Source organism: Nonomuraea sp. NPDC049504 (assembly GCF_040676845.1).
GTDB lineage: Bacteria > Actinomycetota > Actinomycetes > Streptosporangiales > Streptosporangiaceae > Nonomuraea > Nonomuraea salmonea.
The window spans coordinates 1-111971 of sequence record NZ_JBFAPT010000027.1; the positions used below are offsets into that span (position 1 = coordinate 1).

99 protein-coding genes and 3 pseudogenes (1 of these 102 running past the window's edge) are annotated in these 111971 nt (G+C 72.0%); 47 read left to right on the forward strand and 55 right to left on the reverse strand.

What is annotated here, in order from left to right; all coding sequences use genetic code 11:
* Positions 1 to 343: 343 nt before the first annotated feature.
* A complete protein-coding gene (locus AB0K28_RS39300) occupies positions 344 to 577 on the reverse strand; it encodes a hypothetical protein (protein WP_364380288.1) in 234 nt (77 codons plus the stop codon).
* Positions 578 to 674: 97 nt separating this feature from the next.
* On the opposite strand from AB0K28_RS39300, the gene fxsT reads away from it, so the two are divergent.
* Complete coding sequence (fxsT, locus tag AB0K28_RS39305; RefSeq protein ID WP_364380291.1) at positions 675 to 3677, forward strand: FxSxx-COOH system tetratricopeptide repeat protein; 3003 nt, start codon at positions 675 to 677, stop codon at positions 3675 to 3677.
* Between the two features lie 179 nt (positions 3678 to 3856).
* On the opposite strand, the gene AB0K28_RS39310 is transcribed toward fxsT, so the two are convergent.
* From AB0K28_RS39310 to AB0K28_RS39320, 3 genes are read right to left on the reverse strand one after another with little or no spacing between them, the layout of a single operon-like run.
* The gene (locus tag AB0K28_RS39310; RefSeq protein ID WP_364380294.1) at positions 3857 to 4924 is read right to left on the reverse strand and encodes an oxidoreductase; all 1068 of its coding nucleotides are present in this window, start codon (positions 4922 to 4924) and stop codon (positions 3857 to 3859) included.
* A gap of 10 nt (positions 4925 to 4934) precedes the next feature.
* Positions 4935 to 5831 (reverse strand): alpha/beta hydrolase, encoded by an 897-nt coding sequence (locus tag AB0K28_RS39315; protein WP_364380297.1) that lies wholly within the window; start codon positions 5829 to 5831, stop codon positions 4935 to 4937.
* Positions 5828 to 6313 carry a MarR family transcriptional regulator gene (locus AB0K28_RS39320; RefSeq protein WP_364380300.1) on the reverse strand — a complete coding sequence of 162 codons (486 nt, stop codon included), beginning with the start codon at positions 6311 to 6313 and terminating at the stop codon, positions 5828 to 5830. Before AB0K28_RS39320 ends, AB0K28_RS39315 begins: the two co-directional genes overlap by 4 nt.
* Positions 6314 to 6424: 111 nt before the next feature.
* Here AB0K28_RS39320 and AB0K28_RS39325 point away from each other — a divergent pair, with 111 nt between their 5' ends.
* Entirely contained in the window at positions 6425 to 6625 is a 201-nt protein-coding gene (locus tag AB0K28_RS39325) for a hypothetical protein (protein ID WP_364380303.1), read from the forward strand.
* Between the two features lie 133 nt (positions 6626 to 6758).
* Here the strand turns inward: AB0K28_RS39325 and AB0K28_RS39330 are convergent, their stop codons facing one another.
* Positions 6759 to 8228, reverse strand: coding sequence for a phosphodiester glycosidase family protein (locus AB0K28_RS39330; RefSeq protein ID WP_364380306.1), 1470 nt, complete (start codon positions 8226 to 8228; stop codon positions 6759 to 6761).
* A 260-nt stretch (positions 8229 to 8488) separates the two neighbouring features.
* On the opposite strand from AB0K28_RS39330, the gene trpS reads away from it, so the two are divergent.
* Positions 8489 to 9466: a tryptophan--tRNA ligase gene (gene trpS, locus AB0K28_RS39335; RefSeq protein ID WP_364380309.1), complete on the forward strand. Its 978-nt coding sequence runs from the start codon at positions 8489 to 8491 to the stop codon at positions 9464 to 9466.
* Between the two features lie 53 nt (positions 9467 to 9519).
* On the opposite strand, the gene AB0K28_RS39340 is transcribed toward trpS, so the two are convergent.
* A complete protein-coding gene (locus AB0K28_RS39340; RefSeq protein ID WP_364380312.1) occupies positions 9520 to 10275 on the reverse strand; it encodes a transposase in 756 nt (251 codons plus the stop codon).
* Positions 10276 to 10407: 132 nt separating this feature from the next.
* On the opposite strand from AB0K28_RS39340, the pseudogene AB0K28_RS39345 reads away from it, so the two are divergent.
* A pseudogene (locus AB0K28_RS39345) lies at positions 10408 to 10553 on the forward strand (transposase); the annotation flags it as partial.
* Between the two features lie 157 nt (positions 10554 to 10710).
* On the opposite strand, the gene AB0K28_RS39350 reads toward AB0K28_RS39345, so the two are convergent.
* The 3 genes from AB0K28_RS39350 to AB0K28_RS39360 all read right to left on the reverse strand — a co-directional run bounded on the left by AB0K28_RS39350 (position 10711) and on the right by AB0K28_RS39360 (position 14731).
* Positions 10711 to 12321 carry a PucR family transcriptional regulator ligand-binding domain-containing protein gene (locus AB0K28_RS39350; protein ID WP_345398214.1) on the reverse strand — a complete coding sequence of 537 codons (1611 nt, stop codon included), beginning with the start codon at positions 12319 to 12321 and terminating at the stop codon, positions 10711 to 10713.
* A 66-nt stretch (positions 12322 to 12387) separates the two neighbouring features.
* Positions 12388 to 14016, reverse strand: a complete 1629-nt coding sequence (locus AB0K28_RS39355; RefSeq protein WP_364380316.1) for an AMP-binding protein — start codon at positions 14014 to 14016, stop codon at positions 12388 to 12390.
* Positions 14017 to 14029: 13 nt separating this feature from the next.
* Complete coding sequence (locus tag AB0K28_RS39360) at positions 14030 to 14731, reverse strand: TetR/AcrR family transcriptional regulator (protein WP_364380319.1); 702 nt, start codon at positions 14729 to 14731, stop codon at positions 14030 to 14032.
* 54 nt (positions 14732 to 14785) lie between these two features.
* On the opposite strand from AB0K28_RS39360, the gene AB0K28_RS39365 reads away from it, so the two are divergent.
* The 4 genes from AB0K28_RS39365 to AB0K28_RS39380 all read left to right on the forward strand — a co-directional run bounded on the left by AB0K28_RS39365 (position 14786) and on the right by AB0K28_RS39380 (position 20361).
* Complete coding sequence (locus AB0K28_RS39365) at positions 14786 to 16246, forward strand: MFS transporter (RefSeq protein WP_364380322.1); 1461 nt, start codon at positions 14786 to 14788, stop codon at positions 16244 to 16246.
* Between the two features lie 87 nt (positions 16247 to 16333).
* Entirely contained in the window at positions 16334 to 17614 is a 1281-nt protein-coding gene (locus AB0K28_RS39370) for an aspartate aminotransferase family protein (protein ID WP_364380325.1), read from the forward strand.
* Positions 17611 to 19119 (forward strand): CoA-acylating methylmalonate-semialdehyde dehydrogenase, encoded by a 1509-nt coding sequence (locus AB0K28_RS39375; protein WP_364380328.1) that lies wholly within the window; start codon positions 17611 to 17613, stop codon positions 19117 to 19119. Before AB0K28_RS39370 ends, AB0K28_RS39375 begins: the two co-directional genes overlap by 4 nt.
* A gap of 84 nt (positions 19120 to 19203) precedes the next feature.
* Entirely contained in the window at positions 19204 to 20361 is a 1158-nt protein-coding gene (locus AB0K28_RS39380) for an extracellular solute-binding protein (RefSeq protein WP_364380331.1), read from the forward strand.
* 123 nt (positions 20362 to 20484) lie between these two features.
* On the opposite strand, the gene AB0K28_RS39385 is transcribed toward AB0K28_RS39380, so the two are convergent.
* Positions 20485 to 20736 (reverse strand): hypothetical protein, encoded by a 252-nt coding sequence (locus AB0K28_RS39385; RefSeq protein WP_364380334.1) that lies wholly within the window; start codon positions 20734 to 20736, stop codon positions 20485 to 20487.
* Positions 20737 to 20895: 159 nt separating this feature from the next.
* A complete protein-coding gene (gene gabT, locus AB0K28_RS39390; RefSeq protein WP_364380337.1) occupies positions 20896 to 22224 on the reverse strand; it encodes a 4-aminobutyrate--2-oxoglutarate transaminase in 1329 nt (442 codons plus the stop codon).
* A gap of 91 nt (positions 22225 to 22315) precedes the next feature.
* Between gabT and AB0K28_RS39395 the strand changes: the two genes are divergently transcribed.
* Positions 22316 to 23848 (forward strand): PucR family transcriptional regulator, encoded by a 1533-nt coding sequence (locus AB0K28_RS39395; RefSeq protein ID WP_364380340.1) that lies wholly within the window; start codon positions 22316 to 22318, stop codon positions 23846 to 23848.
* Here the strand turns inward: AB0K28_RS39395 and AB0K28_RS39400 are convergent.
* Positions 23814 to 24440 (reverse strand): TetR/AcrR family transcriptional regulator, encoded by a 627-nt coding sequence (locus AB0K28_RS39400; RefSeq protein WP_345398244.1) that lies wholly within the window; start codon positions 24438 to 24440, stop codon positions 23814 to 23816. The two genes, AB0K28_RS39395 and AB0K28_RS39400, sit on opposite strands and share 35 nt — an antisense overlap.
* Positions 24441 to 24729: 289 nt before the next feature.
* Between AB0K28_RS39400 and AB0K28_RS39405 the strand changes: the two genes are divergently transcribed.
* A complete protein-coding gene (locus tag AB0K28_RS39405; protein ID WP_364380343.1) occupies positions 24730 to 26157 on the forward strand; it encodes an aldehyde dehydrogenase family protein in 1428 nt (475 codons plus the stop codon).
* A gap of 58 nt (positions 26158 to 26215) precedes the next feature.
* Here AB0K28_RS39405 and AB0K28_RS39410 read toward each other — a convergent pair whose 3' ends face one another.
* Both AB0K28_RS39410 and AB0K28_RS39415 read right to left on the reverse strand, forming a co-directional pair.
* On the reverse strand, positions 26216 to 27520 hold the full coding sequence (locus AB0K28_RS39410) for a trypsin-like serine protease (protein WP_364380346.1): 1305 nt from the start codon (positions 27518 to 27520) through the stop codon (positions 26216 to 26218).
* A 55-nt stretch (positions 27521 to 27575) separates the two neighbouring features.
* A complete protein-coding gene (locus AB0K28_RS39415) occupies positions 27576 to 28601 on the reverse strand; it encodes a peptidase (protein ID WP_364380349.1) in 1026 nt (341 codons plus the stop codon).
* Between the two features lie 196 nt (positions 28602 to 28797).
* Here AB0K28_RS39415 and dxr point away from each other — a divergent pair, with 196 nt between their 5' ends.
* The 4 genes from dxr to AB0K28_RS39435 all read left to right on the forward strand — a co-directional run bounded on the left by dxr (position 28798) and on the right by AB0K28_RS39435 (position 33935).
* Positions 28798 to 29988, forward strand: coding sequence for a 1-deoxy-D-xylulose-5-phosphate reductoisomerase (gene dxr, locus AB0K28_RS39420; RefSeq protein WP_364380352.1), 1191 nt, complete (start codon positions 28798 to 28800; stop codon positions 29986 to 29988).
* 39 nt (positions 29989 to 30027) lie between these two features.
* Positions 30028 to 31194 carry a flavodoxin-dependent (E)-4-hydroxy-3-methylbut-2-enyl-diphosphate synthase gene (gene ispG, locus AB0K28_RS39425; protein WP_364380355.1) on the forward strand — a complete coding sequence of 389 codons (1167 nt, stop codon included), beginning with the start codon at positions 30028 to 30030 and terminating at the stop codon, positions 31192 to 31194.
* A 176-nt stretch (positions 31195 to 31370) separates the two neighbouring features.
* Complete coding sequence (locus tag AB0K28_RS39430; RefSeq protein WP_364380358.1) at positions 31371 to 32990, forward strand: alpha/beta hydrolase; 1620 nt, start codon at positions 31371 to 31373, stop codon at positions 32988 to 32990.
* Between the two features lie 102 nt (positions 32991 to 33092).
* The gene (locus AB0K28_RS39435) at positions 33093 to 33935 is read left to right on the forward strand and encodes a GNAT family N-acetyltransferase (protein WP_364380592.1); all 843 of its coding nucleotides are present in this window, start codon (positions 33093 to 33095) and stop codon (positions 33933 to 33935) included.
* On the opposite strand, the gene AB0K28_RS39440 is transcribed toward AB0K28_RS39435, so the two are convergent.
* The 5 genes from AB0K28_RS39440 to AB0K28_RS39460 form a co-directional block, all read right to left on the reverse strand.
* Positions 33932 to 35632, reverse strand: a complete 1701-nt coding sequence (locus AB0K28_RS39440) for a SpoIIE family protein phosphatase (RefSeq protein WP_364380361.1) — start codon at positions 35630 to 35632, stop codon at positions 33932 to 33934. The two genes, AB0K28_RS39435 and AB0K28_RS39440, sit on opposite strands and share 4 nt — an antisense overlap.
* 62 nt (positions 35633 to 35694) lie before the next feature.
* A complete protein-coding gene (locus AB0K28_RS39445; protein WP_355425906.1) occupies positions 35695 to 36072 on the reverse strand; it encodes a DUF3037 domain-containing protein in 378 nt (125 codons plus the stop codon).
* Positions 36069 to 36884: a HipA family kinase gene (locus AB0K28_RS39450; protein ID WP_364380364.1), complete on the reverse strand. Its 816-nt coding sequence runs from the start codon at positions 36882 to 36884 to the stop codon at positions 36069 to 36071. The genes AB0K28_RS39445 and AB0K28_RS39450 overlap by 4 nt, the downstream gene beginning before the upstream one ends.
* 38 nt (positions 36885 to 36922) lie before the next feature.
* Positions 36923 to 37801 carry a TIGR03619 family F420-dependent LLM class oxidoreductase gene (locus AB0K28_RS39455; protein ID WP_364380367.1) on the reverse strand — a complete coding sequence of 293 codons (879 nt, stop codon included), beginning with the start codon at positions 37799 to 37801 and terminating at the stop codon, positions 36923 to 36925.
* On the reverse strand, positions 37798 to 39045 hold the full coding sequence (locus AB0K28_RS39460; protein WP_364380370.1) for an LLM class flavin-dependent oxidoreductase: 1248 nt from the start codon (positions 39043 to 39045) through the stop codon (positions 37798 to 37800). Before AB0K28_RS39460 ends, AB0K28_RS39455 begins: the two co-directional genes overlap by 4 nt.
* Positions 39046 to 39134: 89 nt before the next feature.
* On the opposite strand from AB0K28_RS39460, the gene AB0K28_RS39465 reads away from it, so the two are divergent.
* The 4 genes from AB0K28_RS39465 to AB0K28_RS39480 all read left to right on the forward strand — a co-directional run bounded on the left by AB0K28_RS39465 (position 39135) and on the right by AB0K28_RS39480 (position 43883).
* On the forward strand, positions 39135 to 39950 hold the full coding sequence (locus tag AB0K28_RS39465) for a TIGR03619 family F420-dependent LLM class oxidoreductase (RefSeq protein WP_364380373.1): 816 nt from the start codon (positions 39135 to 39137) through the stop codon (positions 39948 to 39950).
* Between the two features lie 46 nt (positions 39951 to 39996).
* Positions 39997 to 41415, forward strand: coding sequence for a serine/threonine-protein kinase (locus AB0K28_RS39470; protein ID WP_364380376.1), 1419 nt, complete (start codon positions 39997 to 39999; stop codon positions 41413 to 41415).
* A 115-nt stretch (positions 41416 to 41530) separates the two neighbouring features.
* Complete coding sequence (locus AB0K28_RS39475) at positions 41531 to 43591, forward strand: PASTA domain-containing protein (RefSeq protein WP_364380595.1); 2061 nt, start codon at positions 41531 to 41533, stop codon at positions 43589 to 43591.
* 103 nt (positions 43592 to 43694) lie between these two features.
* A complete protein-coding gene (locus AB0K28_RS39480; RefSeq protein WP_355425886.1) occupies positions 43695 to 43883 on the forward strand; it encodes a DUF6203 family protein in 189 nt (62 codons plus the stop codon).
* Between the two features lie 14 nt (positions 43884 to 43897).
* On the opposite strand, the gene AB0K28_RS39485 is transcribed toward AB0K28_RS39480, so the two are convergent.
* The 3 genes from AB0K28_RS39485 to AB0K28_RS39495 all read right to left on the reverse strand — a co-directional run bounded on the left by AB0K28_RS39485 (position 43898) and on the right by AB0K28_RS39495 (position 47925).
* Entirely contained in the window at positions 43898 to 45337 is a 1440-nt protein-coding gene (locus AB0K28_RS39485; protein ID WP_364380379.1) for an AAA family ATPase, read from the reverse strand.
* A gap of 24 nt (positions 45338 to 45361) precedes the next feature.
* Positions 45362 to 47287 (reverse strand): hypothetical protein, encoded by a 1926-nt coding sequence (locus AB0K28_RS39490; RefSeq protein ID WP_364380382.1) that lies wholly within the window; start codon positions 47285 to 47287, stop codon positions 45362 to 45364.
* An 89-nt stretch (positions 47288 to 47376) separates the two neighbouring features.
* Positions 47377 to 47925, reverse strand: coding sequence for a helix-turn-helix domain-containing protein (locus AB0K28_RS39495; RefSeq protein WP_345398301.1), 549 nt, complete (start codon positions 47923 to 47925; stop codon positions 47377 to 47379).
* Between the two features lie 100 nt (positions 47926 to 48025).
* On the opposite strand from AB0K28_RS39495, the gene AB0K28_RS39500 reads away from it, so the two are divergent.
* Entirely contained in the window at positions 48026 to 50260 is a 2235-nt protein-coding gene (locus tag AB0K28_RS39500) for an MMPL family transporter (RefSeq protein WP_364380385.1), read from the forward strand.
* Positions 50261 to 50263: 3 nt separating this feature from the next.
* Here the strand turns inward: AB0K28_RS39500 and AB0K28_RS39505 are convergent, their stop codons facing one another.
* From AB0K28_RS39505 to AB0K28_RS39530, 6 genes are read right to left on the reverse strand one after another with little or no spacing between them, the layout of a single operon-like run.
* Positions 50264 to 50554: a hypothetical protein gene (locus tag AB0K28_RS39505; protein ID WP_364380388.1), complete on the reverse strand. Its 291-nt coding sequence runs from the start codon at positions 50552 to 50554 to the stop codon at positions 50264 to 50266.
* Positions 50555 to 50580: 26 nt separating this feature from the next.
* Complete coding sequence (locus AB0K28_RS39510; RefSeq protein ID WP_345398307.1) at positions 50581 to 51222, reverse strand: metalloregulator ArsR/SmtB family transcription factor; 642 nt, start codon at positions 51220 to 51222, stop codon at positions 50581 to 50583.
* Positions 51222 to 51719: a cupin domain-containing protein gene (locus AB0K28_RS39515; protein WP_355425866.1), complete on the reverse strand. Its 498-nt coding sequence runs from the start codon at positions 51717 to 51719 to the stop codon at positions 51222 to 51224. The genes AB0K28_RS39510 and AB0K28_RS39515 overlap by 1 nt, the downstream gene beginning before the upstream one ends.
* Positions 51720 to 51748: 29 nt before the next feature.
* On the reverse strand, positions 51749 to 52648 hold the full coding sequence (locus AB0K28_RS39520) for a TIGR03619 family F420-dependent LLM class oxidoreductase (RefSeq protein WP_345398316.1): 900 nt from the start codon (positions 52646 to 52648) through the stop codon (positions 51749 to 51751).
* A 49-nt stretch (positions 52649 to 52697) separates the two neighbouring features.
* A complete protein-coding gene (locus AB0K28_RS39525; protein WP_364380393.1) occupies positions 52698 to 53786 on the reverse strand; it encodes an alcohol dehydrogenase catalytic domain-containing protein in 1089 nt (362 codons plus the stop codon).
* Positions 53787 to 53842: 56 nt separating this feature from the next.
* A complete protein-coding gene (locus AB0K28_RS39530; protein ID WP_364380396.1) occupies positions 53843 to 55024 on the reverse strand; it encodes an MFS transporter in 1182 nt (393 codons plus the stop codon).
* 73 nt (positions 55025 to 55097) lie between these two features.
* On the opposite strand from AB0K28_RS39530, the gene AB0K28_RS39535 reads away from it, so the two are divergent.
* From AB0K28_RS39535 to AB0K28_RS39550, 4 genes are all read left to right on the forward strand, one after another.
* Complete coding sequence (locus AB0K28_RS39535; RefSeq protein WP_364380399.1) at positions 55098 to 56132, forward strand: ROK family transcriptional regulator; 1035 nt, start codon at positions 55098 to 55100, stop codon at positions 56130 to 56132.
* A 124-nt stretch (positions 56133 to 56256) separates the two neighbouring features.
* A complete protein-coding gene (locus AB0K28_RS39540; RefSeq protein ID WP_364380402.1) occupies positions 56257 to 57495 on the forward strand; it encodes an ABC transporter substrate-binding protein in 1239 nt (412 codons plus the stop codon).
* A complete protein-coding gene (locus AB0K28_RS39545; RefSeq protein WP_364380405.1) occupies positions 57492 to 60086 on the forward strand; it encodes an ATP-binding cassette domain-containing protein in 2595 nt (864 codons plus the stop codon). The genes AB0K28_RS39540 and AB0K28_RS39545 overlap by 4 nt, the downstream gene beginning before the upstream one ends.
* A 2-nt stretch (positions 60087 to 60088) precedes the next feature.
* Positions 60089 to 60829 (forward strand): ABC transporter ATP-binding protein, encoded by a 741-nt coding sequence (locus AB0K28_RS39550; RefSeq protein ID WP_364380408.1) that lies wholly within the window; start codon positions 60089 to 60091, stop codon positions 60827 to 60829.
* A gap of 1 nt (position 60830) precedes the next feature.
* Here AB0K28_RS39550 and AB0K28_RS39555 read toward each other — a convergent pair whose 3' ends face one another.
* Positions 60831 to 61550, reverse strand: coding sequence for a dienelactone hydrolase family protein (locus tag AB0K28_RS39555; protein WP_364380411.1), 720 nt, complete (start codon positions 61548 to 61550; stop codon positions 60831 to 60833).
* A gap of 169 nt (positions 61551 to 61719) precedes the next feature.
* On the opposite strand from AB0K28_RS39555, the gene AB0K28_RS39560 reads away from it, so the two are divergent.
* The 6 genes from AB0K28_RS39560 (at position 61720) to AB0K28_RS39585 (ending at position 67437) form a co-directional block, all read left to right on the forward strand.
* Positions 61720 to 62688 carry an alpha/beta hydrolase gene (locus tag AB0K28_RS39560; RefSeq protein WP_364380414.1) on the forward strand — a complete coding sequence of 323 codons (969 nt, stop codon included), beginning with the start codon at positions 61720 to 61722 and terminating at the stop codon, positions 62686 to 62688.
* 136 nt (positions 62689 to 62824) lie between these two features.
* Positions 62825 to 63385, forward strand: a complete 561-nt coding sequence (locus tag AB0K28_RS39565; protein WP_364380417.1) for an RNA polymerase sigma factor — start codon at positions 62825 to 62827, stop codon at positions 63383 to 63385.
* On the forward strand, positions 63382 to 64317 hold the full coding sequence (locus AB0K28_RS39570) for a hypothetical protein (RefSeq protein WP_364380420.1): 936 nt from the start codon (positions 63382 to 63384) through the stop codon (positions 64315 to 64317). The genes AB0K28_RS39565 and AB0K28_RS39570 overlap by 4 nt, the downstream gene beginning before the upstream one ends.
* 221 nt (positions 64318 to 64538) lie before the next feature.
* Positions 64539 to 65639, forward strand: a complete 1101-nt coding sequence (locus AB0K28_RS39575) for an acyl-CoA dehydrogenase family protein (protein WP_364380423.1) — start codon at positions 64539 to 64541, stop codon at positions 65637 to 65639.
* On the forward strand, positions 65636 to 66592 hold the full coding sequence (locus AB0K28_RS39580; RefSeq protein ID WP_364380425.1) for an acyl-CoA dehydrogenase: 957 nt from the start codon (positions 65636 to 65638) through the stop codon (positions 66590 to 66592). Before AB0K28_RS39575 ends, AB0K28_RS39580 begins: the two co-directional genes overlap by 4 nt.
* On the forward strand, positions 66589 to 67437 hold the full coding sequence (locus AB0K28_RS39585) for a TIGR03619 family F420-dependent LLM class oxidoreductase (RefSeq protein ID WP_364380428.1): 849 nt from the start codon (positions 66589 to 66591) through the stop codon (positions 67435 to 67437). Before AB0K28_RS39580 ends, AB0K28_RS39585 begins: the two co-directional genes overlap by 4 nt.
* Positions 67438 to 67499: 62 nt before the next feature.
* Here AB0K28_RS39585 and AB0K28_RS39590 read toward each other — a convergent pair whose 3' ends face one another.
* The 7 genes from AB0K28_RS39590 to AB0K28_RS39620 all read right to left on the reverse strand — a co-directional run bounded on the left by AB0K28_RS39590 (position 67500) and on the right by AB0K28_RS39620 (position 77417).
* The gene (locus tag AB0K28_RS39590; RefSeq protein WP_364380431.1) at positions 67500 to 70268 is read right to left on the reverse strand and encodes a CHAP domain-containing protein; all 2769 of its coding nucleotides are present in this window, start codon (positions 70266 to 70268) and stop codon (positions 67500 to 67502) included.
* Positions 70269 to 70531: 263 nt separating this feature from the next.
* The gene (locus tag AB0K28_RS39595) at positions 70532 to 71281 is read right to left on the reverse strand and encodes a glucose 1-dehydrogenase (RefSeq protein WP_364380434.1); all 750 of its coding nucleotides are present in this window, start codon (positions 71279 to 71281) and stop codon (positions 70532 to 70534) included.
* On the reverse strand, positions 71268 to 73274 hold the full coding sequence (locus tag AB0K28_RS39600) for an acetate--CoA ligase family protein (protein WP_364380437.1): 2007 nt from the start codon (positions 73272 to 73274) through the stop codon (positions 71268 to 71270). The genes AB0K28_RS39595 and AB0K28_RS39600 overlap by 14 nt, the downstream gene beginning before the upstream one ends.
* 3 nt (positions 73275 to 73277) lie before the next feature.
* Positions 73278 to 74804, reverse strand: a complete 1527-nt coding sequence (locus AB0K28_RS39605) for a class I adenylate-forming enzyme family protein (RefSeq protein WP_364380440.1) — start codon at positions 74802 to 74804, stop codon at positions 73278 to 73280.
* Between the two features lie 15 nt (positions 74805 to 74819).
* On the reverse strand, positions 74820 to 75143 hold the full coding sequence (locus tag AB0K28_RS39610) for a VOC family protein (protein WP_345398370.1): 324 nt from the start codon (positions 75141 to 75143) through the stop codon (positions 74820 to 74822).
* A complete protein-coding gene (locus AB0K28_RS39615; RefSeq protein WP_345398373.1) occupies positions 75140 to 75502 on the reverse strand; it encodes an OB-fold domain-containing protein in 363 nt (120 codons plus the stop codon). The genes AB0K28_RS39610 and AB0K28_RS39615 overlap by 4 nt, the downstream gene beginning before the upstream one ends.
* 46 nt (positions 75503 to 75548) lie before the next feature.
* Positions 75549 to 77417: a protein kinase gene (locus tag AB0K28_RS39620; protein WP_364380445.1), complete on the reverse strand. Its 1869-nt coding sequence runs from the start codon at positions 77415 to 77417 to the stop codon at positions 75549 to 75551.
* 172 nt (positions 77418 to 77589) lie between these two features.
* Between AB0K28_RS39620 and AB0K28_RS39625 the strand changes: the two genes are divergently transcribed.
* A complete protein-coding gene (locus AB0K28_RS39625; RefSeq protein WP_364380448.1) occupies positions 77590 to 78180 on the forward strand; it encodes an isochorismatase family cysteine hydrolase in 591 nt (196 codons plus the stop codon).
* Complete coding sequence (locus AB0K28_RS39630) at positions 78180 to 78917, forward strand: SDR family NAD(P)-dependent oxidoreductase (RefSeq protein ID WP_364380598.1); 738 nt, start codon at positions 78180 to 78182, stop codon at positions 78915 to 78917. The genes AB0K28_RS39625 and AB0K28_RS39630 overlap by 1 nt, the downstream gene beginning before the upstream one ends.
* Positions 78918 to 78931: 14 nt before the next feature.
* Here AB0K28_RS39630 and AB0K28_RS39635 read toward each other — a convergent pair whose 3' ends face one another.
* A complete protein-coding gene (locus AB0K28_RS39635) occupies positions 78932 to 80170 on the reverse strand; it encodes a serine hydrolase domain-containing protein (protein ID WP_364380451.1) in 1239 nt (412 codons plus the stop codon).
* Positions 80171 to 80201: 31 nt separating this feature from the next.
* Here AB0K28_RS39635 and AB0K28_RS39640 point away from each other — a divergent pair, with 31 nt between their 5' ends.
* Positions 80202 to 81110, forward strand: a complete 909-nt coding sequence (locus AB0K28_RS39640; protein ID WP_345398391.1) for a cyclase family protein — start codon at positions 80202 to 80204, stop codon at positions 81108 to 81110.
* Here the strand turns inward: AB0K28_RS39640 and AB0K28_RS39645 are convergent.
* Positions 81088 to 82251: a cytochrome P450 gene (locus AB0K28_RS39645; RefSeq protein ID WP_364380455.1), complete on the reverse strand. Its 1164-nt coding sequence runs from the start codon at positions 82249 to 82251 to the stop codon at positions 81088 to 81090. The two genes, AB0K28_RS39640 and AB0K28_RS39645, sit on opposite strands and share 23 nt — an antisense overlap.
* 77 nt (positions 82252 to 82328) lie before the next feature.
* Here AB0K28_RS39645 and AB0K28_RS39650 point away from each other — a divergent pair, with 77 nt between their 5' ends.
* Complete coding sequence (locus tag AB0K28_RS39650) at positions 82329 to 82928, forward strand: TetR family transcriptional regulator (RefSeq protein ID WP_364380458.1); 600 nt, start codon at positions 82329 to 82331, stop codon at positions 82926 to 82928.
* A gap of 3 nt (positions 82929 to 82931) precedes the next feature.
* On the opposite strand, the gene AB0K28_RS39655 is transcribed toward AB0K28_RS39650, so the two are convergent.
* From AB0K28_RS39655 to AB0K28_RS39680, 6 genes are all read right to left on the reverse strand, one after another.
* Entirely contained in the window at positions 82932 to 84425 is a 1494-nt protein-coding gene (locus AB0K28_RS39655) for an AMP-binding protein (protein WP_364380461.1), read from the reverse strand.
* On the reverse strand, positions 84422 to 85489 hold the full coding sequence (locus tag AB0K28_RS39660) for an LLM class flavin-dependent oxidoreductase (RefSeq protein WP_364380464.1): 1068 nt from the start codon (positions 85487 to 85489) through the stop codon (positions 84422 to 84424). The genes AB0K28_RS39655 and AB0K28_RS39660 overlap by 4 nt, the downstream gene beginning before the upstream one ends.
* Positions 85490 to 85576: 87 nt before the next feature.
* Positions 85577 to 86710, reverse strand: coding sequence for a M20 family metallopeptidase (locus AB0K28_RS39665; protein ID WP_364380467.1), 1134 nt, complete (start codon positions 86708 to 86710; stop codon positions 85577 to 85579).
* A 23-nt stretch (positions 86711 to 86733) separates the two neighbouring features.
* Positions 86734 to 88260 (reverse strand): AbgT family transporter, encoded by a 1527-nt coding sequence (locus AB0K28_RS39670; protein WP_345409609.1) that lies wholly within the window; start codon positions 88258 to 88260, stop codon positions 86734 to 86736.
* 94 nt (positions 88261 to 88354) lie between these two features.
* Positions 88355 to 89776 carry an ATP-binding protein gene (locus tag AB0K28_RS39675; protein ID WP_345398406.1) on the reverse strand — a complete coding sequence of 474 codons (1422 nt, stop codon included), beginning with the start codon at positions 89774 to 89776 and terminating at the stop codon, positions 88355 to 88357.
* Positions 89773 to 91422, reverse strand: a complete 1650-nt coding sequence (locus AB0K28_RS39680) for an FAD-dependent oxidoreductase (protein ID WP_345398409.1) — start codon at positions 91420 to 91422, stop codon at positions 89773 to 89775. The genes AB0K28_RS39675 and AB0K28_RS39680 overlap by 4 nt, the downstream gene beginning before the upstream one ends.
* A gap of 83 nt (positions 91423 to 91505) precedes the next feature.
* Between AB0K28_RS39680 and AB0K28_RS39685 the strand changes: the two genes are divergently transcribed.
* A complete protein-coding gene (locus AB0K28_RS39685) occupies positions 91506 to 92081 on the forward strand; it encodes a helix-turn-helix domain-containing protein (RefSeq protein ID WP_364380472.1) in 576 nt (191 codons plus the stop codon).
* On the opposite strand, the gene AB0K28_RS39690 is transcribed toward AB0K28_RS39685, so the two are convergent.
* Positions 92071 to 92832 carry an SDR family oxidoreductase gene (locus tag AB0K28_RS39690; protein ID WP_364380475.1) on the reverse strand — a complete coding sequence of 254 codons (762 nt, stop codon included), beginning with the start codon at positions 92830 to 92832 and terminating at the stop codon, positions 92071 to 92073. The genes AB0K28_RS39685 and AB0K28_RS39690 overlap by 11 nt on opposite strands.
* 91 nt (positions 92833 to 92923) lie before the next feature.
* Here AB0K28_RS39690 and AB0K28_RS39695 point away from each other — a divergent pair, with 91 nt between their 5' ends.
* A complete protein-coding gene (locus AB0K28_RS39695; RefSeq protein ID WP_364380478.1) occupies positions 92924 to 93601 on the forward strand; it encodes a ThuA domain-containing protein in 678 nt (225 codons plus the stop codon).
* On the opposite strand, the gene AB0K28_RS39700 is transcribed toward AB0K28_RS39695, so the two are convergent.
* Positions 93591 to 94004 carry a TIGR03668 family PPOX class F420-dependent oxidoreductase gene (locus AB0K28_RS39700; protein WP_345398422.1) on the reverse strand — a complete coding sequence of 138 codons (414 nt, stop codon included), beginning with the start codon at positions 94002 to 94004 and terminating at the stop codon, positions 93591 to 93593. The two genes, AB0K28_RS39695 and AB0K28_RS39700, sit on opposite strands and share 11 nt — an antisense overlap.
* A gap of 75 nt (positions 94005 to 94079) precedes the next feature.
* On the opposite strand from AB0K28_RS39700, the gene AB0K28_RS39705 reads away from it, so the two are divergent.
* Positions 94080 to 94967, forward strand: coding sequence for a hypothetical protein (locus AB0K28_RS39705; RefSeq protein WP_364380481.1), 888 nt, complete (start codon positions 94080 to 94082; stop codon positions 94965 to 94967).
* A gap of 170 nt (positions 94968 to 95137) precedes the next feature.
* Here AB0K28_RS39705 and AB0K28_RS39710 read toward each other — a convergent pair whose 3' ends face one another.
* The 3 genes from AB0K28_RS39710 to AB0K28_RS39720 form a co-directional block, all read right to left on the reverse strand.
* Positions 95138 to 95437, reverse strand: a complete 300-nt coding sequence (locus tag AB0K28_RS39710; RefSeq protein WP_364380484.1) for a hypothetical protein — start codon at positions 95435 to 95437, stop codon at positions 95138 to 95140.
* A gap of 283 nt (positions 95438 to 95720) precedes the next feature.
* Positions 95721 to 96341 (reverse strand): MerR family transcriptional regulator, encoded by a 621-nt coding sequence (locus AB0K28_RS39715; protein WP_364380487.1) that lies wholly within the window; start codon positions 96339 to 96341, stop codon positions 95721 to 95723.
* Between the two features lie 15 nt (positions 96342 to 96356).
* Positions 96357 to 97205 (reverse strand): LysR family transcriptional regulator, encoded by an 849-nt coding sequence (locus AB0K28_RS39720; protein WP_345398434.1) that lies wholly within the window; start codon positions 97203 to 97205, stop codon positions 96357 to 96359.
* A 149-nt stretch (positions 97206 to 97354) separates the two neighbouring features.
* On the opposite strand from AB0K28_RS39720, the gene AB0K28_RS39725 reads away from it, so the two are divergent.
* From AB0K28_RS39725 to AB0K28_RS39740, 4 genes are all read left to right on the forward strand, one after another.
* Positions 97355 to 98425, forward strand: coding sequence for an acetyl-CoA acetyltransferase (locus tag AB0K28_RS39725; protein ID WP_364380490.1), 1071 nt, complete (start codon positions 97355 to 97357; stop codon positions 98423 to 98425).
* A 58-nt stretch (positions 98426 to 98483) separates the two neighbouring features.
* Positions 98484 to 99353 carry a MurR/RpiR family transcriptional regulator gene (locus AB0K28_RS39730; RefSeq protein WP_345398446.1) on the forward strand — a complete coding sequence of 290 codons (870 nt, stop codon included), beginning with the start codon at positions 98484 to 98486 and terminating at the stop codon, positions 99351 to 99353.
* On the forward strand, positions 99350 to 100096 hold the full coding sequence (locus tag AB0K28_RS39735; RefSeq protein ID WP_364380493.1) for an SIS domain-containing protein: 747 nt from the start codon (positions 99350 to 99352) through the stop codon (positions 100094 to 100096). Before AB0K28_RS39730 ends, AB0K28_RS39735 begins: the two co-directional genes overlap by 4 nt.
* Positions 100097 to 100276: 180 nt before the next feature.
* A complete protein-coding gene (locus AB0K28_RS39740; protein WP_364380496.1) occupies positions 100277 to 101632 on the forward strand; it encodes a cellulose binding domain-containing protein in 1356 nt (451 codons plus the stop codon).
* A 189-nt stretch (positions 101633 to 101821) separates the two neighbouring features.
* Here the strand turns inward: AB0K28_RS39740 and AB0K28_RS39745 are convergent.
* Positions 101822 to 102427: pseudogene (locus AB0K28_RS39745) on the reverse strand (transposase); the annotation flags it as partial.
* A 146-nt stretch (positions 102428 to 102573) separates the two neighbouring features.
* Between AB0K28_RS39745 and AB0K28_RS39750 the strand changes: the two are divergent.
* The 4 genes and pseudogenes from AB0K28_RS39750 to AB0K28_RS39765 all read left to right on the forward strand — a co-directional run.
* Positions 102574 to 103827: an extracellular solute-binding protein gene (locus AB0K28_RS39750; RefSeq protein WP_364380499.1), complete on the forward strand. Its 1254-nt coding sequence runs from the start codon at positions 102574 to 102576 to the stop codon at positions 103825 to 103827.
* Positions 103828 to 104712: a sugar ABC transporter permease gene (locus AB0K28_RS39755; protein ID WP_364380502.1), complete on the forward strand. Its 885-nt coding sequence runs from the start codon at positions 103828 to 103830 to the stop codon at positions 104710 to 104712.
* A complete protein-coding gene (locus tag AB0K28_RS39760; protein ID WP_345398465.1) occupies positions 104709 to 105527 on the forward strand; it encodes a carbohydrate ABC transporter permease in 819 nt (272 codons plus the stop codon). Before AB0K28_RS39755 ends, AB0K28_RS39760 begins: the two co-directional genes overlap by 4 nt.
* Positions 105528 to 105634: 107 nt before the next feature.
* A pseudogene (locus tag AB0K28_RS39765) lies at positions 105635 to 105802 on the forward strand (IS982 family transposase); the annotation flags it as partial.
* A gap of 159 nt (positions 105803 to 105961) precedes the next feature.
* Here the strand turns inward: AB0K28_RS39765 and AB0K28_RS39770 are convergent.
* Entirely contained in the window at positions 105962 to 106264 is a 303-nt protein-coding gene (locus AB0K28_RS39770; protein ID WP_364380505.1) for a hypothetical protein, read from the reverse strand.
* 110 nt (positions 106265 to 106374) lie between these two features.
* Between AB0K28_RS39770 and AB0K28_RS39775 the strand changes: the two genes are divergently transcribed.
* Both AB0K28_RS39775 and AB0K28_RS39780 read left to right on the forward strand, forming a co-directional pair.
* Positions 106375 to 106851 (forward strand): winged helix-turn-helix domain-containing protein, encoded by a 477-nt coding sequence (locus AB0K28_RS39775; RefSeq protein WP_364380508.1) that lies wholly within the window; start codon positions 106375 to 106377, stop codon positions 106849 to 106851.
* 41 nt (positions 106852 to 106892) lie between these two features.
* Positions 106893 to 107417 carry a GntR family transcriptional regulator gene (locus AB0K28_RS39780; RefSeq protein ID WP_364380511.1) on the forward strand — a complete coding sequence of 175 codons (525 nt, stop codon included), beginning with the start codon at positions 106893 to 106895 and terminating at the stop codon, positions 107415 to 107417.
* Here AB0K28_RS39780 and AB0K28_RS39785 read toward each other — a convergent pair.
* The 4 genes from AB0K28_RS39785 to AB0K28_RS39800 all read right to left on the reverse strand — a co-directional run bounded on the left by AB0K28_RS39785 (position 107395) and on the right by AB0K28_RS39800 (position 111630).
* Positions 107395 to 108303 carry a carbohydrate ABC transporter permease gene (locus AB0K28_RS39785; protein ID WP_345398480.1) on the reverse strand — a complete coding sequence of 303 codons (909 nt, stop codon included), beginning with the start codon at positions 108301 to 108303 and terminating at the stop codon, positions 107395 to 107397. The genes AB0K28_RS39780 and AB0K28_RS39785 overlap by 23 nt on opposite strands.
* Positions 108304 to 108312: 9 nt before the next feature.
* Positions 108313 to 109224, reverse strand: coding sequence for a sugar ABC transporter permease (locus AB0K28_RS39790; RefSeq protein WP_345398483.1), 912 nt, complete (start codon positions 109222 to 109224; stop codon positions 108313 to 108315).
* Complete coding sequence (gene ngcE / locus AB0K28_RS39795) at positions 109224 to 110636, reverse strand: N-acetylglucosamine/diacetylchitobiose ABC transporter substrate-binding protein (protein ID WP_364380515.1); 1413 nt, start codon at positions 110634 to 110636, stop codon at positions 109224 to 109226. Before ngcE ends, AB0K28_RS39790 begins: the two co-directional genes overlap by 1 nt.
* A gap of 124 nt (positions 110637 to 110760) precedes the next feature.
* Complete coding sequence (locus AB0K28_RS39800) at positions 110761 to 111630, reverse strand: MurR/RpiR family transcriptional regulator (RefSeq protein ID WP_364380518.1); 870 nt, start codon at positions 111628 to 111630, stop codon at positions 110761 to 110763.
* 79 nt (positions 111631 to 111709) lie between these two features.
* On the opposite strand from AB0K28_RS39800, the gene AB0K28_RS39805 reads away from it, so the two are divergent.
* A protein-coding gene (locus AB0K28_RS39805) for a BadF/BadG/BcrA/BcrD ATPase family protein (RefSeq protein WP_364380521.1) crosses the window boundary here: on the forward strand, positions 111710 to 111971 show its 5' portion. The gene runs 692 nt beyond the window's last position; 262 of the gene's 954 nt are visible here — the first part of the coding sequence; it begins with the start codon at positions 111710 to 111712; the stop codon falls past the right edge of the window.

The following is a 111971-nucleotide window of genomic DNA, read 5'->3' on the forward strand; positions in this document are numbered from 1 at the left end:
CGAACCCGGAAGTTAAGCTTCCCAGCGCCGATGGTACTGCACTCGGGAGGGTGTGGGAGAGTAGGTCACCGCCGCACAAACTTTCAAGGAAAGGGTCTCAACGCCTTACGGGGTGTTGGGGCCCTTTCCGCATGTCCGGACCCCTTTTTTTCCGCATGCCCGGGGTCGGGCTGGGGTGCTGCTTCCCATAGGCCGGCGGTTCTGAGCTGACTCGTGCTCGTCGTTGGAGCCACGGGATCTTGCCGGGTGGGGTTACGGTGTGGGTGGTGGGGCTTTTCGGGCATGGTGGAGTTCTGGTGGCGGCGGGGTGGTGGGCGGGTCACTCTGGGAGTGTGACGGGTTCTCATACTTCGGGGCAGGCATCGGTGCAGGTGAGACGGCGGCGCCGGCGATTGCGGGTCCTTGTGTGGACGGTTGCTCCGGTTGCGTGCACGTTGGTGCTGGCGGGGGTTGTGGACATCGTCGCTGAGATGTTCGGGGTGCCGGGATCGGTGCTCAGGGTGCTGGATGAGATGGACAGCTTGCTCAGCATCGCGGTCGGGGGTGTGGGGTTGGTGGTGGTGACGGTGATGGTCATTCGGACGCCGGGGGTGCCGCCGCGTGCAGGAGCGGGTGGCAAATCAGGACAAGTGGAGCGTTCCATTTCCGTTGGGGAGGCGAATCCGGGAGTGGCTATGACGGGTGATGGGGCGACGGCCGTCAATGTGGGGCGGGTGGATGTGGCGGGGGACGTGCGGCTGGAGTCGCGGCCGCAGGTGCCGACGCGGCCGGTGCAGCTTGCGCCGCGGCCGCCGCTGCTGCTGGGCAGGGAGGAGGTGATCGGCGAGGTCAGGGAGCGGTTGCGGCGGGGGCCTGGTCGGCCGAGTGTGGTGGCGTTGCACGGGCTGGGTGGTGTGGGGAAGACGAGTGTGGCCGTTGAGTACGCCCATCGGCATCAGGGTGACTATCAGCTCGTCTGGCAACTGCCGGCGCACGATTCCGCGGTGTTGTCGGCGGCTTTTGCGCGGCTGGCGGCGTTGCTGGGGTTGCGGGAGACGGCCGACGCGGCCGATCCGGTGGATCAGGTGCATGCGGCGCTGGCCGCGCGTACGGAATGCTGGTTGCTGATTTTCGACAACGCGCCGGATGCCGGGACGGTGCGGCGGTATCTGCCGCCGGCGGGGCCCGGGCATGTGGTGGTCACCAGCAGGTCGGGGAGCTGGCCGCCGGAGCAGGGGCTGGAGGTGCCGGTTCTGGAGCCGGGCCCGGGGGCGGAGCTGGTGCTGGCGAGGTCAGGCCAGGAGGACGCGGTGACCGCCGCGGCGGTGGTGGCGGAGCTGGGCGCGTTGCCGCTGGCGCTGGAGCAGGCGGCGGCGTTCATGGCGGAGACGGGGCTGCGGCCGGCCGAGTACCTGGAGCTGCTGCACGACCAGCGGGCCGAGGTGCTGGCCCAGGGGCAGCCGTGGGGGCATCGGGAGCGGGTCACGACGACGTGGCAGCTGTCGTTCAGCAATTTGGAGCGCACCAGCCCGGAGGCGATCGCGCTGCTGCGGGTGCTGGCATGCTGCTCGCACGAGCCGATCCCGTACCAGCTGCTGCTGTCGCCGCTCGAAGGGCGGGCGCCGCGTGAGGTGCTGGCGGCCGACCTGCGCAGGCAGCGGGCGTACGGACGGCTGCCGAGCACGCCGCTGCGGCGGGTGCGTGAGGTGCGGCCATGGCTGAGTGCGGTGATGGTGCTCCAGGAGCTGCCGTGCGACCCGCTGGCGGTGAACGCGGCGGTGAGCGCGCTGCGCGGGCACAGCCTGATCAGCCATCCCGCGGACGGCCTGGTCTCGGTGCACCGGCTGGTGCAGGCCGTCACTCTCGACCAGCTGCCGCCGCCCGAGCAGCAGCGGTGGCGGGACGTCGCGGCCGTGCTCCTGGAGTCGGTGCTGCCGGCGGATCCGCTCGACGCCGCCGCCTGGCCCCGGTACGCCGAGCTGCTGCCGCACATCCTGACGGTGCTCACCCCGGCGTCGGCCGGCATGGACAAGACGGCGCGGTACCTGGGAGCGAGCGGCGACTACCGGACGGCGCGGGCGCTGTATGAGGAGATCTGCGCGGCGCTCGCGGCCCGGCTGGGGCCTGAGCATCCGTCCACGCTGACCGCCCGGCACGAGCTGGCACGCTGGACGGGTGAGCTGGGGGACGCGGCGGCGGCCAGGGACATGTACGCGGAGCTGCTGCCGCTGCGGGTGCTGGAGCTCGGGGCCACGCATCCGGACACGCTGGCCATCCGGCACGAGCTGGCCCGCTGGACCGGCGAGCTGGGGGACGCGGCGTCGGCGCGGTGGCAGTACGCGAAGCTGCTGCCGATCGGGGAGCGGGTGCAGGGCGCGGAGCATCCCGACACGTTGACCATCCGGCACGAGCTGGCACGCTGGACGGGTGAGCTGGGGGACGCGGCGTCGGCCAGGGACATGTACGCCGAGCTCGTGCCGATCCGGGAGCGGGTGCAGAGCGCCGAGCACCCCGACACACTCGCCGCTCGGGCGAACCTGGCGTTGTGGACCGGCGAGGCGGGTGATCCGGTCGGGGCGCGCGACCGGTATGCGGCGTTGCTGCCAGTTCGCGAGCGGGTGCAGGGGGCCGAGCATCCGGCCACGCTGATCACCCGGCACGAGCTGGCGCGCTGGACGGGTGAGCTGGGCGATGCGGCGGCGGCCAGGGACATGTACGCGGCGCTGCTCGTCGTACGGGAGCGCGTGTCCGGTGCCGACCACCCCGACACGCTCACCGTCCGGCACGAGCTGGCGCGGTGGACGGGTGAGCTGGGGGACGCGGCGTCGGCCAGGGACATGTACGCGGCGCTGCTGCCCATGCGCGAGCGCGTCCAGGGGCGCGACCACCCCGACACGCTGGCCGCCTGGGCGAACCTGGCGCTGTGGACCGGCGAGGCGGGTGACCCGGCGCAGGCCCGCGGCCACTGCGCGGCGCTGCTGCCCGTCAGGGAACGCGTGCTCGGCCCCCAGCACCCCGCCACCCTGCTCACCCGGCACGAGCTGGCGCGGTGGACGGGCGAGCTCGGTGACGCGGTCTCGGCCCGCGACCAGTACGCGGAGCTGCTGGTACGCCACGAGCACGCCTTCGGGGCCGAACACTCCGACACGCTGACGACCCGGCACAACCTGGCCTTCTGGACCGGGCAGGCGGGCGACCCGAGGACCGCGCGTGCGCAGTGCGCGGCGTTGCTGCCGGTCAGGGAACGGGTGCTCGGCGCCGACCATCCCGACGCTCTGACGACGCGGCACAACCTGGCGTACTGGACGGGGCAGGCGGGGGACGCGGAGGCCGCGCACGACCTGTATGCGGCGTTGCTGCCGGTCTGCGAACGGGTGCTCGGCCCCGAACATCCCGACACGCTGACCGTCCGGCACGAGCTGGCCCGGTGGACCGGTGAGCTGGGCGACCCGGCGGCGGCCAGGGACGCGTACCTCGCCCTGCTCCCGCTGCGCGAGCGAGCCTCCGGGCCCGAGCACCCCGACACGCTGACCGCCCGCGCCAACCTGGCCTATTGGACCGGGCAGGCGGGGGACCCGGCGGGCGCCAGGGACCGGTACGCGGCGCTACTGCCCATCAGGGAACGCGTGCTCGGCCCCGGCCATCCGGTGACGCGGTCGACGAGGGAACAGCTCGCCTATTGGACGGAACGGACCTAGCGCCTCCTCGCAGCCTCCGCGTCGAACGGGTTCGGAGGCGGCCTCTCCTCAGCACCGAACGGCTTCGGAGGGGGCCCCTCCTCAGCGTCGAACGGCTTCGGAGGCGGGCTGCTCCTCAATGTTGAAGGGGCTGGAGGTGGCTCCTTCTCGTCGTCGAACAGGTCCGGTGGCGGGGCTGCTCACCGCAGCGCCAGGCGGGCGATGCGGCCGGATTCGCCGGAGGCCCAGCAGGTCAGGTCGCGGGTGCAGCTCACCGTGTCGAACGAGCCGGTGTCGAAGGTCTGCCAGGTCCGGCCGGCCGACCAGGAGACGTCGCTGCCGGAGGGGCCTACGGCGATGGCGGCGAAGGGCAGGTGGGGCAGCCAGGCGACGCCCGATCGGTAGGCGGGTGGGGGCGTGGTGGCGGGCTGCCAGGAGGCGCCGCCGTCCCGGGTGATGGCGGCGGCGTGGGGTGATGCCTCTTCTGGGCGGTAGTCGCCGCCGACCGCGATGCCTCGGTGCCGGTCGCGGAAGGCCAGGGCGAAGACGCCGCGTGCCGGGTCGGCGGCCGGGATCGGGGTGTCGGTGACCGTCCACGTACGGCCCCGGTCGGCCGAGTGGAACACGCGGGAGCGGTCGGCTCCGCCGGTGGACAGCCAGACGTCCCGCGCTCCGGCCACGGTCAGGCACTGCCCGCTCGCCGCGAATCCCGCCTCGCCGGGCAGCGCCGGCGGCATGCCGTCGGGGGGCAGGACCTGCCAGCTCCGTCCGCCGTCATCGGTGGCGAGGATGCGGAAGCGGCCGTCCACGGGGTCGCTCATCGCGAGGCCGTGCCGCCGGTCGAAGAAGGCGAGGCAGTCGTAGAAGGCGCGCGGCTCGTCGTTCCGGTACGTCTCCGTCCAGGTGCGCCCGCCGTCCTCGGTACGGTAGACGCGCGAGTCGGTGCCCTCGCCGATGGACAGCGCCACGGCCCGGTTCGCGTCGAACGCCTCGATGTCGCGGAACTGCAGCGCCTCGGTGCCGGGCGGGGAGACGTTCCGCCAGGTACGGCCGCCGTTCACGGTGCGCAGCACGACGCCCTCCGAGCCGGAGGCCCACACCACGTCCCTGCTGACGGGCGCCAGGCCGCGCAGGCGCGCGGTCACCCCGGTCTCCTTGAGCTCCCAGCCGAGCCGGGGCGGGCCTGCCTGGGCGGCGGGTGGGACGAGCAGCGGGGCGGCCAGGACGAGAGCCGCCGACAGCGCGCTCCATGCGCGACGAAGCCTCATGCCGGGCAAACTAGCCCAAAGGATCAACGTCGTCCATGCTCGTCGCGCGCTCGGCGTCCGGGGCGAGGAACGCCGAGACGAGCTCGTTCACCCGCTCAGGGCACTGCCGGTTCGACCAGTGGCCGACGCCTTCCAGCAGCTCGTAGCGGGTGCCGGGGATGAGTGCGGCGGCGGCTCTCGTACGGGCCTGGGGCACGCCGATGTCCTTGTCGCCCTGGATGAGCAGGACGGGGCAGGTGATCTCGGGCAGGCGCGGGCGCAGGTCGACGCGCATGCGGAAGGGGCCGATGGAGCCGTTCTGCCAGTCGGACGAGCCCGCGCCGCCCGCCCGTACCTCTTCGACGATCTCGTCCACGATCGCGTCGAAGTCCGGTACGGGCCCCGCGAACAGCGCCCGGCGGGCGAACGCCGCCACCTGCGCGCGCGTCCTGAGCAGCGCGCCCGGCAGTGTCCTGTTGAGCAGCGGCAGCTTGGCGGTGAGCCAGAGGAGCTGGTGCACCACGGGCGGGAACGCCAGGATGCCGGCCGGGGCGAGCGCCACGAGGCGGTCCACGCGGCCCGGATGCTCGATGGCGGTGGCGAGCGCGAGCGCGCCGCCCTGCGACAGGCCGACCAGGGCGGCCGAGCCGAGGCCGAAGTGATCGAGCACGTCGGTGACGCAGCGCAGCATGCGCTCGTGGGTGGCCCGGCCCTGCCACGGGCGGCTCTTGCCCTGTTTCGGCCAGTCGGGCGCGAGCACGAAGTGGTCCGCCGCGAGGACGGGGATGAGAGGTCGCCAGCTCAGCAGCGCGTTGTCGACGCCGGCGCCGCTGAGCAGCACCACCGGTGGCGCCTCGGGGTCGCCCGCGACGTGGACGTGCAGGCGCCCCTCGGGGAAGGTCAGGTACGTGCCGCGCGGCTCGCTCATCCGCCGCCCCCGTTCGCGGCGCGGTGGGCTTCCCAGCGCTGCCACAGCGCGGGCAGCTCGCTCTCCAGGAAGCGGTAGAGCTCGTTGACGTTGTCCAGGCGCTTGCGGCGCTCGGGGGAGCCGCCGTCCAGCACGCGCAGGCCGGCCTCGGTGATCTCGCGGAAGGCGGCCGTCTTGGCGTAGCGGGCGGCCAGCATGCGGCTCCACCCGTCGGGCGCGATGCGGAAGTACTCCTGCCGCTCGCCTCTGCGCCGCACCCCTTCGACCAGTCCGCTGGGCGTCAGGAGCCTGGTCGCGCTGCTGATCGAGCTGCGGCTGACGCCCAGCACCTCGGAGAGCCGGGCGGCGCTCTGCTCCGGCGGGTCGCTGATGAGCAGCCAGCCGATCACGCGGCCGGCGATCAGCGGCATGCCCTCCTTGGCGAAGAAGCTCGCGACGTCGTCGACGAAGTCCAGCTCGGCGTCGGTGGGGGTGTCGTCCATGCCGCCAGATTACTGTCCTTGCAGTCATTACTGCAACAACAGGAAAATCGTGATGACCGCCGGCCTGGCCGCCGATCAGGCGGACACGGTAGGAGGAGCAGGGCATGGCCGGTGGACGACCGGCGGACGAGGTGGTGCTCGGGACAATCGCCGACCAGCTCGGGCGCCGCCATGGGCGCGCCCTGGGAGGTGCGTGACGGCATGGCCAAGGGGCCGGGCACGCTCGCGGTCGTGCACGGCGCCGATCAGACCGGCAGCCCCGCGCACCTCGACCTCGACTTCGTCCTCCTCGTCCACCAGGAGGAAAACTGATCGGAGGAGGACACACGAAGGGACCCGCACGTGGTGGTGCGGGTCCCTCACTGGAAGAGGCCCGCACGTGGTGGTGCGGGTCCCTCACTGGAAGAGGCCCGCACGTGGTGGTGCGGGTCCCGCACTGGAAGGGCTACTTGGGGAGGACCAGGAGGGCGTCGCCCACTGTGCGTTCGGCGCCGTCCGAGGGGCGGTTGACGACCTTCTTGCCGACCACCATGGCCGTGGAGCCGCCGCCGTCCAGGTTGATCGCCTGGGTGGCGCCCAGCCAGCGCATGAACTGGGCGGCCTCCACGAAGTTCGCGCCGACGGTCTCGCCGGGGCGGCGGCCGTCGATGGTGGCCAGGATGAGGCTGCCGTTGCGGGTCGTGCCGAGGAGGGTGCGAGGGTGGCGGCGGAGGATCATGTTGATTGAGTCGTGCCCGTCCCGCTTGGCGGTGATCTTCACCTTGCCGTTGCGGACCAGCCCCACGCCGCCGGAGATGACGTGCAGGTCGGGGGTGAGCTTGAGCGCCCGCTTGGTACGCAGGTCCACGACCTTCGTCACGATCTTGACGGTCCAGTCCTGCCAGGCGTGCTCGTTGATCCAGTCGGCGGCCAGGCCGTTGCCGTGCAGCACGCGCGTCCCGGCGGCCACGGCGGCGCCGGACGCGCGCAGGCCGACGACCTTGCCGTTGGCGTCGAGGACGGCGTCGGTGCCGCCGGAGGGGGTCTTGGCGCCCCACTCCTCGGTGTAGAGGACCAGCTCGTCGGTGGTGGCGGCCCGGTTGACGCCGTTGACCTCGACCTTGGTGCCGTCCTGGGAGACGGCGGTGACGTCGGTCCTCAGCTCGGTGATCTTCGCGGTACGGCCCTTGAGCACGACGGCGGAGCGCCCGGGAAGGGCCTCGCTCAGCAGCCGGCCGCCGACCACGGAGGCGCCGACCGGCTCGCCGCGCAGCGCCTTGGAGGTGTGGATGTTGAAGAAGCCGCCGTTGACGCCGACCAGCGCCTTGCCCGCCTTCACCATCGAGGAGACGGTCTCGCGCTTGGCCACGCTGCGGCCGAGCGAGGCGGCGTACGAGCCGCGGAACACCCGCGAGTCGACCATGACGACCTTGGCGCTCCACGGCCCGGTGGTCTTGAGCCCGTCGTCCCCGAGGTAGTCGACCTTGACCTTCAGGCCCGCTTCCTTCAGCTTCTTGGCGGCCTTCTCGGCCTTCTTCTTGTCCTTCAGCGGCCACATGCCGACGCGGACCATGTAGACGGTCTGCGAGGGAGCGTCGGCGACGCCCGGCCTGACCACCTTCTGGACGCTGGGCGTCTCCCCGGCGGCCTCCACTTCGGCGGCCTTGGCCTCCGCGGTGTGCTGCATCCCGTAGTCGCGGCCGCTGGGCATCAAGACGGTCAGCGTGTAGCCGTCGGTGGCGGAGCCCGCCTGCACGTCGTACAGGTCGATGCCCTGCGTGACGGCGGTCATCGTCTTGGTCGGCACGGGTCGCGCGCCCAGCGGGAACTTCGCCGACGGGAACCGTACCGTGCGCTGTTCCGCGGTCGCGGGCAGCGCCGTGATGGTGAGCGCCGCGGCTATGGCCAGGCCGCCGGCGATCGTGCGTCGAGACATGAACTCTCCATAGGGCGGTGCAAGGGACCGCACCATAGTGGCGAGATCAAGGACCCCGAGGCAGGAGAACGCGCCAACTGGGTAAAGAGGTTACGAGATTGACATCGCCCTCCAGTACCATGCGTATATGACTTGTATCCGCATGTGGTGGCGGCCGACAGACGGCCGCTGATTCGCCCATGCGGGGGCCGTCCCAGAGACGGCCCTTCACCATCATGCGAGGTCCTCTCCGGGGCGGCACGAGACCCAGGAGAGATCCCATGAACGACATCGTCCTGACCGGTGACCGCCCGACCGGGCCGCTGCATCTCGGCCACTACTTCGGCTCCCTGGCCAACCGGGTCGAGTTGCAGGGCCGATATCCGATGTACGTGCTGGTCGCCGACTACCAAGTGATCACCGACCGCGACACGCCCGGCGAGATCCGGCGCAACACCACTGACCTCGTGCTCGACTATCTCGCGGTCGGCATCGACCCGGCGCGGGCCGTGATCTTCCAGCACAGCGCGATCCCCGAGCTGAACCAGCTCCTGCTGCCCTTCCTGAGCCTCGTGTCGGTGGCGGAGCTGCGGCGCAACCCCACGGTGAAGGACGAGATCGCGCACAGCTCGCAGCGGGCGGTGAGCGGGCTGATGTTCACCTATCCGGTGCATCAGGCGGCCGACATCCTGTTCTGCAAGGGCACGCTGGTGCCGGTGGGCAAGGACCAGTTGCCGCACGTGGAGGTGACGCGGCTGGTGGCGCGGCGCTTCAACGAGCGGTACGGCACGGTGTTCCCGCTGCCCGAGGCCATGATGGGGGAGCAGCCGCTGCTCAAGGGGCTCGACGGCGGCAAGATGAGCAAGAGCAGGGGCAACGCCATCGCCCTGTCGGCCACCGAGGACGAGACCGCCGCCCTCATCAGGAAGGCCCGCACCGACGCCGAGCGGCACATCACCTTCGACGAGGAGCGCCGCCCCGAGGTGGCCAACCTGCTCACGCTGGCCGGGCTCTGCCTCGGCAGGTCGCCGCGCGAGCTGGCCGAGGAGATCGGCGACGGTGGCGCGGCGACGCTCAAGCGGGTGACGACGGAGGCGGTCAACGAGTTCCTGCGGCCGATCAGGAAGCGGCGGGCCGAGCTGGGCGAGGGCGACGCGCGCCGGATCCTGGCCGAGGGGAACGAGCGGGCGCGCGAGCGGGCGGTGCTGACGCTGGAGGAGGTGCAGCAGGCCATGGGCTTGTCAGCTTCTCGGTCGTGAACGACCGAGCTTGCAGTTCCTCGCCGTCGATGGCTTCGACGGTCCGGTCCGCGTCAGGCAGCGTGACTCACTGCCCAGCCCGTCGCACCGCGTGAGGCGATGTTCCGGGCCGCGTTGACGTCGGCGTGCTCAGCGAAACCGCACGACGTACACGAGAAGGTGGCCTGGTCAGGCCGGTTGCGCTTGTCCACATGCCCGCAGTGCGAGCACTGCTGTGAGGTATGGGCCGCATCCACGGCGATCACCGCCACTCCTGCCCGGACCGCCTTGTAGGCGATGAAAGCTCCGAGCTGATGGAAACTCCAGGAGTGCAGCGTGACCCGCTGGGGCTTGCGAAGCCGTACCCGCTCGCGGATGCCCTGGAGATCCTCCAGAGCGATCCCGCGCCCGGTGCGTTCTGCCTCGGTCACGATGCTTTTGGCGATGACGTGGTTGACCTGCGCGGCGAACCGCGCCTCTCGACGACGCCGCCGTTTCAGCAGCCGCTTGGCGGATTTGGTCCGCCTGGCCTGCAGGCGGCGGCGAAGCCGGCGATGACGGTGGCGGACCGCGTTCAGTGCCTTGCCGCAATGACGGACCCCATCGGAGGTGGTGGCGATGTTGGCGATACCCAGATCCACCCCGACGAAGCCGTCCGGTTCCGACAGCGGCTGCTCGGCCACCTCGACCGTGGCATGCAAGAACCACATCCCATCCCGGCAGACCAGATCCGACTCACCGCGTCGATGGGCGGCCAGCAGCGCCAGTTGCCGCGCCGAGCCGGTGAAGGCCACCCCTTTCAGCCGCCCGGCGGTCGTCCAGATCGACACCGTCCGCGCCTCATGCTGCCAGGACAGGCACCGATCGTCATACGCTTGAGCCGCCGACGATCGGAAAGAGATCGGCCGGGCTTCGATGCCGGCCCGGCGTGATGATCCCGGCCTGCCCAGGTTCCCGGCGCGCTGGTCACCCCACTCAAAGGCGTTTCCGCCCGGCGCCATCTGTGGGGCGGGCACTTCTGGTCGCCCAGCACTTCGCCGCCTCCTGCGGCGGCGCGCCCTTGAACATCATCAAGAAGTACATCGAGAACCAGACACGGCCAGGCTGATCCGCCCACCCGAACCAGCCGTCACGCCACCGCTCAGGCCTGGAGACCCCCGGCGCCGTCGTTTCCTCCCAGGCGTGAACGCCCGGCGTTCCACGCCAGATTCGGCTGAACGCCGCCGGGAACGAACGTTCGCCCGCGTGCCTGACGAACGCCCGCGTCAGCGGTTCTCCCTGCGGAAGGACTCCAGCGCCAGTAACGCCACGTGCAGGGACAGGCAGGACTCGACGTCGTCGAGGTCGGTGTCGAGGATGCGCTCAAGGCGGCGCAGCCGGTCGTAGAAGGCGGGCCTGGACAGGTGGGCCTTCTGGGCGGCGACCGCCTTGTTGCGCCCGCAGTCGAGGTAGATGCGCAGGATGCGGGTCAGGTCGCCGCCGCGCTGCGCGTCGTGGGCCAGCAGCGGGCCCAGCTCCCGCTCGGCGAACGTCTGCAGCCGCGCGTCGTCGCGCAGCAGGTGGAGCAGGCCGCGCAGGCGCAGGTCGGGCAGGCGGTAGTAGGCGCGGCCGTCGGGCTGGCGGACCGCCACCTCGGCGACCTGCTCGGCTTCGAGGAAGCTACGGCGTACGTCCTTGATGGACTCGACGACCGAGCCGGCCGCCAGCACGAACGCGGCCCCGCACAGGCCGCGCAGCCGCTCGGCGAGCGCGGTCAGCGCGGGCTCTGCCTGGGTGCGCGGCGGGAGCGGCAGCAGCACGCCCACGCGCTCCTGGTCGAGCGCGCCCACCAGGGCGGGCAGGCGGGCGTCGCGGCAGGCGGCGGCGGTGCACTCGGCCAGCTCGCCGAGCTGCGCCTGCCCGTCGAGCGCCTGGTCGATGTGCTCGGTCGGCCGGATGACCACGCTGATCAGCCGCCGCCCGGTGAGCGGCACGCCCACCGCGCGGGCGCGGGCGGCGGCCTCGTCGGGGTCGGCGTAGGCGTGGGTGAGTATGCCGGTGAGGATGGTGCCGTGGGCCTGGCGTTCGAGCGACTCCTGGTGGCGCTCCAGCAGGCGGCCCAGGGCGAGCGTGGTGGCGGCCCGCTCGGCGAGCACCATGTCGCGCGGTGACGGCGTGCCGTCGCAGAGCAGGATGAGCCGCCCCCAGTCCTGCCCGCGCGCCCCGACGGTGGTGACGAGCCAGCCGGAGGCCGGATCGTACGCCGTGCGCTCGGCCGGCGCGACCGCCCGCGACCTGGTCTCCCACCCGGCCAGCAGGGCGCCCGCGTCGCGCCCCGCGGACTCGCAGGCCAGCACCTGGTGGGCGAGGTTCTCCAGCAGCACGGGCCGGCCGGACAGCCGGGCCACCTGCGCCAGCACCTCGGCGGGCGAGGCGCCCTCGACCGACAGCTCGGTGAAGACCTCGTGGAGCTGCTCGGAGGCGCGCAGCTCTTCGAGCTGGATGTCGATGATCCGGGAGTGCACCGATTCGGTGATCTGGACGAACGGGGTCTCCCTGGTCAGCACGATGACCGGCAGCCCGTGCTCCTCGGCGGCCTTGGTCACCGCGCGCGGCAGCTCGCGGACGAACCTGCGGCCCAGCTCCACGACCAGCCCCGACGCCCCGACGGAGGAGAGCTCGCCGATGTAGTCGGCGAGCTTCTCGGGGTCCTCGGGCAGCGCTACGCCGGTGGTGAGCACGAGCTCCCCGCCGCGCAGGAGATGGGCGATGTCGGCGATCTCGCCGACGTGCACCCACCGCACCTTGGTGTCCAGCCGGTCCGCGCCCGCGACCACGCGCGGGCTGCCGCGGCGCACGGTCTCCAGGGCGAGGACGTCGGCGATGGTGGGGAGCACGGGGCAGAGCCTAGCCGATCAACCTGTAAGAACGCCCACGGGGTGAATGACACATTGTCGGACATGTCATGGGTTGAGATCCTCTTCGCGATATTCCCGGCGGGGTTCGCGAACGCGCAGCTCGACGCGGCGAATCTTGCCGGAGATCGTCTTCGGCAGGTCGTCGAATTCGATGCGCCGCACCCGCTTGTACGGCGCCAGCTCCCTGCGGCAGTGCTCGAAGATCGACCTCGCGGTGTCCTCGCCGGGCTCGAAGCCGGGGGCCAGCAGCACGTACGCCTTCGGCACCGCCAGGCGTACCGGGTCGGGGGCGGGCACCACGGCGGCCTCGGCCACGGCGGGGTGCTCCAGCAGCACGCTCTCCAGCTCGAACGGCGAGATGCGGTAGTCGGACGCCTTGAAGACGTCGTCGGTCCTGCCCACGTAGGTGATGTAGCCGTCCTGGTCGCGGGTGGCGACGTCGCCGGTGTGGTAGAAGCCGCCGCGCATCGCGTCGCCCGATCCACCGACATATCCGGACATGAGGCCGAGGGGGCGGCGGTCGTCCAGCGGCAGGCAGATCTCCCCGTCGTCCCCCTGCTCGCCGGTGACCGGGTCGATCAGCACGACCTCGTAGCCGGGCAGCGGGCGCCCCATCGACCCCGGCCTGACCTGCTCGCCCGGCGCGTTGCCGATCTGCGCTGTCGTCTCGGTCTGCCCGTAGCCGTCCCTGATCGTGATGCCCCACGCCTTGGCGACCTGGTCGATGATCTCGGGGTTGAGCGGCTCGCCGGCGGCGACGGCCGTGCGCAGGGGCAGCCTCCAGGCGGTGAGGTCCTCCTGGATGAGCATCCGCCACACCGTGGGCGGCGCGCAGAACGTGGTCACCCGCTCGTCGCGCAGCACCTCCAGCAGCGCGGACGCGGAGAAGCGCTGGTAGTCGTGGATCAGCACGGTCGCCCCGGCGTTCCAGGGGGCGAAGACGTTGCTCCAGGCGTGCTTGGCCCAGCCCGGCGAGGAGACGTTGAGGTGCACGTCGCCGGGCCTGATCCCGATCCAGAACATCGTGGACAGGTGGCCCGCGGGGTAGGAGGCGTGGGTGTGCTCGACCAGCTTCGGCTGGGAGGTCGTGCCGGAGGTGAAGTAGAGCAGCAGCGTGTCGTCGGCCCTGGTCGGCGCGTCGGGGGTGAAGAACGTGCCCGCCTCGTACGCCTCGTGGAAGGGCAGCCAGCCGAACGCGTCGCCCACGGCGATCTTCGTGTACTCGCCGGCCTCGAACTTGCCGGCGTCGGCCGCGTTCGCGATGACGTGGGACACCCCGCCGCGCTGGATGCGCTCGGTGACGTCCTTCGCGGTCAGCAGCGTGGTGGCCGGGATGATGACCGCGCCCAGCTTCATCGCGGCGAGCAGCGCCTCCCACAGCTCGGCCTGGTTGCCCAGCATGAGCAGGATCCGCTCGCCCCGCCGCACGCCCTGCTCGTGCAGCCAGTTGGCGACCTGGTTGGAGCGGGCCGACAACTCGGCGAAGGTGTAGGAGGCACTGCTCTCGCCGACGATCTTGAGAGCGACGGCCTCGGGGGTCTCGGCGGCCAGCACCCCGTCGAACCAGTCGAGCGCCCAGTTGAACTCGGCCGGTCTGGGCCAGCGGAAGCCGCGCCTGGCGGTGCCGGGGTCGGCGTCGAGGAGGAAGTCGCGGGCGGCACGGAAATCGCTCATGCCCGGGATCCTGCTACGGCGCGAGCCGCCGCTCAAGACCGTCGAGCAGCGACACGAGACCGAAGTCGAAACACAGCGCCCGGATGGCGTCGGGATCGTCGTAGACGTCCATGTCGATGCTCTCCAGCATCTCGGGGTGGGCCGCGGCGGCCTTGCGGACGGTGGCGCGCATCTCGTCGGCGTCGTAGTCGCGGTCGCCCATCGTGGCGTTCCAGGCGATCTCGGGGATCGTCATGCCGAACACGTAGGCGGTGAGCGTGGAGCCGGCGAAGTCGACGTCGAAGCCCTTGAACCCGGCGGCCTTGAACATCCGGCGCATCCGGTCGGCGACCCGCATCGCGTGGGGCCCGAGCGCGGGCAGGCGGCCGATCAGGTCGCCCGACCAGGGGTGGCGCAGGATCACCTCGCGCATGCTGTAGGCCAGCACGGACGTGGCGTCGCGCCAGCCCACCTCGTCGGGGTCGGGCACGGTCATCTCCGCCCACACCTCGTCGTAGGCGAGTTCGAGCAGCTCGTCCTTGTGAGCGACGTACCAGTAGAGGCTGGTGGCGCCGGCGTCCAGCTTGGCGCCGAGCTTGCGCATGCTGAGGCCGCCCAGCCCCTCCTGGTCGAGCAGTTCGACGGCGGCGGCGACGATCTCCTCCCTGGTGCGGCCGGGGGCGGCGCTCTTGCGGGGCTCGCGGACCCAGACGGAGGAGAACGGCTTGCTGCTCATGCCTCCAGGATAAAACCACTCGCACACTGTGCGAGAGTGTCGTACGGTGTGCGAGTGAACTCGAACGCTGTACGAGACCCGCGCCGATGGTGGATCCTGGCCGCCCTCTGCCTGGCATTGCTGGTGCTGGTCATCGACAACACCGTCCTCAACCTGGCCATCCCGTCGCTCAACCAGGAGCTGGGCGCGACGCCGTCGGACATCCAGTGGATCCTCGACGCGTACGTGCTGGCCTTCGCCGGCCTGCTGCTGACCGCGGGCAGCCTGTCCGACAAGTACGGCCGCCGCCGCTTCCTCATCGTCGGGCTGGCGTTCTTCGGCGGCGCCTCCCTGCTGGCCCTGGTCGTCACCGAGCCCTGGCAGCTGATCGCCGCCCGCTTCCTCATGGGCGTCGGCGGCTCGCTGGTGATGCCGTCCACGCTGTCGATCCTGATGACCGTCTTCGACGCGGACGAGCGGCGCAAGGCGATGGCGGGCTGGAGCGCGGTGGCCCTGGTCGGCATGGTGTCGGGGCCCACGCTCGGCGGCTTCCTGCTGGAGCACTACTGGTGGGGCTCGGTCTTCCTGCTGAACGTGCCGGTGGCGGCGATCGCCATCGTGGCCGCCGTCATCCTGATGCCCGAGAGCCGCAGCCCGGCGCGCAGGATCGACCCGGTCGGCGTGGTGCTGTCGATCGTCGGCCTGACCGCGGGCGTCTACGTGATCATCGAGCGGGAGTGGAACCTTCCGATCATCGCGCTCGCGGTGCTCGCGCTGGCCGCGTTCGTCATCTGGGAGCGCAGGCAGAAGCAGCCGATGCTGCCGCTGCACCTGTTCGCCAACCGCAACTTCAGCGGCGCCTCGTTCTCGATCCTGCTCATGTCGTTCGGCGCCGGCGCCGTGATGCTGATGTTGACCCAGTACCTGCAGTTCGTGCTGGGCTACGGGGAGATGCAGGCGGGGCTCGCCATGCTGCCGTACGCCGTGGCCGCCGCGATCTTCAACGGCGTGGGCGCCGGGCTCGGGCGGCGGCTGAGCAACCGGGTGCTGGTCGGCGCGGGGCTGCTGCTCATGGCGGGCGGCTTCGTGGTGATGGCGCTGACCACCGGCTATCTGCCGCTGCTGACCGGCCTGGTGATCATGGGCATGGGCGGCGGGCTGGCGGGGCCGTCGGCGTACGCCTCGCTGATGGGCGCCATCCCCGTCGATCACGCCGGGGTCGGCTCCGCGCTCAACGACACCGTGCAGCAGGTGGGCATGGCGCTCAGCATCGCGGTGCTCGGCAGCGTGCTGGCCGGGCGCTACACCTCGGAGATGCCGGCCGATCTGCCGGCCGCCGCCAGGGAGTCGATCGGGGGCGCGCACGGGCTCGGGCTCGCCGACGTCGCCGACGAGGCGTTCACCTCGGCCATGCACCTCGGCTCGTGGGTGGGCGGCGCCTTCTGCGTGGCCGCCGCGCTGCTGGCCGTCAGCGTGCTGCGCCCGCCGGCGCCCGCCGCCGCTCCCGCGCCCGCACCGCAGGGCAGCCCCGTGTGACGGGTTTCCACTGTGTAAGGCATTTTCCCGCCGCGTCGACACGTTGCACATAGGAGGGCACCCGACCGGAAAGGGATACTCGATAACATGTCGGACCTACTCGCGCGCCACCGGGCAGTGCTGCCCAACTGGCTGGCACTCAACTACAACGAGCCCATCGAGATCGTCAGCGGCAAGGGCAACCGCGTCATCGACGCGGACGGCAAGAGCTACCTCGACTTCTTCGCCGGGATCCTGACCAACATGATCGGGTACGACGTGCCGGAGGTGCGCGATGCCGTCGAGCGCCAGCTCGCCACCGGCGTCGTCCACACCAGCACGGTCTACCTGCTGCGGGGGCAGATCGAGCTGGCCGAGAAGATCGCGCGACTGTCCGGCATCCCCGACGCCAAGGTGTTCTTCACCAACTCCGGCACCGAGGCCAACGAGACCGCGCTGCTGCTGGCCACGTACGCGCGTAAGAGCGACCAGGTGCTGGCCATGCGGCAGAGCTACCACGGGCGCAGCTTCGGCGCGATCAGCGTCACCGCCAACCGGTCGTGGAAGAACAACTCGCTCTCCCCGCTCAACGTGCACTTCCTGCACGGCGCCGACCGGCACCTGACCCAGTTCAAGGGCCTGTCGGACGCCGACTACATCAAGGCGTGCGTGGACGACCTGCGCCACGTCCTGGCCACCTCCGTCTCCAACGACGTGGCGGCGCTGATCGCCGAGCCGATCCAGGGCGTGGGCGGGTTCACGATGGCCCCCGACGGGCTGTTCGCCGCCTACAAGGAGGTGCTGGACGAGCAGGGCATCCTGTTCATCTCCGACGAGGTGCAGACCGGCTGGGGCCGCACCGGCAGCTCGTTCTTCGGCATCGGCGACCACGGCGTGACGCCCGACATGATGACCTTCGCCAAGGGGCTCGGCAACGGGTTCGCGGTGGGCGGCGTCGTCGCGCGCGGCGACCTCATGGACGCGCCGCACGCGGTGGGCCTGTCCACCTTCGGCGGCAACCCCATCGCCATGGCCGCCGCCAACGCCACCCTCGACTACGTGCTCGACCACGACCTCCAGGCCAACGCCGCCCGTACCGGGGAGATCATCATCAGCGGCCTCAAGGCCGCGGCGCAGCGCCTGTCCGTGGTCAAGGACGTGCGCGGCAAGGGCCTGATGTTCGCCGTCGAGCTGGAGAGCCCCGCCCAGGCGGGCCGCTTCATGGAGCTGACCAAGCGGGCGGGCCTGCTGGCCGGCAAGGGCGGCCTGTACGGCACCGCCATCCGCATGGCGCCGCCGCTCACCCTCAGCGTGGACGAGGCCACCGAGGGGCTCGGCATCATCGTGACCGCTCTGGAGACCATCGACGCGGAGGCAGCGGCTCAGTGAAGTCCGTCAAGCACTGGATCGGCGGCGCACTCGCCGACGGTGACTCCGCGCGTACCGCGGAGATCTTCAACCCGGCCACCGGCGAGGTGAGCGGCCACGTCGCGCTCGCCTCGGCCGCCGACGTGGACGCCGCCGTCGCGGCGGCCGTCGCGGCCTACCCCGCCTGGCGGGACGCCTCGCTCACCAAGCGCACGCAGGTGCTGTTCCGCTTCCGCGAGCTGATGTACGCCCACCGCGACGAGCTGGCCGCCCTCATCTCGGCCGAGCACGGCAAGGTGCACTCCGACGCGCTCGGCGAGGTGGCCCGCGGCCTGGAGGTCGTCGAGTTCGCCTGCGGGATATCGCACCTGCTCAAGGGCGGCTTCTCCGAGGGTGTCTCGACCCGGGTCGACTCCTACTCGATCCGCCAGCCGCTGGGCGTGGTGGCCGGCATCACGCCGTTCAACTTCCCGGCCATGGTGCCGATGTGGATGTACCCGGTCGCGATCGCCTGCGGCAACGCGTTCGTGCTGAAGCCGTCGGAGCGCGACCCGTCGGCCTCGCTGCTCATGGCGCGGCTGTGGCAGGAGGCCGGGCTGCCCGACGGCGTGTTCAACGTCGTGCAGGGCGACAAGGTGAGCGTGGACCGGCTGCTTGAGCACCCCGACGTGCGCGCGGTGTCGTTCGTCGGCTCCACCCCCATCGCCCAGTACGTCTACGAGACCGGCACCGCCCACGGCAAGCGCGTCCAGGCGCTCGGCGGCGCCAAGAACCACATGCTGGTGCTGCCCGACGCCGACCTCGACCTGGTGGCCGACTCGGCGGTCTCGGCCGGGTTCGGCTCGGCGGGCGAGCGGTGCATGGCGATCTCCGTCGTGCTGGCCGTGGACCCGATCGGCGACGAGCTGGTGGGCAAGATCGTCGAACGGGTCGGCAGGCTCGTGGTCGGCCCTGGCGACGACCCCAAGTCCGAGATGGGGCCGCTCGTCACCGGGCCGCACCGCGACAAGGTCGCCTCCTACCTCGACCTCGGTGTCCAGGAGGGCGCCAAGCTGGTCGTGGACGGCCGCGAGACGCCCGTGCTGGGCGGCGGCAAGGCGGCCGAGACACCCGGCTTCTGGCTCGGGCCGACCGTGCTCGACCACGTGCCCGTCGGGTCGCGCGCGCACACCGACGAGATCTTCGGCCCGGTGCTGTCGATCGTGCGCGTCTCCTCGTACGAGGAGGGCCTGGAGGTCATCAACAACGGCCTGTACGGCAACGGCACCGCCATCTTCACCAACGACGGCGGCGCGGCCAGGCGCTTCCAGAACGAGGTGGAGGTCGGCATGATCGGGATCAACGTGCCGATCCCCGTGCCCATGGCGTTCTACAGCTTCGGCGGCTGGAAGTCGTCGCTGTTCGGCGACACCCACGTGCACGGCACCGAGGGCGTGCACTTCTACACCCGCGGCAAGGTCGTCACCTCCCGCTGGCTCGACCCCTCGCACGGCGGCGTGAACCTGGGCTTTCCCACGAACGGGTAAGCGGCGCTCACGGGCGGGAGGAACGACCGTTCCTCCCGCTCCCGTCCCCGGTAAGCTCCAGCACGACGGACAAGGGGGGACATCGTGAACGGTCGTCGTACTTATGCCCTGGCGCTCGCCGCGACGGCGCTGGTCGCGGGCGTGGGCGTGGCGGCTCCTGCGGCCGTTCCCGGGCCTCAGGGCGTGCGGCCCCAGCCCACCCCCACGGCCAAACCCAGCGCGAGCCCCACTCCCACTCCCACGCCGAGCGCCACCCAGCTCGACGGCACGCTGCAGATCCTCACCTACCGCGGCTACGCCGAGTACGGCGGCGTCAGCTCCCGCGTCAACTGGGTCGGCTCGTTCGAGAAGGAGACCGGCTGCCGCATCGCCAGGCTCGACATCGCGCAGACCGCTGAGGAGCTGGCCGCGCGGGTGGACGACCGGCCCTACGACGTCGTCACGGCCGGTCCCGTGCTGGCGGCCGACCTGATCGAGCGCAAGTGGGCGCAGCCGATCGACCCGGCCAAGGTGAGCGGCTACACCGACCTCGACAAGCGGTTCCGCGACATGACCACCGTGTCGGGCAAGTCGTACGGGGTGCCGTACCTGTGGGCGTACGACGAGTTCGTCCGCGACCGCAACACGGGCGGCGACCTTGAGCAGGTGTTCTCCTCGACGCGGGCGGCGCTCAGGGACAGCCCTCTGACGATCGCCGCCGCGGCGCTGGCCGAGGGGGCGAAGGAGCCGTACGAGCTGAGCGAGGCCGACCTCGACAAGGCGATGGCGCTGCTCGACCGCAATAAGGACCGCACCTACTGGCGCAACCCCGTCGACCTCGTCAAGGGCTTCGCGACGGGCGCGCTCGACTATGCCCAGCTCACCCCCTACTACCGGCTGCTCCTGCAGAAGGCGGGGGTGCCCCTCGAGACGGTGAAGACGCGGGCCACGCTCGGCTGGCTCGACTCCTGGATGCTCAGCGCGAACGTCCCCGACGCCACCTGCGCCTACCGCTGGCTCAACTGGGTGACCGCGACCGACGCGCAGCGCGACGCCGCCGCGTGGACGGGCATGGCGCCCGCCAACGGCAAGGCGTGCAAGGGGCGGGCCAGGGCGATGTGCCGGGCGTACGGGATGGGCGACGACAAGCGGCTCGGCAAGGTGGACTTCGCGGTGCGCCCGCCCGGGGGTTGCCGCGCGGACGACGGGGAATGCACTGACTACGCCACCTGGGCCAAGCGGTGGCAGGAGCTCATGAAGTAAGTGGTGGCCGCCCCCACCTGACTGTGCCGCGGGCTCGCCCTTCTCCCCCGCTGGGCGGGCTCGCTCTGAGGCGCCCCGGGCCTTCCCCTCTGTCCCGGGGCGTCTCGCCGCGCTCGTCGTGCGTCAGCGGGACGGGAAGGCCACCACGGTGGCCATGGGCGCCGGCACGAGGGCCTCGGCGCAGTCGGCGCACGCGAGGATCGGTGCGTCGTCGGGCAGGCGGCCCACGCGCACGCGCGGGCGCGGCCATCGCTTGTGGCAGACGACGCAGGCATCGCCGTCGCGCTGGGCCCAGGTCAGGCCCTCAGGGTCGAACGTCAACATGTCCTGCGCCGTTCTGGTCGCACCCCAGCTCATCACGCTCCCACCGCCCATGGGACTCTCCGCATGTCGCAACCGTTATAACCCTGACCGTGGCCGTGAGCGTCCTGCTGAGCGTCAAGTCAGGGTGAATTCTCTACCCGAGCGACGCCTTTTACACCACAAAAACGGGCAACCAGCCGCAAGCTGGGTGCCCGTTTCGTAGGGTTTCGTCTAGAGGTCGGCGATGGCCTTCTCCAGGATGCCGAGGCCCTCCTCCAGCAGGTGCTCGGGGATGACCAGCGGCGGCAGGAAGCGCAGCACGTTGCCGTACGTGCCGGCCGTCAGCACCAGCAGGCCCTCCGCGTGGCAGCGCTTGACGACCTCCGCGACGGCCGCCGGGTTCGGCTCCTTGGTGCCCGGCTCGACCAGCTCGATCGCGATCATCGCGCCCCGGCCCCTGACGTCCCCGATCACGCCGAAGCGCTCCTTGAGCGCCTCCAGGCGGGGCAGCATGATCTCGCCGATCCGCCTGGCCCTGGCCACCAGGTCGTCGGACTCGATCGTCTCCAGCACGCCCAGCGCGGCCTCGCAGGCCAGCGGGTTGCCGCCGTACGTGCCGCCGAGCCCGCCCGCGTGCACCTTGTCCATGATCTCCGCGCGCCCGGTCACCGCCGCCAGCGGCAGGCCGCCCGCGATGCCCTTGGCCGTGGTGATGATGTCCGGCACGACGCCCTCGTCCTCGCAGGCGAACAGCGTCCCCGTACGCGCGAAGCCGGTCTGCACCTCGTCGGCCACGAACACGATGCCGTTCGCCCGGCAGAACTCCGCGATGCGCGGCAGGAAACCCCTGGCCGGCACGATGAAGCCGCCCTCGCCCGCGATCGGCTCGATCACCACGGCGGCCACGTTCTGGGCGCCGATCTGCTTGGTGATGAGGTCGATGGCCTGATCGGCCGCCTCATCCGCGCAGTTGTCAGGGCCCGTCGGCCAGCGGAACGGGTAGGCCAGCGGCACCCGGTAGACCTCCGGCGCGAACGGCCCGAACCCCTGCTTGTACGGCATGTTCTTGGCCGTCAGCGTCATCGTCAGCAGCGTGCGGCCGTGGTAGCCGTGGTCGAACACGACGACTCCAGGGCGGCCCGTCGCGTGCCGGGCGATCTTGACCGCGTTCTCCACGGCCTCGGCGCCCGAGTTCACCAGGAACGTACGCTTCTCGTGCTCGCCCGGCGTCAGCTCGTTGAGCTTCTCGCACACCTGCACGTACGACTCGTACGGGGTGACCATGAAGCAGGTGTGGGTGAACTCGGCGACCTGCTTGCGCACCCGCTCGACGACCTTGGGCGCGGCGTTGCCCACGTTCGTCACGGCGATGCCGGAGCCGAAGTCGATCAGCGAGTTCCCGTCGGCGTCCTGCACCACCCCGCCGCCCGCGCGGGTGACGAAGACCGGCAGGGTCGTGCCGATGCCGGGTGGGACGGCGGCCTGCTTGCGGGCCAGCAACTCCTGCGACCTCGGGCCTGGGATGGCGGTCACGACGCGCCGCTCCTGGGGAATGCTCATGCTTCGACGTTATGGCGGGCTTTCACCTGCGCCGATAGGTCGATATGTAACACTGGGAGTGGTCGTCTTAGCCGAAATGGACAAATTCCGCATGCCGCCTACGCTGCAGACCGTCATGCGCCGCATGCACCTGAGGCCGCTGGCCGGCACCTCAGGGCCCGGCGTGCTCGACGCGGCCGTCCGCTGGGTCGCCGTCAGCGAGCTGGCCGACCCGACACCCTACCTGGAGGGCGGCGAACTCCTGCTCACCACCGGCCTGCGCATGGACGGCGACCTGACCGGCTACGTCGCCCGCCTCGTCAGGCGCGGGGTGGCCGGGCTCGGGTTCGGCGTCGGGGTCTCGCACGAGGAGACGCCGCCCGCCCTCGTCGAGGCCGCGGAGGCGGCCGGGCTGCCGCTGCTCGAGGTGCCGCGCGAGACGCCGTTCATCGCCATCGGCAAGGTCGTCAGCGAGCTGCTCGCGGCCGAGCAGTACGAGGAGATCAGCCGCGCCTTCGCCGCCCAGGGCCGGCTGACGCGGGCGGCGCTGCGGCCCGAGGGCGTGCACGCCGTCATCGACCGGCTCGCCAAGGAGGTCGGCGGGTGGGCGGCGCTGCTGGACGAGTCGGGCGAGGTCCGCCACGCCACGCCGGACGCCAGGACGGACGCGGTCGCCGCCGAGCTCTCCCGCCGCCGCGGCCGCCCCCTGGACACCCCCCGGCGGGCCGAGGCGGGGGATGGGCGGATGCCGGCGAGCCTGGCGCTCTCCGCGCCCGGTGAGCACATCGTGGTGCAGCCGCTGGGTGGGGGCGGGCGGCCACGGGGGTTCTTCGCCGTCGGGGCCGGGCACGCGTTCACGCCCGTCACGCAGACCGTGATCAACGCCGCGGGCTCGCTGCTCACCCTGTCCATGGAGCAGGGCAGGGCGCAGCGCGCGGCCGAGCGCAGCCTGCGGGCCGCCGTGCTGGAGCTGCTACTGGCGGGGGAGGAGGAGCGGGCCAGGGCGGTGCTGGGCAGGCTGGGCGGCCGGCTGCCCGCCGCACCCGTGGTGGTGCTCGCGGCGGGACCCGACGCGCTGGACGCGCTGGAGGCGGTCACGTTCACCGCGCTGACCGGCGTGCCGGACGTCGTCGCGCTCGTGCCCGAGCAGGAGGCGGCTGAGGTGGCCCTGAGCGCGGACGCGCCGGTCGGGGCGAGCCTGCCCACCGGCTACGGCACCCTGCGCGACGCGCTCGACCAGGCCAGGCGGGCCCTGGAGGCGGCCCTGGACACGCGCAGGGGCCCGGTCGTCAGGTTCGGCGAGCTCGCGGGGCAGGGGCTGCTCGCGCTGCTCGACCCGGCCGCCGCCCACGCGTTCTCGACGGCGGTGCTGGCCCCGCTCACCGCGTACGGCTCCCGCGCCGACCTCATGGAGTCGCTGCGGGCGTACCTGGAGAGCAACGGCCACTGGGACGCCGCGGCGCAGCGGCTCGGCGTGCACCGCCACACGCTGCGCTACCGCATGAGACGCGTCGCGGAGCTGCTGGGCCGCGACCTCGACGACCCCGGCGTGCGCGCGGAGCTGTGGCTCGCCCTGGAGGCGGCCGGCCGCCCGCCGCTGCGCGGCCGCGCTACTCCGGCTTCTCGACCTGGTAACAGCAGATGATCGCGGTCGTCACGGCCTCGTACGTGCGCCCGTCGCGCAGGTGCCCGGCCCGCTCCAGGCTGATCGCGCCCTGAGCGGCCGCCCAGAACGCGTCGGCGATCTTGCGGGGTTGCGTCGGGATGAGGTAGCCGGCCGAGATGCAGTCGGCGATGACGCGGTCGAGGATGTTCAGGGCGGCGCGGGCGAGGGTGCGGGCGCGCTCGCTGGGCTCGAAGCCGGGGATCGCGCGCTCGAACATGAGGCTGTAGTAGCCGGGCTCCGACAGGCACGCCTGCCGGTAGGCGGGGCCGAGCGCGGTCAGGTGCTCGTACGGGTTGCGCCGCTGCGGCACGGCCTCCAGATAGCGGCGGAAGCGCTCGAACCCCTCCAGATAGAGCGCCTCCGCCAGCCCTTCCCTGTTGCCGAACATCGTGTAGATGACGGTCGTCGTGCAGCCGGCTTCCGCGGCGATCCTGCGCATGGTGAGGCTGTCGGGCCCGTCGCTCTGGAGCAGGTTGACGGCCACGTCGAGGAGACGCGAGCGGAGTTCGTCGTGGGTGGCGCGCTCGCCCAGGAGGTAAGCACCCTGCAGTCCCAGAGGCGCCGAGGTCATGAGACCTCCCTTGCGGCCAAGGAGCTATGCGTCCTTGTGACCTCACGTCGTTCGGTCACGGGGCCCACGCCTTTCTGATCGAGGGCCCACCGCGCTGGAGACCCGCACTCGATGACTTAGCCATGGCGGAGATCCCTCAAACCACTCCGCATGGTAAACATCCCGAATTGGGTCTACTTCTGTTACATCATGGGTATACAACAGGGCTTGTACTTAACGGTGAGCCCTCGTGTGAGTCTTGTGCATCGTGGTGTAAATCCCCCGTGCACGCGTGGCATAACGTCGGGGTATGGACGTGCGTACCTTCTGGCTGGCCGGCCGCGCCGCGACCGGGGAGACCGAGCTCACTGTCACCAACCCCCACGACGGCCGCGCGGTCGCGCGGCACTGGGTGCCCACCGACGCCCAGGTGGAGGAGGCCGTCGCGGCCGCCGCCGCGGTCGCCGGGCAGGCCGCCGCGCTGCCCGTGCACGTACGCGCCGAGGCGCTCGCCCACGTCTCGCGCCGCCTCGCCGAGCGGGCCGACGACATCGCCCACCTCATCACCGCCGAGAACGGCAAGCCCATCATGTGGGCGCGCGGCGAGGTGAGCAGGGCCGTCGCCACCTTCCGCTTCGCCGCCGAGGAGACCCGCCGCTGGTCCGGCGGCGTGCAGCGGCTCGACACCGAGCCCGCCGCGGCCGGCCGCCTCGCCTACGTCTCCCGCGTGCCCAAGGGCCCCGTGCTGGCGATCACCCCGTTCAACTTCCCGCTGAACCTGGTCGCCCACAAGGTCGCCCCCGCCATCGCCGTCGGCGCGCCCGTCATCGTCAAGCCCGCGCCCGCCACCCCGCTGTCCTCGCTGCTGCTCGGCGAGATCCTGGCCGAGACCGACCTGCCCGCCGGCATGTTCTCGGTGCTGCCCATCGAGAACGAGCGCGCCTCCGCCCTCGTGACCGACCCCCGGCTGCCCGTCGTGTCGTTCACCGGCTCCGCGCCCGTCGGCTACGCCATCGCCGACCAGGTGCCGCGCAAGCACGTGACGCTGGAGCTGGGCGGCAACGCCGCCGCCGTCGTGCTCGCCGACGCCGACCTCGACTGGGCCGCCCAGCGCATCGCCCTCTACTCCAACTACCAGGCCGGGCAGAGCTGCATCGCCGTCCAGCGGGTGATCGTCGAGCAGTCTGTCTACGACGCCTTCGCCGAGCGGCTGCTGCCCGCCGTCAACGCGCTCGTCACCGGCGACCCCTCCGACGAGAAGACCCAGGTCGGGCCGCTCGTCTCCGAGGCCGCCGCCGAGCGGGTCGAGCAGTGGGTGCGCGAGGCGGTCGACGCCGGCGCCACCCTGCTCGCGGGCGGCGGGCGCGACGGCGCCACCGTCGAGCCGACCGTGCTGGCCGGCGTGCCCCACGACGCTAAGGTCGCCTGCGAGGAGGTCTTCGGGCCCGTCATGATCCTGCAGCCGGCCGCGTCCATCGACGAGGCCTACGCGATGGTCAACGACTCCAAGTACGGGCTGCAGGCCGGGGTGTTCACCCGGTCGCTCGACGCCGCCTTCCGCGCCAACCGGGAGCTGGAGGTGGGCGGCGTGATCATCGGGGACGTGCCGTCGTACCGGGCCGACCAGATGCCGTACGGCGGGGTCAAGGACTCCGGCATCGGACGCGAGGGGCTGCACTCGGCCATGGAGGACCTGACGTACGAGAAGGTCATGGTCCTGACCGGGCTGTCGCTGTAGGAACCGCGGCGGGGTGACGCGGCGCGCCCGTCACCCCGCCCGTCCTGATCCCCTCCTCCTAGGCGCGTTCGGCCGTGCGGAAGAGGGACTTGATCGTGTCGCCGAAGTACGGGCCGTACATCGTGCGGTGGTCGTCGCTGTACTTGAAGCTGCTCAGCGACGTTATCGTGCCCCTGCCCGTCGCGGTGTCGAACGACGTCATCCACGGGCCGCCGCTGGCGCCCGCCGTCATGTCACAGCCGAGGCCCTGGTCGCGGGTCTGACCGTGCGGGTCGTTCTTGAGCCGGCCCGCGCAGTAGACGAGGTGCGAGCCGTCGTACGGCGGGTCCGCCGGGTAGCCGAAGCCGAACGCCTGGCCGCCGCGGCCCGTGTTGAAGGCGATGCTCTGGGCTCCGACGACGTCCGTCACGTGGCGGCCCCTGGAGGTGGCCAGGGCGACCATGCCGACGTCGTAGTTGTCGTCGCCGCTGCGCGACCACGGGCCGGCGACGAACATGCGGCGGGCGGTGTACTGGCCGTACGGGTGCTCGTGGGCCGTGTCGTACCCCGGGACGAACGTCCAGTTCGCCGCCCACTCGCCGGAGCCGTCCTTCACGCAGTGGCCGGCGGTGACCACGACGTCCCTGTTGGCGCTCTTGACCGTGCTCGCCGAGCAGACGAAGTCGGCGCCCGCCACGGTCAGGAACACCCGGCCCGTGGTCCTCGCCACCTGGCCGCCGGTGATCCAGCGGGAGCCGACCGTGCTGGTGGCTGGCTTCGCGGGCCTGGCCGGCGCGAGGGGGCGGGCGGCCGCCATGAGCTCACGCGGCGACGGCACCGCCGACTCCCCACCCGCCCTCGCCGGGCCGCTCGCTCCCGCCGGACTGCTCGCTCCCGCCGGACTGCTCGCTCCCGCCGGGCCGCTCGCTCCCGCCGGACCGCTGAGCGGCCCCGCGGCGCCTCGCGTCGGCGCCCCGCTCGCGGGGCCGCTGTTCGCGGGGGCGGCGCTGCCCGTGAGGACCTTCGTGATGCCGCTCAGGCCGCCGGTGAGGCCGCGTTCGACGAGGCTGAGCACGTCGATCGGCAGGGCCTTCGCCATGCGTTCCGGCGTCCAGTACGCGAGCACGCGCCGCTGGTCGGAGGCCGTCCTGGCGGCCACGTGCTCGACGATGTCACCGTGGAGGTCGCCGTGGAGGACACCGTGGAGGTCGCCGCGCTCCGCGAAACTCGCGGAGACGACGGCCTGGGTCCCGGTCTGAGCCCCGGTCTGGGTCCCGGCCTGGGTGTCGGCCTGCTGGCGGACGGGTGCCGCGCCGGCGAGCGCGGGGCCGATCAGCCCCGCCATGAGCGAGGCGGCCGCAAGCAGGGGGGTGCTCAAGGTCATGGCCCCCGAGTGTGCCCCACGAGATGTGTTCTTGTGACTACTTTCGGTGAATTCCTCAGGCTGCGTTGGTGGTTTGCGCTGCTTGGTAGACGGCCTGGGCCTCGGTCCCGAAATAGGGGCCGAACATCCAGTTGGGGGCGAAGTTGTATTTGAAGCTGTTGACGGAATTCTGGGTGCCGAGCCCGGTCGACTCGGTGAAATTCAGCATCCAGGGACCGCCGCTCGAACCGCCGGTCATGTCGCAGGTCAGGCCGAGGCCGCGGCTGGCCAGGAAGTCGTCGAACGTACGCCCGCCGCAGTAGACGAGCTTCGAGCCGTCGTACGGCGCCGCCGCCGGGTAGCCGAAGGCGTACATCTGCTGCCTGCGCGGTTGATTGAAGGCCACGCCCTGGCCGCCGACGGTGTCGACCAGCGTCTTGCCGTTCACCGGCGCGACCACGGCGGCGGCCACGTCGAAGTTGATGTCCTCGCCCGAGTTCCACTGCGGGGTGGTGAGCAGCCGGGTGGCGGGCCAGGTGCCGAAGGGGCGCTGACCTCTGTCGTAGCCGGGGACGAAGACCCAGTTCGTGTGGAAGGCGCCGGACATCTTCACGCAGTGGCCCGCGGTCAGCACCACGCTCTTGTTGGCGCTGGTGACGGCGGTGCCCGAGCAGGAGGCGTTGCGTCCCTGGGTGGTGAAGAAGATCCGCCCGGTCGTACGCGTGACCGCGCCGCCCTTGGTCCACGCCGCGCCCGAGCTGCGCGCCGCCTGCGTGGTGGCGCCCGACCCGCCACGGGTGGGTGGAGCGGTCCACGCGGTGCCCTGGCGGGGTTCCGCAGCATTGGGCGCCACCTTGGGGTCGGGGACGTCCAGCGGCTGGGCGGCCTCCATGCGCCGCTCGGTCCAGTACGTCATCGCCTGCCGCCGCTCGGACGCCGTGTCGGCGGCGGCGTGCTGCGCCGGCTTCGGCCGGGGCGCAATCCGGGACCCGGCTTGGGACCCGGTTGAGGACGCAGCCTGGGCCGCCGCGGCGGGGAGCGCGGTGGCGAGCAAGGTGCCGGTCAGCGTGGCGGCGGAAAGCAGGGCGATTTTGCGGTGCATTACGTACCTCCCTAAAACGGACTCGGGGTTGGAACGTAGCCGCCGCAATATCCGGATTTCTCAAGATTCGCGCATTCCGATATGACGATATTCCGACATAAATGAACTGGGTTATCTCGTGTCACATAAGGCGGCGAATTTTGGCCCGGCGGCCCCGTCGTGCCTGAGCGCCCGGCACAGCGGGGAGAATGGGTCTGTGCATGCAGAGACCCTCCGCTCCGTCGTCATCCTCGGCTCCACCGGTTCAGTCGGCACGCAGGCCCTCGACGTCATCGCCGCCAACCCCGGCGGTTTCCGCGTCGCGGCGCTGGCGGCAGGAGGTGGCAGGGTCGACCTGCTGGCCAGGCAGGCGGCGGAGTTCGGCGTCGAGGCGGTGGCGGTGGCCGACGCCTCGGCCGTGCCCGCGCTGCGCGAGGCGCTGGAGGCCCACGGCGTCAAGCCGGTCGTGCTCGGCGGCCCCGACGGGGTGGCCGAGGTGGCGGGCTGGGAGTGCGACATGGTGCTCAACGGCATCACCGGCGCGCTCGGCCTGGCCTCCACCCTGGTCGCCCTCAAGGCGGGCCGCCTGCTCGCGCTGGCCAACAAGGAGTCCCTGATCATCGGCGGGCCACTGGTCAAGCGGCTGGCCGCGCCGGGCCAGATCCTGCCCGTCGACTCCGAGCACTCCGCCCTGCAGCAGTGCCTGTGGGCCGCGGGTCCCGACGGCCACGACCCCTCCCGCGTCAGGCAGCTGGTGGTCACGGCCAGCGGGGGGCCGTTCCGGGGCATGAAGCGCGAGGAGATGGCCGACGTCACGCCGGAGATGGCGCTGGCCCACCCGACCTGGTCGATGGGCCCCTACATCACCGTCAACTCCGCCACCCTGGTCAACAAGGGGCTCGAGGTGATCGAGGCCCATCTGCTGTTCGACCTGCCGTTCGACCGCATCGAGGTCGTCGTCCACCCCCAGTCGATCATCCACTCCATGGTCGAATACGTCGACGGCTCCACCATCGCCCAGGCCAGCCCGCCCGACATGCGGCTGCCGATCGCGCTCGCGCTCGCCCACCCCCGCCGCGTCGCGGGGGCCGCGCGGCCCATCGACTGGACCAAGGCCCACACCTGGACGTTCGAGCCGCTCGACGACGTGGCCTTCCCCGCGGTCGCGCTGGCCAGGCACGTCGGCGGCGAGGGCGGCACCGCGCCCGCCGTCTACAACGCCGCCAACGAGGTGTGCCTCGACGCGTTCCTGCGCGGCGATCTGCCGTTCCTCGGCATCGTCGACACCGTGGCCAAGGTCGTCGAAGAACACCAGGTCACCCCGGCCGGCTCCGTCGAGGAGGTGCTCGCGGCCGACGCCTGGGCGCGGGCCCGTGCGGCCGAACTCACAGCCGGGCAGTCCCGCTAGCTACCTAGACTGGAAAGCGTCGTCACAGTAAGGGTTGAAATGTCTCCTGTAGCTCTCGGCATCCCGACGGTCCGCCCCAAGCCGCTCGCCGAACGCCGCCACTCCCGGCAACTCATGGTCGGCAGCGTGCCCGTGGGCGGCGACGCCCCCGTCTCGGTGCAGTCGATGACGACGACGGTGACCGCCGACGTCAACGCCACCCTCCAGCAGATCGCCGAGCTCACGGCGTCGGGCTGCCAGATCGTCCGCGTCGCGGTGCCGTCCCAGGACGACGCCGACGCGCTGCCGCTGATCGCGAAGAAGTCGCAGATCCCCGTGATCGCCGACATCCACTTCCAGCCGAAATACGTCTTCGCCGCCATCGACGCCGGGTGCGCGGCCGTCCGGGTCAACCCCGGCAACATCAAGAAGTTCGACGACAAGGTGGGCGAGATCGCCCGCGCGGCCTCCGACGCCGGCGTGCCCATTCGCATCGGCGTCAACGCCGGTTCCCTCGACCCCCGCCTGCTCCAGAAGTACGGCAAGGCGACGCCAGAGGCGCTGGTGGAGTCCGCGCTGTGGGAGTGCTCGCTGTTCGAGGAGCACGGCTTCCGCGACATCAAGATCTCGGTCAAGCACAACGACCCGGTCGTGATGATCAACGCGTACCGGCTGCTGGCCGCCCAGTGCGACTACCCGCTCCACCTCGGCGTCACCGAGGCGGGGCCGGCCTTCCAGGGCACGATCAAGTCGGCCGTGGCCTTCGGCGCGCTGCTCGCCGAGGGCATCGGCGACACCATCAGGGTCTCGCTGTCGGCGCCTCCCGTCGAGGAGGTCAAGGTCGGCGCCCAGATCCTCGAGTCGCTGGGGCTGCGCGAGCGCGGCCTGGAGATCGTCTCCTGCCCGTCGTGCGGGCGGGCCCAGGTCGACGTCTACACCCTGGCCGACCAGGTCCAGGCGGGCCTTGAGGGGATGAAGGTGCCGCTGCGGGTGGCCGTCATGGGCTGCGTCGTCAACGGCCCTGGCGAGGCCCGCGAGGCCGACCTGGGCGTCGCCTCCGGCAACGGCAAGGGCCAGATCTTCGTCAAGGGCGAGGTCATCAAGACGGTGCCGGAGTCGCAGATCGTCGAAACCCTCATCGAGGAGGCCCTGCGCCTCGCCGAGGAGATGGGCGTCGAGGTCGACCTCGACGACGACACCACCGGCCCCACCGTCACCGTCAGCTGACCCTCATCCCTGTCCGACCGGCCTGCTCGGCCGAGTGCGGGCCGGTCAGGGCCGAGGTCGCTCGGTCACGCCGGGCAATGGAGCCATTACAGGTTGGCAAGCTTTTCCCCATACCCTTCGTGGTCGCCTGGTCGCTCGCGGGAGCATCGCAGGGCCTATGACAGGAAGGGGGCCGGGTGAAGCGGGTAGCTGGGGTTGTCGCCGGAGTGGCGGTGCTCGTCGCCGGGGTCGGAAGTGCGAGTGGGACCGCGGGGGCGGTGGCCGGGGGAACGACGTCGGCCGGGGTGAGGCAGGCGCAGGCGGCCGTCGCCTGGGCGGCCTGTCCCAAGGTGGCGGGCAAGGCGGCGTCGGCGGCGCTGGAGTGCGCCACCGTACGCGTGCCGCTCGACTACAAGCGGCCGAGGGGTCAGTCGATCAAGCTGGCGCTCAACCGGATCAAGGCCAAGGTGCCCAGGGGCGGCAGTCATCTGGGGACGCTCCTGATCAACCCGGGCGGGCCAGGCTCGCCGGGGCGGGCCCTGACCGAGTACGTCGCCACGTCCCTGCCCGCCGAGGTGTCCGAGCGTTACGACATCGTCGGCTTCGACCCGCGCGGCGTCGGCGGCAGCGAGCCCGCCGTGCACTGCGTGGACGCCGAGACGTACTACAAGGCGCCGCGGCTCGACCAGATCCCGCGCAACAGGGCGCACGAGAAGGCGCTGCTGGCCCGCGCCGCCGGCTACGCGAAGCGCTGCGGCGATCAGTGGTCGTGGCTGCTGCCGCACCTGACGACGGAGAACTCCGCCAGGGACATGGACCGCATCCGCGCCGCGCTCGGCGAGGAGAAGATCAGCTACTTCGGCTACTCGTACGGCACCTACCTAGGCGCCGTCTACGCCACCCTGTTCCCGAGCCGCATCAGGCGCCTGGTCATGGACAGCACGGTCGATCCAGGCGGCGTCTGGTACGCCTCCAACCTCAAGCAGGACCGTTCGTTCGAACGCCGCCACCGCCAGTTCCTGGCCTGGACGGCCCGCCACAACGACGTCTACAAGCTGGGCTCCACGGTCAAGCAGACGTCGTTCGCCTTCTACGCGATGCGCGACCGGCTGCGCTCGCACCCGGCGGGCGGCGTGGTGGGCCCGAGCGAGCTGGACGACACGTTCACGCTGGCCGGTTACACGGACAAGGTGTGGCCGTCGTTCGCGCAGGCGTGGTCGTCGTACGTGCGCGACGGCGACGTCACGGGCCTGACCGACGTCTACACCAGGCACGGCAAGAACGACGCGGCCGACGAGAACGGCTACGCCGTCTACCTGGGCGTGGAGTGCAGCGACGCGCGCTGGCCGCGCAAGTGGGACAAGTGGCGCACCGACATGACCAGGATGCACCGCAAGGCGCCGTTCCTGACCTGGCCGAACGCCTGGTACAACGCCCCGTGCGCGTTCTGGCCGGTGCGGGGCGGCACGCCGGTGCAGGTGCACGACTCGCCGAAGCTGCCACCGTTCCTCATCCTGCAGTCCAAGGACGACGCGGCGACGCCGTACCAGGGGGCGCTGGAGATGGCCGAGCGGTTCCCGCGCGCCAAGCTGGTGGTGGACCAGGGCGGCAACCACGGGGTGACGCTGTCGGGCAACACCTGCATGGACCGGCACCTGGTGACGTACTTGCGGGACGGGACGCTGCCGAGGACCGGCGCGGCCTGCGCCGCGGCGGCGGACCCGAAGCCGGCCGCGCACATGGCGTCGGGCAGCTCGCGGGCCCCTGACCTGCTGGGTCTCCTCGGGGCGCTGAACCTGCTGAAGGGCGCGCGCTGACGCACCGGGCGGGCCGCGCACAGGTCGGACGTCAAGAAAGGGTTACCGTGGGCATTTCCGGATGAGCTATTCGGTAACCCTTCGCGTAGTCTGACCTTTGTGATGCTGCGTACATCGGCGTCGCGCGTGCTCGACGACAACGACCGGGACGAGGTTCTCGCCCTGCTCGACGCCGATCCGGTCGCCAACGTCTTCGTCTCCTCGCGGGTGCGGGCCGTCGGTCTCAACCCCGCGCGGCTGGGCGGGCAGATGTGGGGCTTCGGGACGCGCGGTGGCCTCGTGTCACTCTGTTACGCCGGCGCCAACATGGTGCCGGTCAACGCCGGTCCAGAGGCCGTGCACGCGTTCGCCGACCGTGCCCGCAAGCAGGGGCGGCGCTGCTCGTCCATCGTGGGCCCGGTCGACGCGGTCAGCCTGCTGTGGGAGCGGCTGGAGCCGCACTGGGGGCGGGCGCGGGCGATCCGCTGGGCGCAGCCGGTCATGGCCATCTCCAGCAGGCCGCCGGTGCCGGCCGACCCGCTCGTGCGCAGGGTGCGGCCCGAGGAGTTCGACATACTGCTGCCGGCGTGCGTGGCCATGTTCACCGAAGAGGTCGGCGTCTCGCCCAACCTGGGTGACGGCGGCGCGCTCTACCGTACGCGGGTGGCGGAGCTGATCAGGATCGGCCGCTCGTACGCGCGGATCGACGACGGCCGGGTGGTGTTCAAGGCCGAGATCGGGGCGGTCACCCCGCAGGCCTGCCAGATCCAGGGGGTCTGGGTCGATCCGGAGCTGCGCGGCAAGGGTCACGCGGTGGCCGGGATGGCGGCCGTGGTGGAGGCGGCGATGAGCTGCTTCGCCCCCGTGGTCACCCTCTACGTCAACGACTACAACCACTCGGCGCGCGCGGTCTACCGCAAGGTGGGCTTCCACGAGGTGGACACGTTCATGTCGGTGCTGTTCTAGCCGGGCACGCGCAGGGTCAGCAGCGCCACGTCGTCGTCGTTGTCGTCGGGGCGCACTCTGCGCAGCAGCCGGTCGCAGAAGCCGTCGAGCTTGTGCCCGCCGAGCGCCGACGCCTCCCTGCGCAGCCGTTCGAGGCCGTCGTCCAGGCTGTGGCTGGGTGACTCGATGAGCCCGTCGGTGTAGAACACCACGCTCGAGTGCGGCGGCAGGTCGACGACCGCGTCCTCGCGGGGCACGCAGATGCCGGTGCCGAGCAGCAGGCCCCCACCTTCCTCCAGGAACCGGGTGGCGCCGTCGCGCTCGACGAGCAGCGGCGGCGGGTGGCCCGCGTTGGTCCAGCGCAGCCGCCAGCCGCCGTCCACGGGCTCGGCGCGGGCGAAGACGACGGTGGCCATCGTGGCCTCGGCCAAGCGCGAGACCGCCTGGTCGAGCCGGCCGACGACGGCGCTGGGCAGGCTGTCCATCTCTCCCGCGTACGCCCGCAGCATGTTGCACACCTGGGCCATGCCGGCGGCGGCGTCGAGGTCGTGGCCCACCACGTCGCCGATCACCAGGCCCAGCGCGCCGCCCGCCTGGGTGAAGGCGTCGTACCAGTCGCCGCCGACCTGGGAGGCGTCGGGGGCCGGCACGTAGCAGGCGCTCATCTCCAGGCCGGACACCACCGGCAGGCGGGGCAGCAGGTGACGCTGCATGGTCTCGGCGACGCGGCGCTGACGCTCGTACAGGCGGGCGTTGTCGAGCGCCAGCCCGGCACGGCGGGCGATGTCCTCGACCAGCAGCAGGTCGCCCGCGGTGTACGGCTGGGCCCGCTCGGACCGCCCGAGGGTCAGCGCGCCGATCACCTCGCGGATGCCGCGGATCGGGGCGATGCACGCGGACTTGATGCCGGTCTGCGCCAGCAGGTCCTGCTGGGCGACGGCGATGCCGGTGTCGGGCGGCATCTGGTAGCTCTGCGGGCTGATGAGCGTCGCGGTGACGCCGCGCAGCGCCCGCGACAGCGGCATCGGGGAGTCTTCGGTGACGGGTGGCAGCTGCCGCTGCAGGTCGTCGCGGTGGGTCAGCGTGCCGTCCTCGTAGTGGACCACGACGGCGCGGGAGATCGTGCCTTCTTCGTCGAGCAGGTCGACCACCACCCAGTCGGCCAGCAGCGGCACCACCAGGCGCACCAGGTGGCGCAGCGTCGCGTCCACGTCGAGGCTGGAGGTGAGCGTGGCGGTCGTCTCGGCGAGCAGTGCCAGGCGTTCGAGCTCCGACAGCGACGGGTTCTGCCAGGGCGGCTCGGCGGCGCCGTCCTCGGTGTCGGGGGCCGGGTGGAAGATCACCAGCGCGCCCGTCGCGGACTCGTCGACCCTGCAGGGGGTGACGAGCCAGCTCACGCGGATCAGCGTGCCGTCGCCGCGCTCCATCCACTCCTGGTCGCCTGAGGCGGTGCCGCCGGAGATGAGGGCGTGGCGCATCACGCACCGGCTGTGCGGCAGCGCCTCGCCGCGCCTGCCGCGGTGCAGGGCGTCGTGGGCGTCGTGGTCCAGCAGGTCGCCGGCGCGCCGCAGGAGCAGGCGCTCGGCGTTGGGGTTGACCTCGATGATGCGGCCGCGGTCGTCGACCACGTACGCGCCGGCGTCCTGGAGGTCGCGCAGCCTCAGAGGACGCCCGCCCCCGAGGGTGAGGTCGTGCGCCTGCCCGTGCGGGACGCTCATGGACGATCTCCTTCCTCCCGGAGAAACCTACCCAGGAGCCACCCCCATCACCGCAGGCTCGGCTATACGCGTACGAGCTTGTCGAAGAGCCGGGCCAGCTCCGTGCCCGGGTCGGCGGTCAGCCCCGCGTGCACCGGCCCCGCCTGGACGATCGTGCTGCGCGGCGCCGTCAGCCAGCGGAACCGCCCGCCGAGCGACTCGCCGGCCAGCGGGCCGGGCTCGTCGCCGCAGGCCAGCTCATACGCGCCGAGCGCCCGCCGCACCCCCTCGACGTCGGCCCCCGGGTCGAGCGCCCGCAGCCGGCCGGGGTCGAGCTCGACCTTGGCGCACAGGTAGCCGCGCGGCTGGCAGTAGAGCAGCACGCCGGCGTTGATCTGCTCGCCCCGCTCGACCTTCGGCACCACGCGGATCACCGCGTACTCGTAGACGTCCCTGCTCATCGGCTCCCGCCCTCCCGCCAGAACGCGCCGACCGAGCCGGGGCCCGCCGTCTTGTGGGCCTGCTGCTCGCCTGCCACCAGCCAGCCGCGCGGGCCGTGCGCCCGCTCCAGGAGATGCTCGACGTACGCCGACCGCACGGCGGCGGGGGAGTCGAAGCCCGGCTCGCCCGCCAGCCACTCGTCGGGCACCAGGGCCGTCACGCTCTCCAGCAGGTCGTGGTCGATGCGCCCGGCCAGGTCGACGCCCGCGCGGCCCACGTCGCCCGCGAACGGCGCCAGCACGTGGTCGCCCGCGTCGAACGGCCGCTGCGGGTCGGCGGTGCGCCAGTTGTGGTGGAACCACAGGGCGGCGCCGTGGTCGATCAGCCACGTGTCGCGGTGCCAGATGAGCAGGTTGGGGTTGCGCCAGCTGCGGTCGACGTTGTGGATCAGGCCGTCGAACCAGATCACCCTGGCGGCGAACACCGGGTCGGGCACCCAGGCCAGCGGGTCGAACCCGAGCGCGCCTGGCAGGAAGTCGACAGCCAGGTTGAGCCCGGTGCTGGCCTTGAGGAGGTCCTGCACCTCCTCGTCGGGCTCCCTGACGCCGAGCTGCGGGTCGAGGTCGATGAGCTTGAGCTCGGGGGTCCTGAAACCGAGACGCCGGCCCAGCTCGGCGGCGATGATCTCGGCGACCAGCACCCGCCGGCCCTGGCCGGCCTCGCGGAACTTGACGACGTAGGTGCCGAGGTCGTCGGCCTCGACCACGCCGGGCAGCGACCCGCCCTCCCGCAGCGGGGTGACGTAACGGGTGGCTGCGATCTTTTCCAGCACGAGATGAGGCTATCGCCCTGGAAGCGCCGTTCAGGACGTCACACGGGCATCTTGGCGATCACCTCTTCGGCGAAGCGTTCCATCGTGGCGAGCTTGAGCTTCAAGGTGCCCTCGCCGTACCGGGACTTCTCCTCCGGCGTGGCCAGCCACCACGGGGCGGCCAGCGTGCCGGTCACGCCCTTGGCGGCGAAGTGGCGGTAGGTCTCCGCCTCCGGCAGCACCGCGAGCGGCGCGATGATCTCGAACTCCCCGATGGACCTGCCGTTGGCCTCCAGGTGCCCGCGCAGGGTGTCGAGCACCTCGTCGAGCTGCTCTTCGGTGTAGATGCGGTTGCCGATCCAGCCGTCGCCGAGCCGGGCCGCGCGGCGCAGGGCGGCCTCGCTGTCGCCGCCGACGTACACGGGGATCGGGCTTGACGGGGTGGGGGAGATCGACAGCGGCGGGAGGCCGTCGAGGGTGACCGTCTCGCCCGACCAGAGCCCGCGCAGCGCGGGCAGCATCGCGTCGAGGCGCTTGCCGCGGGTGTGGAAGTCCTGGCCGGTGGCCGTGAACTCCTCCTTGCACCAGCCCACGCCGACCCCGAACGTGACCCGCTCGCGCGACAGCACCGCCGCCGTGGACACCTGCTTGGCCACGGTGAACAGGTCGCGGGCGGGCGCGATGTAGACGTTCGGCGCGAAGCGCAGCGTGCTGGTGACCGCGGCCATGGCCCCGATCGTCACCCACACGTCGGGCCAGTGCGTACGCGCGTCCCACCGGGGCCGCCCCGACCGCGAGTACGGGTACGGCGAGGCGAAGTCGGCGTAGAAGAGGTGGTCGGAGAGCGTCAGCGTGTCGAACCCGCACCGCTCGGCCGCCCGCGCCAGTTCGGTGAACTGATCGGTGTCGGAGAAGGAGGCGCCCAGCCAGAACTTCATCGAAACTCCGGAGCGACCTTGGTGGCGAACAGTTCCAGGTTCCGCTTGACCGTGTCGAGCGGCAGCACGCCCTGCTGGCCCTGCATGTAGAGGCCGAACCACTCCAGGTCGGGCATCTTGTCGAGCATGCGCTGGATGCCGCGCTTGACGTCGTCGGGCGTGCCGAACAGCGCCATCTCGACGTCCCTCATGCGCTTGGCGTCGCCCTTCTCCGGCGAGATGGGCTTGTGCTTCTCGTCCTCCTTCTTGCGCAGCACCTCCAGGTAGCCGAAGGGGCCGAAGAAGGCGGCGAAGTCCTTGGGGATGCTCCTGCCGAAGGTGGCGATGGCCTGCTCGGTGGTGTCGCCGATGCCGACGATCTTGAGGATGCCGGTGTGCTCGCCCAGCTTGTAGTGGCGGCCGTGCTTGGCCGACTCCTCCTGGTAGAGCCTGGCCTTCTGGGCGTGGTCGTCGGGGTTGGGGGTGAACATCCACGGCAGGATGTCCTCCTGCGCCGCCCTGATGACCGACCGGTCGGAGATCGTGAACGGCTGCCACAGCTCGGGATGCGGGTTCTGGTACGGCCTGGGGCAGACCGACACCGCCTTGACCACGCCGTCGTCGTCGATCTCGCCGGGCGCGCCGAACGTGCGGGTCCACTCCTGGGCGGGCCAGCCCTCGATGCCCTCGTACGGGAAGGGCACCTGGTAGTCGAGCACGTCCGACTTGTAGCGGAGCGTCTCCTGCGTCCAGGCCAGCTTCATGATCTTCAGCACCTCGCCGAAGACGTCGAAGTTCCGCGTGTCGGTGGCCGAGCCGTCGGAGCGGGCGGCGGCGGCCTGCCAGCGCTGGCCGAGCACGTTCATCCAGCGGTTCTGGTAGCCCCGTGCCACGCCCAGCCGCAGCCGTCCCTTGCTGAACTGGTCGAGCAGCGCGACGTCCTCGGCGGCCCTGATGGGGTCCCAGGCGGGCAGCACGAGGCCGAGCGGGGCGAGCAGGATGCGCTCGGTCCGCGCCGCGAGGTCGGTGAGGAACATCAGCGGGTTGACCGAGAACTCCATGCCTTCCGAGTGGAAGTGGTGCTCGGTCATCATCAGCGCGTCGAACCCGATCTGGTCGGCGTGCACGGCGATCTCGCGTACCTCGTGCAGCAGCCGCTGGTACGACTCGGTGTCGCGGCCGATCGGGCGCTTCGCCCTGGCGTTCTCCTCGGCCGCGTAGCCCGAGCCTGGGATCTGCGGATTCAGGAAGATCGAAAACTTCACCGGGAACCTCTCTCCGCGGGACGGTCCTTCGCAAGGTACTCTGGAAATCTTAACCGAGCAATCGCTTGGTTCATCGGTGTGGGGGTGTGATGAAGCTCGGCGTCACGATGTTCGCGACCGACCTGGCGATGCCCGTGCAGCAACTCGCGAAGGCGGCGGAGGAACGCGGGCTCGACTCGCTCTACCTGCCCGAGCACACCCACATCCCGGTCTCACGGCGCACGCCCTACCCGGGGGCGGCGGACGGCGAGCTGCCCGAGGAGTACAAGCGCACGCTCGACCCCCTCGTCGCCCTGTCCTTCGCCGCCGCCGCGACCACCCGGCTGCGGCTCGGCACCGGCATCCTGCTCGCCGCCCAGCGCGACCCCATCGTCACCGCCAAGGCCATCGCCTCGCTCGACCTGCTGTCGGGCGGACGCGTGGTGGTCGGCGTCGGCTTCGGCTGGAACGTCGAGGAGATCGAGAACCACGGGGTCCCGTACGGGCGGCGCCGCGAGATCGCCCGCCACCACGTCATGGCCATGCAGGCGCTGTGGCGCGACGAGGTGGCCTCCTTCGAGGGGGTCGAGCCGGCCTGGTCCTGGCCCAAGCCGCTCAGCCGTCCGCCCGTCCATGTGGGTGGGGCGGCGGGGCCGAAGCTGTTCGCCCACGTCGCCGAGTACGCCGACGGCTGGATGCCCATCGGCGGGCGCGGCATCAAGGCGGCGCTGCCCGCCCTGCGCGAGGCGTGCGAGAAAGCGGGACGGCCGATGGCCCGGGTGATCCCGTTCGCCACGCTGGCCACCAGGGAGAAGCTCGACTACTTCGCCGAGCTGGGCATCGAGGAGGCCGTGGCGACGCTGCCCAGCGGGCCCGCGGACGAGGTGCTGCCCGTCCTCGACCGGTACGCGGCGCTGCTCCCGTAGCTTGTTCTGGACGCTCGCTTGCCCCGGCCAGGCATAATGGCGGTATATGTCCGAGCTACGTGCCGACGACCCCCGGCAGTTGGGGTCCTACCGGCTGACACGCAGGCTCGGTCAGGGTGGCCAGGGAGTGGTCTACCTGGGCGAATCCCCGCAACGCGGCCGGGTCGCCATCAAGCTGCTGCACGCCAGCCTCTCCGGCACCGCCGACGCCCGCCGCCGCTTCCTCGGCGAGGTGCAGGCGGTGCGCAGGGTCGCCGCGTTCTGCACGGCCCAGCTCCTGGACGCCGACCTCGAAGGCGACCGTCCTTACCTGGTGAGCGAGTACGTCCACGGCCCCTCGCTGCGCGAGCACGTGGAGAAGGAGGGGCCGCGTACGGGCGGGTCGCTCGAACGCCTGGCCATCGGCACCGCCACCGCCCTGGGCGCCATCCACCGCGCCGGGGTCGTGCACCGCGACTTCAAGCCCGGCAACGTGCTGCTCGGCATCGACGGGCCCCGCGTGATCGACTTCGGCGTGTCCCGGCTCGTCGACACCACCGTCACCACCAGCCACATGCCCATGGGCACGCCTGCCTACATGGCGCCCGAACGCATGAAGGGCGAGCCGGCCGGACCGCCGGCCGACATGTGGGCCTGGGCGCTCACCGTGGCCTACACCGCCAACGGGCGGCCCGCGTACACCGCCGAGACCCACAACGAGGTGCTGGCCCGCGTCCTCTACGGCACGCCCGACCTCGGCGACCTCGACGGGCGGCTGCGTGAGATCGTCGAAGCCTGCCTGGCGACCGAGCCCGCCGACCGGCCCGACGCGGAAGAGGCGCTGCGCCTGCTGCTCGGCCAGGAGGGCGACGGGGGCGACGTGCTGACGACCGGCGCCATGGCCGCCGTCGGGGGCAACGGCATCGGCACGCTCGTCCGCACGAGCAGGCCCGTCACCCGCGCTCCCGACGCCGTCGTCGGAGTCGGCGCCGCCGAGGCCGAGCCAGGCGTCATCACCGACCCCGACCCCACCACCAGCTTCCCCGCCATCACCCGCACCCAGGTGGCGCGCGCCGGGCGGCGGCGGGTGCGGCCCTGGCAGATCGGCGTCGCGCTGGCCGGGCTGCTCATGGGCATCGCCGGGTTCGTGCTCTACCTCCAGAGCGCCCAGGGCGAAGGGCTGGCCGGCGACTGGAGCGGCTCCGCCGAGCACTTCACCGCCGGGCGCGTCTTCCCCGTCGAGCTCGTCCTGGACCACGAAGGCTCGGGACGCATGCGGTGGGGAGCCGACCTGCACTGCACCGGACGGCTCTCGCGCGACGGCGGCGGCATGGTCTTCACCCTCAGCGACGTCGGCGGGCAGGAGTGCTACCCGGGCACGCTCCGCATGTACCCCACCTCCGATGTGAACCAGATGGATATCAAGGTCACTCGTGCAGGTAAGGACGAAGTGACGTATTCCGGCAGGGTCGCGCGTACGTCCTGACCGGCTGTGTCACGGTCCGGATGCGATTGCCCTGCTCACCGTTGACTGTTCGCGGCCCCTTGCCTTCAGTAGGAGGCGGAAGGGGTGGCGCGGCGAGGGGAGGCGCCCCGTGCCAATGGCACAGCCGCTCAGAACGGGGGACCCTCGGCGACTCGGCGACTACGAGCTCACCGGGCGGCTGGGCGAAGGTGGCCAGGGCGCGGTGTTCCTCGGTTCCAGGGGCGGAGAGACGTACGCGGTCAAGCTCCTGCACGGGCCCGTCGGTGACGAGCGGGCGGCGTTCCTGCGGGAGGTCGAGCTGGCCAAGCACGTCGCCAGGTTCTGCACGGCGCAGGTGATCGACGCCGGGTTCGACGAGGGACGGCCGTACATCGTCAGCGAGTACGTCGACGGGCACTCCCTGGCCCGCGAGGTCGCGCTCACCGGGCCCCGCAGGGGCGGCGCGCTCGAACGCCTCGCCGTCGGCACCGCCACCGCGCTCGCCGCCATCCACCGGGCCGGGATCGTGCACCGCGACTTCAAGCCGCAGAACGTGCTGCTCGGCTCCGACGGGCCGCGCGTCATCGACTTCGGCCTGGCTCGGGCACTCGACGCGGCCGCCACCGTCAGCGGGCGGGGGGTGGGGACGCCGGCGTACATGGCGCCCGAGCAGATCACCGCCTCGGCCGTCACGGGGGCCGCCGACGTGTTCTCGTGGGGCGCCACCATGTGCTTCGCGGCCAACGCCACCGCCCCCTTCGGCCAGGACTCCGTCGCGCCCGTCCTGCACCGTATCCTCACGGCGCCACCCGAACTGGGGCTGCTCGACGGGCGGCTGCTTACGCTGGTCGCGGCCTGCCTGGACAAGGACGCCCGCAACCGGCCGAGCAGCAGGGAGCTGCTGTTCGAGCTGCTGGGAGAGTCGTCCCCTGCGGAGTGGCCTGCGGTGGGGCCTGCGGTGGGGCCTGCGCTGGGCTCTACGGAGGGGCCTGCGGAGGTGCGGCGCTCACCTCCGCCGCCCATCCTCCGCACTCCGCCGACACCCCTGGTGCCGGGCCAGCGCACCCCGGACGCCCACTCCGGCCCCGCCGGGGCTTCAGCCGGCTTCTGGTTCACTCCGCTGGCCGAGCCCGAGGTCACCGGGGCCATGGACGCCTATCACCTGCCTGCCGCGACCTCCGACCCCCAGGCCGCCCAACCAGCAGGTGCGTTACCCGGGAATCCTGTCCCGGCCGGGGGAGGGCGTACGGACCGGAGGCAGTGGCCGCGGGCGGCGGTCGCGGTGTGTGCGGCGCTGCTGGTGACGGCCGTGGTGCTGCTGGCCGTGGTCGTACCGGCGCTCACCCAGAGCCCGGCCGGGCAGGCGGGACCCCAGGCGGGCGGACCTCTCGCCGCACCGCCGCCCGCCACGCCCGCGCCCGAGACCACCCGCAGGTCGGCCGCCGAAGCAACACCCACGAAGAGCGCGGAGGCCCGGCAGGCCCAGGACGACCGCCGCCCCGCCCACGACGCGCCCGCGATCGTACGTCCGCCGACGGTGACGATCCCGCCCCTGACCGGCCTGGACAAGGCCGCCGCCACCAAGGCCGTCGAACGCGCCGGCCTCACCCTCGGCCGCGTCACCCGGCAGGACTCACCCCGCGCGATCGGCCAGGTCCTCGCCAGCACCCCCGCCGCGGGAACCGCCGTGGACCGGGGGACCAAGGTGTCCTTGCACGTGTCGGCCGGCCTCCCCGTACCGGAGGTGACGGGCATGCGACGTGGCCCCGCCGAAGCGGCCCTGACCGGCGCGGGCCTCAAGGCGGGCGCCACCACGCGTTCCTGCTCCCAAGAGCCGTCGGGCCAGGTCCTGTCCACCCGCCCCAAGGCAGGCAGCCGCGTGAAGGGCGGCACCGCGGTAGCGCTCACCGTGTCCCGGAACGGCGCCACCGTCCCACCGGTCGCCGGCCGCTCCCGCGAAGCGGCCCGCACAGCCCTGACCGCGGCGGGTTTCACGGTCGGAACAAAGGAACAGTTGGTGGACGACGAGTCCCAGGCAGGCACAGTCCTGGCACAAAGCATCGACCCGGGCACCTGCGCCAAACCCGGCACCCAGCTCACCATCACCGTCGGCCTGGCCGCCCAGACGGGCCCCGACCCCGGCGAATCCCTCGAACCCACCACCAACGAGCCTGAACCCGAACCCGACCAGCCCTGACCTACCCACCCACCGGATTCGAGCGGAGTCGCGCAGCGACCTCCACCGCCAGGTCTGGTAGGGCTTATGCGTGCGCCTACCGTCCTGGGGCAGTTGGGGGCGTATGAAGAAACTCCTGAAGCTTCTGGTGGCCCGCAAAATGGCCACCACCCCCCTCGGTATAGCCGCCCTGGGCGTCGGCTGGTTCCTCGGCCGCCGCCGCAAGCGCCGCCGCGCCGAGCGCGAGGCCCAGCACAACGTCCCCCAGCACACCAGCACCACCCACGAGGACGTACGGGCCGCCCAGCCCTGATCCGTCGCCGGTCGTCACACGCGCAGGATGGTGACCGGGCGGCCAGAGGGTGTGGTGGCCTCCTCGAACGCGCCGCGTTCCTGCCATGACGGCGCTTCTGGGCGCCGGTCGAAGATGACGAGTCTGCCGGTGGACAGGGTGAGCCGGTCGAGATAGCGGTCGAGCTGGCCGCCGCCGTTGACGAGCCGGTGCAGGAAGGCCATGAGGATGATCTGACATGCGGCCTCGTGATAGCCCTCCTGCTGGATGAGGACTTCGCCGTGCTCCCGCCAGAAGACGACGAACTCTTCCAGGAGGCGTGCCAGGTCGAAGCGGCCGTCGGGCAGTACGAAGCTGCGCGGGTCGGCGCGGACGCGGACCTCGGTCCGCTCGCCCAGAACCCGGAGCAGGACCTCCCGGTAGATCGGGTTGGCGATGTCCAGATCCCTGGTACTCCGGATGAGACCCAGGTCACGGACATAGCGGGCGTCGCTGCTGAAGGCCATGTCCATGTCGGGCCAGGTGCCCGCCAGGATCGGTTCGATGACCCGGGCCACCCGGGGCTCCCGCAGCCGATCCGACAGTGACTCCAGGTGCATGGCATGTGCTCGGATCAGCCGTTCCTTGGCTTCCTCCACCCGCGTCACGGAGACGGTGTCGGTCACCCCCATCTCCTGGGTGATCTCGTAGGCGAGAGCGTTGACCAGCCATGGCTGGCCCTGGGTCAGCTCGAAGACCCGCTCGACCGCGTCCTTGGTGAACTCCTGACCGGTCGCGTCGGTGTGCTGGCCGTACAGCTCGGCGATCTGGTCGATGGTGAAGTCACCCAGGCGCAGCGACTTGGCGATGATGTTGAACGGGCTCGCCGGGTTGGTCTGATCCGGATCCCTGCCAGAAGCGACCTTGTAATCGCGCACGTCCCGTAGTCCGCACAGCGCAATGGATGCAGGAAATGGATGGCGTTCCGGCCGCGCGTTGTGACCGTCGCGGAGTTGGCTGAGAATACTGGCCATGCTGTTGCCCTGCAGGGCGTCGAACTCGTCCAGGAAGAGCACCACCCGACGCGGACAACGGCGGCACCACTCCTTCAATGCCGCGCCGAACTGAACACCCGGAAGATTCGATGGCCAGGGATCTGGCGGAAGCCATTTCTTCGGCCATCCCGAGCGATTGGCCGCTTCGCGAAGGGCGGTCAGCAGCACTGACTCCGCGGCAGCGTAGTTCTCGCCTACCGCTTTAACACGCTCGCAGCTGACCATCAGGGCGGCGGTGTCGCCTTCGGCGGTCAGTTCGGAGGCGAGGGTGCGCAGCGCGGTGGTCTTGCCGGTCTGACGAGGGGCGTGAAGGACGAAGTAGCGGTCCATCTCGATGAGGGTGCGGGCCTCGGGGATGCGCGGCGTGGGAGGCAGCATGTAATGGCGCGCCGGGTCGCACGGGCCCGTGGTGTTGAAGAACTTCGCGCGGGGTAGTCGCATGGTCACATTCTGACAATCTTCGGTTCAGCGTCTGTGGCGTTTGGTTCTTGGGGAGCCGGGGCCGGTGCCGGGGATGAGGCGGAGGGGGCGGTGGTGGGTGGTGCGGAGGGGTTCGGCGACCAATGCGCGGATCTCCTCCAGGCCGACCGTGTCGTGGTGGCCGGCGTCGAGGACGGCGGCGACCAGCTCGTACGCCTCCCGCCCCGCCATCGCCTTGAGCTGCTCGATCAGGGTCTGGGGGCCGCCCAGCTCCAGCAGGGTGAGGAAGTTCTCGGCGGCCAGCAGCAGGTGCTCGTCCTGGCCGATCGCGGACGGGTCGAGCTCGCCCACGTCCACCAGGTACGTCAGCGCGGCCGGGCCGAGTACGGGGTCGCGGCGCAGGCCGTGGAGGAGGGCGCGGCCGTCGGGCAGGGCCTCGGCGAGCACGTTGAGCATGGCGCCGGCCCGGGTGCGGAACGGGCACCGGCGTACCGCCTCCAGAAGCGGCTCTATGCCGTGGCCCGGCTGGGCGAGCCACCCGTGCAGCTCGGCGGCGGCGTCGTACGGCGGGTAGTGCTGGGTGAGGACGCCGAGCAGTTCGGCGGGGCCGGCTGCGGCGAGTTCGCCGATGAGCGGCGCGTCGCGGCCCTCGGCGAGCAGGCGGGCGCGTACGGCGCGCTGCCCGAGCGGGGTGAGCCTGGCGAGGAGCAGGTCGGGCTCGGCGAGGCGGGTGCGGAGGCGTTCGACGGACTCGGGCGGAAGCTCCTGGGCCTCGTGGTCGAGGTCGGCGAGGTAGAGCTCGTCGGCCGGGCCGCGGCTCAGCTCGACGGCGCCCAGGTCGGCGAGGACGTCGAAGGTGCGGGCGAGGTCGTCGCCGAGCCGGCGTCGCAGCAAGGTGGAGGAGGTGCGGCGGTCCCCGGCGAAGTAGTCCTCGTATTCGCGGCAGGCCAGCCACACCGTCTCCTCCAGCCGCGCCACCGGCATGTCGTCCATGCCGTAGAGGGTGTTGAGGAGGTCGGGCAGCAGCTCGTCGAAGAAGAGCGTGAAGGGCGCGCCGTCGGTGCGGCCGGTGATGGCGCGGCCCAGCTCGGGCAGGGCGTCGAAGGCGCGCTGCCACAGGGCTTCCGGGTCGCGCAGCAAGGGGGCGGCCTTGGCCACCGCGTGGACGCGGCCTTTGGCGACCCGCACCAGCCGCATCCGCTTCGCCCAAGCCAGGAGGAGGTCGGGGTCCCCGTCGGTGGCGGGCATGGTGCCGAGGTCGGTGAGGGGGCGGCCGTCCTTGCCGGCCCAGGCTGCCAGGGCGGTCAGGCGTCGGACTGTCCGGCTCCCCACGGCGGCGGTCGTGAGGTCTGGGGCGGGGGGCAGGGCGATGGGGGGTTGGAGGGGGGCGCGTTCCTCCGCCAGGTCCAGCTCCGCGCCGAGCAGGCGGGCCTGGGTGAGGTGGTCGAGGATGTCCTGGTCGTAGTGGACGCGGCCGGCGTCGAGGTCCTGTTTGAAGTCGTCGAATCCGCCGGGGTCGGTCAGGTCGACGCCGTGGTCGAGCGCGGTCTGGGCCCAGAACTTGGCCAGCCCCTGCAGGTGCGGGTCGTCGAGGGACTTCCTGAACTCGGGGGTGGCGCGGGCGATGGCGGCGTCGGCCTCTGCCAAGGTGGCGCCGCGCGGGTCGCGCAGGCCCGTCGCGGCGAGGTAGGCGAGGTAGGTGCGCAGGATGTCGGGGGCGATGTCGAGGATCTCGCGCGGCGCGACGACATATTTGGGAATCCAGGCCAGCAGGTAGCGGCGGATCTGCGGCTCGTCCCAGTAGGCGAGCCGGCCGTCGCGGCTGTGGTGGCGGGCGTCGATGGCGGCGCTGATGAGAAGGTCGTCCGCCGGGCGGCCGTGCTCGTCGGCCCAGGCGAGGCAGCGCCGCAGCAGCACGGCCTTCGCCACCTCGAACTCCTCCGCCTCCTCCGGCTCGAACCAGGTACGCAAGACCGTTCTCCCTGCCGGTGCGAAAAGGGGATCTGGCGTCCCAGTATCGCCCTTCTGGCGCGCCGTCGTGAGCCGTTGTGCACAAGCGGTCAGTACGCGCGTGCCGCTTCGAGCAGGGCGGCGCGTACCTGCTCCTCCGGCAGGTCCATGGTCTTGACCGCGCCCCACTGCAACGCCCCCAGCAGCGCCCAGCTCTTGAGCCTGGCCTCGGGGGCGGGGTCGGGCCCGGCGAGCTTGGCGTAGATCTCGTCCCTGAAGGTCCTGATGGTGTCGCGCTCCGAGCCGGGCGCGGCGCCGGCGTCGTCGGCGGCGAGGTCCTCCATGAACAGCCGGATGACCGAGCGGTAGCGCACCGCGAACGTGACGAGGGCCTCGACGAAGGCGTCGCGGCTGTCGTAGGCGGTGTCGAGCAGCGTCAGCATGTCGGCCGCGACGGGGTCGAGCAGCTCGGCGGCGAGGCGGTCTTTGGGGTGGAAGTGGTAGGCGACGGCCGTCTTGGTGAGGCCGACGGCGGCGGCGATGTCGGCCAGGGAGGTCGCCGCGTAGCCGCGTTCGGCGAACAGCTCTCTGGCGGCGGCCAGGATTCGCGATCGGGTGTCGTCGGCTGTGGCCCCAGCTGTGGTCCCAGATGTGGTCATCGTCTCATTTCCCTGTGGAGACGGCCTTCCTCATAAGTTCCGTTTTATCGTATGTCGCTGTACGACCGTACAGGACGGTCGTCGAGTGGGGGCTGAAGCGATGACGCGGTTGCTGGGACGGCTGGGCGGCTGGTGCGCGCGGCACGGCTGGATCGTGCTCGTGACATGGGTGATCGCCGCCGCGGCGCTGATGGGCGGCAGCCTGGCCTTCCCCAGCCCGACCAACAACGACGCGAGCATCCCCGGCACGGACGCGCAGCGCGCCCACGACCTGATGAAGGAGGGCTTCGGCGCCGGGTACGCCCAGGGCGGCACCGTCCAGCTCCTCGTCTACTCCGCCGACGGGCCGCTGCTGGAGGAGAAGCGCAAGCAGGCCGTCGAGCGGGCCGTGGACCGGCTGGAGACGATGCCGCACGTCACGTCCGTGGACACCCCGTTCCGCGTCGGCGGCATCTCCTCCAACCTGCAGATCGGCCTCATCACGATCAAGATGGCGGGCAACGACTCCGACAAGATCGCCCAGACCACCCAGGAGCTGTCCAAGGCCGCGGACCCGGCGCGCGAGGCCGGGCTCGAGGTCGTGCCCGCCGACAGCTCGAACCCCGCGGACAAGGAGATCAAGACCGGCCCCAGCGAGGTCATCGGCGTGGTGTGCGCGCTGCTGGTGCTGGTGTTCGCGTTCGGGACGCTGGTCGCCGCCATCGTGCCGATCTTCGCGGCGCTGGTCAGCGTGGCCTCGGGGCTCGGCGTGATCGGGCTGCTCGGCTGGGTCGTGGACATGCCCAAGCAGGCCGGCATCATGGCCACGATGATCGGGCTCGGCGTCGGCATCGACTACGCGCTGTTCCTGCTGTCGCGGCATCGGCGGCTGCTCGCGCAGGGCGTGCCGGTGGTGGAGTCGGTGCGCAGGACGGTGTCCAGCTCGGGCGGCGCGGTGGTGTTCGCGGGCGGCACGGTGATCATCGCGTTGAGTGCGCTGATGCTGGCCGGGTTCCCGCTGCTGGCCACGCTCGGCTGGGTGACCGGCATCTCGGTCGTGGCCGCCGTGCTGACCTCCGTCACGCTGGTCCCCGCCCTGCTCGGGCTGCTCGGCCACCGCGTCAACGCGCTCAAGGTGCCGTTCCTGCGCGGCTCGGGCTCGTCCGGCACCGGCTGGGCGGGGCTCGGCTCGTGGGTGGCGCGCCGCCCGTGGCGGGTGCTGCTGGCCAGCACGATCGTGCTCGGCGCGCTCGCCGCGCCCGCGCTGGCGCTGAAGCTGGGGCCGATCGACGAGGGGTACGGCGACAAGGGCTCGGAGCCGCGCCGGGCGTACGAGCTGATGGCCACCGGCTTCGGCCCCGGCTTCAACGGCCCGCTCATCGTGGTCGCCGAGCTGCCCGAGAAGGTGCCAGGCGCCAAGGACCCGCTGGTCAAGAAGCTGGTCGGCGAGGTGGAGGACGTCGAGGGCGTCAAGTACGTCAGCGACCCCAAGGTCAACGCCGACGGCCGCTCTGTGCTGATGCAGGCCATTCCCGAGTACGCCCCCAGCGACGAGCGCACCGCCGAGGTCGTCGAGGACGTCAGGGCGATCGCGCTGCCGGGCGTGCAGGTGCACGTGGGCGGCAAGGTCGCCGGGCTGACCGACGCGGGCGACCGGATGGCCGAGCGCACCCCGCTGGTCATCGGCGTCGTGGTGCTGCTCAGCGCGCTGCTCCTGCTGCTGGCCTTCCGCGCGCCGATCGTGGCGATCAAGGCGGCGGTGATGAACCTGGTGTCGCTGGGCGCCGCGTTCGGCGCGCTGGCGCTGGTGTTCTCGATCGGCCTCGGCACCGGGCTGGTCGGCCTGGACCCGCCGGCCAGTTCGTCGTACGTGCAGACGATCTTCTTCTCGGTGCCCATCGAGAGTTACGTGCCGCTGATGCTGTTCGCGGTGCTGTTCGGGCTGTCGATGGACTACGAGGTGTTCCTGCTGACGGCGGTGCGGCAGTCGTACCAGCGGCACGGGCGCAACGCGCGGGCGGTGGCCGAGGGGCTCGGCTCGACCGGGCGGGTGATCACGTCGGCGGCGCTGATCATGGTGGCGGTGTTCACCGCGTTCATCGCCTACCCGGACTCGATGGTCAAGACGTTCGGCGTGGGGCTCGCGGTGGCGATCGCGGTGGACGCCACGATCATCCGCGGGTTCCTGGTGCCGGCCACGATGGTGCTGCTGGGCCGGCTCAACTGGTGGTGCCCGCGCTGGCTCGACCGGCTGCTGCCGAACCTGTCGGTGGAGGGCCACGAGGAGGACGAGGACGAGCCGGTGGCCGAGCGGCGGGAGCCGGTCGGCGCGGGCGTCGGCGCGGGCGTCGGGTAGGGCTCAGTCGGAGTCGAGCAGGTCGCAGGCGGGCACCCAGCCGATGACGCCGGTGCTCGCGTTGTGGCCGTGGTGCCAGAGCGTGGTCTCGTACGGGCCGCACGCGTACGCCTCGTGCTCCTCCTCCCGGTTGGACGCGAACCCCTCGCCCGGCTGCCCGAACCCGTGCACCCGGGCCGCCGCCGCGGGCTCGGCCCGGATGGCGACGCCGGGGGCCGCGAAGTCGTAGGCGGGCCTGGCGCTCAGCGCCGGCACGGCGAGCAGCGCGGCCAGGGCCATCGGTCCGAAGCGCACGCCGCTCAGCGTAGTGGCATGGTCGCTCAGCGTTCCAGTGGCTTGCCGTCGCGCCGCCAGGCGAGGTAGCCGCCGTCGAGCGGGCGGGCGGAGCGGCCGTGGGCGCGCAGCACGCGTACGGCCTCGGGCGAGACCACGCAGTACGGCCCCCCGCAGTACGCCACGATCTCCGCCGAGGCCGGCAGCTCGCCCAGCCGGTCGCGCAGCTCGGCCATGGGCACCGAGACCGCGCCTGGCACGTGCCCGGCCGCGTAGTCGGCCGCCGAGCGCACGTCGAGCACGAGCGTGGACGGGTCGGCCAGCCGCGCGGCGAGCTCGTCGGCCGTCACGCCCTCCAGGTCGCCGAGCCGGTCGCGCACGGCGCCGCGCAGGTCGGCCAGCCGCTCGCCGGCGAACGCCTGGAACGCGCCGAGGAAGCGCGACACGCTCTCGTCGGCCAGCCGGTAGTAGACCCGGGTGCCGTCCCTGCGGCTGGTCACCAGGTGGGCCGCGCGCAGCTGCTGGAGCTGCGCGGAGGTGTTCTTGAGCGGCACGCCGGCCGCCCGCGCCAGCTCCTCGACCGTGCGCTCGCGCTGGTCGAGCACGTCGAGCAGGCGTAGCCGGACGGGGCCCGACAGCGCCTTGCCGATGCGGGCGAGCTGCTCGTAGATGGGCTCTTCTGCGAACATCAGACCATGTACTGGTCGTGGCGCAGGTAGAGCTCGGTCCACTCGTCGGGGGAGAGTTGCCGGCCGGTGGCGGCGATCTCGGCCAGCTCCTCGAAGTAGCCCTCGCGCGGCGCGCCCGGCGTGAACAGGATGAGCATCGTGGCCGGCTCGCCCGACTCGTTGCGGAAGGCGTGGATGCCGCCCTCGGGCACGAACAGGAAGTCGCCCGGCTTGCCGTCGGCCCACTTGTCGCCGTTGTAGAGCCGGATGGTGCCGTCGAGGACGTAGAAGGACTCGGTCATCGTGCGGTGGAAGTGGGGGCTCGGGCCGGACGGCTTGGCGGGCATCTCGTAGCGGTAGAGGCCGAACGCGCCGCCCGTGCTGCCGCCCGTGGCGAGGTAGTGGACCTGGGTGCCGCTCGGGCCGCCCATGCTCAGGTCGGGCGCCTGCCCGGCCAGGTGGAACACGCCGCTGGGCGCGCCGTGCTCGGCGTGGTAGCGGGGCTCGGGGTAGGACATGGGGGCCTCCTCTAGAGTTCTAAGGATCCTTAGAATAGCTCAGGAAGGACATCCTCCGCCAGCCGGTCGAGCTGCCCGGCTTCGCCGACCATCGGATCGATCAGGACGAGGTCCGCGCCGGCGTCGATGACCGCGCGCAGGCCGCGTACGACCTCCTCCGGCGAGCCCGTGACGGCCACGTCGGCGCTGCCGTACATGCTGCGGAGCTGGTCGTCGATGCGGCCCGGCGCGTCGACCGAGACGTAGACGCGCTTGGCCACGCCGAAGCTCCCCGGGTCGCGCCCGGCCCGCGCCAGCTCGTCCTTGAGGACGCGCACCTGCTCGGCGAACGCCTCCGTGGTGGCGCCGCCCGCGCCGATGAAGCCGTCGCCGTGCCTGACGGCCCTGCGCACGGCGGCCGGCTTGTGGCCGCCGATCCAGATCGGCGGATGCGGCTTCTGGTACGTCTTCGGCTCCATGGCCGCCTCCACCTGGAAGAACCGCCCCTGGAACGACACCTTGGGCTCCGTCCAGCACGCCTTCATCAGCTCGATGCCCTCGGTGAACCGGGTCACCAGCCCTTCGGCCGGCACCCCGAACGACTCGAGCGCCCGCCTTCCGCCCAGCCCGAAGCCCACCTCCAGGCGGCCCCGGCTGAGCTGGTCGAGCGTGCTCAGGCTCTTGGCGAGCTGGAGCGGCTGGTGCTGCACGCTGACGAACACCGCGCAGCCGATGCGCACCCGCTCGGTGCAGGCGGCGGCGTACGTCATGACCTCGATGGGGTTGAGCGTCGGGACGGGCGACAGGGTGCCCTCGCGGGTCCAGACGCTGTGGAAGCCCAGGTCCTCCACCCGCCGCAGGTAGGCGCGGAAGGCGACGGGGTCGAAGGCGCCGTCGGAGATCTGCTGGGGAAGGGAGACGGCGAAACGGGTGCGCGTGGTTGCGGTCATGCTCCACCGAATATCCGGCCGCGGCGGGTGCGTCCAGTTCCGCCGCGCGTCAGAACGTGATGACGGTACGCGCCACTGTGCCCGCGCGGACGTGGGCCACGGCCTCGTCGATGCGGTCGAGCGGCAGCCGTTCGGTGATCAGGCCGTTGAGGTCGAGGCGGCCGCGTACGTACTGCTCGGCCAGCATGGGCAGGTCGCGGTGCGGCGCGGCGTCGCCGCCCTGGGTGCCCATGAGGCGGCGCGAGGCGAACAGCAGGCCGGTGTCCAGCTCCATCGGATGGCCCTGGGGCGGGCTGCCGACCATGACGGTGGTGCCGCCCGGCCGGGTCGCGGCGAACGCCTTGGCCAGCACGCCGGGCGCGCCCGTCGCGTCGAAGGCGTGGTCGACGCCGCCCCTGACCAGCTCGTCCACCTGGCGGGGCAGGTCGGTGACCAGCAGGGAGTGGGTGGCGCCGAAGCGCTCGGCGAGCTTGAGCTTGCCCTCGGCCACGTCGGCGGCCACGATCGTGGTCGCGCCGGCCAGCACCGCGCCCTGCACGACGTTGAGCCCGACGCCGCCGCAGCCGACGACCAGCACCGTCGCGCCGGGCGGCACCCGCGCGACGTTCAGCACCGCGCCGACGCCGGTGACGACGCCGCAGGCCAGCAGCGACATCGCGTCGAACGGCAGCCCTGCAGCGAGCTTCACGCACATGGCCTCGGGGACGACGGCGTACTCGGCGAACGAGCCGATGCCGATGAACCTGCGCACCTCGGCGCCGTCCAGCGTGACGCGGGGGAGGCCGCCCATGATGATCGGCAGCCGGCCGGGGCTCGCGCACAGGTGGAAGTGTCCGGCCTGGCAGGGGCGGCAGCGGGCGCAGGGGCCGTTCATGGCGATGATGACGGGGTCGCCCTCCTTGACGGTGGTGACGCCCGTACCGGTGCGCTCCACCACGCCGGCGCTCTCGTGACCGAGGATGAAGGGCAGGCGGCCCGCCACGGGGCTCTTGCCGTCGATGGCCTTGAGATCGGACCCGCACACGCCGGACGCCTTGACGCGCACCCGCACCTCACCGGGGCCAGGGTCGGCGATCTCCACCTCACGCAGCTCCATGGGGGCGTGGAACTCGGTCAGCACGGCCGCGCGCATCCGCATGCGCCTCACGGTAGCCGCGCCCCGTCATGCGAGCAAGCGGTTGCTCGGCAGACTGGTCAGTCCCGCGCACGCGCGAGGCGTCCGTTCCCGGCGGGCGTGCCGGCGGTGGCCGGGGAGGAGGGCCGCACGGCCGGGGCGAGCAGCGTCAGCAGCACCACCACGCCGGTGATCACGGCGAAGGCCGCGGGATAGGACAGGCCGCCCGCCACCCACCCCGTCACCGCCGGGGCGACGAGCCCCGAGAGGTACGTGATCGTGGCCACCCCGGCCACGCCCTCGCCCGGCGTCGCGCCCTTGTTGCCCGCCGCCGCGATCGCCAGCGGCACGATCACCGCCACGCCCAGCCCGAGCAGCGCGAAGCCGGTGACGGCGAGGGCGGGCGTGCGGGACAGGACCACGATCAGGCCCCCGAGCGCGGCGACCGCCCCGCTGACCCGCACCGTCCGCACCGGGCCGAGCAAACGGATGACGCGGTCGCCGAGCAGGCGGGTGCCGGCCATGCAGAACATCAGGACCATGTAGCCGGCGGCGCCCACACCGGGCCCCGCGCCGGTGACGGCGGTGATGTAGACGGCCGACCAGTTCGCGCTGGCTCCCTCGGCGAAGGTGGCGCAGAAGCCGACGACGCCGATGAGGGCGATCCCGCGGGTGGGCAGCGCGAAGCGGCGCGGCGCGGGGCCCGTGGCCGGACCGCGCTCGTCGGCGAGCAGGCCGCGGCCGGTGTGGGCGCCGGTCAGGAGCAGGGCGGCGGCGACCGTCGCGAGGTGCGCGCGGGCGTCGATGCCGGCCTGCGCGGCCAGGGCGCCGAGACCGGCCGCGGCGAGGCTGCCGACGGCCCACATGCCGTGCAGCCCGGACATGATCGGCCGGCCGAGGCGGCGTCCGAGGACGACGGCGTGGGCGTTCATGGTGACGTCGGACATGCCCGCCGCGACGCCGAACAGCAGGAACGCAAGGAACAGGCAGACGGTGGAGGGGGAGAGGGCGGGCAGCGCGAGGGCCGCGCACCACAGGGCGATGAGTAAGCGGGTGGCGGTGCGGGCGCCGATCCGGTAAGCCAGGCGCCCGGCCATCGGCATGCCGACGAAGGCGCCGATGGGCGTGCAGAGGAGCACCAGGCCGAGGACTTGGGGGTCGAGGCCGAAGTGCTCCTGGAGCCAGGGGATGCGGGTGGACAGGCTGCCGGCCACGGCTCCGTGAATGAGGAAGACCGAGGCGATGGCGCGATGAGGGCTCATGAATCGGAAACTATCAGGCAGGGTTCCTGATGAAAAGGGCTTTCAGGCAGGGTCCCTGATTATTATGGCGAGCATGAAGACCGCGACCCCTTCCACGGCTCGAGCCATCAACGACCGGCTGGCGCTGGACCTGCTGCTGGAACGGGGCCCGCTGAGCGCTCCCCAGCTCCGCTCGCTGACGGGGCTGTCCAGGCCCACCGTGTCCGACCTGATCGAGCGGCTCATCGGCGGCGGCCTGATCGAGGTCGCGGGGGAGTCGGGCGAGGACAGGCGCGGGCCCAACGCGCGCCTCTACGGGCTGGTGGCCGGCCGGGCCCACGTCGCGGGGGTCGACCTGCGGCGTGACACCGTCCACGTCACCGTCGCCGACCTCACGGGCCGTACCGTCGGCTCGGCCGCCCGGGCGGTCGGCGGTGACCTGGTGGATCTCGTTGAAAGCGTCCTGGCCGAGGCGGCGGGGCAGCGGAGCCTCGACGCCGTCGTGGTCGGGGCGCCGGGCCTGGTCGCGCCGCGCGACGGCGAGCTGGTGTCGTCCAACGACGTGCCGGGGTGGCGGCCCGGGCTGGTGACGTCCTGGCGGGAGCGGCTCGGCGGCGTCCCGGTGGTGCTGGAGAACGAGGCGAACCTGGCCGCCATCGCCGAGTCGCGGGACGGGGTGGCGCAGGACGCCGAGGACTTCGTCCTGCTCTGGCTGGGCGACGGGGTCGGGGCGGCGGTCGTGCTCGGCGGGCGGTTGCGCCGGGGGGCGTCGGGGGGCGCGGGCGAGATCGGGTTCCTGGAGGTGGGCGGGACCGCGTTCTGCAACCTGGTGACCTCGCCCGTCGCGCGCGGCCTGGCCCGTACGGAGTTCGCCGCCCGCATCGCCAAGGGCGCCGCCGCCTTCGTCAGCCTGCTCGACCCCGGCCTCGTCGTGCTCGGCGGCGAGTGCGGGAGTGAAGGGGGCGCCGAGCTGGCCGAGGAGGTGGCCGCCCGGCTGGGCGACCTGGCGCCCGCCCCCACCGAGGTGCGCGCCAGCACGGTCACGGGCAACCCCGTGCTCCAGGGCGCCGTGCTGACCGCACTCGACCTGGCCCGCGACCGCGTCTTCGGCGCCTCGGCCACCCCGTGACGGCCACCGTCACGCGTTTGTGAGCAAGCGGTTGCTCGGTAGCCCCGTTGACGGCGCCGTAAGGCGAATTTACGCTCGGACGAAACCAAGCGAGCGCTAGGCCAAGGCGCAAGGGGAGGCCGTCATGGTGCGAGTGAGGTCGGTGGCCCTGGTGACGGTCCTTCTCGCGACCGGATGCGCGGCCCAGCAGCAGGGCGGCGCCGCGGGCGGGGGCGCGGCCGGTGTGACGGACGCGACGATCAAGGTCGGTGGTGTGCTGACCAAGACCAGCGCCAGCGGTTACTCCACCAAGGACGCCGAGCTGGGCGCCAAGGCCAGGTTCGAGCGGGCCAACGCGGAGGGCGGCGTGCACGGCCGCACGATCGAGTTCCTCGGGGCCGAGGACGACGGCCAGGACGCCGCCAAGGGCGACGCGGCGGCCAAGAAGCTCGTGCAGAAGGACTCGGTGTTCGCCCTCGTCCCCGTGCACGCGCCCAACTTCGGTGGCGCCGCCTTCCTTGAGCAGCAGGGCGTGCCGTGGTTCGGCTGGGCGACGGGCCCGCAGTGGTGCGGCACGAAGACCGGCTTCGGCTACAACGGCTGCCTGGCGCCCAAGCAGGGCGCGGGCTCGCAGACGTGGTGGGGCCGCCAGATGGCCGACCTGCTCGGCGGCGCCGAGGGCAAGAGCGTGTACGTCCAGACCTCCGACTCCAGCGGCAGCAAGTACGGCGGCACGACCATCTCCCAGTCGTTCACCGCGGCCGGGTTCGAGCTGGCCGGCGTGAACTCGGGCCTGCCGGCCGCCGCACCCCCGCCCGACTGGCTCCCGTACGTCAACAAGATCATGACATCCGACGGTGGCGGGCCGCCCGACGTCGTGGTGTCGGTGATCGCCGGCACCAAGTTCAACGTCGGCCTGTACTCGGCGCTCAAGCGGGCCGGCTACAGGGGCGTGCTCACCGACGCCACCAGCTACGACGCCGCCATACTCAAGGACCCCGCCAGCGCGAAGGCCCTGGAGGGCGTGATCGCGGCGCCCATGTTCGAGCCCTTCGAGTCGGACGCCCCCGAGGTCGCCCAGCTCAGGAAGGACGTCGAGAAGGCCGCGCCCGGAACCGAGCTGACCCAGCACCTCGCCATCGGCTACTGGGCCGCCGACATCTTCCTCGACCTGCTGGACAAGACCGGCAAGGAGCTGACCAGGGAACGCTTCCTCGCCACCGCCAACGGCTCCTACGTCTACGAGAACCCCGGCTTCGGCCGCATCGAGTATCCGAAGGACCACAGCGAGCCCAACGGCTGCGGCGCCCTGGTCAAGCTGGAGGGCGGCGCCTTCCAGGTGGCCAGGAACATGCGCTGCTTCGGCAACGTGCCGCTGAAATGATCGCCTACGTCCTCAGCGGCCTGGTCACCGGCGCGGTCTTCGCGGTCATGGGGGCGGGCCTGACGCTCTCGTACGCCGCCACCGGCGTGTTCAACTTCGCCCACGGCGCCATCGGCTTCCTGACCGCCCTGCTGTTCTACGAGCTGACCCAGGCCGGCGTGCCCGCGCTGCCGTCGGCCCTGCTGGCGGTGGCGCTGTTCGCGCCCGCGCTCGGCTACGCCCTGCACAAGGCCATGTTCAGGGGCCTCGCGCAGGCGGGGGAGACCGCGCAGATCGTGGCCACCATCGGGCTCACGATCGCCCTCCCCGCGGCCGGTCTGCTGGTCGTGGACGTGGCCGGGCTGCCGCCCGCCGACGCGACCGCGCTGCCGCGCGGCGTCGGGCCGCACCCGGCCGTGGACGTCGAGGTGTTCGCCGTGCGGCTGGACAGCGACCAGCTCATCACGTTCCTGTGCTCGGCGCTCGCGGCGGCCGGGTTGTGGGCGTTCATGCGGCACACTCCGTACGGGCTGCGCATGCGTGCCTGCGTGGACCGGCGGCGGCTGGCCACGCTGCGCGGCATCGACGCCGGCGCCGCGTCGGCGCTGGCCTGGACGCTCTCCTCAGGGCTCGCCGGGCTGGCCGGGGTGCTGGCGGTGCCGGTGCTGGGGCTGGACGCGACGGCGTACACGGTGCTGCTGTTCGCCTCGGCGACGGCGGCGGTGTTCGGGCGGCTGCGCTCGATCCCGTGGACGTTCGCGGCCGGGCTGGCGCTCGGCGTGATCCAGAACCTGGTGGCCGGCTACACCGACTTCCTCGAAGAGGTGACCGGGCTGCGTACGGCGGTGCCGGTGATCCTGCTGTTCGCCGGGCTGGTGCTGCTCAACAGGGCGCGTGACCGGGTCGCGGGCAGCGCGGCCGAGGACGCGCCGCCGCCCGACCACCTGGCCGGGCTGCCGCCGTGGCGGCGCCGGCTGCCGTGGGCGCTGGGCGCGCTCGCGCTGGCCGCCTTCGCCTTCGCGGGCCCGGTCTATTACGTGGGCGTGGCCGCGCAGGGCCTGGTGCTGGCGCTGATCTTCTGCTCGTTCGTGATCGTCACCGGCATCGGCGGCATGGTGAACCTGGCCCAGGCCGCCTTCGCCGCCATGGCCGCGCTGACCTGCGGCTGGGCGTTCACCTCAGGGCTGCCGTTCGCCGCCGCGATCGTGCTCGGCGTGCTGGCAGCGGCGGCGGCCGGGATGCTGGTGGCGCTGCCCGCGCTGCGGCTCGGCGGCCGGGTCCTGACGCTGGCGACGCTCGCCATGGCGCTGCTGGCCGACCAGGTGCTGTTCCAGGTGGACGCGTTCAGCAACGGCACGATCGGCTGGGCGCTGCCGGCGCTCGGGTTCGGCTTCGCCGACACCTCGGATCCGCGCGTGCGCGTGGTGCTGCTGCTCGCGCTCATCGGGGCCGTGGCGCTGCTCGTCCGCAACCTCGAACGGTCGGCGTCAGGGCGGGCGATCCTGGCCGTGCGCTCGGCGCCCGCCGCGGCCGTCACGTCGGGGCTGTCGGCGCCGCGTACCAAGATCGTGCTGTTCGTGCTGGCATCGGCGGTCGCGGGGCTGGGCGGGGTGCTGTTCGCGATCTTCAAGGGCTCGATCACGGCGACCGACCTGCCGGCCTTCTCCGGGTTCGTCTGGCTGGCCATCGTGGTGCTGCAGGGCGTGCGGCGGATCGGCGGAGCCGTGCTGGGCGGGCTCGTCGCCGTCGCCGTGCCCGAGCTGCTGGCCGTCTGGGACCTGTCCGCGCACGTCGGCGCGATCCTGTTCGGGCTCGGCGGCGTCATCCTGGCCAAGCACCCCGACGGCGTGCTCACCCAGATGGCCGGGCTGCGGCACAGGAAACGGGAGCGCCCCGAGCCCGAGGTACGGGCCGAGCCGGCCGTGCGGGAGCGGCGGCTGTTCACCCTGGAAGGCGTCGCCGCCGGATACGCCGACACCACCGTGCTGCGCGGCGTGGACCTGACCGTCGGACCCGGCGAGGTGGTCGCGCTGCTCGGCGCGAACGGCGCGGGCAAGTCCACCACCTGCGCCGTCGCGGCCGGCGACCTGCCCGTGAGCGCGGGCCGCGTGCTGCTCGACGGCCGCGACGTCACTGCCTGGCCCGCCCACCGCAGGGCCCGCGCAGGCATCCTGCTGGCGCCCGAGGGCAGGGGCGTCTTCCCCGGGCTGACCGTGGAGGAGAACCTGCGCACCTGGCTGCCCGACCCCGAGCCGGTCTTCGCGCGGCTGCCGCACCTCGGCGAGCGCCGCCACGTGCCGGCCGGCGCCCTGTCCGGCGGCGAGCAGCAGCTGCTCACGCTCGCCCCCGCGCTCATCAGGCCGCCGCGCGTGCTCGTCGCCGACGAGCCGTCGCTGGGGCTCGCGCCCATGGTGGTGCGGCAGGTGTTCGAGGTCTTCGCCGAGCTGCGGGCGCGCGGGGTCGCGCTGCTGCTGGTCGAGGAGAAGGCCACCGAGGCGCTGGCGATCGCCGACCGGGTGGCGTTCATGCGGCTCGGCCGCGTCACCTGGTCGGGGCCGCGCGCCGAGGTGGACGGCGAGCGGCTGACCGCCGCCTACCTGGGGGTGCGCTGATCATGCTGGCGGTGGACGGGGTGTCGGTCGCCTTCGGCGGCGTCAAGGCGCTGGACCAGGTGTCGTTCGAGGTCGAAGAGGGAGTCGTGTGCGGCGTGATCGGGCCGAACGGGGCAGGCAAGACCACCCTGTTCGACGTCGTGTCCGGGCTGGGCAGGCCGGTCGAGGGCCGGGTCCGCGTCGACGGGCGGGACGTGACCGGGCTGCCGCCGGTCCGGCGGGCCAGGGCGGGGGTGCGCCGCACGTTCCAGCGCACGCAGGTGTTCGGCCGGCTCACGGTCGAGGACAACGTGCTGGCCGCGCTCGACTGGCACGGCGGCGGTGGCGGGCTGGCCGCCGACCTCGTTGGCCTGCCCGCCCGGCGGCGGCTCGAACGCGACCGGCGCGAGCGCGTCGCCGAGGTGCTGGAGCTGTGCGGGCTCGACGGGCAGCGCGAGGCGTACGCGGCAGCGCTGCCGGTCGGCGGGCGGCGCCTGGTCGAGCTGGCCAGGGCGCTGGCCGACCGGCCCAGGCTGCTGCTGCTCGACGAGCCCACCTCCGGGCTCGACGCCGCCCAGACCGCCCGCCTGGCCGAGGTCGTCAGGAGCCTGGAGACCACGGTGCTGCTGGTCGAGCACGACATGGGGTTCGTCATGGACGTCTGCGACCGGATCGTCGTGCTCGACCTCGGCCGGGTCATCGCCGCGGGGCCGCCCGCCGAGATCCGCGAAGACCCCGTCGTCCGGGCTGCCTACCTGGGATGACTCAGGAGTGGCGCTCGACGAAGTCGAGGATGCGCCGCCATGAGTCCTGGCAGACCTCGGTCCACTTCGTGTACGAGCGGTCGAAGTACGCGTGCGGCGCGCCCGGATAGACGTGCTTCTCGTACGGGGTGCCGGCCCGGTCGAGCGCGGCCTCGTACGCGGCGGACTGCTCGCGCGGCGTGGCCCGGTCGGCGCCGCCCAGCAGCATCAGCAGCGGCGCGCCGGGCCCCGACTCGGGCGGCTCCACGAAGCGCAGGGTGGGGTAGAAGCCGATGCCGCCCGCCAGCCCGTTGCCCTCGGCGGCCTGCCGCAGCGACTGCGCGCCGCCCAGGCAGAACCCCACGGTGAACACCGGTCCGTCCAGCGCCTGCGTGGCCGCCAGCGCGTCGGCCCTGACGTGGTCGCTGGTGAGCTGGTCGACGTGGGGACGGAACGGGAAGTCGTCGCCGCGGTCGCCGAGGCCCGCCGTGCGGCCGAAGTAGTCGATCGCGATCGTCCGGAACCCCGCCTCGGCGAACCGGACCGCGAGGTCACGGTAGTAGGGGTGCAGCCCGCGGATGTCCGGCAGGATCACCATGCTCCGGCCGTTCGGCTCGGCGGGTTCGGTCCGGTAGGCGAGGAAGCGGTTGCCGTCGGCGGCGGTCAGCTCGGTCTGCTCGTGCGCGGCCACCTCGCCACGCACGGGCGGGGCGGGCGGCCTGCTGTCGGTGGAGTGGCACATGATGATCAGCATGCCGGACGGCGGCGGCTTCGTCCCGTATCCGAGGCGGCCGTTCGCCGAACGGCGGGGGCACGGGGGCCGATCTCCGCCATATGGCGGTTGTGCGACGATGACCGGGAATTCCACGATGTCAGCAGAGACAGCACCGCTCCGCGGAAGGAAACAGCCCATGGCGCATCACCCCAACCTGGACGGCGAGCTGCGTGCCGGGGTCGAGCAGGTCGCGCAGATGCCCGGGATCGACTTCGCGTCGCTGACGTACGAGGCGCTGGCCGAGCATCGGGCCCAGCTCAACGCCATGATGGCCGCCGCGCCGAGGCCGCTGACCGAGGTCTCGATCGAGGACCGGCTGGTGCCGGGGCCCGCGGGTGCGCCGGACGTACGGGTGCGCGTCTACCGGCCCGCCGAGCCGGGCGAGAACCGGCCCGCGCTCTACTGGATCCACGGCGGCGGCATGATCATCGGCAAGCCGGAGATGGACGACGAGATGATCGTCCGCTACGTCGAGCGGCTCGGCCTGGTCGCCGTCTCCGTCGACTACCGGCTCGCCCCCGAGCACCCCCATCCCGCGCCCGTCGAGGACTGCTACGCGGGCCTCGTCTGGACCGCCAAGAACGCCGCCGAGCTGGGCATCGACCCGGCCCGGCTGGCCGTCGGCGGGGCCAGCGCGGGCGGCGGGCTGGCCGCCGCCACCGTGCTGCTCGCCAGGGACCGCGGCGGCCCCGACCTCGCGTTCCAGCTGCTGATCTGCCCCATGCTGGACGACCGCAACGTCACGCCGTCCAGCCGCGCCTTCGCCGACGCCGTGGTGTGGCCCAGGTCGGCCAACCTCTACGGCTGGAAGGCACTGCTCGGCGACCTGGCGGGCACCGACGACGTGTCCCCTTACGCCGCCCCCTCCCGCGCCACCGACCTGTCCGGGCTGCCGCCGGCGTTCGTGGACGTGGGGGAGCTCGAGGTGTTCAGGGACGAGTGCATTGACTACGCGCAGCGGCTGGCCCAGGCCGGGGTCTCGACCGAGTTCCACCTGTTCCCCGGGGCCTTCCACGGGTTCGACATGATGGTGCCGGACGCCGAGCTGAGCCGGCGGGCGCGGGCGGCCAGGGAGGCGGCGCTCAAGCGCGCCTTCGGTATCTGACCACGTCTTCTTGAGGGGCACCTGCCGGGTCTTCCGGCGGGTGCCCCTTTGCGTGGAAATGATGGGGGCTGGGCGTACATAGAGGTAGGTGTCCGTGTCAATCGTCTGCTGAGGAGATCTGCCATGGGGACCGCCTGTGGATGACGAGCGGCTGGCCCGGTTCGAGGCCGCCTATGACCTGGCGTACGGCAGGATCACCGCCTACGCCGTACGCCGCTGCGACTCGCCCCAGGACGCCGCCGACGTCGTGGCGGAGACGTTCACCATCGCCTGGCGGCGGGTGGCGGAGCTGCCGGACGGCCCCGAGGTCGTGCCCTGGCTGTACGGCGTGGCGCGCAAGGTGCTGGCCAACCACTTCCGCGGCGACAACCGCCGCAGGGCCCGCACCGCCGAGCAGGACGCCGAGCTCGCCGACCTCTACGGGCACTCCCCGGACACCGAGGTCGAACTGGACGCGATCGGGCGGGCCTTCAGAAGCCTGCCCGACGACGACAGGGAGCTGCTGGCCCTGGTCGCCTGGGAGGGCCTGGAGCGCGAGGAGATCGCGCAGGCGCTGGGGCTGTCCCGCAACGCCGTACGGATCCGGCTGTACCGGGCCCGCAAACGGCTGTCCCGGGCACTCGCCGACGCCGGGGTGCACGTCGGCACGCGGGCTCGGCCCGCATTGGTGGAACGGTCGCAGGGAGGAGCGCTGTGAAGGACATCGACGAGATCGAGGCGATCAAGCCGCTGGCCCGGGTCGCACCCGGTGGCCTCGGCGGCGAGCCGTCCGGCGCGGGGGCGCGGGCGCTGCTGGCCGAGATCACCGCGCAGGAGCCGGAACCGGTGCGGCGGCCCCCGCGCTCGTTCAAGCGGCCGTTGCTCGGCCTGGCGGCGGCCGTCGTGCTCGCCGCGGGCGTCGTCGTGGTGCCGAGCGTGCTGCGCGGTGGCGCGCCCAGCTCGTACGCCGTGGACATGCAGGACGGGATGGTGACGATCCAGATCCGCGACTTCGACGACGCTGAGGGGCTGGAGCGGCGGTTGCGGGAGCTGAACGTTCCCGCGACGGTCGACTTCGTCCCCCAGGGCATGATGTGCCGGGAACCGCGTGGCGAGCACGTGAGGAACATCCCCCGTGGCGTCTACAGCCTGCCGGAGAACATCCCGGGCGAGCGGGAGGGGTGGCAGATGCGGATCAACACGAAGCTGTTCCGGCCGGGCCAGACGTTCGTGTGGAGCATCAGCGGCAAGGGCGGCATGACCACCACGTACCTGATGGAGGGCCCGATCGCGCCCTGCGAGCCCGTCCCCGCGCCCAGGCCCTCGTTCAAGGAGCCGGAGTTCCGCGTCGCCACCGACAGGGGCCGCTCCCTGGAGGACCTGCGCGTGGACGAGAAGACCGTCGGTGAGGTCCTCCCCGAGCTGCGCAGGCGCGGCAAGAAGGTCGTCTTCGCGGTCATCTCCGTGCCGCCGGGGAACCCCGGAGGGTACGGCATCGTGCGTACCCAGGAGGAGCCCGTCGGGGACGACTGGGTGGTCTGGGAGGCCGAGGAGAACGCCAAGGGGGTGATCCGCCTGCTCGTGACCGAGCATCGGCTGGACAAGAACCCCGTCTACGGCGGTCCCAGGGACGCGCTCATCCCGGACTGAGCGGCCTGCCTCAGCCGGGGACGGCTCCGGCGCCGGCCGCGGCCGCATCCCGATTTCGGTGCCGGGTGAGGTGCCGGGTGAGGTGGTGGTGTGGCCGTCGGGGGTGACGCGGGTGCGGCGACCGGTGGCGGCGTCGAGCGTGGACAGGGGCGCGGCAGCAGTCCCTGCACGACGTCAGCCTGACCTGGTCAGCTCACCAAGCGTGCGCTAGGTTGGTTGTCGTGGATCTCGACTTCTCCCCGGCCGAGCGGGACTTCCGCGCCGAGGTTCGCGAGTGGCTGAGCACGCACGTCCCCGATCACCTCCCGTCCATGGACACCCCTGAGGGCTTCGCCGCCCACCGGGCCTGGGAGGCGGAGCTGGCCGCCGCCCGGCTGTCCGTCGTCTCCTGGCCCGAGGAGTACGGCGGCAGAGGCGCCTCCCTCGTCGAATGGCTGATCTTCGAGGAGGAGTACTGGGCCGCCGGCGCCCCCGCCCGCGTCACCCAGAACGGCATCTTCCTCCTCGGCCCTTCGCTCATGCGGTTCGGCACCGGGGAACAGCGGCGGCGCTGGCTGCCCGGCATGGCCTCCGGCGAGCAGGTGTGGGCCCAGGCGTGGTCGGAGCCCGAGGCGGGCAGCGACCTGGCCGCGCTCACCTCCAGGGCCGAGCCCGTGCCCGGCGGCTGGCGCCTGTACGGACACAAGACGTGGAGCTCGCGCGCCGCGTACGCCACCCACGGGTTCGGCCTCTTCCGCACCTCGGGCGAACGCCACCGCGGCCTGACCTACGTCCTGTTCCCCCTGTCCGACGTCGCCGTCCGGCCCATCGCCCAGCTCGACGGCCTGCCCGGCTTCGCCGAGCTGCACTTCGACGGCGTGTACGTGCCCGGCTCCCTCGTGCTCGGCCGGCCAGGCGACGGCTGGCGCATCGCCATGGCCACCACCTCGTCGGAACGCGGCCTCACCCTGCGCAGCCCGGGCCGCTTCCTCGCCACCGCCGACCGGCTCGTCGCCCTGGCCGCCGGCGCCGACCCGGCGCTCGCCGACCGGGCGGCGCGTTGCTGGGTGGAGGCGGAGGCGTACCGGCTGCACACGTACGCGACCGCGCGCGGGATCGCGGCGGGGGAGGAGATCGGGGCCGAGGCCAGCCTGGGCAAGCTCTTCTGGTCCGAGCTCGACCTGCGCATGCACGCCCTCGCGCTCGACCTGCTCGGCGACCGGGCTGGGGTGGAGGGGTGGCTCGACGGGTTCCTGTTCGCGCAGGCGGGGCCGATCTACGCGGGCACGAACGAGATCCAGCGCACGATCGTCGCAGAACGTCTCCTCGGACTTCCCCGATGATGATGGATGCCGCTTTCAGCGCCGATCAGCTCGCCCTGGCGGCGAACGTACGGGATGTGCTGCGGGCGCACTGCCCGCCCGCCGCGCTGCGCAGCGAGCGGCGGCCAGGGTGGAAGCAGCTCGCCGGGCTGGGGTTCTTCCAGGTGTTGTCGCCCGAGGAGGCCGGCGGGCTGGGGTTGCGGCTGATCGACGTGGTGCCCGCGCTTGAGGAGACCGGGCGGGCCTGCCTGCCTGGGCCGGTCGTGGAGACCGCCGTGGTGGGGGCTTACCTGCTGGGCGGCGCTGAGCCGGTGACCGTGGCGGTGCTGCCGCCCGGGCAGGCTTATGCGGCCGATGCCGATCTCGCCGACCTGGTCGTGGTCGTGCGGGACGGCGCGGCCCGGTCGTTCCCCGCCGCGTCCGTGCGCCTCAGCCCACGTCCAGGGCCCGACCCGTGCCGGCCGCTGTTCGAGGTGACCACCGAGACGCCGGGTGAGCCGCTCGGCGCAGACGTGGGGGCGGCGCTGCGGGCCGGTGCCGTGGCGACCGCCGCGCAGCTCGTCGGGGTCGCCAGGCATCTGCTGTCCACGACCGTCGCATACGCCGGGGCCCGCACCCAGTTCGGCGCTCCGATCGGGTCGTTCCAGGCCGTCAAGCACCAGCTCGCCGACGTGGCGGTGGCGGTCGAGTTCGCCGCGCCGCTGGTGTGGCGGGCGGCGGTGACGGCGGACAAGGCACTGGCCGGCGCGGACCGGGACGCGAGCGCCGCCAAGGCCGCCGCGGGCGAGGCCGCCACGCTCGCGGCCAGGACGGCGCTGCAGGTGCACGGCGCCATCGGCTACACCGACGAGCTGGACCTGCGGTTCTGGCTGGCCCGCGCGTGGTCCCTGTCCAGTGCGTACGGCACCACCGCCCACCACCGCGAACGCCTGCGCGCCGCCATCGTCGACGGCTCCCCTCGGAGGTACCCGTGAAGTTCGGCGTCCCGCTCGGGCTGCTGCATCCCGCCGCGTGGAAGGACGTGGCGGTGGCGGCCGACGAGCTGGGGTTCGAGTCAGTGTGGCTGCCCGAGCACCTCGTCTTCACCACCGACCTGTCCACCGCTCACTACCCGGGCGCCACCTCGCCGGGGATCAAGCCGGGGACGCCGCTGTTCGACGCGCCCGCATACCTGTGCTGGCTGGCCGCCCTCACCTCGCACGTCAAGCTCGGCACCGCCGTGCAACTGCTCGCCCTGCGCCACCCCTTCGTCTCCGCCCGCGCCTTCGCCACCCTGGACGTGGTCTCCGCCGGGCGGGCCGTCTGCGGGGTCGGGGCGGGCTGGTATCGGGGGGAGTGGGACGCGGCCGGGGTGCCGTTCGAGAGCAGGGGGGCGCGGCTGGACGAGGCCATCGAGGTCGTACGGCGGTTGTGGAGCGAGCCGGTGGTCGCCCATAGCGGGAGGTTCTACTCCTTTCCCGAGGTCGCCTTCGAGCCCAAGCCCGTGCAGCCGCACCTGCCCGTGCTCGCCGGCGGGGAGTCGGACGCTGCCTTGCGGCGGGCGGCGCTGCTGTGCGACGGGTGGATCAGCATGCCGCACACGCTCGCCTCCATCCGGCCCCGCCTCGCCGCCCTCGCGCGGCTGCGGGAAGGGGTGCCGGTGACGGCTCACGCGTACGAGCTGGGCTCCCCTGACGAGGTCGCCGAGTGGGCGGCGCTCGGGGTCGAGCGGCTGATCGTACGTCCCTGGACCCGCGGCCGCGACGCGGTGGCCCACCTGACCAGATTCGCCACCGCCTACGGCCTCACACCCCCGTCGCCCCCGGCGCCCCTGGCCTGACCGCCGCCGGCTACGGCCTGACGCGCCCGTCGGCCCCGGCCTGACCCGCTCTCATGGGGTGGTCAGGCGTGGTGACGGCCGGTGGTGTCGGCGGTCAGCTCGTCCTCCGGGCGGGTGCGGCGGTGGCGGCGGCCCCTGGGCGGGGCGTCGGTGTAGGGGAACGCCGGGTGCTCGTCCGATGAGCGGCGACGGCGGCGGCCACGGTAGGTGGTCGCGGGCTCCGAGACGGTGAGCAGGCCGCCGGACCGCGCGGGCGGCGCGAAAGCGTCGAACGTGCTCGTCGCGCCGGGGATGACGATGCGCTCGAACGGGCTCGTGTCCACCACCCGGTCCAGGGGGCCGGTGTCGAGCACGACCTCCAGCGGGCCCGTGTCGTCCGTGAACCGGTAGCGGGACCTGTCGAAGTCCGGCTCGTAGGGCGCGGCCAGGAAGGCGGGCTCGTAGGGGGCCGCGTCGCGGGACTCGCGGGCCGTGGCGCCGTGGGGATCGTAAGGCCCCCACCCGGTGGTGCCGCGGGACTCGCGCGGCCCCGCAGCGGCGGCGTCACGGCGGCCGTGGAACCCGCGCGGGGCGCTGTAGGGCTCGTCGGCTCCCCACGTGGGGGTGTTGCGGGACTCGTGCGGCCTCGGGGCCGTGGTGCCACGGTGGTCGTGAGGCGCGCGGGTGTGGGGCTCGTCGGCCCCCCAGACGGTCGGGGCGCGGTGGTCGTGGGAGCCCTGGGCGGTGGCCGGGCCGTGCGGGGTGGCGTCGGTGGTCAGGTCGAAGGGGCGGATCTCCAAGGGGAGCCTGCGGTGCCTGGCGTGGCGGGCGCCGTGCCTCAGCGTTTCGCGTGCCGCCTCCCTCGCGGCGGCTTCCCTGGCGGCGGCGTGGCGCGCGGCCTCCCTCGCTGCGGCCTCCTTGGTCGCGGCGTGGCGCGCGGCCTGCCGGGCGGCGAGCTCCCTCGCGGCGGCCCGCTGCGCGGCCTCACGCGCGGTGGCCTCTTGTGCGACGGCCTCTTGTGCGACGGCCTCTTGTGCGACGGCCTCTTGTGCGACGGCCTCGCGGGCGGCGATGCGGCGGGCGGCTTCCCGGGCGGCGGCGTGCTGGGCGGCCTCCTTGGCGGCCGCTTCTCTTGCGGCGGCGTGATGGGCGGCCTCGCGCGCGGCGGCGTCCTTGGCCGCGGCGTGGCGGGCGGCGTTCCTGGAGGCCGCGTGGCGGGCCCTGCCTCTGGAAGCGGCGTGCCGGGCCGAGTCCCTGCCGCCCGGACGGCGGGAACCGTCCCCGGCGGCCGAACCACCGTGCAGGTCGGTGTCTGCGGAGTGGCCGTCCGAGCCGAAGCCGGCGCGCACGCCGGAGGAGGGGGCCTCGAAAGCGTCGGGCCAGGGGGTGCCGTCGAAGGAGACGGACCGGGGGCCGAAGGCGGCGCGGGTGGTGTCCGAGCCGGACCCTGCGGTGACCGGCCAGGCCGTGGAGTCGGTGGATTCCGGGAGGGGCCAGGCCATCGTGGTCGAGGCCGCGCTTGCCGCCGCCGGGGTCGTAGTGGTGGACGCTGCGGGGGTGAGGGTGCGGAGGGCGGCGGCGGTGGCGAGGCGTTCCGGGGTCTCCGGGAGGTCCACGGCGGTGCGGTGGTCGGCCGTCGCCAGGACGGGGGCCGTTCTGCCGCGCCGGCGGCGGCCCTTCGCGCGGGACGGGCGGGGCGGCCTGGCCGGTGCGGCCGCCGCGGCGGCGGCCGAGCGCTGGCGGCGGGTCTTGGCCACGGCGAGCAGCGTCAGGGCGGCGATCAGCGTCGAGCCGACCAGCGTCGGGGTGTTGACGACGGGCAGCGGCCCGGTGGCGGAGGCGTCGGTGTGGGAGGGGAGGGGTTCGCTGGTCGCGGCCTCGGTGTCGGCCGTGGTGGGCTTGGCGTGCTTGCCCTTCTTCGCGGGGGCTCCGTTGGCGGCGCCGCTGGAGGCGCCGACCTGGGGTTCGGCCGGGGCCGACGCGGTGGGGGCGGGACGGGCGGCGGAGTCGTTCGTTCCCGTACGGGACTCGGACGCCTCCTTCGAGGAGGACTTGGACGTCTTCGCCGGGGCGTCCGCGTGCGCGTCCGAGGACGAGGACGACGACGAGGAGCGCGGGGCGCCGTGGGGGTCGGACTGGGCCTGCTCCGGGGTCTGGCCCTCGGTCTGGCCGGTCGCTCCCTGGTCGGTCTGGCCCGGCGTCAGGGACTGGATGCGGTCGCCGGACAGCGGCACCTGGGCGGAGCGGCCGTCGTCGCCCCGGGGGATCTGCGAGGTGAGCGACTGCTCGGGAAGCTGGATCGTACCAACCTCGCTTCCCGGCTTCCCCGCCTCCTTGAGCGCTTCCTGGGCCTCTTTCTCGGCCTTCTTCCTGGCCTTCTTGTCGAGCCGCTCCTTGACCCGCTGCGGGTAGCCGTAACCGACGACCTTGCTCGTGTCGCGTTCCTTGCGCTTGGCGACGCCGCCGTCGATGTTGCCCTCGATGGTGTGGATCCGGCCGCCCTCGACCCTGGTCACGACCCCGACGTGGTCGATCCTGTCGATGTCGTTGGAGCCGCTCCAGTCGTAGAAGACCAGCGCCCCGACTTCGGGCTTCTTCCCCCACGCGCCCTGCTTCTTGAACCACTTGGCGTGCTCGACGGTCCAGGCGAACTGGCCGACCCAGTCCTCGTAGCCGAGCTTGTGCGCGGCCCATGAGAGGTACATGTCGCACCACGGCGCGGAACTGTAGTCGGCGTCGAACTCGATGTTCTTGCCGTACCAGGCGCCGAACTTGGTGTACGAGCCCGACTTCTCGGAGTAGCCGATCTGGCTCTCGAGCAGTTCTATGTACTTCTGGATCTCTGGCGTCATGGAAGTGTGGGGGAACCTTCCGGGCAAGACCGGGTTCGACCCACCAGCCATGGGTAAAGGAGGGTAACCCGGGACTGATGTGACAAAACCGGAGGCCTGTCGTCTTCCGTGATGAGTGAGGTTATCGTGTCGTGACCTTAGCTCAAGCACGCACCCTGGGGGCAAGGGCCCTCACGGGGTAGAAACCAGCAGGTCAGTAACGTTGCCAGAAATGTCCGACCCTAGGTGGTTTAACACTAAAAGATCTACCTTGTGGTGAGATCTTAGTATCCTGCGCCGGTCAGCAGCCCGCCGTCCACGGTGAACTCGCTCCCCGTGCAGTAGCTGGCCCGGTCCGAGGCCAGGAACGCCACCACGTGCGAGACCTCCACCGGCTTGGCGAACCGCTTGATGACCATGGACTTGACGAACGCCTCCGCGTCCACCTCGCCGACCAGCTCGGGGTCCATGACCATGGAGGTGTTGATCGCTCCAGGGTGCACGGAGTTCACCCTGATCTTGAACTTCGCCAGCTCCCGCGCCGCCGACTTCGTCACGCCACGCACGCCGAACTTCGAGGCCGAGTACGCCGACAGCCCCTCCGCGCCGACGTAGCCCTCGATGGAGGAGATGTTCACGATCGAGCCGCGCCCGGCGGCCTTCATGGGCTCGATGACCGACTTGATGCCGAGCCAGGTGCCCCTGAGGTTCACGCCGATCACCTGATCGAAGTCTTCGAGCGACATGTCGGCGATACGCCGAAATTTCAGGATCCCGGCGTTGTTCACCAGCACGTCCAGCCGCCCGTACGCCTCGACGGCCGCCCCCACGGCCGCCTCCCACTCCTCCGGACGGGTCACGTCGTGCCGCACGTACACCGCGCCCGTCTCCGCCGCCAGCGCCTTGCCCTCCTCCTCCAGCACGTCCCCGAACACCACCCGCGCGCCCTCGGCCAGGAACAGCCGTACGTGGGCCTCGCCCATGCCCCGCGCACCGCCGGTGATCAGCGCGACCTTGCCGTCAAGCAGCCCCATGGCGTCCTCCTGCCGCGACGGCCACGGCGGCCGCCTCCATCGTGCGGTAGACGGGGATCCCGGCCGCCGCCGCGATCCGCCCGACCTCGTCCGTGACGCCCGGAGGCGCGCACTCGGCGTTCCTGGTGACGAGGGTGATCCTGGTGTGCGGGTGCGCGGCCTGGGCTCCCGCCAGGGCGTGCGCGTAGGCGTACAGGGGCTCGGCGGCGTCCCCGTACGTGAAGAAGGCCGTGACGTTCACGTGCGCCACCACGTCCCGGTACGGCCCCGCGAGCGCGTCGATCACCTCGGCCACGAGGCCGGCCCGGCCCATCGGACCCACGGGCACTTCGAGCGGGTTGCCCGTCGTCACCACGCCGAGCCCGCGCAGCGCGGCCAGGCGGTCGGCGGGCAGCGAGTCGAGGCGGACACCGGCCCGGTCGAACGCGTCCGCGGCGAGCACGCTCGCGCCCCCGCTCGGCCCGACCACGAGCGTCCTGTCACCCCTGACGGCGCGCCCGCCGTGCGCCTGGAAGAACGCCAGCACCCCGATCAGGTCGTCCTGGGACGTCACCAGCGTCACGCCCGCCTGCTCGGCCACCGCCGCCCAGATCCGCTCGTCGCTCACCAGGCCGCCGGTGTGCGAGGCGGCGGCCTGCCTGCCCTGCCCGGTACGTCCGCCGACCAGCAGCACCACGGGCAGGTCCGCGTCGCGCAGCGCCTCGTACAGTTCGCGGCCGTTCCTCGGGTCCTCCAGGTACAGCCCCGCCGCCCGCGTCTCGGGGTCCGCGGCGAGCCAGCGCAGCAGCTCGGCCGGGGTGACGTCGGCAGCGTTCCCGGCCGTGACGACCCGGCTGAACGCCAGCCCGCGCCGCTCCCCGACCTTGATCACCTCGCCGGCCAGGCCGCCGCTCTGCGAGATGAGCGCGACGGAGCCGGCCGGGCCCGTGCCGCCGCCGACGAACGTCTGACCGCCTCGGGGACAGTACACGCCCATGCAGTTCGGCCCGAGCAGCCGGACGCCGGCCGCGCGCGCCGCCGCCACCAGCTCGGCCTCCAGCTCGGGCCGTCCCGCCTCGCCGAACCCGCCGCTCATCACCTGCACGAACGGGACTCCCGCCGCCTGCCGCACCACCTCGGCACAACGTTCGGCGGGCACCGCCACCAGCGCGTAGTCCACGTCTGCGCGGTCGAGCGACGGCACGGCCGGCACCCCCGCGACCTCCTCCGCCGTCGGATGCACCGCCACCAGCGGGACGCCCGTCTCCCGGTAGAACCCGAGGAACATGTTCCCGAAGTTCGGCCTGCTCGTGGACGCCCCGACCACGGCCACGGCCCTGGGCTCGAAGAGCGGCAGGAAGTCGGTCGCGGGGGCTGCCGGGATCGGCGGGGTGGGGGCCGCGGGGAGATAGCGGGCGTCGACGGCCACCACGCCTGACGGGCCTGCTATGACCGGGTTCAGTTCGAACTCGCCCAGGTCCAGCCGCTCCCACAGTCCGCCGGGCCCGCCCACCGCCATGAGGAGCTTGACGACGGCGTCCTCGTCCACGGGCGGGGCGCCGCGCCAGCCGCGCAGCACGGCGGAGCCGCGCAGGGAGGCGGGCATGCGGCGGGCGTCCTCCTCGGAGATCGGGCAGAGCCGTACGGCGGTGTCGCGCAGCGCCTCCGTCCACACCCCGCCGAGCCCGGCGAGCAGCACGGGCCCGAACGCGGGGTCGCGCACCAGCCCGACGATCAGCTCGACCCCGGCGGGGACCTGCTCCTCGATGAGGAAACCGGCGGGCCGCAGCCGCTCGCGCAGCCGGTGGGCCGCCGGGGCCAGGCCGGCGTGGCGCAGGCCCAGCACCACCGCCCCCGACTCGGTCTTGTGCGTCAGCCCGGGACCGAACGCCTTCAGCGCCAGCGGCTCGGCCAGCTCCCCGGCCGCCGAGAAGTCGTCGCCGGCCACCACGACCCCGCGCGGCACCGGCACCCCGGCCTCGCGGATCAGCGCCTTGACCTCGTGCTCGTCCACGCTCTACCCGCGCACGCCGGGAAGCTCGCGGATCTTCCTGCGCAGCAGCTTGCCAGGCCCTCCGGAGGCGTCCTCGGTGTGGGGCAGCTCACCGGTCACCACGATGCGGTCGGGCCGCTGATGGGCGGGCAGCGCGTCGGCGAGGGCCGGCGCCAGCTTGGACGGGTCCAGCGTATGCCCGGCGCGCGGCACCACGGCCAGCAGCACCTCCTGCTCGGCGGCCCCCTCAGGGGTGCCCACCGCGCCCGCCTCGGCCACGCCGTCCAGCGCGCAGGCGGCGTCCTCGATGACGGCCGGCTGGGTCCAGACGCCGCCCTTGAGTATGGAGTCCTCGCGCCGCCCCAGCACCCGCAGCACGCCGTCGGGGGAGAGCGTGCCGAGGTCGCCGCCGACGTACCATTCGCCGCGCAGCACCTCCGCCGTGCGGTCGGGCAGCCCGTCGTAGCCGGCCATCCGGTGCGGCCCGGCCAGGTTGATCTCGCCGACCTCGTCGATCACCCGGTGGCCGTGGGGGCCGGTGACGCGCACGGCGTTCCCCGTACGGGCCCGGCCGGACGAGCCGAGCGGCGTGGAGCCGTCGTCCACCCGCCCCACGCATGTGTACGGCGCCTCGGTCTGCCCGTAATAGGAGTAGATGCCCGCCTGCGGCAGCCTGGCCTTGATGCGGTCGAGCATGGACGCCGTCAGCGGCTCACCGCCCAGCATGATCACCCGGATCGACGACAGGTCCACGCCCTCGTGCGCGGGCGAGGCCAGCAGCGCCGCGTAGAACGACGGGATCTGCGACACGTGCGTGACGCGCTCGCGCGGGACCACCCGCAGGAAGTTCTCCGGCCCCCAGTCCTGCTCCAGCACCAGGCGCATGCCCGCGTACAGGGCCGGGCCGACGATGGCCGGGAAGCCGATGCCCCAGATGATCGCCCCGGTGCCGAACACCGCGTCAGGGCCGCGCGGCACGTCCAGCCAGATCTGGGCGGTGGCCAGCGACGATGCGTGGGTGTGCACGACGGCCTTGGGCAGCCCTGTGGTGCCCGAGGTGTAGTAGAGCGCGAGCGGGTCGTCGTAGGACCCGCCGAGCGGCGGCTCCGCGTCGGACGCCTCCGGCAGCTCCCGTACGTCGATCCAGGTCGTCACCTGCGGCAGCTCCGGCCTGATGGCCTCGACCGCGGGGGCCACGGTGGCGTCGTGCACGAAGACCGTGCACCCCGAGGCGGCCACCACGTCGCGCAGCGTCTCGACCGGCCAGTACGGGTTCAGCGCCGCCGTCACCGCCCCGATCTTCGCCTGGGCCAGATAGACCTCGGCCACCTGCAACGTCTCGTTGAGCAGTGCCGCCACCCGGGTGCCCGGTGTGACCCCGGCGGCGATGAGGGCGTTGGCGCGGCGGTTGACGTTCCTGTTGAGCTGGTCGTAGGTGAAGCTGCGCTCCCCGCGGTACGTCAGCGCCACCTGGTCGGGCGTGCGCATCGCGCTCGCGGTCAGGATCGCGTGCCCGTAGTTGCCGTACGGCGATCGTGCCGGTCGTGCCATGGGGGTGCCTCCATCTCAGAGGGGCGAATAGAGCACGAAGACGTTGCCCGAGGGGTCGCGCAGCACGGCCCGCCTCTCGTGCGGTCCTGCCTCGGGCTCCCGCACCACCTCGGCGCCGCGCGCGACCAGCTCACCCACCTCGCGATCGACGTCCACCACCTTGTACGACACCGCGACCGACCCGGCGACGTGCTCCTCCGGCCCCGCCAGCGCCACGGTCACCCCGCCGCCGTCGAGCGCGGCGAACCTGTCGCCGTCGCGGAACTTCACCGGCAGGCCGTAGAACGCGATCGCCGCGTCCAGGTCGGCGACGGGGATCAGGACGTTGCCCAGCTTCACGCGGGCCTCCAGTGGGGCAGGTCGTCGTGGAAGGTCACGCGTACGGGGAGGCCGACGCGCACCTGCCCGGGCTCGCAGCCGATCACGTGCCCGAACGCGCGCACGCCTTCCGGCAGGTCGACCCAGGCCATCACGTACGGCTCGCGGCCCTGGTAGGCGGGGGAGAAGGAGCGGTGCACGACCGTGTAGGTGTGCACGACGCCGTCGCCTGAGACGGGGTCGAACACCAATTGCCGGCCGCCGCACCAGGGGCAGGCCGGCTCGGGGAGGTGGATGCGGCGGTCGCAGGCCGTACAGCGCTGGATGACCAGCTCGCCGCGCGCGCAGGCGGCCCGGTAGGCAGAGGTGTCACCGCTCATCGTGCCTGCCAAGCTAGCGCACGCTTGGTTGCCCGGCAAGGCCCGTTCAGCCGGACCGCTCAGCCCCCGGCCTGGCATCGGCCGGCGACGCGAAACCGGGCTCCTGGACGCCGCCCGAGGACTCGCCGGCGGGCTCCTGCGAGCCGTCGAAAGCCTCGCCGGCCGGCTCGGGCGAGCCGCCGGACGGCTCCGGCGAGTCGGTGAGAAGGGTCGGCGTGGAGAGACCGGCTTTCGGGCCGGGGGACGAACGGGCCTCGGGGCCGCCGACGGGTGGGCCGGCTGAGGAGCGGGCCTCGGGGCCGTTGGAGGGTGGGGCGGCGGGCGGGGTCGAGGGGCTGGGCGACGGGTCCGTGGTGGGCGGGGCCGGGCGGGTGGCGGTGGGGGTGGGTGGCGCGGGGCAGTCGGGGCCGGTCAGCGCGACCTCGCTGACCTGCGGCCCGTTCCCGGCCGCCGGCTCGGTCATCACGAGGATCCCGACGTGCGCCAGCTCCCCGCACGGCACCCGCCCAGGGTCGTGGGTGACGGCGCTGGTGTAGGAGGTGCGGCCGCGCAGGGTGCGGCTCTCCTGCCGGACGGTCCGCGCCGCCCCGCCGTCGCCGTCCCTCCTCATGTACGCGATCCGCAGCCGCACCGCCCCCGTGCCTTCCGCCGAGACCCCGATCGTCCCTGCCGTGCCGTTCCACCGCAGGATCGTGGCCGCCCGCACGGAGGCGATGGGCGCGGACGTGCCGGGCTGCCCGCTGCGGGTGGGGCGGGGGGAGGGAGGGGCGGCGGTCGGGGTGGCGGGCGGAGACGGGGAGGCGGCGGTCCGCCGGGGCGCAGGGCTCGACCGGGTGGGCGAAGGGCTCGTGCTGGCAGGGGCCGGCTCGTCGCGGACCTCGGGCGGCGGCAGCAGGATCGTCCCCGGGCCGGGCGGCACCCCGCCGCCGGACACCAGGATCGCGACCACCGCCGCGACCACCGCGCCGCCCGCCACCCAGAGCTGGGGCGGCAGCCTGGGCAGCCGGGATCGCAGGCCGTTCGAGGGAGCCGGGCCGGTGCGCGCCAGCGGGAAACGTAACGCCAGCAGGGTGGCCAGCTCCGCCAGGTGCCGCCGTCCGCGCTTCTCCCAGTCGGGGCCGTACCCGGCGGCGGCGTCCTCCTCCAGCTCGGCCGCGAACTGACGGGCGGAGGCGTACCTGACGGCCGGGTCCTTGGCCATCCCGCGCCTGAGCAGGTCGCGCAGCGTGTCGGGGGCGACCTCCACCGGCACCGGCTCCACGAGGTGCTTGTCGCGCAGCGCGGGCACGTCCTGCTCGCCGTCGCCGTTCTCCGTCCGGTACGGCGGCCGCCCCCTGACCGCCTCGAACAGCACGCACGCCGCCGCGTACACGTCGGCCGGCGGCCCGTCGCGCCCCTGCGTCCATAACTCGGGCGCCATGTACGGCGGGCTGCCGGCGGGCACCCCGGGCTCCTCGGCGTGCACCACGACGCCGAAGTCGGTCAGCTTGGTCGTGCCGTCCGCCTGGACCAGGATGTTGCCCGGCGTGACGTCCCGGTGCGCCACTCCGCGCTCGTGGGCGGCAGCGAGGGCCAGCAGTGTGCTCTTGACCACGGCCAGCGCCGCCTCGGGGGCGATCCTGCCGTGCTCGGCCAGCAGCGTGCGCAGGGACACGCCGTCCACCAGCTCCATGACGAGGGCGGCCCTGGTGGCGGTCTCGACGTACTCGTACAGGCGCACCACGTCGGGGGAGTCGATCTCGACGAGGCGGTGGGTGTCCGACCGGAAGCGGTCCATGAACTCGGTGTCCCTGCGCAGGGTGGCGTTCAGGTACTTGATGGCCACGTACGCGCCGGTCTCTTGATAGGTGGCGAGGAACACGCGGCCGGTGCGGCCGGCGCCGAGCTGCCGTACTTCGCGGTACCCAGGGACCAAGTCCTACCCCCATCAGACGGCCGTCTTCGATTTGACGGTCTCACCCGGGGTTCGGGTTGTCACGACCGGAGATATTTCGCCCCGCGTTAATCGGAGATGGCGGGATGTGCCGGTGTTATGCTGAGCGGCGTACCAAGCAAGCGCTCGGCTAAACAACGGGTGGAGGTCGCCGGTGGAGCGCGTGGCGGTGCTGGTGATGGAGATGCAGCGGGGCGTCGTCGGCGATCTCACGAAATTTCCGGATCTGGTGGCGGCGTGCGACCGGCACGACGTGATCGCCAACGCCGCCCGCCTGCTCCAGGCCGCCCGCCGGACGGGCCTGCCGGTGATCCACTGCACCGCCGCGTTCCGCCCCGACCGGGCCGGCTCCCACACCGGCAACTGCCCGTTCATCGTCTCCCTGCTCAAGGACCCGGCCCACATGCTGGACGGCGCCCCCGCCACCGAGGTGCTGCCCGAACTGCTCGACCCCGGCGACCTGGAGAGCCGCCGCCACCACGGCTTCTCCCCGTTCACCGGGACCTCCCTGGACATGACGCTGCGCTCGCTGGGCGTCTCCGAGGTGGTCGCGGTCGGCGTCTCGCTCAACCTGGGCATCCCCGGCCTGGCGCTGGAGGCGGTCAACCTGGGCTACCGGGTACGCGTGGTGACCGACGCCGTCGCGGGCGTCCCGGAGGAGTACGCGCGGGCGGTGCTCAAGCACACGATCAGCCTGCTGGCCACCCGGACGACGACCGTCGGCCTGGTCGAGGAGTGGACGTGATGGAGGGACTGCGGCTGGACGGGCGGGTCGCGGTCGTCACCGGCGGGGCGGGGGCGATCGGCGCGGCCATCGGCGCCGACCTGGCCGCGCTCGGCGCCCGCGTGGTGCTGGCCGACGTGGACCTGCCGGGGGCGTCGAAAGCGGCCGCCGGGCTGCCGGACGCGCGGGCGCTCCGCGTGGACCTCGCCGTGCCCGAGTCGGTCTCCGCGTTCGCGGCGGCCGTGGGGGAGGTGCACGTCCTCGTGCACAACGCCGGGGTGTCGATCGTGCGGCCGTTCACCGAGAGCGACCCCGCCGACTGGGAGCTCATGTGGCGGGTCAACCTGCGCGGCCCGATGCTGCTGACCAGGCTGCTGCTGCCGGGCATGACGGCGGGGGGATGGGGACGGCTGGTGTTCGTCTCCTCCGACGGCGCGCGGGCCGGCTCGGGCGGCGAGGGCGCGTACGCGGCCACCAAGGCCGGGCTGTTCGGCCTGGCCAAGACACTGGCCAGGGAGGCCGCCAGGGCGAACGTCACCTCCAACGTGGTCTGCCCGGGCCCCACCGACACCCCCATGCTGCGCCGGGTGGCGGAGGCGGAGCCCGGCTTGGTCGACAAGATCGCCCGCGGCATCCCGCTGCGCCGCCTCGGCACCCCCGCCGACGTCGCCGGGCTGGTCGCCTACCTGTGCACGGAACGCGCCGCGTACATCACCGGGCAGATCCTGTCGGTGAGCGGCGGCGTGACCATGCACTGACCACCGCCATGCGCCTACACCGAGTCGTAGACGGCCTGGACCAGCCGCATCCCGCGCAGGTTGCCGGTCAGGGCGTCGGCCATCCTGTTCATCACGTAGCCGATCGCGAGACCGCGCTCCGGGTCGCCGAGCCCGATCGCGCCGCCCATCCCGGAATGGCCGAACGCGGTCTTCGACGGCATCAGGAACGTCAGCGACGGCCGCATGAACCCGAGCCCGAACGACGTGTTCAGCAGCAGCACCTTGTCGGGGCCGTGCACGCGGGGGCGCAGCGCGTCCCGCAGCGTCTCGGGGCGCAGCAGGTCACCGGCGATCAGCCCCCGGTAGAACCCGGCCAGGCCCCGCGCGGTGGTGACGAGCCCCGCCGCCGGCCAGCCGGCGCGCAGGATCACCGGATGGTTCGCGCCGCCCTTGAGCCGGTGCATGGCGGGGTTGCCGAGCGCCCTGTTCATCAGGCTCGCGGGGTCGAGCGCGGCCCGCTGCACCTCGGCCAGCACGTCCTGCGTCCGGTTCCCGGTCTCGACGATCCGCATCCCGGTCCTGGGCCCGGGCTGTGCGGCGGGCCCGGTCTGGGCGGGCTGTTCCGCGGGCTGTTCCGCGGGCTGTTCTGCGGGGTCGCGGCGGGGGCGTTCGCCGGCCTTGAGCCGCGCCGTACGCTCGATCACCGTATCGGGCGCGCCCACCCACAGCTCCAGGTCCAGCGGCCCCGCGATCTCGGCCGCCACCAGCTCGCCCACGGACTTACCCGTCACCCGCCTGACCACCTCGCCGAGCAGGAACCCGTACGTCAGCGCGTGGTACCCGTGCGCCGTCCCCGGCTCCCACAGCGGCCGCTGCCCGGCCAGCCGCGCCGCGATCGCCGGCTGGTCCTCGAACTCCTCCACCGGCACCTCCTCCTCCACCACCGGCAGCCCGGCCTGGTGGCTGAGCAGGTGCTCGACCGTCACGGACCCCTTGCCCCCGGCGGCGAACTCGGGCCACACGTCCGCGACCGGCGCGGCCAGGTCGAGGCGGCCCTGCTCGGCGAGCCGCAGCAGCACGGCCGCGGTGACCGCCTTGGTGCAGGAGTAGGCGAAGACGGGGGTGCCGCGCTCCCAGGGGCGCCCGGTGTGCCGGTCGGCGACGCCGTCCCACAGGTCCACCACCGGCTCGCCGTCCAGGTAGACGGCGAAGGCCGCGCCCAGCTCCTCGCCGTCGGCGAAGTGCCGCTCGAACACCTCGCGTACGCGGGCGAAGCGCGGGTCGCAGTACATCGGACCTCCAGCGGGGAAAGGGAGTGCTTACGTGATCCACGAGCCTAACAATTGGGGACGATTCGGCCCAGACGATCAGCGCGGCACCCTCAACCTGCTCACCCCGTCCGTGGTGCTCGACGCCCTGCGCAGCGCCACCACCGGCGAGGTGCTGAACCTGGCCCTGCCCATCAGGGGCGCCACCTCGTCGCCCGCGCCCGGCACCGTCCCGCACCTGCCCGGCCGCCCGCTGCCGCAGCACTTCATGAGCGTGGACGGCGGCGACTACGCGGCCGGCGCCCGCCCCATCGGCCCCGGCCTGCGGGTGGCCGACGACGCCCTGCTCGTCAGCCACCACGGCACGACCACCCACATGGACGCGCTGTGCCACATGTGGTCGGGCGACGAGCTCTACAACGGCCACCCGGCCGCCCGCGTCCGCTCGTACGGCGCCACGAGGTGCGGCATCGAGCACGCGGGCGGCGTGGTGGCGAGAGGCGTGCTCTTCGACGTGCCCCGTCACCTGGGGCTCGGCCACCTGCCCGCCGAGCACCGCGTCTCGGCCGGCGAACTGGCCGCCATCGCCACGCCGCGCCCCGGTGACGTGGCGGTGGTGCGTACGGGCTGGCCGCTGGTGTGGGAGCGGTCGCGCGAGGAGTACTGGTCGGGCCAGCCGGGTCTGTCCGCCGAGGCGGGCCGCTGGCTGGCCGGTCACGACGTGGCCGCCGTGGCCTGCGACAACGCCGCCGTCGGCGGGCTCGACGGGCGCGGCATGTCGCAGGAGCCCGTCGAGGACGACCTGCACCTGCTGCTCCTGCACCGGCACGGCATCCACCTGATCGAGATGGTGTGGCTGGAGGAGCTGGCGGCGAGGGGACGTACGGACTTCGTGTTCGTCGCGGCCCCGCTGCGGATCGAGGGCGGCACCGGCAGCCCGCTCAGCCCGCTGGCGATCCTGTGATCCAGGTGACGGGCAGGCTCGCGACGCCGTACACGGCCGCGTCGGTGCGCAGCGGCACCTCGGTGGCGGGCACGGCCAGCCGCAGATCGGGGAACCTGCCGAACAGCGCCCGGTAGCCGATCCGCATCTCGATCCTGGCGAGCTGCTGGCCCAGGCACTGGTGCACGCCGTGCCCGAACGCCAGATGCCGCCGCGCCTCCGCCCGGTCGAGCCGCAGCGCCTCCGGGTCCTCGAACATCGCCGGATCCCGGTTGATCGCCGGCAGCGACAGCGCGACCGTCTCGCCCTTGCGCACGGTCACCCCGGCCACCTCCACGTCCTCCAGCGCCGCCCGCGCAGGGACGCCTAGGTGCACCACCGAGAGCCAGCGCAGCAGCTCTTCCTCAGCGCCCGCCGCGGCGTCCTCCTCGTAGGCCAGGCCCTCGTGCAGCAACGCGAACACGCCGAGGGCGATCATGTTCGCGGTGGTCTCGTGTCCGGCGACGAGCAGGATCAGGGCCACGTTCGTCGCCTCCTCGTCGGTCAACTCGCCGGTCAGCTCGCTGAGCAGGTCGTCGCCCGGCTCCTTGCGCTTGCGGCCGACCAGCTCGGTGAGGTAGGCGGCCAGGTCCGCCGTCGCCCCCTGCGCGTCCCGGCCGGGCAGCGCCAGGCGGGTGCTGCGGTCCTGGAAGAAGTCGTGATCGGCGTACGGCACCCCGAGCAGCTCGCAGATGACCAGCGACGGGATCGGCAGCGCGTACGCCGGCACCAGGTCGGCCGGCGGCCCCGCGGCGGCCATCGCGTCCAGGTGGTCGGCGGCGACGCGCTCGATGCGCGGCTCCAGCAGCCGCATCCTGCGGACCGTGAACCGGCCGGTGAGCAGCCGCCGGTAGCGGGTGTGCGCGGGCGGGTCCATCGCCACGAAGAAGCCCGGGGGCGGCGCGGCTCCCGGGGGCACGGTGGCTCTCACGGCGGCGCGCCGCAGGTCCTGGCGGGCGCTGAAGCGCGGGTCGGCCAGCACCGTCCTGGCCGCTTCGTGCGTGGTGGCCAGCCAGCCCAGGTGGCCGTCCGCCAGCTCCAGCCTGGTCATCGGGGGCAGGCCGCGCAGCCCGGCGGGCGGGTCGAAGGGGTGCTGCGGGTCTCGTTCGAGGGGAAGTCGCATATTTTGAGAGTAGACTCTCATTTGAGAGTTCGCTAGCAATTGGACGCGGCATGCCGGATCGCCGAGAATGCGGAGTCATGACCGACCGACCGGGGCTGCGCGAGCGGAAGAAGGCCAGGACGCGGGCGCTCATCCAGAAGGAGGCGCTGCGGCTGTTCCGCGAGCAGGGCTACGCCGCGACCACCGTCGAGCAGGTCGCCGCGGCCGCCGAGGTGGCGACCAGCACCGTCTTCCGCTACTTCGCCACCAAGGAGGAGCTGGTGATGGTCGACCAGTTCCCGCCGTTCATGGAGGCACTGCGCGGGGTGCCGCCCGAGGCCGGGCCGGTGGCCGCCGTACGGCTGGCGATGCGGGCCGTCCTGGAGGGGCAGACGGCCGAGGAGCGCATCGACGGCCTCGAACGCGAGCGGCTCATGCTCACCGTGCCCGAGCTGTGGGCGGCCACCCTCGGCAACGTCACCGGCGTGCTCAAGAAGCTGCGCGACGCGCTCGCCGAACGCGAGGGCCGCCCCGCCGACGACCCTGAGCTGCGCGACGTCACGGGCGCGATCGTCGGGGTCATCATGGGCGTCTGGCTGGAGTGGGTGAACGACCCCTCCATAGACGCGACCACCGAACTCGACCGCGCCCTCTCCCACCTCGAAGCCGGCCTCCCCTTGCCCCGGCCCGCCGGGTGAACGTCAGGCGCCCGGGTAGTTGCCGCCGCCGTGTGCCTCGTCCAGGGCGTCGTAGTCGGGGGTGAAGCCGCGTTTCGGGATCGTGTCCGCGAACGTGACGTGGCGCGGGCGCTTGTACGCCGCCAGCAGGCTCCTCACGTGCGTGATCAGGTCGTCCTCCGTGGCGGTGGCGTCCGGCTTCAGGGACACGACGGCCTTGACCGTCTGGTGCCATTCGGGGTCGGGGACGCCGATGACGGCGGCGTCGGCCACGGCGGGGTGCGTCTTGAGCGCGCGTTCGACCTCGGCGGGGTAGATGTTCTCGGCGCCCGACTTGATCATGCGTAGCTTGGGGCCGATGAAGGTGATGGTGCCGTCGGGTTCGCGGCGGCCGAGGTCGCCGGTGTGGTGCCAGCCGTACCGCGACTTTTCGGCATTTAAGTCTGGCCGGGCGAAATATCCGGAAAAGAGGGTCTTGCCGCGGGCGCAGATCTCCCCGACCTCCCCGACCGGCACCTCGCTCCCGTCCGGCGCCATGATCCGCACCTGCGTCAGCGGCGAAGGCCGCCCCGCCGGCCCCGCCCCGCCCTCCGCCAGCCCGAGGAAGGTCAGCATCCCGCCCACCTCGGTCTGCCCGTACCCGCCCATCTTCGAGCGGCACCACGGGGAGTCGTCCACGGTGATCATGTCGTCCCACTCGGCGGAGTGGGCGATGAAGCGCAGCGAGGACAGGTCGTACTTGCCGCCCGCGTTCGCCTTCGCGACGGCGTCGATCATCGGCCCGAACAGGAACGCCTGCGTCACCCGCTCGGCGTCGATCAGCCGGCACACCTCCTCGGGGCCGAAGGCGGGGGTGAAGACGTTCGTGCCGCCGATCTGGAACGTCGCCAGGCAGAACATCATCGTCCCGACGTGGAAGAGCGGCCCGTTGTTGAGGAAGGTGAAGCCGGGCTCCATCCGCCGGAGCACGAGCAGGGTGGTGGCGTGCGCGAGCAGCGCCGCGCTGCTGAGCAGGGCGGCGCTCGGACGTCCTGAGAAGGCCGCCGTGTAGAGGGCCAGGACCGGATCGGCATCACTGACCTGCGCGAAGTCCCTCGGCGCTGCGCCCGCGATCAGCCGCTCGTACTCCTCGCCCGCGCGCACCCACGCGCCGCCCGCCTCGTCGCGCAGCGCCGTGGTGACGTCGGACGGCTCCCACACGACCGCGGCCGGCGCCAGGTCGCCGAGCACGAACCGCAGCTCGTCGAGCGACTGCCGCCAGTTCGCCGGGCACAGCACCGCGCCCAGCCGGGAGCAGGCGAGCAGCAATTCCAGCACCGCGTACGCGTTCTGCCCGAGCCACACCACCCGGTCACCGGCCCCGACGCCGAGACCGTCGAGCGCCGCCGCCAGCCGGGAGACGCGCTCGTCCAGCTCCGGGTAGGTGAGCCGGACCTCGCCGTCCACCACGGCCGTGACCTGCGGCCTGCTGCGGGCGTGCTCGGCGAGGACGTCGGACAGGGTCAGGCTGTGGATCATCGTCCGCCTCCAAAGGCCGGCATGACTTCGGTCGCGAAGAAGCGCATGACCCGCTTCATGTCCTCCAGCGGCATCGGCCGGGTGCTGCCGAAGTCGCACAGGAGGTTGCCGAACCCGGCGTCGCGCAGCAGCGCGACCTGCTCGATCACCCGGGCCGGGTCGCCGATCACCTCCAGCTGCTCCCAGCGGAAGTCCGGCGAGACGGTGCCGCCCTTGAGGTAGCGGTCCTGGTAGTACTCGAAGCCCTGCGCGGCCCGTCCGGTGCGCGGGTCGATGGGGGCGCTGCGCTCGTTGAAGATGCGCGAGCGGTCGAACGACGCCTCGAACCTCTCCTGGTCGGCGCGGGCCTGCTCCAGGGTGGGGGCGACGTACACGCTGCGCGCCACCACCAGCTCGGCCTCCGCCGCCGGATGCCCGGCCCGCGCGGCCGTCTCCCGCCAGGTCCCGGCCGCCTTGACGACCTTGCGGAACGGGGCCGCGGGGTCGGCCAGGATGGGCAGGCCGCGCTCGGCGTACATGGTGACGGTCTCCGGCGAGACGGCCGCGACGTGCAGCGGCGGGTGCGGGTCCTGCAGCGGGCGCGGCACCAGCGACACCTCGGCGCCGGTCCGGTAGAACTTCCCCTCGTGCTGGTACGACTCCCGCGTCCAGAGCCCGACGATGACCTCGAGCGCCTCGTTGAAGCGGTCCCGCGCCTCCGCCAGGTCGACCCCGAACCCCTCGAACTCGTAGCTCTGGTACCCCCGCCCGATCCCGAGTTCGAGCCGGCCGCCGGACAGCACGTCCACCTGCGCCGCCTCCTCGGCGACGTGCACGGGGTTGTGCAGGGGCAGCACCACGATGCCGGTGCCGAGCCGTAGCCGCTCGGTGCGGGCGGCGGCGTGGGCGAGCACGGTGAACAGGTTGGGCGCGACCCCGTAGTCGCGGAAGTGGTGCTCGGCCAGCCGCACCCCGTCGAACCCCAGCTCCTCGGCCAGCTCGATGAGCTCCAGGTGGTAGTCGTAGACGTCCTTGAAGCTCTGCCCGTCGAAGCGGTGGAAGAGGTGGAAGGTCGAGAACTTCATACGGCGGCCGCCCCTCAACGGAAAACCAAGCGCTCGCTTGGGAGCGTATCACAGGGGCTTCCAGCGGACCTGCCGCGAAGAGGTGACCTACGCCAGGGCGGTGATCAGGCCCATGGTGAGGGCGGTGCGCTCGGGGATGTGCTCGACCAGGACATGCTCGTGGCGCGCATGGGCCCCGTCGCCGACGGCGCCCATGCCGTCGAGGACCGGGCGGCCCAGGGCCGAGACGAAGTTGCCGTCGCTGGCCCCGCCCACCGACGCCTGGTCGAGGCCCCAGCCGAAGCCGGTCGCCACCCCCTGCGCCTCCTTGAACAGCCGCTGCGAGGCGGCGTTCTGGACCATCGGAGGCCGGTTCCACTCGCCGGTGGCGGAGATCGTGACGCGCGGGTCGGAGGCGTGCAGCCCGGCGAAGACGTCGTCGATGCGGCCCATCTCGGCCGGGTCGGTCACGCGGACGTCGATGCCGCACGTGGCGCGGCCCGCGGTGACGTTGCGGCCGGTGCCGCCGCTGATGAGGCCGACGTTGACGGTGGTGCCGCGCTCGCGGGAGCCGGCCCCGGTGAGCGTGGTGACCAGCTCGGCCAGGGCGTGGATGGCGTTCGCCCCCGCGTACGGGTCAAGCCCCGCGTGCGCCTCCACCCCGGTGACGCTCACGTTGAACAGCCCGACGCCCTTGCGCGCGGTCTTGAGCGCCCCGTCCAGCGACGCCTCGAAGACGAGGGTGGCCAGCGCGTCCTCGCTGGCCGCCTCGATGTGCTCGCGGGAGGCCGGGCTGCCGATCTCCTCGTCGCCGTTGAACAGGAAGCGCACGCTCGGGTGCGGCAGGCCCAGCTCGCGCAGCCCGCGCAGCGCCCAGATCGACTGGACGAGCCCGGTCTTCATGTCGAACACGCCGGGCCCGGTCGCCTTGCCCTCGACGACGGTGAACGGCCAGCTCTTGAGCGTGCCGGTGGGCCAGACCGTGTCGTAGTGGCTGAGCATGAGGATCGTGCCGGGCGCGGTGCCCTCGTAGAACAGCTCAAGGACGTCGCCGTGCTGGCCGCCCTCGTGCAGGATCTCGTCGTCCGGTGTCCCCAGGTGGCCGACCACTCTCGCCCTGATCGCCCGCAGCCCCTTGACCAGCATGGCCTTGTCGTAGCTGTTGGTCTCCAGCTCCACCACGGCCCTGAGGTCGTCGAGCATGGCCGGCAGGGCCTGCCGGGTCCAGTCGGTGATCAACACGAGAATCCTTCCAACGGGTTGTACTAGGGGACGGGGGCTCCGGGGCCGAGCGGCACGCCAAGCCACCAGAAGACGTAGAACAGCAGCGTCCAGACGACGAGCAGGGTGAGCGCGAGCGGGATCGTCATCGAGGCCAGCGTGCCGATGCCGGCCGAGCGGCGGTAACGCTGCAGGAAGCCGAGCGCCATCACGAAATAGGGGCTCATCGGGGTGATCGCGTTGGTGCAGGAGTCGGCGATGCGGTAGAGGGCCTGGGTGTACTCGGGCGGGATGTCCAGCAGCATCAGCATGGGCACGAACACCGGGCCGACGAGCGCCCACTGGGCCGACCCGCTGGTCACCACGAGGTTGATCACGGTGACCACGAGCAGGATGCCGAGGAAGACGACCGAGCCGCTCACCCCGGCCGACTTCAGCAGCCCGGCGCCGTCGATGGCCAGGATCTGGCCGATGCCGGTCCACTTGAAGTAGGCGAGGAACTGCGAGATCGCGAAGAACAGCACGAGGATCGGCGCCATCTCGCGTACGCCGTGCACCATGAAGCCGGGGATGTCGCCGCTGCGGGTGACGGTGCCGGCGGCCCTGCCGTACGCCCAGCCGACGGCCAGGAACGCGAGGCCGAGGAAGATGGCGATCGAGGTGAGCAGCGGCGACTGCACGATGCTGCCGCCCTCACCGCGCAGCGGCGACCCCGAGGGCAGGACGGCGGCCGTCAGTGCGGCGGCGAACACCACGAGCGTGATCAGCGCGGCCCGCAGCCCCCGCCGCTCCTCGGGGGTCAGCCTGAGCGAGCCGAGGTCGTCCTCGTCGGCGTCGGGGTCCACGGGGATCGACTCGACACGGCGGGCCAGCACCCGCTCGGTCACCAGCGTGATGACGGCGGCCAGCACGACGGACGACACGAGCGAGAAGAAGTAGTTCGCCAGCGGCGTGACCGTGTAGCCGGGGTCGATCGTGTGGGCGGCGGCGGTGGTCAGGCCGGACAGGATGGCGTCCACGGGGGTGACGACGGGGCTGGCGTCGTAACCGGCCGAGATCGACACGAACGCCACCACGATGCCGAGGATCGGGCTGCGCCCGACGGCCCGGAAGGCCAGCGCGCCGAGCGGGATGAGCACCACGTACGCGGCGTCGGAGGCCACGTGCGCGACCATCCCGGTGAACGACAGCGCGAACGTCACCCACCGCGGCGACACCCGTGACACGCCGGAGCGGAGCACCGCGGCCAGCAGCCCGGACCGCTCCGCGACGGCGACGCCGAGCATGACGACGAGGATCGTGCCGAGCGGCGGGAACGAGGTGTAGTTCTCGATCGCGTCGCCGACCATCATCCGCACGCCCTCGACGGACAGCAGGTTCTTGGCCGCGACGGTCTCGCCCGTGGCCGGGTTGACGGCCGAAACCCCGGCCGCCGCGAGCGCCCAGCTCAGCAGCGACAGCAGCACGCTCAGGATGACGAACAGCCAGAACGGATGCGGCAGCCGGTTCCCCAGCCGCTCTATCCCCCCGAGCATCGTGAGCAGCGCGTTCAGCGAACGCGATCCCGTCATCGTCTCGGGGGTCGCCACCGGGTCATCTCCTTTCCGCATTTCGGTCACCCATTACATGCGGTCAGAAGACGTCCTGACAAGTCAGGGTAAAAACTCAGCCAGTGGCGGCGGGCTCACGCAGCGGCAGGCGTACCTCGAACCACGTGTCGCCCGGAGTCGAGCGGACCTTGATCTCGCCGCCGTGCCGGCCCGCCACGATCCGGTACGAGATGTCCAGCCCCAGCCCCGTGCCCTCGCCCACGGTCTTGGTCGTGAAGAACGGGTCGAAGATGCGGTCCTTGATCTCCTCGGCCACGCCGTGACCGGTGTCGCCGATCTCCACGATGGCCTCGTCCTCGTCGTACGCCGTGCGGATCGTCAGCGTGCCCTCCTGCCCCATCGCGTCGAGCGCGTTGTGCATGAGGTTCGTCCACACCTGGTTGAGCTCGCCCGCGTAGCAGGGAATCTCCGGCAGCGTGCGGTCGTAGTCGGTGACCACGGTGATGCCGGGCGGGATCTTGCCGCGGAAGATCGCGATCGTGCTGTCGAGCAGCTCGTGCACGTCGGCCTGCTGGAACGGGGCCCGGTCCATCTGGGAGTACTGCTTGGCCGAGCGGATGAGCGTGGTGATGCGCTCGGTCGCCTCGGCCACCTCGTTGAGCATCTGCGCGATCTCCACGGCCTCCGACAACCAGTGCAGCGCCTTCGGGGTGTGCTCCTCGCCGACCTTCGTGCACACCTTCTGCAGGTCATCGCCGGAGAAACCGGCGCTGACCAGGGCGGGCGCGAGGTCCCACGCGTCCTCGACGCCGATCTCCTCAAGGGCCTCGCCCAGCTCGTCCTCGGCGTCGGAGATCTCCAGCGGTGAGCGCTGCGGCTGCTCGCCCAGCCTGCTCGTGCACGCCTCCTGCGCCTCGATCAGCGCCCGCAGCTTCTCCGGCGGGATGCCGTCCTCGGCGAGCTGGGCCAGCTGCAGCCGCGACCCGGCGATCAACGAGCGCAGCTCGCCCACCGCCCGCACGGCCGCCGCGGCCGGGTTGTTCAGCTCGTGGGTGAGCCCGGCGGTGATCGTGCCGAGCGCGGTCAGCCGCTGCCGCCTGTCGATGATCTCGCGCTGCATCCGCCCGCCCGACATCAGCCCGTCGAGCAGGTGCATCGCCATCGGGAACCACTCGGCCACGATGTAGGCGAACTTCTTGGCCGGCAGCATGAACATCCGCGACGGCGCCGTCGCGCGCAGCGTGTGCTGGTAGGTGAGCGGGGCGCGGTCGCCGAGGTAGGCGGCGGTGGCGCCGCCGTACACGCCGGGCTGGGAGGTGCGGGGCATCGCGACGGTGCCGGCGCTGACCGTCTCGCTGATCATCTGGATCTCGCCCTCCAGCAGCACCGCGAAGCACTCGGCGGGCTCGCCCTGCCGGACGACGTCCTCGTCCTGGGCGTAGGTCTGCACGCGGCCGCTGGCCGCGAGCTTGGAGAGCTGCTCGTCGCTGAGGCGCTCGAACAGGAACAGCTTGCGGAGCTCGTCGATGTCGATCATTGCTTCTCCAGGTAGCGGTGCACGAGCGCGACGGCCATGGCGCCCTCGCCGACGGCGGAGGCCACTCTCTTGATCGACTCGGCGCGCACGTCGCCCGCGGCCAGCACCCCGGGCACGTTGGTCTCCAGGTAGTACGGCTCCCGCCGCAGCGGCCAGTTGCGCGGCCGCTGGCCGCTCTGCACCAGGTCGGGCCCCGTCAGCACGAACCCGCGCGCGTCCCGCTCGATCGTCTCGCCCAGCCAGTCGGTGTACGGCCGGGCCCCGATGAACACGAACAACCACTGCGCGTCCACCGTGCGCTCCTCGCCCTTGGTGGACAGCGTGAGCCGCTCCAGATGACTGTCGCCGGCCGCGCCGGCCACCTGGGTCCCCAGGTGCACCTCGATGTTGGGCAGCGCGGCGATCTGCTCGATGAGGTAGTGGGACATGGACTTCTCCAGACCGTCACCCCGCACCAACAAATGGACCTTGCTCGCGAATCCCGACAGGTAGACGGCCGCCTGCCCGGCCGAGTTGGCCGCGCCGACGATGAACACCTCGGTGTCCTTGCACGAGGGCGCCTCGGTCAGCGCGGCGCCGTAGAAGACGCCGCGGCCCACGAAGTCCTCCAGGCCCGGAGCCTCCAGCCGCCGGTAGGTGACGCCGGTCGCGAGGATCACCGCGTGCGCCGCGATCTCCCCGCCGTCCTTGAACCCGACCACCCGCGCCTGCCCGCGCGCCTCCAGGCTGCTCACCTTGCGCGGGGTCAGCAGCTCGGCCCCGAACTTCAGCGCCTGCCTGCGCGCCCGGTCGGCCAGCTGCTGACCCGAGACGCCGTCGGGGAAGCCCAGGTAGTTCTCGATGCGGGAGCTCTGGCCCGCCTGCCCGCCCGACGAGTACGCCTCCACCAGCACGGTGTTGAGCCCCTCAGAGGCGCCGTACACGGCCGCCCCGAGCCCGGCCGGCCCGCCGCCCACCACGATCAGGTCGTAGAAGTCGGTCGCCGGCGTCGTGGACAGCCCCACCGCCGCGGCCAGCGTCGCCTGGTCGGGCGACTCCAGCGTGGTGCCGTCGGCCGTCACCACCAGCGGCAGATGGCAGTCGTCGCCCGCCGCCTTCACCAGCTGCGCGCCCTCCGGGTCGTCGGCCAGCAGCCACTGGTACGGCACGTGGTTGCGGGCCAGGAAGTCGCGCACCTTGTACGACGGCGCCGACCACCGGTCGCCCACCACCCGCAGCTCAGAGCGCTCGACCCGGTCGGTGCGCAGCCAGGCGTCGAGCTGCCCGTCGATCACCGGGTAGAACTTCTCCTCCGGCGGGTCCCACGGCTTCAGCAGATAGTGGTCGAGGTCGACCACGTTGATCGCCTGGATGGCCGCGTCGGTGTCGGCGTAGGCGGTCAGCAGCACGCGGCGCGCGTAGGGATAAAGGTCCATGGCGGCTTCGAGGAACTGCACGCCGTTCATCTGGGGCATGCGGTAGTCGGCCAGGATCGCCGCGATCTCGTCGCCGCGCAGCCGCATCTCGCGTACGGCGTCGATGCCGTCCCTCGCCGTCTCGGCGCGGACGATCCGATACTCCTGCCCGTAACGGCGTCTCAGGTCACGGGCGACCGCCCGCGAGACGCCTGGATCGTCATCCACCGTCACGATGACCGGCTTGTCCATGCGATTCGCCCTTTCCTGCGCTCCTACTAGGAAGGATGTCATGTGCTCGGGTATGGGCGAGACACCGCTCATATCATGGGCGGATGGGCACCCGTGAACGCATCATCGACGCCGCTGAGCAGGCGATTCAGGAGTTCGGCATCTCGGGGGCCACCACCAAGCGCATCGCGAAACAGGCGGCGTGCTCCGAGGCGCTGCTCTACAAGCACTTCGTCGGCAAGGAGGAGCTGTTCCTCGCCGTGGTGATCGAGCGCATGCCGGCGCTGGGCCCGGCGCTGGAGGAGCTGCGCGCCGCCGTCGGCCGGGGCGACCTGCGCGCCAACCTCGTCACGTTCACGCTGGCCGCGCTGGGCTTCTACACCCGCGCCCAGGGCATCGCCGGCGGCCTGCTCGGCGACCCGGCGCTGATCACCGGGTTCCGCGCCCTGCTGGCCGAACGGGGCTCCGGGCCGCACGTGCCGATCCAGGTGCTGGCCGGCGTCCTGCGGGACGAGCAGCGCGCCGGCCGCGTCGACGCCGCTCTGGACGCGGACGCGGCGGCGTCGATGCTCATGGGCGCCTGCTTCCACCGGGCCAACCTGGCCCGCTTCGTGGACCTGCCCGGCCACGGCGACGAGGAGTGGGCCGCCGCCGTCGTCGGCACCCTGCTCAGGCGATGACCCTGGCCTCCCCGCCGTCCACCAGCAGCGACACCCCGTTCACGTACGACGCCCGCTCGCTGGCCAGGAACGCCACCACGTCGCCCACCTCCTCGGGCCGCCCGACCCGCCCCACCGGCACGCCCGCGCCGCGCTCGCGCAGCGCCGCCTCGTCGCCGGCCAGCTGACGCAGCCGCTCCGTCTCGATGGGCCCCGGCATCACGTTGTTGACCAGCACCCCCTCGTCGCCCACCTCGCGGGCCAGGGTGCGCACCACGCCCGCGACGGCCGTACGCATGGCGTTGGACAGCGCGAGCCCGTCGATCACCTCGCGGGCCGACCTGCCGGTGATGGTGACGATCCGGCCCCAGCCGCGCGAGCGCATCTCCGGCAGCACCGCGTGCATCAGCCGGACCATGCCGAGCAGGTTGCGCTGGACGGCGGCGTCCCAGTCGTCCAGCCCGACCTCGTCGAACCGGCCCGGCCTGGGCCCGCCCGCGTTGGCCACCAGGATGTCCACGGGACCGAGCACGTCGCGCGTCTCCTCGACCACCCGCCGGGCGGCGGCCGGATCCTCCACGTCGGCCAGCACCGCGTGCACGACCTTGCCGAACTCCTGCAGTTCCACCACCGCGTCCGCGAGCTTCTCCGGGTCGCGGGCGCTGACGCACACGTCGCAGCCCTCCCGCGCGAGGCTCTTGGCCGCCGCGAGGCCGAGGCCCGCGCTGCCACCGGTGACGAGGGCGACCTTGCCCGAGATGCCGAGATCCATACGGCCGACTATAGATCGTGCGGGCCTGGCCGCTCGTACGGCTGTGCCGGTACGGGTGGTAATGCCGCGACAGGCATGATGGGCTGGGCGGGTGGCGAGAAATCTCATCCTTTCTGGAGGCCTGTTCCACGACTTCGCCGCCACATCGGCCGCGCTCGCGGAGGTGCTCGCCGAGGTGGGGGTCGAGTCGGAGATCACCGAGGACATCGCGGGAGCGCTCAGCGAGCCGTCGGAGTTCCAGCTCATCACCGTCAACGCGCTGCGCTGGCAGATGACCCAGGACCGCTTCGCCGGCCTGCGCGACCAGTGGCGCTTCACCCTGCCGGCCGGCGCGCGGGCCACCCTGCTCGACCATCTCGACCAGGGCGGCGGGCTGCTCTGCATGCACTCGGCGGCGATCTGCTTCGACGACTGGCAGGGCTGGCCGCGCGTGCTCGGCGGCTGCTGGGTCTGGCCCAAGTCGCACCACCCGCCGCTCGGCTGGACGGGCGTGCGGGTGCACGGCGGGCATCCGGTCGTGGACGGCCTGCGTGACTTCGACGTGGTGGACGAGGTCTACAGCGACCTCGACGTGCTGCCCGACGTCCGGCCGCTGGCCTCGTCGGCGAGCGGCCAGCCCCTGGTGTGGGCCAGGCCGGTGCGCAGGGGGCGGGTCCTGTACGACGCGCTCGGCCACGACACCAGGTCGTACGACAACGAGGTGCACAGGACGCTGCTCCAGCGCGCCGCGCTGTGGCTGCTGAAACGCCCGGTCACGGTCAGGGACTAGCCGCCCACGCGCTCCAGCGGGTCACCTCTATGCGGATGACGGCGCCGGCGGGCGGGCGCTCCCGGTACGGGGCGTACTTGGCGGCGAGGGCGGCCAGCGCCCGCTCGCGGGTTCCCGGGTCGTCCGCCTCTTCGGCCGTGCCGTCGGCGCGCACCCACCACAGCCGCGCCCAGTCGTCCTCGTAGTGATCGGCCAGCACGCTGACGGCGGGGTCGCGGGCGATGTCGCGCAGCCGGCCGAGCCGCATGGTCGTCTTGGGCTTGTGATCGACGGCCGTCACGATGGCGCCGTCGAGCAGCGCGAACGTGATGGGCACGATCCGCGGCGTCCCGTCTTCGGCCAGCCGCGCCATCCTGGCCACCGGCTGCCCAGCGAACATCTCCCGCGCCCGCTCTTCCCGCATGCCCCCATGCTCGCACCGGCGGCGTGTCCGATACCTACAAGACCGGCCGGTGGCGGGCTGGGCAGGATGACAGGCATGAACGTGAATCTGTCCGCCGTCCCCGGCTTCATGGCCGGGCACGCCCGCGTCCTCGACCGCCGCCGCTACGGCCTGCTCATGGGCGAGGAGGACGCGACGGGCGCACTCGCCGCACTCGACGCCTACCGCAACCCCGACGGCGGCTACGGCTGGGGCCTCGAGCCCGACCTGCGCTCGCCGGAGAGCCAGCCGGGCGCGGCCCTGCACGCCTTCGAGGTCTTCGAGGAGGCCGGTCCCGTCACCTCGCCGCACGCCGCGGCCCTGTGCGACTGGCTGGCATCCGTGACGCTGCCCGACGGCGGCCTGCCCTTCGCCCTGCCGGTCGGGGTCTCCACCGGCACCGCGACGTGGTGGGCGGGCGCCGACTCCACCTCCTCGTCGCTGCAGATCACCGCCGTCACGGCGGCCGTCGCCCACCGGGTGGCCGCCCACGACCGGGCGGTGGCCGAGCACCCCTGGCTGGAGCGGGCCACTCGCTACTGCATCGACGCCATCCGCGCCATGGAGGAGCGACCGTACGCGTACGTGCTGTCCTTCGCCGTCCGCTTCCTCGACGCCGTCCACGACCGCCACCCCGCCGCCGCCGACCTGCTCAAACGGCTCGGCGCGTACATCCCGGAGGACGGCAGGGTCCCGGTGGAGGGCGGCACCGCCGACGAGGCCCTGCGGCCGCTGGACTTCGCGCCGTACCCCGGCAGCCCCGCCCGAGCCCTGTTCGACCCCGCCGTGATCGCCGCCGACCTGGTCAGGCTGGCCGGCGAGCAGCAGGACGACGGCGGCTGGGTGGTCGACTACGCCCGCTTCTCACCCGCCGGCTCCATGGAGTGGCGCGGCGCGGCCACCGTGCACGCCGTCCAGGTGCTGCGCGCCAACGAGCTGATCTAACCGATCACGCGCTCCGAGCTGTCCAGCCAGACGCGCTGCCCGTCGGGAGTGACGGTCATCCCGAAACGGACGCGCCCCGGCTCACCCCAGCGCACCCACCGGAAGTAGGCATCGGTGACCTCCGTCCACACCGGGCGGTCGCGCTCAGCTCGTACAGCGTGTACGCGTCCTCACCCGGCGCCCAGCTGCGACCGCATGACCATGTAGTCGGCGTACTCGCGGAAACGGCCGTGCGCGGTGCCGTCCGGCATCACCACCAGCCGCAGCACGTGCCCCTCGCCGACGCCCGTCCGCACGGGCGTCACGATCACCCCACCCGGCCTGCACCGCTCCACCCACGCGTACGGCACGCTCCGCACCGCACAGGTGACGTGCACGCGATCGTACGGTCCACCCGCCGCCCCCTGAGCACCGTCCCCGACGACCAGCCGCGGCCGGACGCCCGCCTCGGCCAGGTTCTTCGCCGCCACCTCCGCGACGGCCGGGTCGGCTCGGGGTCGGCGTCCCGGTCGATCAGAAACGGCGCCCGCCCGTCCTCGGGCGCGACGAACCCCCGCACCGGCGCGTACGCATGCCGCGGCACCGCCCGAAGCGCCTCTTCACCCGCCCCTCAACCGCCCCCCGCACCTGGGCGATGCGCGCCATCATGGCATCGAGCCCGGCCACTTCGTCCTCGCTGCGCATTCCGCTTGATTACCGCTTCGCGTGACCGCATGGCAACTGTCCGCGGCGGTGTGAGAGGGGCGGTCCTTGTCAGGGGGTGAGCCTTCGGGCCGACTCTGATTCGTGGGCCATGCGGCGCAAGGTGTCGAGCACGCGGCCGTACAGGACCGTGCCGAGGACCATGGCCTCCACGGCGGCGTCGCGGGGGCCGTCGTAGGGGATCATGTCCATCTCCACCTCCGACACCAGCCTGCGGGCCGCCTCCACGTACGGGGCCAGGTCGATGGACAGGCCGAGCTGGCGCATCCTGACGATGGTCTGGGCGAGTTCGTCGCGGGTGGGGGCTTCCTCCGTGATGTCCCAGCCGAGCTGCGTGATCAGGTCGTCCACCAGGGTGCGGGCCGAGCGCCACTCCTCGGTCTGCTCAGGGTCCACGGCGGGGCTGAGGGCGTAGTGGGCGGTGCCGAGGACGCGGTGGGTGGGCAGGGACTCGTCCTCGACGGCGGCGATCACCTGTTTGATGGAGGCGACGGAGAGCCGGCCGACCTCGAGGAGGGCGCGGATCATGCGGAGCCTGCGCAGGTGCGTCTCGTCGTACTCGGCCCTGGTCGCGGCGGTCTGCTCACCCTGGTGCAGCATGCCCTCGCGCAGGTAGTACTTGATCGTCGGGATCGCCACGCCGGACTTGGCGCTGAGTTCGGAGATGCGCATTATTGGATAATAGTACTATCCAGATCGTGCGAGATGCCGTGCGGCGCTCACCAGCTCGTGCACGTCGGCCTGGCGGTTCCAGAGGAAGACCACCTCGATGGGCGGCGTGTCCTCCTTGACCGGGACGAACATCACCGAGTCCGGCACGGTGGTGCCCTCATGGACGCAGAGCGCGTAACCGGCGCCCTCCCCGACCATCGTGATCACCAGGTCGTGGGTGGCGGCGGCAGGGCCCAGGCGGGGATGCAGGCCGTGGCGGACGAAGCCCTCCAGGAACCGGCGGGCTCCGGCCACCGCGTCCGACTCCGGCATCAGCAGCGGCTCGCCGGCGAGGTCGGCCAGCGACACGGCGTCGTGCTCGGCCAGGTGGTGCTCGCGGGGCAGCAGGGCGCGTACGGGGAAGCGGTGGACCAGCATGCGCGCCACGCCCCGGGGCAGCGAGCCGGGCGCGTACCCGAGCCCGGCCTGCAGGGTGCCGTCGGCGATGGAGACGATCTGCTCGGCGGTGCCCATCGGCGCGACGCGTAAGCGGCCGGTGTGCAGCTGGGACAGCAGCCGGGCGACGACGTCGGCGAGCCCGTCGGCGACGCCCAGGCGGGCCGTCGTGCCCTTGCCGCGCGCGGCGACGACCGCGCGCTCGAAGGCGTCGAGGGCGACCGTGGCCTGCGCCAGGAACGCCTCGCCCGCCTCGGTCAGCTGCACCCCGCTCGACGAGCGGCTGAACAGCTCGACCCCGATCTCCTTCTCCAGTGCCCTGAGCTGCTCGGACAGCGTGGGTTGAGCGATGTGCAGGGCGGCGGCGGCCCGTCGGAGGCTGCCCGCCCGCGCGATCGCCATGGCGTACCGGACATAGCGTAGATCCATCGCTCACCTCGGCGTGATGATGATGAGCTATCGGTAGATCGCACCTCCGTATTACAAGACCGGACAGCTTTCGTGAAGTTCCGCAGTCATCTCTTTTCACTGTCCCAAGCAAGCGCTAGCCTGGCCTGGGTCGGAGCGGAGGAGGGTGGATGCGGCCCTTCGCGGGACGTGCGGCCGTGGCGGGCGTGGGGATGACGGCGCTCAGCAGGCGGTCGGGGCGGAGCGAGCGCGAGCTGGCCGCGGCGGCGTGCCGGGCCGCCTGCGCGGACGCGGGCGTCGCGCCGCGCGAGGTGGACGCGCTGCTCAGCTACCACATGAACGACTCCGCGCCCGTCGTCCAGGTCGCCAGGGCGCTCGGGATCGAGCGGCTCGGCTGGCACAACGACATCGCGGGCGGCGGTACGCAGGCGGCTTCGATCCTGGGGGACGCGGCGCTGCTCATCGAGGCGGGCCTGGCCCGCCACGTGCTGGTCTACCGGGCGCTCAACGGCCGCTCAGGCAGGCGCATGAACGCGGTCAGCACCGGGCCGCAGGAGGAGTTCACGTACGGGATGGCCGGCCCGATCCCGATGTTCGCCCTGGCCGCCACCCGCTACCTGCACGACACCGGCCTGACCGCCGAGCACCTGCACGCCGTCGTCGACCAGTCCAGGCGGAACGGCGCGGGCAACCCCAGGGCGCTGCGCCGCGAGCCGCTCACCCTCGACGGCTACCTCGCCCGCCCGTACGTCTGCACGCCCCTGCGCACGGCCGACTGCTGCCAGGAGACCGACGGCGCCTGCGCCCTGCTGGTCAGCGGCGCACTCGGCGGGCCCAGGGTCCGGGCCGTGGTGCGCGGGGGAGGGCCGGGCTGCTCCGCGATGGACCGCGCCGCCGACGTGACGGCGATCTTCTCCGCGTACGTGGCCCCCATGCTGTGGGAGGCGTCCGGCATGAAGCCGCGCGACGTGGACGCGATGCTGCCCTACGACGCGTACTCGTGGCTGGTGCCCCGCCAGCTCGAGGACTTCGGGCTGGTCGAGCGGGGGGACTTGGGGGCGTACCTGCTGGAGCGCCGGCACGCCTGGGTGAACCCGCACGGCGGCCTGCTGTCGGAGGGCTACGTGCACGGCCTGAACAACGTGGCCCAGGCCGTACGCGAGCTGCGCGCGGGCGCCGGGACCGCGCTCGTGACCGGCTTCGGCGGCAGCTACGGAAGCGCCGCACTGCTCACCTGGTGACAAGAATTATCACCCGATGGCCTTGACGGAGGCGGGTGGTGAGCATAATTATCACCGCGTGGACCTCCTCAACCGCATCAGAGCCGACCGGCCCGACCTGCCCGAGGCGCTGCGCAAGGTGGCGGACGCCATCCTCGAGGCGCCGGGCGAGACCGTCCGGCTGACCATCGTCGACCTCGCCGAGCGCAGCGGGACGTCCACCGCCACGATCACCCGCTTCTGCCGGGCGCTCGGCTTCGCCGGGTACGCCGAGCTGCGGGTGGCCATCGCCACCGAGTCGGGCCGGGTGGCGCAGCAGACGTGGGAGACCGACATCGGCCAGGAGATCCTGCCCGACGACAGCCTCGAACGCGTGCTCGGCGTGGTCTCCGGAAACGACATCCGGCTCATCCAGGAGACCCGCGACCAGCTCGACCTGGCCGTGGTCGAGAAGGTCGCGCAGGCCGTGGCCAGGGCGGGGCGGGTGCTGCTGTTCGGGGTGTCGAGCAGCGCCGCGGTGGCCAGCGAGATGGAGTACCGGCTGCAGCGGATGCGCGTACCGACGTGGAGCAGGTCCGACGCGCACGCCGCGCTGACGGACGCGGCGCTGCTCGGGCAGGGCGACGTGGCGATCGGCATCTCCCACAGCGGCAGGACGCGCGAGGTCATCGAGGTGCTGGCGGAGGCCGGCAGCCACGGCGCGATCACCGTCGCCGTCACCTCGCAGCCGCGCTCGCCGCTCGCCGAGGTGGCCGAGCTGGTGCTCACCACGGCCAGCAGGGCGACCAGCTTCCGCTCCGAGGGGTTCGCCGCGATCCATTCGCAGCTGCTGGTGCTGGACGTCGTGTACGTGTCGGTGGCGCAGCGCACCTATGAACGGACGAAGCAGGCGTTCGACGTGACCGTCCGCGCGGTCGCCGGACATCGCCTGCCAGAAGGGGATATATGACTGTCAATCCGCAGGACTTCGTGGAACACATCGCCCGCCTCGTACGGACGATCCCCGAAGACCCCGAGATCTCCCGCGCCGCCGACCTGTTCACCAAGGCGCTGACCGGCGGCGGTGTCATCCAGGCGTTCGGCTCAGGCCACTCCGAGGCCGTGGCCATGGAGATCGCCGGGCGCGCGGGCGGCCTCGTGCCCACCAACCGGCTCGCGCTCAGAGACATCGTCCGTTACGGCGACGCCCCCGCCTCCGAGCTGGACCGCTACGACCTCGAACGCGACCCCGCCGTCGCCCGCCAGATCCTCGACCTGGCCCCCGTCCAGCAGCAGGACCTGTTCGTCATCATCTCCAACTCCGGCGTGAACGGCGTCGTCGTCGAGCTCGCCACCCTCGTCAAGGAGCGCGGTCACGACCTGATCGCGATCACCTCGCGCACTCACAGCGAAGCCGTCGCGTCCCGTCACCCCTCGGGCCGCAAGCTCGCCGACCTGGCCGACGTCGTCCTGGACAACCACGCGCCCTACGGCGACGCCGTGCTGCCCCTGCCCGACGGAGGCGCCACCGGCGCCGTCTCCACGATCACCTCCGCGCTGCTGGCCCAGCTCGTGGTCACGCAGACCGTACGCAACCTGCTCGAAGCCGGCGAGGTGCCGCCCGTCTACCTGTCGGCGAACGTCCCCGAAGGCGACGAGCGCAACCTCCGCCTGGAGGCGCTGTACGCGGGCCGCATCCGCCGCGGCGCCTGACCCCCGACCGACCCCCCGCCCGCCCCGGCGCCTGACCCGACCGGCCCTCACCGGACCGGCCCTCACCGGCCGCGGTGCCTGACCCTCCATCACTCCGGGCGCCGGATCGGCGCCACGACCTGTCTTCAGCATGTCCGCACGTCTCTCGGGAGCCGCACAACCGCAAGGAGCCCACCCCCCATGTCTCGAAATTTCGGTAAACGTCTTGTCTCCTTAGCCCTCCCCGCCGTCCTCATCGCGGTCACCCTGATCGCCTCACCCGCAGCCGCCGCCCAAGCCGTCCGCCTCCAGTACCGCACCGGCGCCCCCGGCGCCACGACCGCCCAGGCCGAGCCGTGGCTGCGCCTGTTCAACACCGGCACGACGACGATCCCGCTCAGCCAGGTCAAGATCCGCTACTACCTCACCGGTACGGAGACCTACCGCTTCGCCTGCTCCTGGGCCGTGGTCGGCTGCTCCACGATCACCGGCAGGTTCGCCCCGCAGGAGGGCGGCAAGCAGTACCTGGAGGTCGGCTTCACCTCCGGCAGCCTGAGCCCCGGCCAGAACACCAGCGACATGCAGCTGCGCTTCTACCGCGCGGACTGGCAGTCGTTCCAGCAGAGCGACGACTACTCCTACGGGCCGAACACCTCCTACGCCGACTGGGACAAGGTCACCGTCCATGTCGACGGGCAGCTCGCCTGGGGCACCCCCACCGGCACCGAGCCCGACCCCGACCCGGATCCCGATCCCGACCCGGGCGCCACCGGTGAGCTGTTCGACGACTTCACCTACACGAGCTCGACCGACGCCCGGCTGGCCCAGCGCGGCTGGACCGTGCGCTCGGCGTCGGGCGGCCCCGGAGTGCCCGGCGCGACCTGGTCACCGTCGGCCGTCTCGTTCCCCGGCGGCCTGCTGACGCTCGACTCGTCCACGAACGGCACCGCCGGCGGCACCGTACAGACCGAGCTGTCCACCGCCCAGCGCAAGTTCCGCGAGGGCACCTACGCCGCCCGCGTGCGCTTCAGCGACGCCCCCACCAGCGGCCCCGACGGTGAGCACGTGGTGCAGACGTTCTTCACCATCACCCCGCTGCGCTACGACCTCGACCCCGACTACGGCGAGCTGGACTTCGAGTACCTGCCGAACGGCGGCTGGGGCGAGCCGTCGAACATCCTCTACGCCACCAGCTGGGAGACCTACAGGAACGACCCCTGGCTGGCCGTGAACACCCACACCGAGGAGCGCACCAGCTTCGCCGGCTGGCACGACCTGGTCATCCAGGTCTCCGGCGGCCGCATCAAGTACTACGTGGACGGCCGCCTGTTCGCCGACCACGGCGGCGACCACTACCCCGAGACGCCCATGTGGATCATGTTCAACCAGTGGTTCATCGATCTTCAGGGCGCGAGCGGGACGCGGACGTACCGGCAGCAGGTCGACTACGTCTACTTCAGCGCGAACGAGGTCGTCGCGCCCGCCACCGTGACCTCCCGCGTCGCCGCGCTGCGGACGGCGGGCACCGCCTTCAAGGACACCGTCCCCAACCCGTGACCGACGCCCCCGCGCCCGCCCGGTGCGGGCGCGGGGCACCCCCCAGTGGACAAGGAACGTCTTGACATCCTCCCCCTCCCTTGAGAAGGGGGAGTCCCACGGTCGCCCGTGGGCCTTCCTGCTTCACCGCCGATCGCCCGCCCGAGAGGACTCTCGTTGAGGTCTTACCCCGGCTCCACAGGCGTTTCAGCTCTCCGCCAGCCCGGCGGCGAGCACCTTCTTGGCCGCGTTGACGTCCCGGTCGTGGACCGCGCCGCAGGCGCACTCCCACACGCGGATGGTCAGCGGCATCTCCTCCCGCAAGGCGCCGCAGGACGAGCACAGCTTGGAGGAGGGGAACCAGCGGTCCACCGCCACCAGGGTGCGCCCGTACCAGGCGGCCTTGCACTCCAGCATCGACCGCATCTGGCGCCAGGCCGCATCCGAGATGGCGCGCGCCAGCGAATGGTTGCGGACCATGTTGCGAACGTTCAGGTCCTCGATCACGACCGTTTGGTTCTCACGGACGAGCCGAGTGGTGACCTTGTGCAGGAAGCCCCTCCTGCGGTCGGCGATGCGGGCGTGGATCCGCGCCACCTTCCGGGTGTACTCGGCCGAGGCCCGCGACCTCTCGCGGGACGTGAACGCCGGATACCCGGCCCGCTTGGCGAAGAAGTTGGCGAAGGCCGCCTGAAGGTGGCGAAGCGCCTGCTGAAGGGTTACCGACGACACCTCGGACAGGAAGTCGAACTCGCCGCTGCGTTTCCATTCCGTCAGCTGCGCCGAGAGCTCCGCGTAGGAGACGCGGCGGCCTTCCAGCGCCTAGACGCGGGTACGGCTAGGAATCGTGTATTTGTTCGAAACTGCGTTTCGCCTGACGGCGAGACGCCTGCCCCTGTCCTGCTTCGCAAGAGTCCGATTCCTCCCTCGCCGGAAGGCGGGGGTTTCCTCGGAGGTCTTCGATGAAGAACCGCATCCTGGCCCTCGCGGCCGTGTTCGCGCTCGGGGCGTGCGGCACGGCCCAGGAGCCGCAGGCGGCCACGCCGGACGCCCCCGCCAAGCTGACCGTCTGGATCATGGACGGCAGCGTCACGCAGGAGCTGCTGAAGAAGTTCGAGACCGAGTACGAGACCGCGCACCAGGACGTGGACCTCGACATCCAGATCCAGCAGTGGGACGGCATCGGCGAGCGCGTCACCGCGGCCCTGGCCAGCACCGACGCCCCCGACGTGATCGAGGTCGGCAACACCCAGGTCGCCCAGTACAGCGCGAGCGGCGGCGTGACCGACCTGACCGCGAAGGTGGCCGACCTCAAGGGCGAGGACTGGCTGCCGGGCCTGGCGCAGCCGGGCAACGTGGACGGCAAGCAGTACGGCATCCCGTGGTACGCCGCCAACCGCGTGGTCGTCTACAACAAGGAGCTGTTCGAGAAGGCCGGCATCAAGGAGCCGCCTGCCACCCGCGACGAGTGGCTGGACATCACCTCAAAGCTCAACAAAGACGGAAATCAGGGCATTTATCTGACCGGTCAGACCTGGTACGCCCTCGCCGGCTTCGTCTGGGACGAGGGCGGCGACCTCGCCGTCCAGGAGGGCGGCCGGTGGAAGGGCGCGCTCGACACCCCGCAGGCGCTCGCCGCCATGGACTTCTACAAGCGGCTCCAGGCGCTCGGCAAGGGCCCCAAGGACGCCGACGAGGCCAACCCGCCGCAGCACGAGGTGTTCGCGCAGGGCAAGGTCGCCCAGATCATCGCCGTGCCCGGCATCGCCGCCCGCGTGCTGGAGGTGGACGCCGGGCTCAAGGACAAGATCGGCTTCTTCACCATCCCCGGCAAGACGGCCGACAAGCCGGGCACCGTCTTCACCGGCGGCTCCGACCTCGTCATCCCGGCCGCCTCCCAGCATCAGGAGCAGGCGTACGAGGTGGTCAAGGCGCTGGCGGGGGAGCAGTTCCAGACCGAGCTGGCCAAGACCATGAGCTTCGTGCCGAACCGTACCTCGCTGGCCGGCGTGCTCGACGGCGACGAGGGCACCGCGGCCATGGCCAAGGGGGCCGCCAGCGGCCGCGCCACCCCCAACACCCCCAACTGGGCCGCCGTCGAGGCCACCTCCGTGATCAAGCAGTACATGACCGCCGTGCTCACCGGCGGCGACCCGGCGGCCGAGGCGAAGAAGGTCTCCGAGTCCATCACCACGACCCTGAACAGCGGATCCTGAATGTGGTCGAGGAGCCGCTCGTACTGGCCCTACCTGCTCATCGCGCCCACGGTGGCGGGCGGGGCCTTCCTCCTGCTCTACCCGCTGCTCAAAGCGCTGCTGATCTCCCTGCAGCACTTCCGCATGGGGGAACTGATCAGGGGCGGGGCCGCGTTCGCCGGCCTGGACAACTACGCCGAGCTGCTCGGCGGCGAGCAGTTCTGGCAGGTGCTGCTGCGCACGCTGGTGTGGACGGTGATCAACGTCGTGCTCATCGTGGGCCTGGCCACCGGCGTCGCGCTCATGCTCCAGCACCTGCGCCGCGGCCTGCGCCTCGCCCTGATGAGCGCGCTCGCCCTCGCCTGGGCCATGCCGATCATCGCGGCGACCACGGTGTTCCAGTGGTTGTTCCAGTCGGAGCTGGGCATCGTCAACTGGCTGCTGGTCACGCTCGGCTTCGACTCGTTCGCCGGCTACACCTGGTTCGCGAACGGCACCGCCACGTTCGCCGTGCTCGTGGCGCTCGTGGTGTGGCAGTCGGTGCCGTTCGCCGCGCTCACCCTGTACGCCGGCCTCACCACGATCCCCAGTGAGCTGTTCGAGTCGGCCAGGATCGACGGCGGCACCGGCCGGCAGGTGTTCCGCCACGTCACCTTCCCCATGCTCAGGTCGCTGTTCGCCCTCATCACCTCACTGGAGATCATCTGGGTGGCCAAGTGCTTCCCGCAGATCTGGGTGCTCAGCCAGGGCGGCCCCGGCGACGCCACGACCACCCTGCCCGTCTACGCGTTCAAGGTCGCCCGCGTGCTGCACCGCTACGACCTCGGCTCCGCGGTGGCCATCCTGCTGGTGCTCGTGCTCGCCGCCGCCCTGATCAGCAACCTGCGCCGGATGGTCCGCTCATGAGAAGAGTCCTGCTCAACACCACGGCCGTCGCCGTGCTCCTGACCACGATCTTCCCCGTCTACTGGATGTTCCTGACGGCCTTCAAGCCCACCCGCGACATCCAGTCGGCCAGCCCCACCTTCTGGCCCGCGAACCCGACGCTCGACCACTTCGTCACGGCGGTCAACGCGCCGGGGTTCTGGACGTACTGGCGCAACAGCCTCCTGGTGACCGTGGGCGCGGTGCTGATCGCGCTCGTGGTGGCGCTGCTCGCGGCCTTCGCGGTGGCGCGGATGCGCTGGCGCGGGCGCGGCCCGTTCGTGGTGGCGGTCTTCGCCGCGCAGATGGCGCCGTGGGAGGCGCTGCTGGTGCCGGTGTTCGTCATCGCCCGCGACACCGACCTGCTCGACTCGCTCGCCATGCTGACCGGCGTCTACTTCATGTTCACCCTCCCCTTCACGATCGTGACGCTGCGCGGCTTCCTCGCCGCGATCCCGCCGGAGCTGGAGGAGGCCGCCCAGGTGGACGGGTGCGGCCGCATGACGGCCTTCCGCCGCGTGGTCTTCCCCCTGCTGGCACCCGGCCTGATGGCGACCTCCCTGTTCGGCTTCATCACCGCGTGGAACGAGTTCGCGTTCGTGAACGTGCTGATCATCAAGGCCCAGGACAAGCGCACCCTGCCGGTGTGGCTCTCGTCCTTCAGGGACGTCTTCGGCACCGACTGGGGCGCCACCATGGCCGCCGCCAGCCTGTTCGCCTTGCCTGCCCTGCTGCTCTTCCTGTTCTTGCAACGCAACGTCGGCACCGGCATGACAGCGGGCGCCGTCAAAGGCTAGACGACTGGCTCGGACATCAGCCACGACCGGGACGCAAGCCGCAGCTGACCGACGCCGAACTGCTCACCCTGGCCGTCGCCCAGGGCCTGCTCGGTAGCCACTCCGAGGCCCGCTTGCTGAGCCCGTCCTACCGCAACCGCACCCCTCGCCCCGGCGAAGAACTGCTCAAGCCGATCCGCCAGCTCATCGAGTCCGTCAACGACACCCTCAAGGGTCAGCTCAACCTCGAACCGCACGGCGGACGTACCGTCAGAGGGGTCGGCGCCCGCATCGCCCAGGCTTGCCCTGACGACGAACCCACCTCCGCTCCGCAAGACTTCCTGCCCTCCTACGATCGCCATCGATGCCCCACCGCACTCGGCGGTCACCCACCGATCGCTCGTGTGGACGATGCTGCGGGTCAATACAGCCAGGCCTTCATCGGGGGAGCGCCGTCACCTGGCGTCGCCGGAGCGTAGCTGCTCCCAGATCGCCGTGGTGATGGCGCGGCGGCCACGGGCGGCCTCGTCGACGAAGCAGGCGTCGCCGTGCCTACGGGTCCTGCGGATGAAGCTCTCGCCGCCGTAGTCGCACAGCTCGTAGCTGATCGACTGGTACGGGCAGGTGAAGTCGCGTACGCGGATGGAGTGGCCCATCGGCCGGATGGGGGTCCACGCCAGCTTCTTGTAGTCGGGGTTGGCGGGCGGGAGGTGCGTCGACAGACACCTGTCGTCATCTGGGATGGGGCAGATCGTCATGCATGAACCATAGCTCTGGTCGTCTGCTCTTGTCTGGTTGCACAGGAAAATCTGTCTAGATAGACAGAGTGATATGGGCACTCTTGCCCGCGTTGGCCTATGTTGCCTACGTGCTCGACTACGAAGGCGACACGCACGTCTACATCCAGATCGCCAACATCCTCAGAGAGCGGCTGGCGAATCTGTCGGCGGGCGACCCGGTGCCGAGCGAGGCGGACATCCAGTACGAGTTCGGCGTCGCCAGGACGACGGCCCGGCGCGCGATCCACGTACTGCGTGAGGAAGGGCTCATCTACACCGTCCAAGGGGAGGGCGCCTTCGTCGGACCGCCGGCGGGCGGGCCGCGCAAGAAGCGCAAAGTGCCGCTCTACCAGCAGATCGCCACGGAGATAGCGGGCGACATCAAAGCGGGGAAATACCGCCCAAGGCGGCCCATCCCCGGCGAGACGGCGCTCGTGAAGGAGCACGACGTGGCGCGCGAGACCGTCCGCAGGGCGATGGCGCTGTTGCGCGAGCAGGGCTGGATCTACACCGTGCCGCAGCGGGGCAGCTATGTGTCACCCGAGGAGAAGTGGCCGAAGGACTGATCATGCCTGTCCGCCCGTAGGCAGACGTCTACGATACGAGCATGCTCGACCGTGACGGTCCCGTCCCCCTCTACGTCCAGGTGGCCGAGGTGCTGCGCGAGCGGATCGCGGGCGGGGAGTTCGGGGTCGGCGACGCGCTGCCGAGCGAGGCGGCGCTGGAGGAGGAGTTCGGCATCGGGCGCACGACCGCCCGCAACGCGGCCCGCGAGCTGCGCAGGCGCGGCCTGGCCCACACCGTACGCGGCGAGGGCACGTTCGTCGGTCCTGCGGGGGTGCCCAGGGTGAAGCCGAGCAGGGCGCTGTACGTGCCGATCGCGGCGGCGGTCGCGGCCCGCATCACCCGCGGCGAGCTGCGGCCGGGCCGCGCGGTCCCCGACGCCGGCACGCTGTCGCGACATTACGGCGTCGCCCGGGTCACCGCCCGCCAGGCCGTCGCCCTCCTGGTACGCCAGGGCTGGGCGGTCGAGACTCCCCCGCGCGGCGTCCGCGTGGCCGACCCGTCCGCCTGGCCGCGCGAGCTCGCACCCGCGGGGGAACATCCGCTTACTTCAGTGCTCCTGAAGTGAGGCCGGACTGGATCTGGCGCTGGAAGGCCGTGTAGACGATCAGCATCGGGAGGATGGCCAAAGTCAGGGCGGCGAAGAGGGCGGACCAGTCCTGGTCGTAGCCGGCAGCCGTGGAGATGTCGGCGATGCCCATGGTCAGGACCCACTTGTCGCGCTCCTGCAGCAGGATGAGCGGGAGCTGGTACTGGTTCCACTGGCCCAGGATGTTGAAGATCGTGATGCTGATGATCCCTGGCCGGGCCATCGGCAGCATGATCTGGAAGAAGACCCGGGTGTGCGAGGCCCCGTCCACCATCGCGGCCTCGCCCACGGCGGTCGGCAGCGTCCTGAAGAACGCCGACAGGAAGAAGACCGTGAAGGGCATCGAGTACGCGATGTAGACCAGCACCACCCCCGCGTGCGTGTTCAGGCCGATGAACGGCCCGATCAGGGGGAGGTTGCCCATGTTCTGCACGACGAAGAACAGCGGCGTCAGCGCCAGATAGACGGGGAACGCCAGCCCCGAGACGAACAGCAGGTAGATGGCCCGGTTCCCGCGGAAGGGATACCGGGCCAGCACGTACGCCGCCATCGACCCGATGAGCATCGTCCCGAACGTACTGAACGACACGACGATGACGCTGTTGAGCATGTACTGCCCGATGTGCGCCTGCTCCCAGGCCCGCGCGAAGTTGTCCCAGCGCAGCGAGGCGGGCAGCGACCAGGCGTCGCCGAAGATCTCGTCCTCGCTCTTGACCGAGGCGAGGAACGTCCACACGATCGGGACCATCACGAGCAGCGTCCAGATCAGCAGGGCCAGGTGCGTCAGCATCCCGAGCGGCCCCAGCCGGTTCCTGCGCTCGGCGCGCGCGAGCTTGCGCGAGTTGGCCGCGGTCCACGAGGTCATCGTCGTCACCTAGTACTCGATTCGTTCGCGCCGGGACAGGCGCAGCGACAAGATCGCGAAGCCGACCGTGAAGAAGAACATCACCACGCCCAGAGCCGAGGCATAGCCGAAGCGGAAGTACTCGAAGGCGTTGCGGTAGATCTCGGCGGCCATGACCGTCGTCGAGCGGTCGGGGCCGCCGTGCTGCAGGGTCATCACCCAGACGATGGCGAACACGTCGAGGGCGAGGATGCCGAGATAGACCCAGGCGACCTGCACGGTGTCCCACAGCAGCGGCAGCGTGATGCGGAAGAACAGGCTGATCCGGCTCGCCCCGTCGATCTGCGCCGCCTCGAACATGTCCTTCGGGATGCCGGCGAGGCCGGCGGAGAACAGCACGACGTAGAAGCCGACCGCCTGCCACACCATGACGCTCAGCACCGACCAGAACGCCACGTCAGGGTCGGACAGGAACCCGACGGGTTCGAGCCCGAGCGCCATCAGCGGCCCGTTCAGCATGCCGCTGCCGTCGGGCCGGAACACCTGCTGGAACAGCACCGCGACCACGGCCACGGCCAGCACCTGCGGGAAGAAGAAGACCACCCGGTAGAACTTCGAGCCGCGGATGCCCGACGTGCCCTGCCGGCCGCCCACGTTCAGCAGGAACGCGAAGAACAGCGCGATCACGATCGTGATCAGCGGCAGCAGCACGAGCAGGGCCGCGTTGTGGGTGACCGCCTTCCAGAACGCGGTGTCGGCGAACAGCCGCTGGAAGTTCTCCAGGCCGATGAAGCGCGGCGTGGCCGTCACGCCGCGCCAGTCCGTCATCGCGATGTAGAACGCCTGGACGTACGGGGCGATCACGTACACCAGGTAGAGAATCACCGGGGCTGCCAGGAACGAGGTGATGAACAGCCCGCGGCGATACCTGTTGAAGGTCATCAGCGCTTGTACTTCTTGATCGAGGAGTCGTTCTTGATCTCGTCGGCCTTCTTCTGGATGCGCTCGAGGTACTTGTCGGCGGTGAGGTTGCCGGACATCAGCTCGCCGGTGGCGGCGATGGCCTCGTCCTTGAGCGGGCCGTACCAGTTGAACCAGCGGTAGTAGACGGTGTTGTCGCCGGCGTCCGCGACCGCCTTCGAGGCGCTGGTGACGCCGGGGGAGATGTCGCGGCCCTCGGTGGCGCCCTTGACCACGGTCATCGTGCGGACGAGCGCGCTGAAGTCACCGGCGGCCTTCTTCGACAGCATGGCCCGCAGGTACTCCAGGCCCGCCTGCGGGTGCGCGCTGCGCGAGGAGACGATGAAGTTCTCGCCCGGCTGGGTGTGCAGGGTGCCGTACGGCAGCTTGTCGGAGCCGGTGACGTCGGGGATGGGGAACATGCCGTACTCGAAGTCGTCCGGCGTGGTGGTCTTCTGCTCGTTCTCCAGCCACGAGCCGGACGGCAGCATGGCCACCTTGTACTTGTTCTGGGCGGTCTGCGTCTGTACGTGGTCGAGGCCGGTCGTGCCCTGCATGAGGTATTTTGCGCCCACCTCGGCCCAGGCCGCGGCGGCGGTCTTCATGGCCTCCGTCGTCCAGGCGCCGTCCTCCAGGTTGTCGATGTTCACCAGCACCTCGTTGCCGCCGATCTTGGCGGCCATGGTGAGCAGCGGCTCGTACAGGTATTGGGGGAACTTGCCGGCGTAGGTGAAGGGCGCCATCTTGCCGGACTTCTTGATGGTCTCGCACAGCGCGAGGAACGCGTCCCAGGTCTTCGGCACCTCCCACTCGTTCTCCCTGAAGACCTTCTGCGAGTACCAGATGCCGTGGATGTAGTTGACGTAGCCCAGCACGCTGAACTTGCCGTCGTACATGCCGATGTCGATGACCGACTGGTCGATGGTGTCGCGGACCTTGACGTTCGGGTCATCCCAGCTCGGCGCGTCGAGCAGCGGGGTCAGGTCCTGGAGCTGGCCGTCCTGGGAGAGCGCGCCGAAGTCCATGAAGTTCGCGCCCGAGTTGTCGATGACCTCGGGCGGGTTGCCGCCGGCGAAGCGCGGCTGCAGGATCTTGGTGATCTCCTTGGTGGAGTTGTGCTTGATCTCCACGCTCGGATACTTCGACTTGAACAGCGGCTGATGGATGTTCGTGGCGTACTCCTGGCCGAAGCCGCCGTCGAAGATCCACACCTCCAGCGGCTTGTCGTTGGCCACGCCGAACGGGTTCGCCGCGCTGGTCGCCGCGGGGGCGGCCGAGCTGGACTGCGCCGGCTGGGCGGCCGGGGTGGCGCAGGCGGCCAGCGCGCCCGCCACGGGCACGAGCGCCGCGCCGCGGAGGAGTTCGCGCCTGCTGATACGGGGGGTGTGAGGCATGGTGGCTATTCCTGACCTTTCATGGTCCGCTGTGGTGGAGCCCCGTCCGGTGGACGAGGCTTGGGTGATCGCCTGAGGGTGGGCCAGGACGCCGCCGCGGGCGGCCTCGCGCGGGGAGCGTCATTCAGCCTCTCTCCACCCGGTGGCCCTCGACGGCCCTGATCGTGCGTTCGAACGCCTCGTTCGTCCGCTCGTACGTGAGCTGCGCGACCGCCACGTACACCGCGTCCAGCACGAAGAGCTGCGAGTGCACGGCCGCGAGCCCGCCCAGCCTGAACGTGGTCTCCCTGCTCGCGGTGGTCAGCACCAGGTCGGCCAGCTCTGCGAGGGGGGAGCGGGCGAAGGAGGTGACGGCGACGGTCAGCGCGCCGTGGCCGCCCGCCTCGGCGAGCGCCTCCATGACCTCCCTGGTACGCCCGCGGTGGCTGATCCCGATGGCCACGTCGCCCGCCTTCATCAGCGCCGCCTCCGACAGCGCCACGTGGGCGTCGCCCGCGCTCCAGACCGGGATGCCGATGCGGCGCAGCCGCCCTTCGAGCATGGTGGCGACGTTCCCGCTGGTGGAGACGCCGACCAGGAGCACGCGCGGCGCGGCCACGATCGCGGCGGCCACCCGGCCCACCACGTCGAGGTCGAGCTGGGCCGCGGTGTCCTGGATGAGCCGGGTGTCGGCGGCGGCCATCACCTCGATGGCCGCGTCGAGCGGGTCGTCGGGGCCGATCTCGTGGCCGACGCCCGCGCCCCAGCCGGCCTGCGCGGCGCGGCCGGTCTCGGTGGCCAGCGCGACCCGCAGCTCGGCGTAGCCGGAGAACCCGAAGGCCCGGCAGAACCTGGTCACGGTCGCGGGCGAGCTGCCGGCGCGTTCGGCCAGCGCGATGATGGTCGAGCGCGCGGCCTCGGCCGGATCGCCGAGGATCACCTCGCCGACCCTGCGTAGAGCCTCCGGCAAGCCGGGTAGTTCTGTTTCGACGCGCCCGAGCGCTCCTGAAGTCACGAATATTCCTTCCGAATACCCGGTCTTCTGGCGAAAATTATTCTTGCTTACCGGTCGCGTCAACCCCCAGACTCGTTCCGTGACTGAATCGCTAGTGGTCGGTGTCGATGCCGGCGCCACCTCCACGCGGGTGTCCGTGCACGCGCTCGACGGCCGGAGGGTGGGGTACGCGCGGGCCGCCGCCGGCAACCCCACCGCCCACGGGCTCGCCAAGGCCGTCGCGGCGATCGGCGCCGCGCTGAAGGAGGCGCTGGACTCCCTCGACGGGAGCCGCGTCGCCGCCTCACTGGCGGGTGTCGCGGGGCACACCGCCGCGATGGTGCCCGAGCTGGCCGCGCTCT

Excerpts from the sequence above, each read along its gene's own strand:
- AB0K28_RS39300 (WP_364380288.1), bottom strand. The coding sequence starts at position 577 with ATGACCATCACCGTCACCACCACCAACCCCACACCCCCGACCGCGATG.
- fxsT (WP_364380291.1), top strand. The coding sequence starts at position 675 with ATGACGGGTGATGGGGCGACGGCCGTCAATGTGGGGCGGGTGGATGTG.
- AB0K28_RS39310 (WP_364380294.1), bottom strand. The coding sequence starts at position 4,924 with ATGAGGCTTCGTCGCGCATGGAGCGCGCTGTCGGCGGCTCTCGTCCTG.
- AB0K28_RS39315 (WP_364380297.1), bottom strand. The coding sequence starts at position 5,831 with ATGAGCGAGCCGCGCGGCACGTACCTGACCTTCCCCGAGGGGCGCCTG.
- AB0K28_RS39320 (WP_364380300.1), bottom strand. The coding sequence starts at position 6,313 with ATGGACGACACCCCCACCGACGCCGAGCTGGACTTCGTCGACGACGTC.
- AB0K28_RS39330 (WP_364380306.1), bottom strand. The coding sequence starts at position 8,228 with ATGTCTCGACGCACGATCGCCGGCGGCCTGGCCATAGCCGCGGCGCTC.
- trpS (WP_364380309.1), top strand. The coding sequence starts at position 8,489 with ATGAACGACATCGTCCTGACCGGTGACCGCCCGACCGGGCCGCTGCAT.
- AB0K28_RS39355 (WP_364380316.1), bottom strand. The coding sequence starts at position 14,016 with ATGAGCGATTTCCGTGCCGCCCGCGACTTCCTCCTCGACGCCGACCCC.
- AB0K28_RS39360 (WP_364380319.1), bottom strand. The coding sequence starts at position 14,731 with ATGAGCAGCAAGCCGTTCTCCTCCGTCTGGGTCCGCGAGCCCCGCAAG.
- AB0K28_RS39370 (WP_364380325.1), top strand. The coding sequence starts at position 16,334 with ATGTCGGACCTACTCGCGCGCCACCGGGCAGTGCTGCCCAACTGGCTG.
- AB0K28_RS39385 (WP_364380334.1), bottom strand. The coding sequence starts at position 20,736 with ATGGGCGGTGGGAGCGTGATGAGCTGGGGTGCGACCAGAACGGCGCAG.
- gabT (WP_364380337.1), bottom strand. The coding sequence starts at position 22,224 with ATGAGCATTCCCCAGGAGCGGCGCGTCGTGACCGCCATCCCAGGCCCG.
- AB0K28_RS39395 (WP_364380340.1), top strand. The coding sequence starts at position 22,316 with ATGCCGCCTACGCTGCAGACCGTCATGCGCCGCATGCACCTGAGGCCG.
- AB0K28_RS39400 (WP_345398244.1), bottom strand. The coding sequence starts at position 24,440 with ATGACCTCGGCGCCTCTGGGACTGCAGGGTGCTTACCTCCTGGGCGAG.
- AB0K28_RS39405 (WP_364380343.1), top strand. The coding sequence starts at position 24,730 with ATGGACGTGCGTACCTTCTGGCTGGCCGGCCGCGCCGCGACCGGGGAG.
- AB0K28_RS39410 (WP_364380346.1), bottom strand. The coding sequence starts at position 27,520 with ATGACCTTGAGCACCCCCCTGCTTGCGGCCGCCTCGCTCATGGCGGGG.
- AB0K28_RS39415 (WP_364380349.1), bottom strand. The coding sequence starts at position 28,601 with ATGCACCGCAAAATCGCCCTGCTTTCCGCCGCCACGCTGACCGGCACC.
- ispG (WP_364380355.1), top strand. The coding sequence starts at position 30,028 with ATGTCTCCTGTAGCTCTCGGCATCCCGACGGTCCGCCCCAAGCCGCTC.
- AB0K28_RS39435 (WP_364380592.1), top strand. The coding sequence starts at position 33,093 with ATGCTGCGTACATCGGCGTCGCGCGTGCTCGACGACAACGACCGGGAC.
- AB0K28_RS39440 (WP_364380361.1), bottom strand. The coding sequence starts at position 35,632 with ATGAGCGTCCCGCACGGGCAGGCGCACGACCTCACCCTCGGGGGCGGG.
- AB0K28_RS39445 (WP_355425906.1), bottom strand. The coding sequence starts at position 36,072 with ATGAGCAGGGACGTCTACGAGTACGCGGTGATCCGCGTGGTGCCGAAG.
- AB0K28_RS39455 (WP_364380367.1), bottom strand. The coding sequence starts at position 37,801 with ATGAAGTTCTGGCTGGGCGCCTCCTTCTCCGACACCGATCAGTTCACC.
- AB0K28_RS39465 (WP_364380373.1), top strand. The coding sequence starts at position 39,135 with ATGAAGCTCGGCGTCACGATGTTCGCGACCGACCTGGCGATGCCCGTG.
- AB0K28_RS39470 (WP_364380376.1), top strand. The coding sequence starts at position 39,997 with ATGTCCGAGCTACGTGCCGACGACCCCCGGCAGTTGGGGTCCTACCGG.
- AB0K28_RS39475 (WP_364380595.1), top strand. The coding sequence starts at position 41,531 with ATGGCACAGCCGCTCAGAACGGGGGACCCTCGGCGACTCGGCGACTAC.
- AB0K28_RS39480 (WP_355425886.1), top strand. The coding sequence starts at position 43,695 with ATGAAGAAACTCCTGAAGCTTCTGGTGGCCCGCAAAATGGCCACCACC.
- AB0K28_RS39485 (WP_364380379.1), bottom strand. The coding sequence starts at position 45,337 with ATGCGACTACCCCGCGCGAAGTTCTTCAACACCACGGGCCCGTGCGAC.
- AB0K28_RS39495 (WP_345398301.1), bottom strand. The coding sequence starts at position 47,925 with ATGACCACATCTGGGACCACAGCTGGGGCCACAGCCGACGACACCCGA.
- AB0K28_RS39500 (WP_364380385.1), top strand. The coding sequence starts at position 48,026 with ATGACGCGGTTGCTGGGACGGCTGGGCGGCTGGTGCGCGCGGCACGGC.
- AB0K28_RS39510 (WP_345398307.1), bottom strand. The coding sequence starts at position 51,222 with ATGTTCGCAGAAGAGCCCATCTACGAGCAGCTCGCCCGCATCGGCAAG.
- AB0K28_RS39515 (WP_355425866.1), bottom strand. The coding sequence starts at position 51,719 with ATGTCCTACCCCGAGCCCCGCTACCACGCCGAGCACGGCGCGCCCAGC.
- AB0K28_RS39520 (WP_345398316.1), bottom strand. The coding sequence starts at position 52,648 with ATGACCGCAACCACGCGCACCCGTTTCGCCGTCTCCCTTCCCCAGCAG.
- AB0K28_RS39525 (WP_364380393.1), bottom strand. The coding sequence starts at position 53,786 with ATGCGGATGCGCGCGGCCGTGCTGACCGAGTTCCACGCCCCCATGGAG.
- AB0K28_RS39530 (WP_364380396.1), bottom strand. The coding sequence starts at position 55,024 with ATGAGCCCTCATCGCGCCATCGCCTCGGTCTTCCTCATTCACGGAGCC.
- AB0K28_RS39535 (WP_364380399.1), top strand. The coding sequence starts at position 55,098 with ATGAAGACCGCGACCCCTTCCACGGCTCGAGCCATCAACGACCGGCTG.
- AB0K28_RS39540 (WP_364380402.1), top strand. The coding sequence starts at position 56,257 with ATGGTGCGAGTGAGGTCGGTGGCCCTGGTGACGGTCCTTCTCGCGACC.
- AB0K28_RS39545 (WP_364380405.1), top strand. The coding sequence starts at position 57,492 with ATGATCGCCTACGTCCTCAGCGGCCTGGTCACCGGCGCGGTCTTCGCG.
- AB0K28_RS39550 (WP_364380408.1), top strand. The coding sequence starts at position 60,089 with ATGCTGGCGGTGGACGGGGTGTCGGTCGCCTTCGGCGGCGTCAAGGCG.
- AB0K28_RS39555 (WP_364380411.1), bottom strand. The coding sequence starts at position 61,550 with ATGTGCCACTCCACCGACAGCAGGCCGCCCGCCCCGCCCGTGCGTGGC.
- AB0K28_RS39560 (WP_364380414.1), top strand. The coding sequence starts at position 61,720 with ATGGCGCATCACCCCAACCTGGACGGCGAGCTGCGTGCCGGGGTCGAG.
- AB0K28_RS39580 (WP_364380425.1), top strand. The coding sequence starts at position 65,636 with ATGATGATGGATGCCGCTTTCAGCGCCGATCAGCTCGCCCTGGCGGCG.
- AB0K28_RS39590 (WP_364380431.1), bottom strand. The coding sequence starts at position 70,268 with ATGACGCCAGAGATCCAGAAGTACATAGAACTGCTCGAGAGCCAGATC.
- AB0K28_RS39595 (WP_364380434.1), bottom strand. The coding sequence starts at position 71,281 with ATGGGGCTGCTTGACGGCAAGGTCGCGCTGATCACCGGCGGTGCGCGG.
- AB0K28_RS39605 (WP_364380440.1), bottom strand. The coding sequence starts at position 74,804 with ATGGCACGACCGGCACGATCGCCGTACGGCAACTACGGGCACGCGATC.
- AB0K28_RS39615 (WP_345398373.1), bottom strand. The coding sequence starts at position 75,502 with ATGAGCGGTGACACCTCTGCCTACCGGGCCGCCTGCGCGCGCGGCGAG.
- AB0K28_RS39630 (WP_364380598.1), top strand. The coding sequence starts at position 78,180 with ATGGAGGGACTGCGGCTGGACGGGCGGGTCGCGGTCGTCACCGGCGGG.
- AB0K28_RS39635 (WP_364380451.1), bottom strand. The coding sequence starts at position 80,170 with ATGTACTGCGACCCGCGCTTCGCCCGCGTACGCGAGGTGTTCGAGCGG.
- AB0K28_RS39645 (WP_364380455.1), bottom strand. The coding sequence starts at position 82,251 with ATGCGACTTCCCCTCGAACGAGACCCGCAGCACCCCTTCGACCCGCCC.
- AB0K28_RS39650 (WP_364380458.1), top strand. The coding sequence starts at position 82,329 with ATGACCGACCGACCGGGGCTGCGCGAGCGGAAGAAGGCCAGGACGCGG.
- AB0K28_RS39655 (WP_364380461.1), bottom strand. The coding sequence starts at position 84,425 with ATGATCCACAGCCTGACCCTGTCCGACGTCCTCGCCGAGCACGCCCGC.
- AB0K28_RS39660 (WP_364380464.1), bottom strand. The coding sequence starts at position 85,489 with ATGAAGTTCTCGACCTTCCACCTCTTCCACCGCTTCGACGGGCAGAGC.
- AB0K28_RS39670 (WP_345409609.1), bottom strand. The coding sequence starts at position 88,260 with ATGACGGGATCGCGTTCGCTGAACGCGCTGCTCACGATGCTCGGGGGG.
- AB0K28_RS39675 (WP_345398406.1), bottom strand. The coding sequence starts at position 89,776 with ATGATCGACATCGACGAGCTCCGCAAGCTGTTCCTGTTCGAGCGCCTC.
- AB0K28_RS39680 (WP_345398409.1), bottom strand. The coding sequence starts at position 91,422 with ATGGACAAGCCGGTCATCGTGACGGTGGATGACGATCCAGGCGTCTCG.
- AB0K28_RS39685 (WP_364380472.1), top strand. The coding sequence starts at position 91,506 with ATGGGCACCCGTGAACGCATCATCGACGCCGCTGAGCAGGCGATTCAG.
- AB0K28_RS39690 (WP_364380475.1), bottom strand. The coding sequence starts at position 92,832 with ATGGATCTCGGCATCTCGGGCAAGGTCGCCCTCGTCACCGGTGGCAGC.
- AB0K28_RS39700 (WP_345398422.1), bottom strand. The coding sequence starts at position 94,004 with ATGCGGGAAGAGCGGGCGCGGGAGATGTTCGCTGGGCAGCCGGTGGCC.
- AB0K28_RS39705 (WP_364380481.1), top strand. The coding sequence starts at position 94,080 with ATGAACGTGAATCTGTCCGCCGTCCCCGGCTTCATGGCCGGGCACGCC.
- AB0K28_RS39715 (WP_364380487.1), bottom strand. The coding sequence starts at position 96,341 with ATGCGCATCTCCGAACTCAGCGCCAAGTCCGGCGTGGCGATCCCGACG.
- AB0K28_RS39720 (WP_345398434.1), bottom strand. The coding sequence starts at position 97,205 with ATGGATCTACGCTATGTCCGGTACGCCATGGCGATCGCGCGGGCGGGC.
- AB0K28_RS39725 (WP_364380490.1), top strand. The coding sequence starts at position 97,355 with ATGCGGCCCTTCGCGGGACGTGCGGCCGTGGCGGGCGTGGGGATGACG.
- AB0K28_RS39735 (WP_364380493.1), top strand. The coding sequence starts at position 99,350 with ATGACTGTCAATCCGCAGGACTTCGTGGAACACATCGCCCGCCTCGTA.
- AB0K28_RS39740 (WP_364380496.1), top strand. The coding sequence starts at position 100,277 with ATGTCTCGAAATTTCGGTAAACGTCTTGTCTCCTTAGCCCTCCCCGCC.
- AB0K28_RS39750 (WP_364380499.1), top strand. The coding sequence starts at position 102,574 with ATGAAGAACCGCATCCTGGCCCTCGCGGCCGTGTTCGCGCTCGGGGCG.
- AB0K28_RS39755 (WP_364380502.1), top strand. The coding sequence starts at position 103,828 with ATGTGGTCGAGGAGCCGCTCGTACTGGCCCTACCTGCTCATCGCGCCC.
- AB0K28_RS39760 (WP_345398465.1), top strand. The coding sequence starts at position 104,709 with ATGAGAAGAGTCCTGCTCAACACCACGGCCGTCGCCGTGCTCCTGACC.
- AB0K28_RS39770 (WP_364380505.1), bottom strand. The coding sequence starts at position 106,264 with ATGACGATCTGCCCCATCCCAGATGACGACAGGTGTCTGTCGACGCAC.
- AB0K28_RS39780 (WP_364380511.1), top strand. The coding sequence starts at position 106,893 with ATGCTCGACCGTGACGGTCCCGTCCCCCTCTACGTCCAGGTGGCCGAG.
- AB0K28_RS39785 (WP_345398480.1), bottom strand. The coding sequence starts at position 108,303 with ATGACCTCGTGGACCGCGGCCAACTCGCGCAAGCTCGCGCGCGCCGAG.
- AB0K28_RS39790 (WP_345398483.1), bottom strand. The coding sequence starts at position 109,224 with ATGACCTTCAACAGGTATCGCCGCGGGCTGTTCATCACCTCGTTCCTG.
- ngcE (WP_364380515.1), bottom strand. The coding sequence starts at position 110,636 with ATGCCTCACACCCCCCGTATCAGCAGGCGCGAACTCCTCCGCGGCGCG.